The organism is Streptomyces sp. TS71-3, from assembly GCF_018327685.1.
GTDB lineage: Bacteria > Actinomycetota > Actinomycetes > Streptomycetales > Streptomycetaceae > Streptomyces.
In genome coordinates this window covers 1-112,431 of the sequence record NZ_BNEL01000001.1, presented here as the reverse complement: position 1 = coordinate 112,431, position 112,431 = coordinate 1, and the positions used below count along the sequence as shown (strand labels likewise).

Annotated in this window: 107 protein-coding genes, 1 tRNA gene and 2 pseudogenes; 47 read left to right on the top strand and 63 right to left on the bottom strand. The window is 72.0% G+C overall.

Features of this window, described 5'->3' with window-relative positions:
* Positions 1-43: 43 nt before the first annotated feature.
* The 3 genes and pseudogenes from Sm713_RS00545 (at position 44) to Sm713_RS41375 (ending at position 875) form a co-directional block, all read left to right on the top strand.
* Positions 44-286: a hypothetical protein gene (locus tag Sm713_RS00545; RefSeq protein ID WP_212907745.1), complete on the top strand. Its 243-nt coding sequence runs from the start codon at positions 44-46 to the stop codon at positions 284-286.
* A gap of 1 nt (position 287) precedes the next feature.
* Positions 288-476: pseudogene (locus Sm713_RS40000) on the top strand (Clp protease N-terminal domain-containing protein); the annotation flags it as partial.
* A 6-nt stretch (positions 477-482) separates the two neighbouring features.
* Positions 483-875, top strand: coding sequence for a Clp protease N-terminal domain-containing protein (locus Sm713_RS41375; RefSeq protein ID WP_308293174.1), 393 nt, complete (start codon positions 483-485; stop codon positions 873-875).
* 121 nt (positions 876-996) lie between these two features.
* On the opposite strand, the gene Sm713_RS00535 is transcribed toward Sm713_RS41375, so the two are convergent.
* Positions 997-1,911, bottom strand: coding sequence for an alpha/beta fold hydrolase (locus Sm713_RS00535; protein WP_212907743.1), 915 nt, complete (start codon positions 1,909-1,911; stop codon positions 997-999).
* 384 nt (positions 1,912-2,295) lie between these two features.
* Between Sm713_RS00535 and Sm713_RS00530 the strand changes: the two genes are divergently transcribed.
* A complete protein-coding gene (locus tag Sm713_RS00530) occupies positions 2,296-4,605 on the top strand; it encodes a BTAD domain-containing putative transcriptional regulator (RefSeq protein WP_212907742.1) in 2,310 nt (769 codons plus the stop codon).
* 581 nt (positions 4,606-5,186) lie between these two features.
* Here the strand turns inward: Sm713_RS00530 and Sm713_RS00525 are convergent.
* Complete coding sequence (locus tag Sm713_RS00525; protein ID WP_212907741.1) at positions 5,187-6,638, bottom strand: aldehyde dehydrogenase; 1,452 nt, start codon at positions 6,636-6,638, stop codon at positions 5,187-5,189.
* A gap of 191 nt (positions 6,639-6,829) precedes the next feature.
* Positions 6,830-7,741, bottom strand: a complete 912-nt coding sequence (locus tag Sm713_RS00520) for an SDR family NAD(P)-dependent oxidoreductase (protein ID WP_249416019.1) — start codon at positions 7,739-7,741, stop codon at positions 6,830-6,832.
* Positions 7,742-7,919: 178 nt separating this feature from the next.
* Between Sm713_RS00520 and Sm713_RS00515 the strand changes: the two genes are divergently transcribed.
* On the top strand, positions 7,920-8,465 hold the full coding sequence (locus tag Sm713_RS00515; RefSeq protein WP_212907740.1) for a TetR/AcrR family transcriptional regulator: 546 nt from the start codon (positions 7,920-7,922) through the stop codon (positions 8,463-8,465).
* A 64-nt stretch (positions 8,466-8,529) separates the two neighbouring features.
* Here the strand turns inward: Sm713_RS00515 and Sm713_RS00510 are convergent, their stop codons facing one another.
* The gene (locus Sm713_RS00510) at positions 8,530-8,769 is read right to left on the bottom strand and encodes a hypothetical protein (RefSeq protein ID WP_212907739.1); all 240 of its coding nucleotides are present in this window, start codon (positions 8,767-8,769) and stop codon (positions 8,530-8,532) included.
* Positions 8,770-9,023: 254 nt separating this feature from the next.
* Between Sm713_RS00510 and Sm713_RS00505 the strand changes: the two genes are divergently transcribed.
* Together Sm713_RS00505 and Sm713_RS00500 are read left to right on the top strand one after the other, a co-directional pair.
* Complete coding sequence (locus tag Sm713_RS00505) at positions 9,024-9,905, top strand: helix-turn-helix domain-containing protein (RefSeq protein ID WP_249416018.1); 882 nt, start codon at positions 9,024-9,026, stop codon at positions 9,903-9,905.
* Between the two features lie 230 nt (positions 9,906-10,135).
* Positions 10,136-10,606, top strand: coding sequence for an SH3 domain-containing protein (locus Sm713_RS00500; RefSeq protein WP_212907737.1), 471 nt, complete (start codon positions 10,136-10,138; stop codon positions 10,604-10,606).
* Positions 10,607-10,861: 255 nt separating this feature from the next.
* Here the strand turns inward: Sm713_RS00500 and Sm713_RS00495 are convergent.
* Positions 10,862-10,935, bottom strand: a tRNA-Thr gene (locus Sm713_RS00495).
* A gap of 268 nt (positions 10,936-11,203) precedes the next feature.
* Between Sm713_RS00495 and Sm713_RS00490 the strand changes: the two genes are divergently transcribed.
* The 3 genes from Sm713_RS00490 (at position 11,204) to Sm713_RS00480 (ending at position 13,891) form a co-directional block, all read left to right on the top strand.
* On the top strand, positions 11,204-12,340 hold the full coding sequence (locus tag Sm713_RS00490) for an ABC transporter ATP-binding protein (RefSeq protein ID WP_212907736.1): 1,137 nt from the start codon (positions 11,204-11,206) through the stop codon (positions 12,338-12,340).
* A 320-nt stretch (positions 12,341-12,660) separates the two neighbouring features.
* Positions 12,661-13,098, top strand: a complete 438-nt coding sequence (locus Sm713_RS00485; protein ID WP_212907735.1) for a hypothetical protein — start codon at positions 12,661-12,663, stop codon at positions 13,096-13,098.
* A 61-nt stretch (positions 13,099-13,159) separates the two neighbouring features.
* Complete coding sequence (locus Sm713_RS00480; protein ID WP_212907734.1) at positions 13,160-13,891, top strand: nucleotidyltransferase family protein; 732 nt, start codon at positions 13,160-13,162, stop codon at positions 13,889-13,891.
* 646 nt (positions 13,892-14,537) lie between these two features.
* Here Sm713_RS00480 and Sm713_RS00475 read toward each other — a convergent pair.
* The 6 genes from Sm713_RS00475 to Sm713_RS00450 form a co-directional block, all read right to left on the bottom strand.
* Positions 14,538-16,376, bottom strand: a complete 1,839-nt coding sequence (locus Sm713_RS00475; RefSeq protein ID WP_212907733.1) for a DoxX family protein — start codon at positions 16,374-16,376, stop codon at positions 14,538-14,540.
* Between the two features lie 243 nt (positions 16,377-16,619).
* Positions 16,620-17,561, bottom strand: coding sequence for a 23S rRNA (guanosine(2251)-2'-O)-methyltransferase RlmB (rlmB, locus tag Sm713_RS00470; RefSeq protein WP_212907732.1), 942 nt, complete (start codon positions 17,559-17,561; stop codon positions 16,620-16,622).
* A gap of 300 nt (positions 17,562-17,861) precedes the next feature.
* Positions 17,862-19,262, bottom strand: coding sequence for a cysteine--tRNA ligase (gene cysS, locus Sm713_RS00465; protein WP_212907731.1), 1,401 nt, complete (start codon positions 19,260-19,262; stop codon positions 17,862-17,864).
* A 385-nt stretch (positions 19,263-19,647) separates the two neighbouring features.
* Positions 19,648-20,148, bottom strand: coding sequence for a 2-C-methyl-D-erythritol 2,4-cyclodiphosphate synthase (ispF, locus tag Sm713_RS00460; protein WP_249416478.1), 501 nt, complete (start codon positions 20,146-20,148; stop codon positions 19,648-19,650).
* 214 nt (positions 20,149-20,362) lie between these two features.
* A complete protein-coding gene (gene ispD / locus Sm713_RS00455) occupies positions 20,363-21,226 on the bottom strand; it encodes a 2-C-methyl-D-erythritol 4-phosphate cytidylyltransferase (RefSeq protein ID WP_212907730.1) in 864 nt (287 codons plus the stop codon).
* 1,056 nt (positions 21,227-22,282) lie between these two features.
* Positions 22,283-22,765 (bottom strand): CarD family transcriptional regulator, encoded by a 483-nt coding sequence (locus tag Sm713_RS00450; RefSeq protein WP_003953493.1) that lies wholly within the window; start codon positions 22,763-22,765, stop codon positions 22,283-22,285.
* Positions 22,766-23,611: 846 nt separating this feature from the next.
* Between Sm713_RS00450 and Sm713_RS00445 the strand changes: the two genes are divergently transcribed.
* Positions 23,612-25,012, top strand: coding sequence for an IS4 family transposase (locus Sm713_RS00445; RefSeq protein WP_249416017.1), 1,401 nt, complete (start codon positions 23,612-23,614; stop codon positions 25,010-25,012).
* Between the two features lie 152 nt (positions 25,013-25,164).
* Complete coding sequence (locus tag Sm713_RS00440) at positions 25,165-25,911, top strand: DUF461 domain-containing protein (protein WP_249416016.1); 747 nt, start codon at positions 25,165-25,167, stop codon at positions 25,909-25,911.
* A gap of 172 nt (positions 25,912-26,083) precedes the next feature.
* Here the strand turns inward: Sm713_RS00440 and Sm713_RS00435 are convergent, their stop codons facing one another.
* Complete coding sequence (locus Sm713_RS00435) at positions 26,084-26,764, bottom strand: response regulator transcription factor (RefSeq protein WP_212907729.1); 681 nt, start codon at positions 26,762-26,764, stop codon at positions 26,084-26,086.
* Positions 26,761-28,104 (bottom strand): cell wall metabolism sensor histidine kinase WalK, encoded by a 1,344-nt coding sequence (locus Sm713_RS00430; protein ID WP_212907728.1) that lies wholly within the window; start codon positions 28,102-28,104, stop codon positions 26,761-26,763. Before Sm713_RS00430 ends, Sm713_RS00435 begins: the two co-directional genes overlap by 4 nt.
* 316 nt (positions 28,105-28,420) lie before the next feature.
* On the opposite strand from Sm713_RS00430, the gene phoU reads away from it, so the two are divergent.
* On the top strand, positions 28,421-29,146 hold the full coding sequence (gene phoU / locus Sm713_RS00425; protein WP_212907727.1) for a phosphate signaling complex protein PhoU: 726 nt from the start codon (positions 28,421-28,423) through the stop codon (positions 29,144-29,146).
* A gap of 826 nt (positions 29,147-29,972) precedes the next feature.
* On the opposite strand, the gene Sm713_RS00420 is transcribed toward phoU, so the two are convergent.
* On the bottom strand, positions 29,973-30,734 hold the full coding sequence (locus Sm713_RS00420) for a phosphoglyceromutase (RefSeq protein WP_212907726.1): 762 nt from the start codon (positions 30,732-30,734) through the stop codon (positions 29,973-29,975).
* A 250-nt stretch (positions 30,735-30,984) separates the two neighbouring features.
* Here Sm713_RS00420 and Sm713_RS00415 point away from each other — a divergent pair, with 250 nt between their 5' ends.
* Entirely contained in the window at positions 30,985-32,310 is a 1,326-nt protein-coding gene (locus Sm713_RS00415; protein ID WP_212907725.1) for an MFS transporter, read from the top strand.
* 197 nt (positions 32,311-32,507) lie between these two features.
* Here the strand turns inward: Sm713_RS00415 and Sm713_RS00410 are convergent, their stop codons facing one another.
* Positions 32,508-32,762 (bottom strand): DUF397 domain-containing protein, encoded by a 255-nt coding sequence (locus Sm713_RS00410; RefSeq protein ID WP_212907724.1) that lies wholly within the window; start codon positions 32,760-32,762, stop codon positions 32,508-32,510.
* Positions 32,749-33,636, bottom strand: a pseudogene (locus Sm713_RS00405) (helix-turn-helix domain-containing protein). Before Sm713_RS00405 ends, Sm713_RS00410 begins: the two are co-directional and overlap by 14 nt.
* A gap of 428 nt (positions 33,637-34,064) precedes the next feature.
* Between Sm713_RS00405 and Sm713_RS00400 the strand changes: the two are divergent.
* The 9 genes from Sm713_RS00400 (at position 34,065) to Sm713_RS00360 (ending at position 40,317) form a co-directional block, all read left to right on the top strand.
* The gene (locus Sm713_RS00400; RefSeq protein ID WP_212907723.1) at positions 34,065-34,403 is read left to right on the top strand and encodes a hypothetical protein; all 339 of its coding nucleotides are present in this window, start codon (positions 34,065-34,067) and stop codon (positions 34,401-34,403) included.
* Complete coding sequence (locus tag Sm713_RS00395; RefSeq protein WP_212907722.1) at positions 34,400-34,570, top strand: hypothetical protein; 171 nt, start codon at positions 34,400-34,402, stop codon at positions 34,568-34,570. The genes Sm713_RS00400 and Sm713_RS00395 overlap by 4 nt, the downstream gene beginning before the upstream one ends.
* Positions 34,571-34,796: 226 nt before the next feature.
* Positions 34,797-35,060: a hypothetical protein gene (locus Sm713_RS00390; RefSeq protein ID WP_212907721.1), complete on the top strand. Its 264-nt coding sequence runs from the start codon at positions 34,797-34,799 to the stop codon at positions 35,058-35,060.
* A 463-nt stretch (positions 35,061-35,523) separates the two neighbouring features.
* Positions 35,524-36,138 (top strand): hypothetical protein, encoded by a 615-nt coding sequence (locus Sm713_RS00385; protein ID WP_212907720.1) that lies wholly within the window; start codon positions 35,524-35,526, stop codon positions 36,136-36,138.
* A gap of 153 nt (positions 36,139-36,291) precedes the next feature.
* Positions 36,292-37,128, top strand: coding sequence for a hypothetical protein (locus tag Sm713_RS00380; protein WP_212907719.1), 837 nt, complete (start codon positions 36,292-36,294; stop codon positions 37,126-37,128).
* Positions 37,129-37,251: 123 nt separating this feature from the next.
* The gene (locus tag Sm713_RS00375) at positions 37,252-37,392 is read left to right on the top strand and encodes an albusnodin family lasso peptide (protein WP_212907718.1); all 141 of its coding nucleotides are present in this window, start codon (positions 37,252-37,254) and stop codon (positions 37,390-37,392) included.
* A gap of 68 nt (positions 37,393-37,460) precedes the next feature.
* On the top strand, positions 37,461-39,137 hold the full coding sequence (locus Sm713_RS00370; protein WP_212907717.1) for an albusnodin/ikarugamycin family macrolactam cyclase: 1,677 nt from the start codon (positions 37,461-37,463) through the stop codon (positions 39,135-39,137).
* Positions 39,134-39,757 carry a lasso peptide biosynthesis B2 protein gene (locus Sm713_RS00365; RefSeq protein ID WP_249416015.1) on the top strand — a complete coding sequence of 208 codons (624 nt, stop codon included), beginning with the start codon at positions 39,134-39,136 and terminating at the stop codon, positions 39,755-39,757. Before Sm713_RS00370 ends, Sm713_RS00365 begins: the two co-directional genes overlap by 4 nt.
* Positions 39,754-40,317: a GNAT family N-acetyltransferase gene (locus Sm713_RS00360; RefSeq protein WP_212907716.1), complete on the top strand. Its 564-nt coding sequence runs from the start codon at positions 39,754-39,756 to the stop codon at positions 40,315-40,317. The genes Sm713_RS00365 and Sm713_RS00360 overlap by 4 nt, the downstream gene beginning before the upstream one ends.
* A gap of 117 nt (positions 40,318-40,434) precedes the next feature.
* On the opposite strand, the gene Sm713_RS00355 is transcribed toward Sm713_RS00360, so the two are convergent.
* Complete coding sequence (locus tag Sm713_RS00355) at positions 40,435-41,019, bottom strand: GNAT family N-acetyltransferase (protein WP_212907715.1); 585 nt, start codon at positions 41,017-41,019, stop codon at positions 40,435-40,437.
* Positions 41,020-41,257: 238 nt separating this feature from the next.
* On the opposite strand from Sm713_RS00355, the gene Sm713_RS00350 reads away from it, so the two are divergent.
* Positions 41,258-41,431 (top strand): hypothetical protein, encoded by a 174-nt coding sequence (locus Sm713_RS00350; RefSeq protein ID WP_374195941.1) that lies wholly within the window; start codon positions 41,258-41,260, stop codon positions 41,429-41,431.
* Between the two features lie 28 nt (positions 41,432-41,459).
* Here the strand turns inward: Sm713_RS00350 and Sm713_RS00345 are convergent, their stop codons facing one another.
* The 4 genes from Sm713_RS00345 to mshA form a co-directional block, all read right to left on the bottom strand.
* Positions 41,460-42,245, bottom strand: coding sequence for an SAM-dependent methyltransferase (locus Sm713_RS00345; RefSeq protein ID WP_212907714.1), 786 nt, complete (start codon positions 42,243-42,245; stop codon positions 41,460-41,462).
* Positions 42,246-42,589: 344 nt separating this feature from the next.
* Positions 42,590-44,233 (bottom strand): glycosyl hydrolase family 28-related protein, encoded by a 1,644-nt coding sequence (locus Sm713_RS00340; protein ID WP_212911677.1) that lies wholly within the window; start codon positions 44,231-44,233, stop codon positions 42,590-42,592.
* 495 nt (positions 44,234-44,728) lie between these two features.
* A complete protein-coding gene (locus tag Sm713_RS00335) occupies positions 44,729-45,208 on the bottom strand; it encodes a YbjN domain-containing protein (RefSeq protein WP_212911676.1) in 480 nt (159 codons plus the stop codon).
* A 239-nt stretch (positions 45,209-45,447) separates the two neighbouring features.
* On the bottom strand, positions 45,448-46,794 hold the full coding sequence (mshA, locus tag Sm713_RS00330) for a D-inositol-3-phosphate glycosyltransferase (RefSeq protein WP_212907713.1): 1,347 nt from the start codon (positions 46,792-46,794) through the stop codon (positions 45,448-45,450).
* Positions 46,795-47,560: 766 nt separating this feature from the next.
* On the opposite strand from mshA, the gene Sm713_RS39990 reads away from it, so the two are divergent.
* The 3 genes from Sm713_RS39990 to Sm713_RS00310 all read left to right on the top strand — a co-directional run bounded on the left by Sm713_RS39990 (position 47,561) and on the right by Sm713_RS00310 (position 50,759).
* A complete protein-coding gene (locus Sm713_RS39990; protein ID WP_249416476.1) occupies positions 47,561-48,505 on the top strand; it encodes a class I SAM-dependent methyltransferase in 945 nt (314 codons plus the stop codon).
* A gap of 468 nt (positions 48,506-48,973) precedes the next feature.
* Positions 48,974-50,569, top strand: a complete 1,596-nt coding sequence (locus Sm713_RS00315; protein ID WP_212907712.1) for a SpoIIE family protein phosphatase — start codon at positions 48,974-48,976, stop codon at positions 50,567-50,569.
* 37 nt (positions 50,570-50,606) lie between these two features.
* The gene (locus Sm713_RS00310; protein ID WP_212907711.1) at positions 50,607-50,759 is read left to right on the top strand and encodes a hypothetical protein; all 153 of its coding nucleotides are present in this window, start codon (positions 50,607-50,609) and stop codon (positions 50,757-50,759) included.
* Here Sm713_RS00310 and Sm713_RS00305 read toward each other — a convergent pair.
* From Sm713_RS00305 to Sm713_RS00290, 4 genes are all read right to left on the bottom strand, one after another.
* Positions 50,746-51,075, bottom strand: coding sequence for a DUF2516 family protein (locus Sm713_RS00305; RefSeq protein WP_212907710.1), 330 nt, complete (start codon positions 51,073-51,075; stop codon positions 50,746-50,748). The genes Sm713_RS00310 and Sm713_RS00305 overlap by 14 nt on opposite strands.
* Positions 51,076-51,352: 277 nt before the next feature.
* Positions 51,353-52,000 carry a hypothetical protein gene (locus Sm713_RS00300; RefSeq protein ID WP_212907709.1) on the bottom strand — a complete coding sequence of 216 codons (648 nt, stop codon included), beginning with the start codon at positions 51,998-52,000 and terminating at the stop codon, positions 51,353-51,355.
* Between the two features lie 223 nt (positions 52,001-52,223).
* Positions 52,224-52,811, bottom strand: a complete 588-nt coding sequence (locus Sm713_RS39985; protein ID WP_249416013.1) for a helix-turn-helix domain-containing protein — start codon at positions 52,809-52,811, stop codon at positions 52,224-52,226.
* 148 nt (positions 52,812-52,959) lie between these two features.
* Entirely contained in the window at positions 52,960-53,850 is an 891-nt protein-coding gene (locus Sm713_RS00290) for a GNAT family N-acetyltransferase (RefSeq protein WP_212907708.1), read from the bottom strand.
* Between the two features lie 169 nt (positions 53,851-54,019).
* Here Sm713_RS00290 and Sm713_RS00285 point away from each other — a divergent pair, with 169 nt between their 5' ends.
* Complete coding sequence (locus Sm713_RS00285; RefSeq protein ID WP_212907707.1) at positions 54,020-54,394, top strand: VOC family protein; 375 nt, start codon at positions 54,020-54,022, stop codon at positions 54,392-54,394.
* A gap of 208 nt (positions 54,395-54,602) precedes the next feature.
* Positions 54,603-55,598 carry a LysR substrate-binding domain-containing protein gene (locus Sm713_RS00280; protein WP_212907706.1) on the top strand — a complete coding sequence of 332 codons (996 nt, stop codon included), beginning with the start codon at positions 54,603-54,605 and terminating at the stop codon, positions 55,596-55,598.
* A gap of 115 nt (positions 55,599-55,713) precedes the next feature.
* On the opposite strand, the gene Sm713_RS00275 is transcribed toward Sm713_RS00280, so the two are convergent.
* The gene (locus Sm713_RS00275; protein ID WP_212907705.1) at positions 55,714-56,490 is read right to left on the bottom strand and encodes an oxidoreductase; all 777 of its coding nucleotides are present in this window, start codon (positions 56,488-56,490) and stop codon (positions 55,714-55,716) included.
* Between the two features lie 324 nt (positions 56,491-56,814).
* Between Sm713_RS00275 and Sm713_RS00270 the strand changes: the two genes are divergently transcribed.
* On the top strand, positions 56,815-57,891 hold the full coding sequence (locus tag Sm713_RS00270) for a protein phosphatase 2C domain-containing protein (protein ID WP_212907704.1): 1,077 nt from the start codon (positions 56,815-56,817) through the stop codon (positions 57,889-57,891).
* Positions 57,892-58,072: 181 nt separating this feature from the next.
* On the opposite strand, the gene Sm713_RS00265 is transcribed toward Sm713_RS00270, so the two are convergent.
* The 3 genes from Sm713_RS00265 to Sm713_RS00255 all read right to left on the bottom strand — a co-directional run bounded on the left by Sm713_RS00265 (position 58,073) and on the right by Sm713_RS00255 (position 60,292).
* Positions 58,073-58,939, bottom strand: coding sequence for an RNA polymerase sigma-70 factor (locus tag Sm713_RS00265; protein WP_212907703.1), 867 nt, complete (start codon positions 58,937-58,939; stop codon positions 58,073-58,075).
* Positions 58,936-59,514, bottom strand: a complete 579-nt coding sequence (locus Sm713_RS00260) for a carboxymuconolactone decarboxylase family protein (protein WP_212907702.1) — start codon at positions 59,512-59,514, stop codon at positions 58,936-58,938. The genes Sm713_RS00265 and Sm713_RS00260 overlap by 4 nt, the downstream gene beginning before the upstream one ends.
* 235 nt (positions 59,515-59,749) lie before the next feature.
* Positions 59,750-60,292 carry a hypothetical protein gene (locus Sm713_RS00255; protein WP_212907701.1) on the bottom strand — a complete coding sequence of 181 codons (543 nt, stop codon included), beginning with the start codon at positions 60,290-60,292 and terminating at the stop codon, positions 59,750-59,752.
* Positions 60,293-60,836: 544 nt separating this feature from the next.
* Between Sm713_RS00255 and Sm713_RS00250 the strand changes: the two genes are divergently transcribed.
* Positions 60,837-62,651 carry an ABC-F family ATP-binding cassette domain-containing protein gene (locus Sm713_RS00250; protein WP_212907700.1) on the top strand — a complete coding sequence of 605 codons (1,815 nt, stop codon included), beginning with the start codon at positions 60,837-60,839 and terminating at the stop codon, positions 62,649-62,651.
* The gene (locus tag Sm713_RS00245) at positions 62,648-63,376 is read left to right on the top strand and encodes an SDR family oxidoreductase (RefSeq protein ID WP_212907699.1); all 729 of its coding nucleotides are present in this window, start codon (positions 62,648-62,650) and stop codon (positions 63,374-63,376) included. The genes Sm713_RS00250 and Sm713_RS00245 overlap by 4 nt, the downstream gene beginning before the upstream one ends.
* A 284-nt stretch (positions 63,377-63,660) precedes the next feature.
* Here Sm713_RS00245 and Sm713_RS00240 read toward each other — a convergent pair whose 3' ends face one another.
* Positions 63,661-64,398 carry a hypothetical protein gene (locus tag Sm713_RS00240; protein WP_212907698.1) on the bottom strand — a complete coding sequence of 246 codons (738 nt, stop codon included), beginning with the start codon at positions 64,396-64,398 and terminating at the stop codon, positions 63,661-63,663.
* Between the two features lie 215 nt (positions 64,399-64,613).
* On the opposite strand from Sm713_RS00240, the gene Sm713_RS00235 reads away from it, so the two are divergent.
* Positions 64,614-65,018 carry a PPOX class F420-dependent oxidoreductase gene (locus Sm713_RS00235; RefSeq protein WP_249416012.1) on the top strand — a complete coding sequence of 135 codons (405 nt, stop codon included), beginning with the start codon at positions 64,614-64,616 and terminating at the stop codon, positions 65,016-65,018.
* Positions 65,019-65,197: 179 nt separating this feature from the next.
* Here Sm713_RS00235 and Sm713_RS00230 read toward each other — a convergent pair whose 3' ends face one another.
* The 5 genes from Sm713_RS00230 to Sm713_RS00210 all read right to left on the bottom strand — a co-directional run bounded on the left by Sm713_RS00230 (position 65,198) and on the right by Sm713_RS00210 (position 68,045).
* Positions 65,198-66,163, bottom strand: coding sequence for a class I SAM-dependent methyltransferase (locus tag Sm713_RS00230; protein ID WP_212907697.1), 966 nt, complete (start codon positions 66,161-66,163; stop codon positions 65,198-65,200).
* Positions 66,156-66,575, bottom strand: a complete 420-nt coding sequence (locus tag Sm713_RS00225) for a VOC family protein (RefSeq protein WP_212907696.1) — start codon at positions 66,573-66,575, stop codon at positions 66,156-66,158. The genes Sm713_RS00230 and Sm713_RS00225 overlap by 8 nt, the downstream gene beginning before the upstream one ends.
* Positions 66,565-66,810: a ribbon-helix-helix domain-containing protein gene (locus Sm713_RS41370; protein WP_212907695.1), complete on the bottom strand. Its 246-nt coding sequence runs from the start codon at positions 66,808-66,810 to the stop codon at positions 66,565-66,567. The genes Sm713_RS00225 and Sm713_RS41370 overlap by 11 nt, the downstream gene beginning before the upstream one ends.
* A gap of 78 nt (positions 66,811-66,888) precedes the next feature.
* Positions 66,889-67,866: a helix-turn-helix transcriptional regulator gene (locus Sm713_RS00215; RefSeq protein WP_212907694.1), complete on the bottom strand. Its 978-nt coding sequence runs from the start codon at positions 67,864-67,866 to the stop codon at positions 66,889-66,891.
* 35 nt (positions 67,867-67,901) lie between these two features.
* Complete coding sequence (locus tag Sm713_RS00210) at positions 67,902-68,045, bottom strand: hypothetical protein (protein WP_212907693.1); 144 nt, start codon at positions 68,043-68,045, stop codon at positions 67,902-67,904.
* Between the two features lie 101 nt (positions 68,046-68,146).
* On the opposite strand from Sm713_RS00210, the gene Sm713_RS00205 reads away from it, so the two are divergent.
* The gene (locus Sm713_RS00205; RefSeq protein ID WP_249416011.1) at positions 68,147-69,523 is read left to right on the top strand and encodes an NAD-dependent succinate-semialdehyde dehydrogenase; all 1,377 of its coding nucleotides are present in this window, start codon (positions 68,147-68,149) and stop codon (positions 69,521-69,523) included.
* Positions 69,524-70,370: 847 nt separating this feature from the next.
* On the opposite strand, the gene Sm713_RS00200 is transcribed toward Sm713_RS00205, so the two are convergent.
* Positions 70,371-71,015: a TetR/AcrR family transcriptional regulator gene (locus Sm713_RS00200; protein ID WP_212907692.1), complete on the bottom strand. Its 645-nt coding sequence runs from the start codon at positions 71,013-71,015 to the stop codon at positions 70,371-70,373.
* Positions 71,016-71,464: 449 nt separating this feature from the next.
* Here Sm713_RS00200 and sigJ point away from each other — a divergent pair, with 449 nt between their 5' ends.
* Positions 71,465-72,331: an RNA polymerase sigma factor SigJ gene (gene sigJ, locus Sm713_RS00195; RefSeq protein ID WP_212911673.1), complete on the top strand. Its 867-nt coding sequence runs from the start codon at positions 71,465-71,467 to the stop codon at positions 72,329-72,331.
* 185 nt (positions 72,332-72,516) lie between these two features.
* A complete protein-coding gene (locus tag Sm713_RS00190; protein WP_212907691.1) occupies positions 72,517-74,052 on the top strand; it encodes an amidase in 1,536 nt (511 codons plus the stop codon).
* A gap of 38 nt (positions 74,053-74,090) precedes the next feature.
* Here the strand turns inward: Sm713_RS00190 and Sm713_RS00185 are convergent, their stop codons facing one another.
* Complete coding sequence (locus Sm713_RS00185) at positions 74,091-75,077, bottom strand: zinc-binding dehydrogenase (protein WP_212907690.1); 987 nt, start codon at positions 75,075-75,077, stop codon at positions 74,091-74,093.
* A gap of 287 nt (positions 75,078-75,364) precedes the next feature.
* On the opposite strand from Sm713_RS00185, the gene Sm713_RS00180 reads away from it, so the two are divergent.
* The 4 genes from Sm713_RS00180 to Sm713_RS00165 all read left to right on the top strand — a co-directional run bounded on the left by Sm713_RS00180 (position 75,365) and on the right by Sm713_RS00165 (position 79,507).
* Positions 75,365-76,099 (top strand): TetR/AcrR family transcriptional regulator, encoded by a 735-nt coding sequence (locus Sm713_RS00180; protein ID WP_212907689.1) that lies wholly within the window; start codon positions 75,365-75,367, stop codon positions 76,097-76,099.
* 32 nt (positions 76,100-76,131) lie between these two features.
* Positions 76,132-76,620, top strand: coding sequence for a MarR family winged helix-turn-helix transcriptional regulator (locus Sm713_RS00175; protein WP_212907688.1), 489 nt, complete (start codon positions 76,132-76,134; stop codon positions 76,618-76,620).
* Positions 76,621-76,881: 261 nt separating this feature from the next.
* Positions 76,882-78,405: an MFS transporter gene (locus tag Sm713_RS00170; protein ID WP_212907687.1), complete on the top strand. Its 1,524-nt coding sequence runs from the start codon at positions 76,882-76,884 to the stop codon at positions 78,403-78,405.
* A gap of 82 nt (positions 78,406-78,487) precedes the next feature.
* Positions 78,488-79,507 carry a sigma-70 family RNA polymerase sigma factor gene (locus Sm713_RS00165; protein ID WP_212907686.1) on the top strand — a complete coding sequence of 340 codons (1,020 nt, stop codon included), beginning with the start codon at positions 78,488-78,490 and terminating at the stop codon, positions 79,505-79,507.
* Between the two features lie 313 nt (positions 79,508-79,820).
* Here the strand turns inward: Sm713_RS00165 and Sm713_RS00160 are convergent, their stop codons facing one another.
* The 3 genes from Sm713_RS00160 to Sm713_RS00150 form a co-directional block, all read right to left on the bottom strand.
* Entirely contained in the window at positions 79,821-80,492 is a 672-nt protein-coding gene (locus Sm713_RS00160) for a hypothetical protein (protein ID WP_212907685.1), read from the bottom strand.
* A gap of 102 nt (positions 80,493-80,594) precedes the next feature.
* Complete coding sequence (locus tag Sm713_RS00155; RefSeq protein WP_212907684.1) at positions 80,595-81,182, bottom strand: HAD family hydrolase; 588 nt, start codon at positions 81,180-81,182, stop codon at positions 80,595-80,597.
* Between the two features lie 9 nt (positions 81,183-81,191).
* Positions 81,192-82,067 (bottom strand): FadR/GntR family transcriptional regulator, encoded by an 876-nt coding sequence (locus Sm713_RS00150; RefSeq protein WP_212907683.1) that lies wholly within the window; start codon positions 82,065-82,067, stop codon positions 81,192-81,194.
* A 543-nt stretch (positions 82,068-82,610) separates the two neighbouring features.
* On the opposite strand from Sm713_RS00150, the gene Sm713_RS00145 reads away from it, so the two are divergent.
* Positions 82,611-82,787 carry a hypothetical protein gene (locus tag Sm713_RS00145; protein ID WP_212907682.1) on the top strand — a complete coding sequence of 59 codons (177 nt, stop codon included), beginning with the start codon at positions 82,611-82,613 and terminating at the stop codon, positions 82,785-82,787.
* A 93-nt stretch (positions 82,788-82,880) separates the two neighbouring features.
* Here the strand turns inward: Sm713_RS00145 and Sm713_RS00140 are convergent, their stop codons facing one another.
* On the bottom strand, positions 82,881-84,182 hold the full coding sequence (locus tag Sm713_RS00140; protein ID WP_212907681.1) for a GNAT family N-acetyltransferase: 1,302 nt from the start codon (positions 84,180-84,182) through the stop codon (positions 82,881-82,883).
* 560 nt (positions 84,183-84,742) lie between these two features.
* On the opposite strand from Sm713_RS00140, the gene Sm713_RS00135 reads away from it, so the two are divergent.
* The gene (locus Sm713_RS00135) at positions 84,743-86,638 is read left to right on the top strand and encodes a coagulation factor 5/8 type domain-containing protein (protein ID WP_212907680.1); all 1,896 of its coding nucleotides are present in this window, start codon (positions 84,743-84,745) and stop codon (positions 86,636-86,638) included.
* 350 nt (positions 86,639-86,988) lie between these two features.
* Here the strand turns inward: Sm713_RS00135 and Sm713_RS00130 are convergent, their stop codons facing one another.
* The 10 genes from Sm713_RS00130 to Sm713_RS00085 all read right to left on the bottom strand — a co-directional run bounded on the left by Sm713_RS00130 (position 86,989) and on the right by Sm713_RS00085 (position 98,183).
* Positions 86,989-87,534 (bottom strand): hypothetical protein, encoded by a 546-nt coding sequence (locus tag Sm713_RS00130; RefSeq protein ID WP_212907679.1) that lies wholly within the window; start codon positions 87,532-87,534, stop codon positions 86,989-86,991.
* Positions 87,534-88,814: an aconitase family protein gene (locus Sm713_RS00125; RefSeq protein WP_212907678.1), complete on the bottom strand. Its 1,281-nt coding sequence runs from the start codon at positions 88,812-88,814 to the stop codon at positions 87,534-87,536. The genes Sm713_RS00130 and Sm713_RS00125 overlap by 1 nt, the downstream gene beginning before the upstream one ends.
* Positions 88,811-90,184 carry an aconitase/3-isopropylmalate dehydratase large subunit family protein gene (locus Sm713_RS00120; protein WP_212907677.1) on the bottom strand — a complete coding sequence of 458 codons (1,374 nt, stop codon included), beginning with the start codon at positions 90,182-90,184 and terminating at the stop codon, positions 88,811-88,813. The genes Sm713_RS00125 and Sm713_RS00120 overlap by 4 nt, the downstream gene beginning before the upstream one ends.
* Entirely contained in the window at positions 90,181-90,705 is a 525-nt protein-coding gene (gene leuD / locus Sm713_RS00115) for a 3-isopropylmalate dehydratase small subunit (protein WP_212907676.1), read from the bottom strand. Before leuD ends, Sm713_RS00120 begins: the two co-directional genes overlap by 4 nt.
* Before the next feature lie 58 nt (positions 90,706-90,763).
* A complete protein-coding gene (locus Sm713_RS00110) occupies positions 90,764-91,843 on the bottom strand; it encodes an ornithine cyclodeaminase family protein (protein ID WP_212907675.1) in 1,080 nt (359 codons plus the stop codon).
* Positions 91,840-92,982, bottom strand: coding sequence for a hypothetical protein (locus Sm713_RS00105; RefSeq protein ID WP_212907674.1), 1,143 nt, complete (start codon positions 92,980-92,982; stop codon positions 91,840-91,842). The genes Sm713_RS00110 and Sm713_RS00105 overlap by 4 nt, the downstream gene beginning before the upstream one ends.
* Complete coding sequence (locus Sm713_RS00100) at positions 92,979-94,259, bottom strand: Xaa-Pro peptidase family protein (RefSeq protein WP_212907672.1); 1,281 nt, start codon at positions 94,257-94,259, stop codon at positions 92,979-92,981. The genes Sm713_RS00105 and Sm713_RS00100 overlap by 4 nt, the downstream gene beginning before the upstream one ends.
* Positions 94,256-95,869, bottom strand: coding sequence for an MFS transporter (locus tag Sm713_RS00095; RefSeq protein ID WP_212907670.1), 1,614 nt, complete (start codon positions 95,867-95,869; stop codon positions 94,256-94,258). Before Sm713_RS00095 ends, Sm713_RS00100 begins: the two co-directional genes overlap by 4 nt.
* A gap of 362 nt (positions 95,870-96,231) precedes the next feature.
* Positions 96,232-96,714, bottom strand: coding sequence for a MarR family winged helix-turn-helix transcriptional regulator (locus Sm713_RS00090; RefSeq protein ID WP_212907669.1), 483 nt, complete (start codon positions 96,712-96,714; stop codon positions 96,232-96,234).
* Positions 96,715-97,007: 293 nt separating this feature from the next.
* The gene (locus Sm713_RS00085; RefSeq protein ID WP_212907668.1) at positions 97,008-98,183 is read right to left on the bottom strand and encodes a protein-L-isoaspartate(D-aspartate) O-methyltransferase; all 1,176 of its coding nucleotides are present in this window, start codon (positions 98,181-98,183) and stop codon (positions 97,008-97,010) included.
* Positions 98,184-98,590: 407 nt separating this feature from the next.
* Here Sm713_RS00085 and Sm713_RS00080 point away from each other — a divergent pair, with 407 nt between their 5' ends.
* Positions 98,591-99,145: a hypothetical protein gene (locus tag Sm713_RS00080; protein ID WP_249416010.1), complete on the top strand. Its 555-nt coding sequence runs from the start codon at positions 98,591-98,593 to the stop codon at positions 99,143-99,145.
* A 424-nt stretch (positions 99,146-99,569) separates the two neighbouring features.
* Here the strand turns inward: Sm713_RS00080 and Sm713_RS00075 are convergent, their stop codons facing one another.
* On the bottom strand, positions 99,570-99,764 hold the full coding sequence (locus Sm713_RS00075; RefSeq protein WP_212907664.1) for a hypothetical protein: 195 nt from the start codon (positions 99,762-99,764) through the stop codon (positions 99,570-99,572).
* 248 nt (positions 99,765-100,012) lie between these two features.
* On the bottom strand, positions 100,013-100,390 hold the full coding sequence (locus Sm713_RS00070) for a hypothetical protein (protein WP_212907662.1): 378 nt from the start codon (positions 100,388-100,390) through the stop codon (positions 100,013-100,015).
* 187 nt (positions 100,391-100,577) lie between these two features.
* On the opposite strand from Sm713_RS00070, the gene Sm713_RS00065 reads away from it, so the two are divergent.
* Both Sm713_RS00065 and Sm713_RS00060 read left to right on the top strand, forming a co-directional pair.
* A complete protein-coding gene (locus tag Sm713_RS00065; RefSeq protein ID WP_212907660.1) occupies positions 100,578-101,675 on the top strand; it encodes a DNA-binding transcriptional regulator in 1,098 nt (365 codons plus the stop codon).
* A 16-nt stretch (positions 101,676-101,691) separates the two neighbouring features.
* Positions 101,692-102,360, top strand: coding sequence for a YdcF family protein (locus Sm713_RS00060; protein ID WP_212907659.1), 669 nt, complete (start codon positions 101,692-101,694; stop codon positions 102,358-102,360).
* Between the two features lie 119 nt (positions 102,361-102,479).
* On the opposite strand, the gene Sm713_RS00055 is transcribed toward Sm713_RS00060, so the two are convergent.
* Together Sm713_RS00055 and Sm713_RS00050 are read right to left on the bottom strand one after the other, a co-directional pair.
* Positions 102,480-103,553 carry an asparaginase gene (locus Sm713_RS00055; RefSeq protein WP_212907657.1) on the bottom strand — a complete coding sequence of 358 codons (1,074 nt, stop codon included), beginning with the start codon at positions 103,551-103,553 and terminating at the stop codon, positions 102,480-102,482.
* 63 nt (positions 103,554-103,616) lie between these two features.
* Complete coding sequence (locus Sm713_RS00050) at positions 103,617-104,231, bottom strand: hypothetical protein (RefSeq protein ID WP_249416009.1); 615 nt, start codon at positions 104,229-104,231, stop codon at positions 103,617-103,619.
* Positions 104,232-104,420: 189 nt separating this feature from the next.
* On the opposite strand from Sm713_RS00050, the gene dtd reads away from it, so the two are divergent.
* Positions 104,421-104,909, top strand: coding sequence for a D-aminoacyl-tRNA deacylase (gene dtd / locus Sm713_RS00045; protein WP_212907654.1), 489 nt, complete (start codon positions 104,421-104,423; stop codon positions 104,907-104,909).
* A gap of 303 nt (positions 104,910-105,212) precedes the next feature.
* Here the strand turns inward: dtd and Sm713_RS00040 are convergent, their stop codons facing one another.
* The 3 genes from Sm713_RS00040 to Sm713_RS00030 form a co-directional block, all read right to left on the bottom strand.
* Positions 105,213-106,178 (bottom strand): folate-binding protein YgfZ, encoded by a 966-nt coding sequence (locus tag Sm713_RS00040; RefSeq protein ID WP_212907652.1) that lies wholly within the window; start codon positions 106,176-106,178, stop codon positions 105,213-105,215.
* Between the two features lie 135 nt (positions 106,179-106,313).
* Complete coding sequence (locus Sm713_RS00035) at positions 106,314-106,808, bottom strand: Fur family transcriptional regulator (protein ID WP_212907649.1); 495 nt, start codon at positions 106,806-106,808, stop codon at positions 106,314-106,316.
* 108 nt (positions 106,809-106,916) lie between these two features.
* Entirely contained in the window at positions 106,917-107,489 is a 573-nt protein-coding gene (locus Sm713_RS00030) for an FABP family protein (RefSeq protein WP_212907647.1), read from the bottom strand.
* Between the two features lie 341 nt (positions 107,490-107,830).
* On the opposite strand from Sm713_RS00030, the gene Sm713_RS00025 reads away from it, so the two are divergent.
* Positions 107,831-108,193 (top strand): DsrE family protein, encoded by a 363-nt coding sequence (locus Sm713_RS00025; protein ID WP_212907645.1) that lies wholly within the window; start codon positions 107,831-107,833, stop codon positions 108,191-108,193.
* 147 nt (positions 108,194-108,340) lie between these two features.
* Here Sm713_RS00025 and Sm713_RS00020 read toward each other — a convergent pair whose 3' ends face one another.
* From Sm713_RS00020 to Sm713_RS00005, 5 genes are all read right to left on the bottom strand, one after another.
* Positions 108,341-108,610 (bottom strand): DUF3099 domain-containing protein, encoded by a 270-nt coding sequence (locus Sm713_RS00020; RefSeq protein WP_212907643.1) that lies wholly within the window; start codon positions 108,608-108,610, stop codon positions 108,341-108,343.
* A gap of 258 nt (positions 108,611-108,868) precedes the next feature.
* A complete protein-coding gene (locus tag Sm713_RS00015; RefSeq protein ID WP_212907642.1) occupies positions 108,869-109,156 on the bottom strand; it encodes a DUF1416 domain-containing protein in 288 nt (95 codons plus the stop codon).
* Positions 109,157-109,323: 167 nt separating this feature from the next.
* Entirely contained in the window at positions 109,324-110,169 is an 846-nt protein-coding gene (locus Sm713_RS00010) for a sulfurtransferase (RefSeq protein WP_212907641.1), read from the bottom strand.
* Between the two features lie 271 nt (positions 110,170-110,440).
* Positions 110,441-110,548 carry a putative leader peptide gene (locus Sm713_RS41565; RefSeq protein ID WP_374195940.1) on the bottom strand — a complete coding sequence of 36 codons (108 nt, stop codon included), beginning with the start codon at positions 110,546-110,548 and terminating at the stop codon, positions 110,441-110,443.
* A 418-nt stretch (positions 110,549-110,966) separates the two neighbouring features.
* On the bottom strand, positions 110,967-111,737 hold the full coding sequence (locus Sm713_RS00005; protein WP_212907639.1) for a DUF2993 domain-containing protein: 771 nt from the start codon (positions 111,735-111,737) through the stop codon (positions 110,967-110,969).
* Between the last annotated feature and the right edge of the window lie 694 nt (positions 111,738-112,431).

Genomic DNA, 112,431 nt, shown 5'->3' with positions numbered 1-112,431 from the left:
GATTCCTTGACATTCCACCGCACTGTCAGGCTACCCTGACACCATGACAGCCGAGGAGACGCCGGCCGTGCTGGCCGGGCAGGTGACGAACAAGGATCCGGCGGTGGGCCTGCGGGCCGTCGTGGCACTGCGGCGGCTGCTGGAGGAGCTGGAGCAGCTCCATGTCGACAACGCCCGCGACCAGGGCTGGTCGTGGCAGAGCATCGCGACGGCGCTGCGCGTCAGCCGCCAGTCGGTGCACGAGAAGCACGCGCACAGGCGCAAGGTCACAGGCAAGGAGGACTGAGGTGTTCGAGCTCTTCACCGACGGCGCCAAGCGCGCCGTCACGAAGGCCCAGGACGAGGCGTTGTCGCTGGGGCACGACTTCATCGGCACCGAGCACGTGCTGCTCGGGCTCGCCGTCGCGGGCGAGGGCACGGGAGGCGAGGTGCTGGGCGACTACGGCGTCACCCCCGAACGCGCCCGCGACGAGCTGGTCACCATGCTGACGGCCGCCGGGGTGACCGGCGCCGGCGGCCAGGACGCCAAGGACGCCCTGGCCACGCTCGGCATCGACGTCGACGAGATCAGGCGCAGGGCCGACGACACCTTCGGGCCCGGCCGGTTCCACTTCCCCCGGCCCGCGTTCACCCTCCACGCCAAGAAGGCCATGGAGATGACGCTGCGGGAGTCCCGCGCGCTCGGGCACGAGCACATAGGCACCGAACACCTGCTGCTGGGGCTCATCGCCGAGGAGGCGGCCCACTCGGAGGCGAACGGCGATCCCGGACCCGGGCCCGGCGGGGCCGCCCGGATCCTCGGGGCCCTCGACGTCGACCCGGCCGCCCTGCGCACGGCGGTCCTGACCCGCATCGGTCCGCCGGTCGGGGCGTAGCGGCGACGGGGGGTGTGGGGCGGGTGACCACGGGAACGGGGGCGGATCGTCGTGACGACCGGGGTGCCGGCTGACCGAGCCCGCCGCCGCCATCGGACCAGGGGACCAAGGGACCAAGGGATCACCGGATCAGCAGGTACCGCAGCGCCTTCGTGACGTCGCCGGGTGCCTCCTCGGCCATGAAGTGGCCGCAGGTGACGGTGGTGTGGCGCAGGTCGGGGGCCCAGGCCCGCCAGAGGGCGGCGGAGTCGTAGCCGAGTGCGGCGCCCCAGTCCTGCTGGAGGACGGTGACGGGCATCCCCAGCCGGTTGCCGGCCGCGCGGTCGGCCCTGTCGTGGTCGGCGTCGATGCCCGCGGAGGCTCGGTAGTCGGCCACGATGGACGGCACCGCCGCGCGGCACGCCGCCAGGTACGCGGCACGCACGTCGGCGGGGAGCGCCGCCGGGTCGGCCGTCCAGGCGTCGAGGAAGTGTCCGAAGAACGCGTCCGGCGCGGCGGAGATGAGCTGCTCCGGCAGGCCGGGGGGCTGCGCCATCAGGTAGAGGTGGAATCCGACGGCGGCCCCGGCGCCGTGCAGCGCCTCCCACATGTCGAGCGTCGGCAGCACGTCGAGGCAGGCCAGGTGGCTGACGGCGTCCGGGTGGTCGAGCCCGGCGCGGAACGCGACGAGCGCGCCCCGGTCGTGCCCGGCCAGCGCGAACCGCTCGTGCCCCAGCGCCCGCGCCACGGCGACGACGTCGGCGGCCATGGTCCGCTTGGCGTAGGTGCCGGCGCCTGACTCGGCGGGCTTGTCGCTGGCGCCGTAGCCGCGCAGGTCGGGGCAGATGACGGTGTGGTCCGCGGCGAGGTCGGCGGCCACGTGCCGCCACATCAGGTGGGTCTGCGGAAAGCCGTGCAGCAGCACGACCGGATGTCCGGAGCCGCCGACGGCCACGTTCAGGTGAACGCCGCCGGCACCGGGGATCCGGCGCTGGTCGAAACCGGGGATGACGGGGGTGGCGGGGGTGGCGGGGGTCGCGGGGGTCGCGGGTGGCATGGGCGGACTCTTTCGGTCGGGTGGTCCTTGGTCCTTGGTCCTCGGTCCTCGGTCCTCGGTCCTTGGTGCCACCACCGTCCCCCGGCCGGATGAGCACCCGATGAGCGCGCGAGTGGGGTCCGGGGCGCCCAGGGAGCGCCCGAGGGATGTCGGCGGGACGGGGAGCATCCGAGGCCGAGGAACGCCGGGCCGGAGGGGGCGCGCGGCGGGAGGGGAGGAAGGAGGGGCGCACGCGGCGGGAGAGGCACACGGGAAGGGAGAGGGGCGCGAGGAGCACCACGAGCACCCGGGGAGCGCCTGGGCAGCACCTCCGGGAGGCGCCGTGCCCGGCGCGCTACCGTGGCGGGTGACCTGGGGCGCCGCCCCGGAGAGGGTGGTCCTGGGGTGTCGGTCGGGTTCGGCGTGCTGGGCCCGGTGACGGCGTGGGACGCCGCCGGGCGGCCGATCGCGCTGAAGGGCCCCCGGCACCGTGCCGTGCTGGCGCGGCTGCTCGTCGCCCGGCGCCGCGTCGTACCGGTCGCGCGGCTGGCCGACGACCTGTGGGCGGGGCTGCCCGAGCCGCCCGCGGACCCGGTGGGCGCCGTCCGCACCTTCGTGGCCGCCCTGCGCCGCGCTCTCGAACCGCACCGGCCGCCCCGTGCCCCGGCCCGGCTCCTGGTGACCGAGGGCCCGGGGTACGCGCTGCGGGCCGCACCCGGCACGGTGGACGCCTGGCGCTTCGAGGACGCGGTGGCCACCGCCGGCGAGCTGCCGCCCGAGGCGGGCCTCGCCCGGCTGACGCAGGCGCTGGGGTGGTGGCGCGGCCCCGCGTACGCGGACTTCGCCGACCGGCCGTGGGCCCGCGCGGAGCGCGCCCGCCTCACCCAGCTCCGGCTGCACGCGGTCGAACGCAGGGCCGCGGCCCGCATGGCACTCGGCCGCGCCGCGGAGGCCGCCGCCGATCTGGACGCGCACGTGGCCGAGCACCCCTGGCGCGAGGACGCGTGGCGGCTGCTGGCCCTCGCGCTGTACCGGACGGGCCGGCAGCACGACGCGCTGTCGGTGCTGCGCCGCGCCCGTGCCCTGCTCACCGGGCAGCTGGGCCTCGACCCCGGCCCGGGTCTGCGCGGCCTGGAGGCGGACATCCTCAACCAGGCGGCTCACCTGGACCAGACAGCTCACCTGGACCAGGCGACTCATCTGGACCGGGTGGTGGACGGTGCGGCTGCGGCGGGCGGGCTCGCGGCAGGGCTCCCGGCCCACGCAGCCGGGGGCGTCAGCACTGGCTCCGCCCGCGCCGGCGCCGCGGACGCCGGCGCCGGTTTCGCCGCTGAGCGCCTGTGGGCGCAGACCACCGCCGCGTACGAGCACGCCGTGCCCGCCGGGGCGCGGGCCAGGCTGGAGTCGACGGTGGGGCTGCTGCGGGGCCTCGCGGTGACCGGCGGCAGCGGGCTCCAGGCGGCCAGGCGGCAGCGCCTCGCGGCGGTCGCCGCGGCGGAGGAACTGGGCGATCCGGCGCTGACCGCGCGGGTGATCGGCGCGTACGACGTGCCGGCGATCTGGACGCGTGTCGACGATCCGGAGCAGGCCGCCCAGGTCGTCGCGGCCGCGCGGCGCGCGCTGGCGGTGCTTCCTTCGGCGACGGCCGGGGGCGGAACGGCGACCGGGACCGCCTGGGCGGCGGCTGGGGCCGGGACCGCATCCGGGGCCAGGGCCACGACCACATCCGGGACCGAGGCCAGGGCCACGACCACATCCGCTTCGGCCGGCGCCCCGGCACGTGCCCGGCTCCTGGCCACCATCGCCCTGGAGTCCCGTGGTGAACCTGGCCGGACCCCCGCCGCCGCCACTCCCGCTCCCACGGCCGCTGCCGCCGCCCGGGAGGCCGAGGCCATCGCCCGGCGGCTGAACGACCCCGTGCTGCTGGCGTTCGCCCTGAACGCCGTCTTCATGCAGAGCTTCGACGCCGCCGGACGCGCCCCGCGACGGGACGCGATCGGGACCGAACTCGTCGCGCTGGCCGCCCGGCACGACCTCGTCGCCTACGAGGTCCTCGGTCACCTGATCCGGCTCCAGGCCCGCGGCGGGCTGGGGGACTTCGACGGGGCCGACCGGCACGCCGCCGCCGCGGACCGGCTCGCGAAGCGTCACGAGCTTCCGCTGGTGGGGGTGTTCACCACGTGGTACCGGGCGGTGCGGCTGGCCGAGACGGGCGGGGATCCGGTGGCGGCGGAGGGGGCGTTCCGGGAGGCGGCGACCCTGCTGGACGGTGCGGGCATGCCCGGCCTCGAACAGGGGCTGCTGCCCCTCGCCCTGCTCTGCCTGCGGGTGCGGAACGGAGGAGCCGCGCTCGCCGACGACGGCGACGAGATCGACGAGATCGACGAGATCGACGAGATCGACGAGGTTACGGGCTGGGGTCCGTACGCACCCTGGGCCCTCCCCCACGTGCTGCTGGCGCAGGGCCGCCGGGATGCGGCGGCCTCGGCCCTGCGCCGCGCCCCGGACCCGCCCGGGGATCTCCTCATGGAGGCGCTCTGGTGCCTGATCGGGCAGGCCGCGATCGCTCTCGGGGACCGTGAGCGGGTGGCCCGTGCCCGTGCGGCTCTCGTGCCCGCGGCGGGGGAACTGGCCGGTGCGGGGAGCGGCGTGCTCACCGTCGGCCCGGTCACCCGCCACCTCTCCGACCTCACCGCGGCGCTGGGCGTCGGCTAGGGCGAGGCCGTTTGCGCGGGGCGCTTGCGGCGGCTCATTCCCTGCACCCCTATCGGGGCCCTGCCCCTCACGGCCGTCGGTCGGTGCCACGCCGTCGTGGTCCCCTCGCGCAGTTCCCCGCGCCCCTATCACGGCCCTGCCCCCCACGGCCGTCAGTCGGCTACCACGCCATCGTGGCTGCTCGCGCAGTTCCCCGCGCCCCTATCACGGCCCTGCCCCCCCCACGGCCACCAGTCGGCTACCACGCCATCGTGGCTGCTCGCGCAGTTCCCCGCGCCCCTATCACGGCCCTGCCCCCCCACGGCCACCAGTCGGCTGCCACGCCATCGCGGCCCTCGCTCGCCCACTGCCTTGCGGACGTGCCAGGTACCCCCATCCCGTGCCCCCTATCGGGGCGCAGCCCCGTTCTGAAGGGGCGCGGGGAACTGCGCGCTCAGCCACGACGACACCATCAGATCGCCACCGGCCCCCAGGGGCACCCTCGGCCGCACCCGCCCCGTAAGGGGCACCGCACCCCCGGCCCGACCCGCCCCGCAAGGGGCACCGCACCCCCGGCCGCACCCGCCCCGCAAGGGGCGCCCTCAGTGGTTGCGTGTGATCGATTTGTGCTCGACGTAGCCCGTCAGACCCACCGTGCCGTACTCCCGCCCCAGTCCGCTCGCCTTGTAGCCGCCGAACGGCCCGTCGAAGCTGATCGGCGAACCGTTCAGGGTGACGGTTCCGGTGCGCAGCCCCCGGGCGACCTCCAAGGCGTGCTCGGGGCTGGCGCTCCAGATGCCGCCCGACAGGCCGTAGTCGGAGTCGTTGGCGATCCGCACGGCGTCGTCCTCGTCGTCGTAGGCGATCACGACCAGGACGGGGCCGAAGATCTCCTCCTGTGCGATGCGCATGCTGTTGTCGACGTCGGCGAAGAGGGTGGGGGTGACGTAGTTGCCCCCCTCAAGCCCCTCGGGGACCTCCGGGCCGCCGGTGACCAGGCGGGCGCCCTCCTCGATGCCGAGGGTGATGTAGTCGATGACGCGCTGCTGCTGGTCACGCCGGATCATGGGGCCGATGAAGGTGTCCGGCTCCGACGGGTCGCCGACCTTCAGTGACTCCACCATCTCCCGCAGGGCTTCGACGATCTCCTCGTAGCGGCTGCGCGGGGCCAGGATCCGGGTCTGGAGGATGCAGGCCTCGCCGTTGTTCCCCAGCGAGCCGAACCGCAGTCCCTGGACCGCGGCGGCCAGGTCGGCGTCCTCCAGGATGACGGCGGCGGACTTGCCGCCCAGTTCGAGGCTGACCCGCTTGAGCTGCTCGCCGGCGATCGAGGCGATGCGGCGGCCCGCCCGGGTCGACCCCGTGAAGGCGATCTTGTCGACGTCCGGGTGGGCGACGAGGTGCTCGCTGGTCTCCCGGTCCGCCGGCAGGATGCTCAGAACGCCCTCCGGGAGCCCGGCCTCGTGGTAGAGGTCCGCCAGCAGCGTCATGCTCAGCGAGTTCTCCGGGGAGACCTTCAGCACCACGGTGTTGCCGGCCAGCAGGGCGGGCGTCAGCTTCGCGGTGGCCGCGGAGAACGGGGAGTTCCACGGGATGACCGCGGCGACCACGCCGATCGGCTCACGCCTGACGATCGTGTCGAAGGCCACCGAGGGATCGGAAGGCTCGACGACCTCCTCCCAGCCGAACTCCTCGGCCGCCTTGAGGTAGGCCTCGACCTGGCGGGTCAGGAACGGCTGGCCGGCCTTGGTGAACCAGCCCGCCGAACCGTTCTCCGCGGAGATCGTCGCGGCGATCTCGTCGGCACGCGCCTCGCGCAGCGCGTTGACCCGGCGGATCACCTCCTGGCGCTCCTTGGGGTCGGTACGCGGCCACGGGCCGTTGTCGAACGCCTCCCGTGCCGCGGCGACCGCCGCGTCCACGTCGGCGTCCGCGGCCTGGGCCACGCGGCCGAGCACGGACCCGTCGTGCGGGGAGCGGATGTCCAGCAGCAGGTCCGGGGTGCTGGGGCGCAGCCAGGAGCCGCCGATGTAGAGCTTGTCGCGGACGATCATGTTGGTCGTCTCCTTCTGGTCAGGTGCGTCACGAAGTTCGTCGTGAAGCGTGAAGTTCGTCGTGAAGTTCAGTAGTCAAGTTCGGGGTGAGCTGGCGGCCGCGGGCCCGGCGTGACCTGGTGGCCGCGCGCCGGTGCGCGTTGGCGGCCGCGCGCTCAGGCCGAGTTGGTGACCGCTTGGTGGCCGCATGCTCAGCCGGTCGTGGCGGGGCGGACCATCCGGGCCACCGGTGTGTCCGCGAAGTCGCCGAGTCCGTCGAGGTCGGTGGAGACGCTGACCTCGCGCCAGGCGGCGTCCTCGGCCGCGCGGGCCTCGGTGATCCGCGGCGCGAGCCAGGCCGCGTCCGAGCCGAGCAGCAGCCGGGTCGGAGGCTCCGGTTCCGCGGTGACCCGGAGGATCACGCGCGCCATCCGTGCCGGATCGCCGCGCTGCACGTCCGGGTTGTCGTGGTAGGTCCGGGCGAAGACGCCGACCGTCTCGTCGTACTCGTCATGGATGTCCGGGACCGGCATGGGGGCGCTCGCCCACGGTGTCCGGATGCCTCCGGGCTCGACCAGCGTGGCGCGGATGCCGATCGGTGCGACCTCGCGGGCGAGGATCTCGGTGAAGCCGCCCAGCGCCCACTTGGACGCCTGGTAGGCGCCGAGTCCCGGCTGGGCCCGTCTGCCGCCGATCGTGGAGACGTTCACGATCCGGCCGGAACGCCGGGGGCGCATCACCGGCAGGGCGGCCCGCACCATGGCGACCGCGCCGAAGAAGTTGACCTCGACGTTCCGGCGGAACTCGTCCTCCGGCATGTCCTCGATGGAACCGACGCTGCGGTGGCCGGCGCTGTTCACCAGCACGTCCAGGCCACCGAACTCGCCGACCGCGTACTCCACCGCTTCGCGTGCGGAGCCGGCGCGGGTCACGTCCACCTCGCGGACCCGCAGCCGGTCACGCGACCGCTCACGCGACCCGTCGGGCACCGCCACGGCATCGGCTGCCAGGTCCGTCGCCAGCACGTTGTGCCCGGCCTGCAGAGCGGCCTCGACCAGACACCCGCCGAGGCCACCGGCGGCTCCGGTGATCAGGAAGGTCCTCGTCATGTCGTCCCTGTTCATGTCGTCCCGCTGTCGTCCTGCCTCGTCGTGTGCGCTCGGGACCCTTACGGGCCCACGAGACCACTGTAGAGGATTTTCGATGTACTGCAACACTCATGTTGCATTTCATTGCCCGTATCGCTTCACTCGGGATGAGCATGGCGAACTAACTGCGACTGATTGATAGACTTACGAGATCATGAGAGCCGACGCCGCACGCAACCTCACCGCGGTCCTGCGCACCGGAGCCCGACTGCTCGCGGACGACCCGAGTACCTCGCTCTCGGCGATCGCCACCGCGGCGGGAGTGGACCGCACCACCGTCCACCGCCGCTTCGCCACGCGCGAGGCCCTGCTCAGCGCCGTCTTCCAGGCGAAGCTCGACTCCGCGGAACGGGTCCTCGACGAGGCGCGCCTCACGGAGGCACCGGTCGCCGTCGCCCTGCACCGCTACGTGGAGGGGATCATCCCCGTCAGCCGTGAGTGGCCGGTCGACACGCGCCGCATGATGCAGCAGGACTCCGGCGCCCGCGTCCGGCGCCAGGAGCAGAGCAAACGGCTGGACGACTTCCTCCAGCGCGCGGCCGGCGAGGGCTATCTGCGCCCCGGCGCCGCCCCGGCGTGGGTACGGGCCGTCCTCGACGACCTGGTGGACAGCGTCGCCCACCGGTTCCCCGACATCGAGCCCCCGCAGGCGGCCGACCTGGTCGTGGACACGTTCCTGCGCGGCCTCGGCGGGAACTGACACCCGACCCGCTGTACCGGCTCGGCGGTGCCGCCGCGGTAGGCGGGTCGGGGTGCTCGATCAGTCAGCGATCGGAGTACTCGATCAGTTCGTGCGTCTCGGCGGAGTGCTCGCCGACGACGAGCTCGTAGCCGCCGACCGCCCAGACCCGGCCGGTGTGGCCGATCGGGGCGAGGTCGTCGACCTGGTACGACCGGGTCTCGCCGGACGACAGCGCGCGCCGTCGACCCGGGCCCAGTGCCTGCCGTCGTAGTGCCAGAAGACGGGCGGGCCCTCCCAGCCGTCGGGGTCGCCGGAGAACCACACCCCGCCGCGGCCGTCACCCGTGATCCCACCGGAGCTGATGCCGCTCACCGGGCCGGTGGCGTCGTGCCAGCGGTGGCCGTCCCGGTGCACCATCCGCGGCTGGTCTCCTTTCGACATACTTACCTGGTCCGGTGTGCCCACCATGTTGCCCTGCCGGTCTGATGGATCGACATGGGGGAGAAAATGATCGGGACACTGTTCCGGACTGACGAGGTACCGAAGGCGGATCGGTTCGACTACTGGTGTGCGTGCATGGCGAACACCATGTGGCCTGCGGAGATGACCAGCCGCCACGCCGGTGACTTTCGGGCCGAGATGCGTCTGATGGAGTTCGGCGCGCCCTACGTGTGGCCGACTTCGTTACAGTCGATGAGTTTCCGGCGTACACCGAGGCTGATCCGGAGATCGGATCCCGAATATTACCACCTGCAATTTTTACTACAGGGGAATATCGGCATTGTCCAGGCCGGTCGGGAGACCGTGCAGGGCCCCGGTGAGATGACCGTTGTCGACACCTCGCAGCCCTACGAATGCCATATTCTCAGCCACAGCGTAGGAGTGGCGCTCGAAATCCCCAGAGTTCTGGTGCCCGTGTCACGGGACCTGACACAACATCTGCTCACGCAACCGCTGCCCGGGCAGGAAGGCATCGGAGCCCTGCTCGCGGGGTTCCTCACCCGCCTCGCCCAGGACACCACCCCCTACCCGCCTTCTGACAGGGCCCGTTTGGGGACCGTCCTGATCGACCTGCTGTCCGCGACCCTGGCCCACCACCTGGAAGCCACCGACGCCCTCACCCCGGAGACGCGTCAGCACACGCTCACCCTGCGGATCAAGGAGTTCGTTCGCCAGCATCTGCACGAGCCCGACCTGAGTCCCGGAACGATCGCTGCCGCACATCACATATCCCTCAGCCACCTGCACCGTCTCTTCAAAAGCGAGAGCATCACGATCGCCGCCCTCATACGGCGCCAACGCCTCGAAGGCGCCCGTCGCGATCTCTCCGACCCCGCGCTGGCCACCATTCCCATCCATGCCATCGCCACCCGCTGGGGCTTCAGGAGCCACGCCGACTTCACCCGCTCCTACCGCACCGCATATGGCATCACCCCCCGAGAAGAACGGCAGCGTTGAGGGGCGTGCAGACCCAGCGGGCAGAAGGATGGGCACACGGAAACACCGTGAATCGAACGCGCGTCGCGTTATCGAAAGAGCTCGGCGATTTCTCCCCGACCTCACCTCGTGGACGGAGTGCCAAGGAAATGGATACTCCATGGCAAAGACAACCCCCGCCCGTGCCGGAGAAGCTGGGCCCATGTTGCCCGCTCAGGTAAGGCAACCTGGACATGAAAGGGGTTCGCCTCATGCTGCGTTACCGGCGCGCCTTTGTCGTCTGTGCCCTTGCGGCCGCGCTGTCCGCCGCGGTGGAGATCCCGGCGGTGGCCGTTTCGGCCGATGGCCACGTCTCTGGAACACCCGTGAGCGACGGTAGGCCGACCGTCGTCCCGGCCGACGACTGGATTACCGTCAGCCCGGCCGACGACTGGGCCACCCTCAGCCCGGCCGGCGCCCAGACCGGATCATCGACGGCGGCGTGCAAACTCCTCCGGGCCACGACGGACGTGAACATCCGCTCGACGCCGTCGACAGGCGCGGCCGTCATCGGCACCGTCCGCAAGGGGGCAACCGTCTGCCTGAGCGGAAAGGCGGTCGGCGGCAAGTACACCGCGTGCAAGAAGACGAGCAACGTCTGGGCCACGCTTTCCAGCAGGCAGAAGCGTCTGTACTACGTCGCCACCACCTGCTTCGTCGCGGCGGGAAAGCAGAAGGGCTGACTCTCCCGCCGAGGCGGCCGGGCTCCACGAGAGCGGTTCACCGTGAGCCGGCGAGCTGCCCGACCCGGATGGCCGGAGCCGGCAGGGGAGGGCAGGAGGCCGGCGAGAGGGACGAGGGCAGGCAGGGCGCGCCCAACCGGGACGGGGACGCTGCGTGACGCGGTGTTCCCAGTGCGTTCCCGTTCGCCCGCCACAAAAGGCCCCGCGATCTCCGCGGGGCCCTTTGTTCGCACCGTATTACCTGGTCAGAGCCAGAGCCCCCTGTCGGATTCGAACCGACGACCTACGCATTACAAGTGCGTTGCTCTGGCCATCTGAGCTAAGGAGGCAGCCCGAGCAGTGTACCCAGCCCGGGAGGTGGGCCCGTCGAAAATTTCGTCGAAGTTCATGGTCGACGGAGTGCTGACAGAACGCATGACCGGCATGTAACGTCCGGTTCACGTTCGCACAGATGGCCTACACCAGTGCGGTCGTCTTACTGCGACACAGCAGTCACAACCTCACAAGTGGTCGCCGCGGCGGAGCGCCCCTCCGGCACGGTCGCCCCTTTACTCGGATCGTCCGGCACGTTCCTGCCGGTGAAGGGAATCACGCGCCATGGCAACTGTTTCGTTCGACAAGGCGACCCGGGTCTACCCGGGCTCCGAGAAGGCCGCCGTCGACAGCCTCGAAATCGAGATCGCGGACGGCGAGTTCCTCGTCCTGGTCGGCCCGTCCGGCTGCGGTAAGTCCACCTCCCTGCGCATGCTCGCGGGCCTGGAGGACGTCAACTCCGGCTCGATCCGCATCGGTGAGCGCGACGTGACGCACCTGCCGCCGAAGGACCGGGACATCGCCATGGTGTTCCAGAACTACGCGCTGTACCCGCACATGACCGTCGCCGACAACATGGGCTTCGCCCTCAAGATCGCCGGTGTGCCGAAGGCCGAGATCCGCAAGAAGGTCGAGGACGCCGCGAAGATCCTGGACCTCACGGAGTACCTGGCCCGCAAGCCGAAGGCGCTCTCCGGCGGTCAGCGGCAGCGTGTCGCGATGGGCCGCGCGATCGTGCGTGAGCCGCAGGTGTTCCTCATGGACGAGCCGCTGTCCAACCTGGACGCCAAGCTCCGCGTCTCGACCCGTACGCAGATCGCGTCCCTCCAGCGCCGCCTGGGCATCACCACCGTCTACGTGACCCACGACCAGGTCGAGGCCATGACGATGGGCGACCGCGTGGCCGTGCTGAAGGACGGCCTGCTCCAGCAGGTCGACTCGCCGCGCGCCATGTACGACAAGCCCGCCAACCTCTTCGTCGCCGGCTTCATCGGCTCCCCCGCGATGAACCTCGTGGAGGTCCCGATCACCGACGGCGGCGTGAAGTTCGGCAACTCCGTCGTGCCGGTCAACCGCGACGCCCTCAAGGCCGCCGCCGACAAGGGCGACACCACCGTCACGGTCGGCGTCCGCCCGGAGCACTTCGACGTCGTCGAGCACAACGGCGAGGCCGCCGAATCCCTCTCCAAGGACTCCGACTCCGCCCCGGCGGGTCTCGCCATCAACGTGAACGTCGTCGAGGAGCTCGGCGCCGACGGTTACGTGTACGGCACCTCCGAGGTCGGCGGCGAGACCAAGGACCTGGTCGTCCGCGTGGGCGGCCGCCAGGTTCCCGAGAAGGGCACCAAGCTGCACGTCGTGCCGCGGCCCGGCGAGACGCACGTGTTCGCCACGTCCTCCGGCGAGCGCCTGAGCGACTGAGCGACCGGGCAACCGAGCCGCCTGGCGCCCTGGGCGACCAGCGTTCGGTCCACTCGGCCGAGGGGCCCCGCACCGTGCCGGTGCGGGGCCCCTCGCGTTGCCCGGAGCCAGCGCGCCGCGCCCTCGCCCGCCCGGAGCGGAGAGTCCAGGGCCCTCGCCTCGCCTGGCCGGCCGGGTTCGGTAGGCCCGCCGCCAAACCCCGGTGCCTCCAGGGGACTTCACCGTCGTCGTCAACTCCCGCCAAGAATTTTCGGGCATTTCGTCCCCCTAGAGGGTGACTAAATGTCGCCAAATCACCACCGAGCGCTACGCTCACAGCCGTGACGCACTTCGCCAAACCCCTGCCGCGGCGCGGCCCGGCCCGCCGGATCGGCCGCTCCCTCGCTCTCGTCCTGCCCGTTGTCCTGGTGCTGTCCGGCACCCTCGCGGTCACCCGCGTCAACTGGTCGGGCGCGCCCCGGGACTCGGTCCTCACCGCGTCCTCGTCCTCCGTCGCGTCGGGTGCCGCCGCGCGCCCCGCGCAGGACGTGCTGCGCGACCGGCTGCTGCTCGAAGTCCGCGAGAAGGACCCGGGCACGGCCCTCACACACCTCCAGCAGGCCGTGCACGACCGCCCCTCGCTTGCCCAGCACTGCGGCTCCATCGCCCGCGCCCTGGGCCGCGCCGCCGTCCAGACCTACGGTCCCGTCCGCGCGCAGCGGTACGCCCGTCCGGTCTGCGACACGTCCTTCGCGGCCGGGGTGGCCGCACAGCAGTGAGCCCGCGCGGCGCGCCGGGTGCCCCTCCTCACCACCGCGCGCCGCTGCGTACGCTTCGTGCATGACCGATCCACACGCCCTCCCACCGCCCACGCAGGCCGTCGTCCTGGCGGGTGGGCAGGGCTCGCGGCTGCGCCCCTACACCGATGACCGTCCGAAGCCGATGGTGGAGATCCCCGGCACCGGAACGCCGATCATCGGCCACCAGCTGGCCTGGCTCGCCGAGGAGGGCGTCACCGACGCGGTGGTCTCCTGCGGCCATCTCGCCGAGGTGCTCCAGGAGTGGCTGGCCAAGGCGGACCTCCCGCTGCGCGTGACCACCGTCGTGGAGCGCGAGCCGCTGGGGCGCGGTGGCGGTCTGAAGTACGCGGCCGCTCATCTGCCGCACCCCGATCTGCCGTGGTACGCGACGAACGGCGACATCTGGACGCGTTTCTCGCTGCGCGAGATGGCGGCGTTCCACGCGGAGCGTGCCGCGGCGGCGACGCTCGCGCTGGCGCGGCCGCGGATTCCGTGGGGGGCCGTCGAGACGGACGCGTTCGGGCACATCACCGACTTCATCGAGGCGCCGCCGTCGCCCTATCTGATCAACGCCGGGGTGTACGTGTTCGCCGCGGAGTTCACCGCGCTTCTTCCGGATCGCGGGGACCATGAGCGGACGACGTTTCCGGGGCTGGCCCGTACGCGGCGTCTTGCCGGGTATCCCATTCCTCAAGGGGCGTACTGGCGGGCGATCGATACGGCGAAGGATCTGAGTGAGGCGGCGGAGGAGTTGGCCGCTACGCGGCGCTGACCCGGCTCGGTGCGCACCGTGAGGGTCGGCCCTCTGTCTCCCTTGCCCGGGCTACGGTGCCTTGGCGGCAGCGGTTGTCCGGTCGCCGGCCGGGGTGGTCCTCGGTGGCCTTTCGGCCTTCCCGCCCCCGGCGTCCGCGGATCCTGGGTCGTTGGCCTTCTGCGGGTGCGTCGTGGCTTCTCGCGCAGTTCCCCGCGCCCCTATCAGGGCGCCCGTGGCCGACGTCGGGCCTGCATGACCCTCACCGCGGCTGCCGTGCGGACGATCGGTGGCCCCTCGCGGCCCAGCCCCCACCCGCGGCCTCAGCGGACTCCGGTCGTTGATCTTCCGCGCGTCATCGTCGCTTCTCGCGCAGTTCCCCGCGCCCCTATCAGGGCGCCCGTGGCCGACGTCGGGCCTGCATGACCCTCACCGCGGCTGCCGTGCGGACGACCGGTGGCCCCTCGCGGCCCAGCCCCCACCCGCGGCCTCAGCGGACTCCGGTCGTTGATCTTCCGCGCGTCATCGTCGCTTCTCGCGCAGTTCCCCGCGCCCCTATCAGGGCGCCCGTGGCTGACCTCGGGCCCGTATCTCCTGGTACCCCTCACATGGCAGGAGGCCCGTCCTCCCCTTACGAGGTCGGGCCCCTGCGTTCCGGCAAGTTCGGTCAGCCCAGCAGGCCGCCCACCAAGCCGCCCGAGTCCGCGTTGTCTCCGGAACCCGTGCCTGAGGTGCCCGACGTCGTGGTGCCCGCCGAGGCCGAGCCGCCGGTGGATGACGGGCCGGACGTGGCGGCGGGGGGTGCCGGTGGGGCCGGGTGGTGGGGGGTCGGGGCGCCGCCGGTGGCCTGGGAGGTGCTGGGCCGGCCGGTGCCCGCCGAGGCAGTTGCGCCGGCGGAGCCGGCCGTGGCCGACTTCGACGGGCCGGCGGAGGAACCCCGAGTGGGCGAACCGGAGGCGGCGGGGCTGCTGCTCTCCTGGGCACCCGGCTCCTGCGGCAGCGGAGAACCCGGAAGCTCGTTCCGCGGGGCCTCGCCGGGGCCGGGCACGGTGACCCGGTCGGTGTCGCGCACCGCACCGCCGAGCAGCGCACCGACCAGGAAGGTGAGTCCGGTCACCAGGCCCGCGATGAGCGTGCCCCGGCGCAGTACGCGGCGGCGCAGCTCCCACAGCTCCGCGCGCGGGCCGAGGGTGCGCCATGCCTCCGAGGAGAGCCGGCCGTCGACCGAGTACACCGGTGCACCCGCGATGATCAGCGGGGACCAGGCGGCGAGGTAGATGATGTCCGGCGCGCCGTACCCGGGCGCGCTGTGCCAGCTCACCGTGACGAGCAGGGCCGCCGACAGCAGCGCGCCGACCGCCGCCACCACCCGCTGCCAGAGTCCGAGCATCGTCAGCACGCCGACGATGACCTGGAGGAACGCCACGGTCAGCCCGGCGCCGACGGGGTGCTGGAGGGCGAAGTCCCGCAGCGGTTCCGCGAGCGCCCACGGGTGCAGGGCGTGCAGCCCCTTCACCAGGCTGCCCCGCTCGCCCGCGTCGAAGTAGGCGGGGTCGCAGAGCTTGCTCATCCCGGCGTAGAGCGAGATGAAACCGAGGAAGACGCGCAGCGGGAGGAGGACGACGCCCAGGTTCATCCTGCGGCCGGGGTAGTACGCGTGCCGTACGGGCTCGGTGCCGCGGCGCCGGGCGCGATCGGCTCCGCGCCGGTCCTCCCCGTACCCGTCGGCCTCGTCGTACCCGTCCGCCCCGTGGGCGTCGTCCGCGTAGTCGCCGTACTCGTCGTACTCGCCGTACTCGCCGTACTCGGCGTCGTCGGCGTACTCGGCGTACTCGCCGGTCTCGTACGGCGCCCGGCCGCGGCCGTGACCGTCGTCGTAGCCCCCGTGGTCGCCGCCCTCGTGGACGTCGCGATCACCGCGGCCGGTGCCGGGGGCGCCCGGCCTGCCGGGGCCGGGCCGCCCCGTGTAGGGGCCGCTCGCCGGGCGCATCTGCGGGAGCAGCCGGGTGCCGGTCCCGTCGGAGCCCCGGGGCATCGGGGTCGCGGCCGTGTCGGCGTCGATGTCGATGCGCGGGATGACCTGGGTGGCGCCCGGGTCGTGTCCGGCCGGGCCGCCGCCGGGCCGCAGGCCGGTGGCGACCGTCTGGAGGAGTCCGGAGGCGACCGGGTCGCCGGGGGCGGGGGCGCCGCCGCGGGCCAGGGGGCCGCGGCGGCGTACGATCGCGCCGCTCAGGGCGGGCGGGTGCCCGGCCGGGCCGGCGAGCCCCGGGGAGTGCCCGGGGGCGCCCAGCGTGGCCGAGTGCGCCGCGGTCGCGGACAGGTACCGGGCGACCCGGGGCGACCTGGCGGGCTGGGCCGTGGGGAAGTGCACGCGGAAGCTGGCGTGATCGACGACGATCTGCGCCGGGTCCGAGTGCACCTTCACCATGGTCAGCGCGGGCGCGTCGTCGAATCCGGACGAGCTGTCCCTTGCGCGGGTGCGGGGCGTTCTGGTCTCCACACTCATCTAACCGAGTGACACGCCAGGAGGACACTGCCTTGACCCACGGGGATCGGTCGCGCGGGCGTCCGCCCAGGCAGCGGCCCCGTACCCGTGGCGGCGGGGGCGTGCACGCGGGTGACGCGCCGGGTTGCGGGCCGCCACAGCCCCGTTGCCCGTGGCCTGGCCCCGGCGCGCGCGGCGCTCACGGAACGCCGAGCGCTCACCGCCGGTCCCGGCCGGCCACCGCCGGTCCCGGCCGCCCGCCGCCTACGCCCGGCGGCGAGCCGCCTCGTAGAGGACGATCCCGGTGGCCACGCCCGCGTTCAGCGACTCCGCACCGCCGGGCATCGGGATCCGCGCCCGTACGTCGCAGGTCTCGCCGACGAGGCGGGACAGGCCCTTGCCCTCGCTGCCGATGACGATGACGACGGGGCCGTCGAACACGTCGAGTTCGTCGATCTCGGCCTCGCCGTCCGCGGCGAGGCCGACCACGACCAGGCCGGCCTTCTTGTACTCGGTGAGGGTGCGGGTGAGGTTGGTGGCGCGGGCCACGGGGGTGCGGGCGGCGGTGCCCGCGGACGTCTTCCACGCGCCGGCGGTCATGCCGGCCGCGCGCCGCTCCGGGACCACCACGCCGTGCCCGCCGAAGGCGCTGACGGAGCGGACGGCGGCGCCCAGGTTGCGGGGGTCGGTGACGCCGTCGAGCGCGACGATCAGGGGGTCCTCGCCCTCGTCGGCCGCGGCGTCCAGGAGGTCCTCGGGGTGCGCGTACTCGTACGGCGGGATCTGGAGGACGAGGCCCTGGTGGTTGATGCCGCCGGTCATCCGGTCCAGCTCGGGGCGCGGCGCCTCCAGCAGGTGCAGGCCGCTCCGTTCGGAGGCGAGCTTGAGCGCCTCGCGCACCCGCTCGTCGTTGTCGATGAACTGCTGGACGTAGAGCGTGGACGCGGGCACGCCCTCGCGGAGCGCCTCGAAGACCGGGTTGCGGCCGACGACGTACTCGGAGGACTGCTTGCCGCCGGTGCGGGTCGGCTTGGGGCGGCCCGCGGCGCGCTTGGCCTTGGCGTTGGCGAGGCGGTTCTTGACGTGTCCCTTGCGCATCTCGGCGGGCGGCGTGGGGCCCTTGCCCTCCAGGCCGCGGCGCCGCTTGCCACCGCTGCCGACCTGTGCGCCCTTCTTGCCGGACATGCGACGGTTGTGTGCGGCCATGACGTGGAAGACCTGCCTGTCTCTGTGAGTGCGGATGACGACGTCGGGATGACGACGTCGGGGTGTGGTCGGGGTGTGGTCGGGATGGCGACCGTCGGGGTGCGGGACTGTCGGGGTGCGGGACTGTCGGGGTGCGGAGGTGTCGGGGTGCGGAGGTGTCGGGGTAGGGGAAAAGTCTGCCGTCCCCGGCACGCGCGCGTGCGTCCGGGGCCCTCGCCGGCCGGCGGACCGGCGGCGCGGGGCAGGCCCCGGGCGGTGTGGAACCCCCCGAGGCCTGGTGGAACGCGGGTCGGCAGCGGGTCAGCGCGGTCCGAGGGTCCAGCGCGGGCCCTGCGGGCCGTCCTCGATGACCAGCCCCGACTGGTTGAGCTGGTCGCGGATCGCGTCCGCGACCGCCCAGTCCTTGCGGGCCCGGGCGGACTCGCGCTGCTGGAGCACGAGCCGGACCAGCGTGTCGACGACGCCGTGCAGGTCCTCGCTGCGGTCGTTCTCCTCGGACCAGTGGGCGTCGAGCGGGTCGAGGCCGAGGACGCCGAGCATGGCCCGCACCTCGGCGAGCCGGGCGACGGCCTCTTCCTTGTCGTCGGCGGCGAGCGCGCTGTTGCCCTGCCGGACGGTGGTGTGCACCACGGCCAGGGCCCCCGGGACGCCGAGGTCCTCGTCCATCGCCTCGGCGAAGGACGGCGGCACCTCGTCGGCCGGGCGTACCGTCTTGCCGGCCTTCTCCGTGACCCGCTGCACGAAGCCCTCGATCCGCGCGAACGCGGACTCGGCCTCGCGCAGCGCCTCCTCGCTGTACTCGATGGTCGAGCGGTAGTGCGGCGTGCCCAGGTAGTAGCGGAGCACGATGGGCCGCCAGCGCTTGACCATCTCGCCGACCAGCACGGAGTTGCCGAGCGACTTGGACATCTTCTCGCCGCTCATGGTGACCCAGGAGTTGTGCAGCCAGTACCGCGCGAACTCGTCGCCGTAGGCCTTGGCCTGGGCGATCTCGTTCTCGTGGTGCGGGAAGATCAGGTCGATGCCGCCGCCGTGGATGTCGAAGACCCTGCCGAGGTACTTGTGCGCCATGGCCGAGCACTCCAGGTGCCAGCCGGGACGGCCGGGGCCCCAGGGCGTCTCCCAGCTCGGCTCGCCGGGCTTGGCCGCCTTCCACATGGCGAAGTCGCGCGGGTCCCGCTTGCCGGTCTCGCCCTCGCCCTCCGGCTGGAGGAGGTTGTCCAGGTCCTGGTTGGAGAGCTGGAGGTACTCGGGGAACGACTTGACGTCGAAGTAGACGTTCCCGTCGGCCTCGTAGGCGTGGCCGTTCTCGATGAGACGGCGCATCATCTCCACCATCTCGGTGATGTGGCCGGTGGCCCGCGGCTCGTTGGTCGGCGGCAGGCAGCCGAGGGCCTGGTAGCCGTCGTTGAAGGCGCGTTCGTTCTCGTAGCCGATGGCCCACCAGGGGCGGTTCTGCTCGGCCGCCTTGCGGATGATCTTGTCGTCGATGTCCGTGACGTTCCGGATGAACGTGACGTCGTAGCCGCGGTAGGCGAGCCAGCGGCGCAGGATGTCGAAGTTCAGGCCGGAGCGGATGTGCCCGATGTGCGGAGCGGCCTGCACGGTCGCGCCGCAGAGGTAGATCGAGACACAGCCCGGCACTAGCGGGGTGAAGTCACGGATCTGCCGGGCGCTGGTGTCGTACAGGCGAATGGTCACCCCTACAGGGTAGTGGGCCGGGGCAGCACCCCGGGTCGTCCTTGGTAACAGTCGTGGCGGTTTCGTCGAGGTGCGACGGAATCGCGCCGAGTGGCACATGACTACGGCATGGGCGGGTGTGACGGCTGGGGCGTACGCGCCCCGCACGCCCCGCGCGCCCCGGCCCAGCCCGCACCGGACGGGGCAGCGTGCGCGCCCTGTTGGCGCGGCGCCGGCGCCAGGTCCGGGCGGGCGGCGAACGGCGGGTGCCCGGCGGCCGCCTGGCGCCGTTGCCGGGGGCGGGTGCCGCGGGGCTGGTGCGGTCGGGGTGCGGGAGGTCCTGCGGGCCGGGTGCGGTCGAGGTGCGGGAGGTTCCGCGGGCGGGAGCTCCCCGGGCCCTGCGCGATCAGCCCGTGGGACGCTCCCCGGGCCCCTGCCCGGTCGGCACGACGAGGGCCGTGGCGATCGCGGCCAGGCCCTCGCCACGGCCGGTCAGGCCGAGCCCGTCCGATGTGGTTCCGGAGACGGCGACGGGTGCGCCCGCCGCGGCGCCGAGCGCCTTCTGGGCCTCGTCCCGGCGCTTGCCGATCTTGGGCCGGACGCCGATGACCTGCACGGAGACGTTGCCGATCGCGAAGCCGGCGGCGCGGACGATCCGGGCCGCCTCCGCGAGCAGGGTCACACCGGAGGCGCCGGCCCACTCGGGGCGGTCGGTGCCGAAGTGCGCGCCGAGGTCGCCGATGCCGGCCGCGGAGAACAGCGCGTCGCAGGCGGCGTGCGCGGCCACATCGCCGTCGGAGTGCCCGGCGAGGCCGTACCCCTCGCTGGCGCGCTCGTCCCAGAGCAGTCCCGCGCACCACAGCTCGCGGCCCTTCTCGAAGGCGTGCACGTCGGTGCCGACGCCGATCCGCGGGAGCGGCGGGACGGCGCGGGCGCCGGCGCCGGCGGAGACGGGTGCGGTGTCAGCGGCGGGTGCGGTGCCGGAGGCGGCGGATTCCGGGGCGGTGGCGCCGGAGGGGTCCGGGTGGCGGGAATCGCCGCCCTCAGGGGTGGATCCAGAGCCGGTTCCAAGGCCGGATCCAGAGCCGGATCCGGCCATCTGAGCGCGGCCGGAAAGTGTCTCAAAACTCATCCTTGGCCCTCCTGCGGGCGAGCACGGCCTCGGCGAGGACGAGGTCGAGCGGCCGGGTCACCTTGAACGCCTCCTCGTGGCCCGGCACGAGGACGACCGGCTCGCCGAGCCGCTCCACCATGCCGGCGTCGTCGGTCGCGCCCTCGCCGCTGACCTCGACGGTCTCGTGGGCGCGCACGAGGGTGGTGCGGCGGAAGCCCTGCGGGGTCTGCACGGCGCGCAGCCTGGCCCGCTCGGGGGTGGCGACGACCGGCTCGGGCTCGCCGGGGCCGCAGGGCCCGACCTCCTTGACGGTGTCGGCGAGCGGCAGGGCGGGCACCACGGCCGGCGCGCCCTCGCGCACCGCCTGGATGACCGCGTCGACCGTCTCGACGGGCACCAGGGGGCGCGCCGCGTCGTGCACGAGCACGATCTCGATGTCGGGGGGCAGCACGTCCAGGCCCAGTTTCACGGACTCCTGGCGGGTGTCGCCGCCGGGCACCACGACGACGTCCGCGCGCTCGGGGAGCGCGTGGGCGTCGAGCAGGCTCTTGACCTCGGGGGCGCCGTCGGGCGGGGCGACGACCACGACGAGCTGGACGGCGCGGGAGGCGGCCAGCGCACGGGCCGCGTGCACCAGCATCGGGACGCCGCTGAGCACCCGGAGCGCCTTGGGGGCGCCGGGCCCGAGCCGCACGCCGCGGCCGGCGGCGGGGATCACGGCCGCGGTGCGAGGAGTGCGCGCGCCCGGGGCGGCGGCGGGGTCGGTTGTGAGGTCGGTCACGGGGGCGCCGCTGCCGGCGGCGAGCGGGGCGCCGGTGCTGGTCGGACGGGGCGAGTCGCCGGTCCGCACCGGACGGGAATCGTCAGTCATCGGTTCCGTTCAGGTTTGTACGCTCGGGCGGGATGGGTATGGCCTCACCGTGCCGGGTGCGATGCCTTGACCGGCCCCTTCCGTGAAACCGGTCGAGGCGACTGCCCGGGCCCGGCACGCCAGCCGGCGGGCTCCGGCGGCGAAGCGAGTCGCCCGTCGGAGCAGCACCGGCTGTGAGTGACATGGTTCATGGACCCGGTGGGACGACCGGCGGTCCGGACCGTACTGCACGTTCCGCAGCACCGGACAGACCCGGCGCCGGCCACCACAGGCATGACGGCCGGGGTCGACCGCGGGCGGATCGGCGCCGAGGCGCCGGCCGCGCGGGATTCCGGTGAGTCGAGCGGTGGGGTCAGGGCCGTTTCGTGCGCCCTCCGGTCGCCGAGGACTGCCGTCAGGCGGCCGCCGGCACCGTTCGAGTGGTGGTGGCCGTCGGATGGTCGAGTGATTTCGGTCACAGGAGCCCCCGAGGCGACTGATGGGATCCGTCCGGCCGAGGTGATCTTCTCCCTTGGAGACCACGGGCCGGCACCCATGGAGATCATCAGGTCAATCAGATCAGCGCGGAGATCATCTCGGCAACCCCGACCGGAGACGTGCTCTGCGTCCCGCGATCCGACGGGCTCGGGCTTCGGACCTCCACCTGGGGACCGAGGCCGAACCGGAGGCACTGCCGTGGCACCGTGGACGCATCGCAGAGCCGCATGGACCGCCTCATGGACAGGCGACAGCCAAGGACGCGCGCCCGCTGCGCCGCCGCACCTCGCGGACATGCCCTGAGCCGGCCTGGACCTGGCCTGATAGAAGAGCTGGCCTGACCTGGCCTGATACAAGAACGTCCGGCTCTGAAGCCCGACCCGAGGAGCCCGGCCACCGGCCGGGCTCCGTACAGGTGCACCCGTCACATCCGCCGGCCGCACCGCGCGCCGCGCCACCGAGAGCCGGAGACCGGAGACGGGGCGGAACAGGCCGGACATGCCACAGTGCCCGGCTACAGCTGACGCTTGTCGGGCACCGCGGCACTGCGTACGTCAGGTCAGGACGACGGCATGGGTGTCAGGACGCGAGAACCTCGTCGAGCAGGGCCTCGGCCTTGTCCTCGTTGGTGTTCTCCGCGAGGGCGAGCTCGCTGACCAGGATCTGCCGGGCCTTGGCCAGCATGCGCTTCTCGCCTGCGGAGAGTCCGCGCTCACGCTCACGGCGCCAGAGGTCGCGGACCACTTCCGCCACCTTGATGACATCGCCGGAGGCGAGCTTCTCGAGATTTGCCTTGTAGCGACGGGACCAGTTGGTGGGCTCCTCTGCGTACGGCGCGCGGAGCACCTCGAAGACCCGGTCGAGCCCGTCCTGACCGACCACATCGCGCACGCCCACGAACTCCGCATTGTCCGCTGGCACACGCACCGTCAAGTCGCCCTGGGCGACCTTCAGCACCAAGTAGGTCTTGTCCACGCCTTTGATCTGGCGAGTTTCGATGGCCTCGATCAGCGCGGCCCCGTGATGGGGATAGACCACGGTGTCGCCAACCTTGAACGTCATGTGACAGGTACCCCTTCCGTGGCTATCCAGGGTAACACGAGAACGGCGTCTTCTGAATGGCGTTTTCGCAGGTCAGGGCATATCTCAGGGCTTGACAACAGCCTCGGTAACGTGCTTGGAGGCCGCTCCGGAACCAGGAATTCGCAGGTCGGAGCGGTTGTACGGGGAGCGGGAAAGCGGGGCGCCCATCACGCTGAAGGGTTGATCCAAGCGGCCGAACGTCCCGTTTTGTCGGATTCACCGGAGGCCGCTTCCGCTACTCCGTTCGGCGACCGCAGTCACATCCGAACCGATTCGAGAATTGATCACGGCCGCCGGTTGATCAATTCTGCCGCCTCCGTGCATTCCTTACCGGAAATCCACGGGCCACCGTCCACCTCTCTTATGTGAAAGACGAACAGGGGCCCCACGACGAACACAGCATGAACACAGCGGTACCGGCCCGGGGCGACATCCGGGGGCACCGCGTACGGGCACAACCGCCCCGAATAACCGCGCCTTCACGGCAGAGAACGGCACCCTCTTCCCGGCGCCGCGGAGGGCATGCGCGCCGACGGCTCGGACGCTCGCCGCGGGCCGGGACGCGCGGGCGCGCCACGCGGGAGCGCGCCGGCGGCCGTCGCGGGAGGGCCCTCATCCGGGGAGCGGGCATCCGGGCGCCCTTGAGGCCGCGGTGCGCCCCGGGCGGACGACGGCCGACCCAGGGAACGCCGGCTAGGTCCAATGCCGTTCGGTTAAGGGTTCGACCGGTGGCGCAAGTCTCGGCGTTTCGGCTGGTGGTGTGGGTGCAGCCCTTGTAGTGGTTCTCGGGTCCGCCAAGACTCGTGTTCCTCCACAAGGGCTGCAGTGTCTGATTCTGTCATTACGCATGCTCCCGGTGTGCTGGCCGTGGGGCACCTGGGCGAGTTGACCCAGGTTGTTCCGTTCGACCTCGTCGACGAGGCACTCGCGTCCGCGGGTGGTCCGCAGCTTCGGATACGGCGGCTGCCGTCCCGGGTGGTGGTCTACCTCCTCCTCGCAGGTGCGTTGTTCACCGGCCTGGGCTGGTCACGGGTCTGGTCCCGGCTGACGGCCTCGCTGCCCCTACGGCTGCCCGCACCGGCGCCTTCATCGATCACGGCTGCGATGCGACGGGTGGGCCCCAAGCCGTTGAAGGCCCTATTCGACCTGGTCAAAGGCCCCGCGGCAGTGACCGCGACACAGGCGGCACGGTTCGCGGGCAGGCTGGTGGTCGCAATCGACGGCACCCAGATCGCCCTGCCGGACACACCCGCGAACCTGTCAGTGTTCCTGAAGGCGAAGGCCGGGCCGAACGGGCCGGCCGGCTACCCCATGCTGCGCCTGGTCGCACTGGTGGCCTGCGGGACCCGCACCCTCCTAGACGCCGTCTTCGGCACCGATCTGACCGGGGAGCTGACCTACGCCGACCGCCTGGTCACCACCGCGGGCGCGACCGGAACACTCCGGCCCGGGATGCTGTTGCTGGGCGACCGGAACTTCTCGGCCACCGCCTTCGTGGAAACGGTCGCCTCCACGGGCGCGGACTTCCTCATACGCGCCAAGACCCACAGCACAGCACTCAAGCTACCGGTCCTGCGTCGTCTGCCGGACGGCACGTTCCTCTCCCGCATCGGCGAGGTCACCGTCCGCGTCATCGACGCGACGATCACCGTCACCCCCGCGGACCACGCCGCCATACGCACCGTCACCCACTGCGCCTACCGGCTCGTCACCAGCCTCCTCGACCCCGACGAGGCACCCGCGGCCGCCCTGGCCAGGCTCTACCACGAACGCTGGGAGATCGAGACCAGCTACTGCGAGCTGAAGTCGACCATCCTCGGCGGCAGGGTCCTCCGTGGTCGCCATCCAGCAGCCGTCACCCAGGAAACCTGGGCACTGCTGGTCGCCTACCAGGCATTACGCACCGCGATGAGCGACGCCGTCCTGCACCGGCCCGACATCGACCCCGATCGTGCAGCATTCACCGTCGCACTCCACGCAGCACGAGACCAGATCGTCCGGGCCGCCGGCATCGTCGCGCACACCCGGATCGACCTCGTCGGCCGGATCGGCACCGCCATCCTCGACGACCTCCTGCCCGCCCGCCGCAACCGAACCCGGCCCCGCGTGAAGAAACGAGCGATCAACTCCAAGTACCGCGCCGTCGGCCGAGACATCGACCACCGAACCCACAGAACCACCGTCCACATCGCGATCAACCCATTGCCAAGCACGCCATACGGCTAACCGAACGGCATTGGACCTAGGGGCGGGTCGGGTGCGGGGCGTGATGGACGGCTCGGTAACCTATGCCCGCTGAGACACCGGTCGGGTCCTGACGGTCCCCGCCCCCGGTCGCCCACGTTCCTACCGCCCACGTTCAAGGAGTTGCCGCCGCCGTGAGCCGCAGCCTTCGACGCGGCGCTCTCGCCGCCACCGTCCTCGCGTTCTCGATTGCCGCGCTCGCCGGGTGCGGCGTCGGCACCAACGCCCAGACGCTGGAGGTCAAGCCGGACAACGCCGCGACCACCGTCGGCGTCATCAAGGTGCAGAACGCCCTGATCATCACTCAGCCCAAGCTGGACGCGAAGGGCCCGGCGGTGATCTCGGCCACCCTCTTCAACAACGGCCGCACCGACCAGACGCTGGACTCCGTGACCCTTCCGGGCTCCGGCGCGACCGCCGACCTCAAGCCCGCCAAGGGCAAGGGCCCGCTGACGGTTCCCGCGGGCGGCTCCCTGCTGCTCGGCGGCAAGGGCAACGCGTCCGCGGTGCTGGCCACCGGCCGCGAGTCGGTGCAGGACGGCAACGTGCAGCCCGTCACGTTCACGTTCAGCGGCACGGGCCAGGTGAAGCTGGACACCTTCGTGGTGCCGGCGCACAGCTACTTCAGCAAGTGGGGCCCGAGCACGCTGCCCCAGGCGCCCACCGGCAGCCCGAGCCCGTCCGGGAGCCAGTCCGGCGCACCGGGCGCGCCGTCCGGCTCGCCCTCGGGCAGCCCGTCCGACGGCGCGTCGGGCAACCCCGCCGACCCGGGTACGCAGGGCGGCACGCAGAACGGCGGCGGCACGGGCACCGGCGACGGCACGACGGGCGGCGCCCAGAACAGCCCGTCGTCCGGCGGCTCGCCGAGCACCGGCGCCTGACGCCCGGAACCCGACGCCCGCGCCTGACTCCAGGCATGCCGATCCGGGCCCGGCCGCGAGGCCGGGCCTAGGTCGTGTCACCGTCCAACGAGGCCGGCCCGGGACGTGTCGCCACCTGCCGGAGACGGCCCTGTGCCGCTGTCGCCGGACGTCACGGCCTGGGGACCACGGCTCAGGGCTCGAACTTGTAGCCCAGGCCGCGCACGGTCACCAGGTAGCGGGGCGCGCCCGGGTCCGGTTCGATCTTGGCGCGCAGGCGCTTCACGTGCACGTCGAGGGTCTTGGTGTCACCGACGTAGTCGGCGCCCCAGACGCGGTCGATGAGCTGCATGCGCGTGAGCACCCTGCCGGCGTTGCGCAGCAGCATCTCCAGGAGGTCGAACTCCTTGAGCGGCAGGTCGACCTTGGACCCCGAGACGGTGACCACGTGGCGGTCCACGTCCATGCGGACCGGGCCCGCCTCCAGGGCGGCCGGGGTGACCTCCTCCGGCTCGCCGCGGCGGCGCAGCACGGCGCGGATGCGGGCGACCAGCTCGCGGGACGAGAAGGGCTTGGTGACGTAGTCGTCGGCCCCTATCTCCAGGCCCACCACCTTGTCGATCTCGCTGTCCTTGGCGGTGACCATGATCACCGGGACGTTGGAGCGGCTGCGGAGCTGGCGGCAGACCTCGGTGCCGGGCAGTCCGGGCAGCATCAGGTCGAGCAGGACGAGGTCCGCGCCGTTGCGCTCGAACTCGTCGAGGCCGTCGGGGCCCGTGGTGGACACGGCGACCTCGAAGCCCTCTTTGCGGAGCATGTAGGACAGTGCGTCGCTGAACGATTCCTCGTCCTCGACGACGAGCACTCGGGTCACGGAAGGACCTCCCGGGCGGTGAAGGGTTCAAACGGAGCTGAGACGGTCGTCTCGGTGGGCTGCCCGCCCTCGTCGACGATGCCGGCATCGTCGCCGGGACGGTCGGTGGCGGGCTCCCCCCGGGGCGCGCGAGCGCGGGCCGCGCCCGCCTCCGGCAGCCGCAGGGTGAAGGTGGAGCCCTGTCCCTCGGTGCTCCACACCGTGACCTCCCCGCCGTGCGAGGCGGCCACGTGTTTGACGATGGCGAGGCCGAGCCCGGTGCCTCCAGTGGCACGGGAACGGGCTGGGTCCACGCGGTAGAAGCGCTCGAAGATGCGCTCCTTGTCCCTCTCCGAGATGCCGATGCCCTGGTCCGTGACGGCGATCTCGATGAGGTCGCCGCCCGGCGCGGAGACCCGGCGTGCGGAGATGCCGACGCGGGTGCGGGACGGGCTGTAGTTGACGGCGTTCTCGACGAGGTTGCCGAGGGCCGCGGCGAGCTGGCCGCGGTTGCCCCAGACGTGCAGGTCCTCGGTGCCCGCCCGTCGCCCACCACCACCCTCGGCGGAAGGCCCTTCGGGCCCCCCTATCGAAGCGGCCATGGTGATCTGCTTGGTGCCGGCCTGGTGGCGGCAGCGGTCGACGGCCTCGGCGGCCAGCTCGTCGACGCGCACCGGCTCGGCGTCCTCCAGCGGGTCGTCGTTCTGCACCCGGGAGAGGTCGATGAGTTCTTGGACGAGGCTGGTCAGGCGGGTCGCCTCGACCTGCATCCGGCCCGCGAAGCGCTCGACGGCCTCGGGGTCGTCGGAGGCGTCGAGGACCGCCTCGGAGAGCAGCGACAGCGCGCCGACCGGCGTCTTCAGCTCGTGGCTCACATTGGCCACGAAGTCCCGGCGCACCGCCTCTATGCGGCGCGCCTCGGTCAGGTCCTCCACGAGCAGCAGCACCAGGCGGGAGCCGAGCGGTGCCACGCGGGCCGAGACGGCGAGCGCCTCGCCGCGGCCGGTGCCGCGGCGGGGCAGGTCCAGCTCGATCTGCCGTATCTCGCCGTCCCTGCGGGTCTCCCGGGCCATCTTCAGCATCGGCTCGACGGCGAGCTTGCCCCCGCGCACCAGACCGAGGGCGTATGCGGCGGAGCTGGCCTTGACGACGGCGTCGGCCTCGTCCAGGACGACGGCGGAGGAGCGCAGCACGGACAGCACCGTGTCCACGCCCGGGGGCAGCACGGGGTCGGTGTGCAGGGAGGTTCTGGTGGGTCTCTTCAGGTCGCGCTCGCTCCAGCGGAACGCCAGCGTCGCGATCACGCCGGTACACACTCCGGCGATCGCGGTCGCTGCGGCGACCGCCGCGTTCACGTCCATGGCTCCAGGTTATGCGCGTCGCTACCCCTGACCACAGCCTTCATCTTGTCACCTCGAACACTCGTCGCCCAGAGTTCACCTTCAGGTCAAAGGTGATTCATTTGCGATGTCGGAAACGGTCGCGTCAGGAGCCGAACGTAGAAGCGTGGGTTCATCCGGGCCGGGGAGGCTCCGGGGAGCAGCAGGCCGGCACGGCGGTGGAGCCGTGCAAATAAGGCCAGCATGCCAGGTCCGCCCAGGCGGATCGGCACCGGTTCGCTCCTAGCAGGACTGGAAGCTGCTGGGAAGACGAGAAAGAGTCAGAGAGGGACGAGCCATGCGGGACGCGTACCACGAGGAACTGGACTCGATCGGCGAGGCCCTGGTCGATATGGCCCGTCTAGTCGGGTCTGCGATCGGACGCGCCACCACGGCCATACTCGACGCCGACCTGAAACTCGCGGAGAGCGTGATCGCCGCGGACCAGAAGATCGACGACCTCCAGCACGACCTGGAGGCGCGGGCCATAGCCCTGCTCGCGCGGCAGCAGCCGGTGGCGACCGACCTGCGGGTGGTGGTCACCTCCCTGCGGATGAGCGCCGACCTGGAGCGCTCCGGCGACCTGGCGCAGCACGTCGCCAAGCTCGCCCGGCTGCGCTTCCCGGACCGTGCGGTCCCCTACGACCTGCACGCCACCATCCTGGAGATGGGCCAGCTCGCGCAGCGGCTGATGGCGAAGGCCGCGGAGGTCGTCGTCAGCAAGGACATCGACCTGGCGCTCCAGCTGGAGCAGGACGACGACGCGATGGACAGCCTGCACCGGGCGCTGTTCCAGCACCTGATGGACGACAGGTGGAAGCACGGCATCGAGACGGCCGTCGACGTCACCCTGCTCGGCCGCTACTACGAGCGCTTCGCCGACCACGCCGTCTCGGTCGCCAAGCGGATGGTGTACCTGGTGACGGGCGAGCACGCGAGCGACCTCCAGCCCGACATCCAGCCCGAGATCCAGCCCGACATACCGGCGGACGCGAAGCCGGCTGGGAGCGGCGAGGCGGTCTGAGGGGGCGGCGTCCACTGTGGCGTTCGCCGCTCTCCCGAGGATCCCGATATCCCGGACTTTCCGGACCTTCCGGACTCTCTGAGCCTCCGGAAGGTCCGGGCTCGCGGAGCACGGCGCCGGGCGGTGCCGTGCTCCGCGAGGGCCGTCCGCGCTCCGGTGCGCCCGGGTCCGCGCTCCGATGCGCCGTGGGTCCAAGCCTCCGTGCGCCCTTGATGCGCCCGACACGCCGGGGCTGCAATGGGCGGACGGAGACCACGCCTGCGAGGAGGACCCATGGCCGAATCCCCGATACCCGAAGCTCCCCAGGAAGAGCGTGCGCCCGAGGCGGCGCGGCACCTGCCACTGCTCGGCGCCTGCGGCTGCGGCTCGAGCTGCGGCTGCGGCTGCCAGTCCGGCGCGCCCTGCCAGTGCGGTGGTCGTTGCGGCTGAGCCACCCCTGCGCCGCCATCGCACTCAGCGCCGCGGCCACCGCCGCACCGCGGTCACCGCGGCGCACCCAACCCCGAAGGGGCCTGCCCACCAGGGCGGGCCCCTTCTCCATTCGGGGACGCGGGCGGGGTGGTCGCGCCCTTATGAGGCACCCCTGAAGGCCAGGTCGCGCCCCGTCAGGGGCGCGGGGAACCGCGCGAGAAGTCCCACCGGCCGGTGGTCCGGATACGGCAGAGACCGCCCCTTCGGGCCGGTGGCGACCTGACGTCCCCCACTGCCTGAAGGGCGTGGGAGGTGCCCCCAGTCGTGGCTGGTCGCGCCCACGCGGCAGAGCCGCATATCGACACAGCCCCGCGCCCCTTTCGGGGCACGGGGTTGCCCCCCACACCACGCGGCGCTACTTCTTGCGGCCCTGGTTCTTGACCGCCTCGATCGCCGCCGCGGCCGCCTCCGGGTCGAGATAGGTTCCACCGGCCTTCACCGGCCGGAACTCGGCGTCGAGTTCGTAGGAGAGCGGGATCCCGGTGGGGATGTTCAGCCCGGCGATGTCCGCGTCGGAGATGCCGTCCAGGTGCTTCACGAGGGCACGCAGGCTGTTGCCGTGCGCGGCGACGAGGACCGTGCGGCCGGCGAGCAGGTCCGGGACGATCGCGTCGTACCAGTACGGCAGCATGCGGACGACGACGTCCTTGAGGCACTCGGTGCGCGGCCGCAGCTCCGGCGGGATCGTGGCGTACCGCGGGTCGTCGAACTGCGAGAACTCCGCGTCCTGGGCGAGCGGGGGCGGCGGGGTGTCGTACGACCGGCGCCAGAGCATGAACTGCTCCTCGCCGAACTCCGCGAGCGTCTGCGCCTTGTCCTTGCCCTGGAGCGCGCCGTAGTGACGCTCGTTCAGCCGCCAGGAGCGCTGCACGGGGATCCAGAGCCGGTCGGCGGCCTCCAGGGCGAGCTGCGCGGTGCGGATCGCGCGCTTCTGGACGGAGGTGTGCACGACGTCGGGGAGCAGGCCGGCATCGCGCAGCAGCTCTCCGCCGCGGACGGCCTCCTTCTCGCCCTTGTCGTTCAGGTTGACGTCCACCCACCCGGTGAACAGGTTCTTCGCGTTCCACTCGCTCTCGCCGTGGCGGAGCAGAATCAGCTTGTACGGTGCGTCGGCCATGGCCCCGAGCCTAGTCGAGCCCCCTGTGCGCCGGCTCTGGGGACCGCTGGGTGGACGGGCCGCCGCGAGGGGGTCAGCGGGAGGGGGGACATCAATCGAGTAGCGGGCGCGAGGGGCCGGAACGTAATGTCTGTCTGCGGCCGGAGACACTTACAGTCGCCGCGGGGCCACCGTCCCCCGCGGCGCGGGACGCACCACGCGACCGCGCCGGCCGTTCCAGACGCACGAAACGCACTCCGCCGGGGGACCCATGCCGCTGAAGACGATCGGACGGGCCGCGAGAGAGTCCGTGTCCGGCCTTCCGGGGGCCTTCTGGTGGCTGTGGACCAGCACCCTGATCAACCGCCTGGGCGCCTTCGTCGTCACCTTCATGGCGATCTACCTCACGGCGAGCCGCGGTTTCTCCGTTTCCTACGCGGGCCTGGTCGCCGCGCTCTACGGGCTCGGCGGCGTGGTGGCGTCGATCGGCGCGGGCGTGCTGACGGACCGCCTGGGCCGGCGCCCCACGATGCTGATCGCGCAGTCGTCGACCGCGGTGGCGGTGGCGCTGTTCGCCTTCGTGACCGATCCGGTGGCCATCGCGGCGGTGGCGCTGCTGGTCGGCGCGGGGTCCAGCGCGTCCCGGCCCGCGGTCCAGGCGATGATGGCCGACATCGTGCGCCCCGAGGACCGCATCCGGGCGTTCTCCCTGAACTACTGGGCGATCAACCTGGGCTTCGCGGTCTCGTCGATGGTCGCGGGATTCGTCGCCGAGGTCAGCTACCGCGCCGGGTTCCTGATCGAGTCGGGCATGACGCTGGCATGCGCGGTGGTCGTCTTCGTCAAGCTGCCGGAGTCCCGCCCGGACCAGAACGGCGCCGAGGCCGCGGTGTCCGGCGGTGCCGCGTCGGAAGCCGGGGCCGGCGGGCCGGCCGGAGCCCCCGCCGCAACGGACCGGCCGGCGAGAACCGGCCTCGGGACCGTGCTGCGGGATGGCCGGTTCATGAGCGTCGTCGCGCTCTCCTTCGTCCTCGCCCTGATCTTCCAGCAGGGCTACGTGGCCCTGCCGGTCGCCATGACCCGCGCCGGCCTCTCCCCCGCCGACTACGGCATCGCGATCGCCGTGAACGGCCTGCTGATCGTGGCCGTGCAACTCCCGGTGACCCGCTTCATCGAGCGCCGCGACCCGCGCCGCCTGCTGATCGCCTCCGCACTGCTCGCGGGCTACGGCTTCGGGCTCACCGCCTTCGCGGGCTCGCTGGGCGTCTTCGCTCTCACGGTCTGCGTGTGGACCCTCGCCGAGATCATCAACGCCCCGACCCAGACCGGCCTGGTCGTCCGCCTCTCCCCCCTGCACGCCCGAGGCCGCTACCAGGGCATGTACACGCTGTCCTGGTCGGTGGCCTCCCTCGCCGCCCCGCTGATGTCCGGCCTGATGATCGACCACCTCGGCACGGCCAGCCTCTGGGCGTCCTGCGCCGTAGTCGGCACGGTGGCCGCCCTCGGCTACACCGTCCTGATGCGCGGCCTGTCCCACGGCACCCGCCCGCAACCGGCCCCGGTCCCCGAGGAGCGGCCGACGGAGGCGACGGCCTGATCCGCACTCCGTGAGAACGCACATAACCGCTGCAACCACTGGGGACGCCCGCTCAAGCCGGACGAGGCCCCCCTTCGGCCCGCACATGGACGCGCCGGGGGCGCCTTCTGCTCTTTCAGTCGCAGTCCGACAAGGGCGCCGCCACCAGTTGACCTGACGACGCGCCTTGTTGTTGGCTCTGCTCCTCTGGTGACTGCTTACAACTGGCCGAGTTCGTCGTTGACCACACCTGCGATGAAGGCTCGCCACCCTTCGGCAGTGCTGGTCAGCACCGGTCCCGGCTGCTTGCTGTCACGCATGGCGACCGCGTCGCCGAGGCGCGCGACCTCGACGCACTCACCGTTGCCGTTGCTGTAGCTCGACTTGATGAACGCCACCTCGACGCAGTTGCCATTGCCATTGCTGTAACTCGACTTGAACCACTGTGCGTCTAGTAGATCAACCCTGTTCATAGCTCCCTGCCACCTCAGCGATCAAGCGCCGCGACGCCTGCTCATCGAGCGATGCTTCCCAGATTTCCCGGAAAGCCGCTTCGTATTGTTCGACTTCGTTCGGCTTGTCGAGGTACAGGCCCCCGGTGTATCCGTCCGCATAGACGGTGGGAGGCTCGGAGTCGATACCGACGCCGTTGAGGGGGAAACGCAGGATGATGAACGGTCCAGTGACGACACCTGAGTGCATACCAGCAGCGAGGGGAACGGCGCGAATGGAAATGTTCGGCCGCTCTGACACGTAGACCAAGTGCGCGAGTTGCTCACGCATCACTCCATGCCCGCCGATGGGTCGGCGCAGTACGACCTCGCTCAGCACCACCCGCAGCATCGGCGGATCAGTGGCCCGGGTGACGAGGGCCTACCGATCGATGCGTAGACGCACGCGCCCTTCAAGATCCTCATCACCGATTCCCCGAACGTGGGTACGGATGATCTCACGCGTATATCCCGGGGTCTGGAGAAGGCCCGGAACGATGTCGCTCTCGTACGAAGACAAACTCTCTGCCGCCTCCTCCAGGCCGACGTACACGTCGAACCCTTCCGGAATCACGTCGCCGTAGGCGTGCCACCAGCCACGGGCCTTGGTCTCCTTGGCCAGCGCCGTCAGTGCCTCCGTCAGGTCCGGCGGCGCACCGTAGATCGTGCACATGGCCTCAACGTCGAGGCTCCGCAGCGGGGTCTGCCCCGTTTCGATGCGCCACATCTTCGCCTCGGACCATTCCAACTTCTTCGCCGCGGCACGGACGGTCAACCGTGCTCGGTTTCTTAAGTCCCGTAGGTGACGCCCCAGTTGGCGACGCGGAACAGTCGATCCAGTGGGTCCCTCGACCATGTCCTACCCCTTCTCTGTCCTCAGTATGACGGACTCTGCGCCTTCACCATGAAAGACGCTTGACGCTCGTCACGAAAGACAAGTCATCAGTTCGAGACTCTTTCGGCGAAGTCTCTTGATGAAGTCTTGCATGGAGAGGTTCTCGCCCTGGAACCTTGATTCGCTGTCGTCGTGTCGCGCAGTGAAGCCGCCCGACACCGCGTGTACTTGACGTTGCGTCAGTCAGCAGGTCCCCGCATCAGCCCCCGTGAACAGGGGCTTTCACAGCAAAGGACATGACGGTGAATCAGGGCGTGATCAAGACTGGGGCGAGTATTCAACGACGGAAGGCGTCCGCTCGAAGCTCGGCCGGCTTACGTGCCTGCGAGGCGACCGAGCAGCCGTCGAGGCGGACAGCCCTCCCCACTCCCTCAGTAGGTACGTCCCCGTTGGTCGAGCGAGGTCTGCACTCTGCGGAGCTTGAGCGCTACGGCACTTGGCATGCCGAGATCGAAGACCCGTCCTCGTTGGTGGACCCGCTCGCGGTCGCCCGAGTCGTGGGCAAGATGCGGGCCGACCTCATCCCCTTGGCGGATCGAGCGGGTGTCTGCCTGCCAAGCCTCGACGCGGGTGTCGAGCAGTTCATGACGTTCCTGGATCAACTGTTCTCGGAGCAGGTCAGGGAAGCGTTCGAGGTGATCCAGCGCACGAACAGGGTGCTCTTTTTCCACTGGTGGGACCGCGCCGCGACGAGCCTCGCAGAACAGCAGGGAGGCGAACCCTGGTGAGCAAGGAATCTGCGGAGCAGCCCTCACAAGGTGACCAGCCCACGCCCCAGGAAGAGCCCCAGCAGGACAACCAGCAGGGCACCGTCGACCACCGCGAGATGTTGGCGAAGCTGCACGAGGTGAACGACCGAACCGAGGCTCGCGGCGCGCTTTACGGGGGTCCGTGATGTGCCGTGCTCTCGACTGGTTGCTGCGCAGCCTCTTCCGTGCCCCTGGAACGCACCGGCGCACGCTGCTCGCTCCGGCGGTCTCCTCTCCAAGGGACGCTGCCACCGGGCCCGTGCCGCTCACGACCGCGAGCGGGGGCCGTTGTGGACGGCCGCACGCCCAGTTCACCGCTTCTCCCACGTTCACGGTGACGGTCGTCCACGCGCGATGGCAGGGAGGTGCGCCGTGACCACTCCCAGGACAAACAGAGATCGTGCGCGCACGTTCTTGCAGCTCGCCGCCGAGGTGAGAGACCGGGTCGACGCCGCGCTGTTCGAGGCCGGCATCGTCTGCACGACGGATGCCTCGGGGCAGGTCCACTCTCACCTGTACGACCCGGAGAAGGGCACCCCGCAAGCCCTGGTGAACGTCGGCGAAGTCGTCGAGCGCTTCCTCACGGACGTGCAGAAACACGACCCCGAACAGCAGCTCGACGGCGGCGCGTCGTGACCGTGGCGCCCCCGGAACGCAAACCTGCCGAGACACAGCTCGACCTCGCTCGCCTGCACCCGCATCAGGTCATGGGCATCACGTGTGCTCTGTGCAATCGGTACCTCGGCCGGGCCGCGCGCATGCACGGTTCCCCCGTGCGCGACCAGCACGGCAACGCGTTCCAGCTCTACACCTGCAATCCCGTGTGCCCCCCGCGGCGGCGCGGGCCCAGCCAACGGCCGGCCGCGGGGAAGTCCTAAGCCGCCCGGCCTGCCCGTGAGCTATGGCGAGCAGCGTCATGGGCTCGTCAGGCCGGGCGCGCCGGGCAGGTCCGTCCTCGGTCGACGGCGGCCGAGGACGGACCATCCACACGCAAGAAACCCCCCGCGGGGTGGGCGAACACCCCCGGGGCGTGGCCATCAGCTACACCCACTGAGACGGAGCTGACAACGTGCGTCACCTTATAGCGAGAGCCCTTGCCGTGACCCTCATCGCCGTATTTTGCGTCGTACTGCCCGCACCTGGACAGCACCGCCACCGAGGCCGGAGCAGCGCACAAGGCACCGGTCGCCGTCCATCGCCCGCACCGCGCGAAGCTCAGGGCCCGGAACCGGGCTCGACCAGCGGCCCGGCCGCATTGCCGTCCGGCCCGGTATTCGTCCCGCCCTCGCGCGATGGGATCTGGTGCGAGTGCGTCATCTCCACGCTCGACGGCTCCCGCGAGTGGCTGATCGCCGGTTACCGCGCTCCCTCCCCGCGCCTCGCCGTTCGCTGGATGGAGCGGCAGGCGCGCCATTTCGCGGACTGCATCGACCCGGCTCCTGAAAGCCGGTGGGCGCCGCCCGCGATCCTGGATCCCATCGCCGTGGGGCTCGTCGGCGAGGACGGATGCGATCCCGCAACGGCCTTCCGCATGTGGCCGGGAGACATCGCCGAGCACGACCAAGCCCTGAAGGCCATGCGCGACGGGTCCCTCTACACGTTCTGCGCGGTCGACAGCGAGCTGCGATACCGCCTCTCGGCCCGCCCGATCCTGACCCCCGCCGTTCCCCCACACGACCCGGGCCAGTGCCTACCGCAGGTGAGCCTCGCGTGACCTGGGGCCCGTTCCTCAGCCAACAGCCACACCAGCACGACCCCACGGCGACCGTTTCGGGGCAAGGGTCGCACCTCCCACCTGATCTTTCGGAGTGGACTCCATGACACCAATGCGAAGCGCCACGTTCGCCACTCACGGGGGCAAGAACTCGTGATCACCACACTTTCCGCCGACCATCCCGGACGGCTTCTCCGACCGGCAGGCGAGCTCGTACGCCTCGTCGTTCATGACGGCGAACCGTGGCTCGCCTACTGGAAGCGCTCGGCCGGTCTGGTCCTGGTCTCGATCGGCAGCGACGACGCTGCGGCGCCGCCGGCGCCGCGTATCGCGCCGCATGAGTTGCCTTGCACCACTGACGCCCGCCCGCTGGTCAGGATGCTCGCCACCTTGGGCAACGTCCAGCGCTTGACCAATCCCTCACTGTGGGACGCGATCACGACCGCGATTCTCCGACAAGTCGTGAGGGCCGGCCAAGCCCGCGGCACGTATCGCCGCTGGTGCACCATGGGCGAGAAAGTCGAGACTCCCGCGGGTCCCCTTCCCCTGGTGCCCTCCCCCGTGGCCGTTCTGGACTTGCCCGACGAGGCATTCATCGAGGCCGGAACCAAGTTCCAGTCCCGGAAACTGCGTGCCGCCGCTGCCGCCTTCACCGAGCACGGCAGCGCGTGGGAGGAACTCGCGCCCGAAGAACTGGTCAAGGCGCTCGACGTCGTACCCGGCATCCGTCCGTGGACCGCTGCCGCCGCCGCAGCGGACTTCACGGGCGACTTCTCCGTCTACCCGCTCACCGACCACGCCTTGCGTACCTGCGCTCGTCGAGTCCTCCCCGGGATGCCGCTGCCCGGCCTCGACCACGTGTTCGCCCGACGATGGCGTCATTTCGCCAACGACAGCCGGACGCACCTCCATGCCCTGACCCTCTACACCCTGGCTTGGGCGAGCCGCGCCCACACGGCTCTGCCCAGCGAGGCAACGGTCGCCCCATAGCGCGCCGGCGCACCACCGACCACCTATCCATTTCGCGCTCTTGCGCAAGGATGTTCGATTGCCCGACTGTCGAGAGCGCGGTTGCTCCACCTCGGTTCGGGAGGAGAAGGGGGGTGACAGCAGATGCGCGAATCGGCCACCACTTCCGCGGCGCCCAGCACGCACGACGGCGAGGAACTCGTCATCGATCTCGGTGACGCAGCAACCCTGACCCGCGGCAGCGACCAGCAGAGCACCGAGAACAAGCAAGAGCCGTACGACTAGACCCAACGGACGGCGGCCCCCACGGGGGGCCGCCGTTTCGCGTCTCCAGACCACAGAAGGGAACTGCAATGCGATGGTTCGGCGGCTGCGCACCCCGCGGCCCGCGCATCGCCCCCACGGGCGCTGACGTCATCTCGACCACTCCCCTGTTATGGACGGCCGGAAAGTGGACACCCCGCCATATGCGCATAACCACCGGCCGAGGCGTAGGTGTCGTGGTGTTCGGCCCCTGTTCGGCCGATGACGGCGACCTGACCCACGCACTTACGGCCCTCGACTTCGCCCGAACGGCCGGAGCCTGGGCCGGCTCCTTCACCGCGCTTCGTTACGGATACGGCGACGTCGTCGAGGTCATCGCCGACCCCTCCGGCGCGTGCCCCCTCTACACGGTCAACACCCCCGACGGGCTGCTCTGGGCGTCAAGCGCGCGTGCCCTCTCCAGCCTGGTGGGCGGGCAGGTCGATACCGAATGGCTCGCCTCGTACCTCTGGGACAAGAAGGCACCCGTTCCCGGCCGGAGCGCCTGGGCCGGCGTCGCCCCGGTCGCCGCCGGACATCAGCTCTTGCTCAGCGACGCCACCGCGCAGTGTTCTCCATGGTGGGAACCGACCACTCGACGACGCGAGGCTGCCCTGCCCGCCATCCGCCACGCACTCACCGAAGGAGTCCGCGCACGCGTCGCCGGCAGACCCTCGTCGACCGACCTCGCCGGTATGGACTCGACCACCCTCGCAGTGATCGCCGCGCAATACGGCTCCATCACCGCCGTAACCACCCACCCCACCGGCGTGCTCACAGACAGCGGTGACCTGCACTACGCCCAGACCCTCAACGTCACCGGACTGAATCGAACGCTGTTCCCACTGGAAACGCGGCACCTGCCCTTCACACCAGCCGACGAGCCGCTGCCCGCATCCGACGAGCCCCCGCCATCCACCGCGGTATGGGCGATGCTGTCGGATCAGCTCCGGTTCACGGCACACAAGGGCATCGCCTGCCACCTAACAGGCGACGGGGGCGACAACCTGTTCCTGCCCTCGCCAACCCACCTCGTCGACCTCGCGCGCCACCGCCGATGGCTCCGCATGACCAAAGACGCCCTCGACTGGGCCCGGCTGCGCCGCGTCTCTCCGCTCCCGCTGATAACCGCGGCGCTACATGGGGACACGCAGAGAGTCGCCCGCCCCTGGCTCGCACGGCCGGCCTGGCTCATCGCAGACATGCCCGCCCCGGCTCGGCCGGCCGGCGGCGCCGACGAGGCGCTGATCACCTCGATTCGCACCGTCGCACGGGCTGCTCACGCCGATACGCAGCTCGCCGACTCCCTCGGCGTCGAGCTGAACAACCCGTACTTCGACGGCAACGTGCTCGATGCCGTGGTCTCCGTGCCTCCCTGGGATCGGTTCTCCGCGCGCCGGTACAAGCCACTGCTCGTCGACGCGTGCCGCGACCTGCTGCCCGAGGCGCACCGCACACGCGCCGCGAAGGGCATGTTCGTGCAGGACTTCCACCGTGGCCTACGGGCGAACCTCCCGCGGCTGCTCGACCTCGCAGACGGCCACCTCGCCGCGCGAGGACTCATCGACCCCGCCCCGCTGCGCAAGACGCTTCAGGCCGCCGCTCTGGGCGCTAACACGGTCTGGCCGGCGCTGCTGCCCGCCGTGGCCGCGGAAACCTGGCTCAGGACCGTACAGAGCGCCCCAGCAACCACCTGGACCACTCCGGCACGGGCAGGCATCCGGTGAACCCCGCACCCCACACGGTGGCCGCCCTCTTCCCGCACGCGTGCGTACTCGTCGACTACGACACCGGAACAACGAAGTTGCGCACCGTGCCGAAGCAGCCAACGGACCTCGCCGCGACCGTCGTGCGTCTCGACGAAGCCGCCGCATCGTGGGGCACCGTCGAGGTACCCGCCGTGCTCCCCGCATACCGCAGAGTCCCCTTGCAGTGGCGCCTCGGCGCCGTGCTCGCGGTGCTCGTCACCGCGGCTGTCCGGGTAGGCGGCCGTTGGCGCTTCCGCCGCCTCGTCCGCCTCGCATGCTGCGGCCGATCGCTGCGCCCTGTGACAGGTCATCAGGCTCGATACGCTGTTCGCGCTGTGCGCTGGGCCTCGTGGCCGATGCCCACGCGTTGGGCCTGCCTGGAGGAATCGACGGCCGCCGCGGTGCTCCTCGCCGCCGCCGGGCGCCGCGCCGAGTGGCGGCACGGCGTCGCCATCGACCCTGTACGGCTCCATGCCTGGCTCGTTGACCAACACGGCGCACCGGTCGAGGAACGGCCCGATACCGCGCTCTACGGCGCGACCTACACACCCGATGGACCCGGCCCCGCACGCGAGGGCCAAGGGGAGACAACACCGTGAGTGACCCGCACATCCTCATCAAGGGCGACCGCCTCGCTTTGGGCCTGCCCCGGCACGACCTGCTGCCCGAGTACCACAGGTGGGAGAACGACCCCGGCACGATCCTCGGATATGGCAATCAGTTCCCCCAAGCCTGGGAAGTCCGCGCCGGCGGCTGGGAGCGCCAGCGCGGCAACGACCGGTACCCGCAGTTCGAAGTCGTACGACTCGAAGACAACGCGGCCATCGGCATGACCACGCTCCAGGTCAACACGTTCGTGCGGACGGCCGAGTTCGTGATCCTGCTCGCGCCCGAAGCACGCGGCCAGGGCTACGCGACCGAGGCCGCCCGTCTCACCCTGGATTGGGGATTCCACCTCGGCGCACTCCGCATGATCTGGCTCAAGGTGCTCGAACCCAACGCAAAGGGCCTCGCAGCCTACGAGAAAGCCGGCTTCCGGGAGGTCGGCCGACTACGCCAGTCGGGTTACTGGATGGGAAAGCCGGTCGACGAGATCATCATGGACGCTCTGCCGGAAGACTTCCCGGGCCAGTCCGCGGTGGCCCAGGACGCACGCTGACAGGTTCCCCACTCCTGGCCGTCTCCGCCCGTCGGTGCCTCCCGCGCCCCGGCGGGCGGATCCATGCTCGGCGCCTTCGCCGCAACCATGTCCAGTCGATCACGTGACCACTAGGAATCAATCACCCTGCACGTGGGCGTGCAAGTGCATGTCGTGTCGTCCGTCATCGTGCAATGCGGCGCTGCGCTTAGTGCCCTCCAGGGAGTAGCCGGCTTTCGTGGCGACCCGGCACGAGGCTCCGTTTCGGGTCGAGTGGTCCAGTTCCAGGCGATGGAAGCCGACTTCGTCCACAGCCCAGGCCGTGAGCGCCGCAAGGGCACGGGTGGCAACGCCGGAGCCGCGGGCGGCCGGGAGTGTCCAGTACGCGACCTTGCCAATGCCGTCGTCGAAGTCCATGCCGCGCAGTGCGATCCGGCCGAGCACGCCAGCGCCGTCACGGGTAACAGCCCAATGGCCGCCTTTCTCGCCTGCCCAATCCTGGTGATAGGCCGCGAACCACTCCCTGACTTGGACCTCGGACGTGGGGCGTCGCGTGTGCCAGCGCCGGATCTCGTTGTCTTGATAAGCGGCAAGGAACACTGGCGCGTCGGCCGCTTCCCAGGGACGTAGCAACAGGCCTTCAGCACCAGAAAGCAGGGGCTGCGGGGACCCGGCGAGGGAGCCAGTTTCGATGACGGGCGGCGTCGAGAGAGCGCGAGTCATGCCCCATGATCACCCGTCGGCGCCTATAGGAGTCAACCTCCCGAAGCAGGAGTGATCGGCCGATACAGACCGTAGCGGCGCTGTACTACTCCACCTGCTGGTACCTCACTGGGCCCTGCGAGCACGGGCATACGCGGCCCCTTCGCCGCCACCCCCGACGCCCCGAACGGGCCCCACGGCAAGGACACGCGGTCACCCGCCGCTCGCGTTGCGTACGGTGTAGCGAAGAGCTACCTTCATGGCGATCTACCTCACGGCGAGCCGCGGTTTCTCCGTTTCCTACGCGGGCCTGGTCGACCTGCTGGTCTCCGCCACCGCCCGGCACCACAAGCTGACCGTGCTGCACCAGGACGCGGACTTCGACACGATCGCCCGCGTCACGGGCCAGCCCGTGCGCGGCATCCTGGGCTGACGCCAGGTCAGCGGCACCCGGCCGCGCCTCAGGGGATCCGGGCCACGCCCACGTAGATGCCGTTGACCTCGAAGTCCGGGGCCGGGGTGTCCTGGTACCACTCGCACGTGGTGACCACGCCGGGCGGGACGAGGTCGAGGCCGTCGAAGAAGCGCTCCACCTCGGCGCGGTTGCGGGGGCGCAGGGTGATGCCGCCCTCGTCGTAGGCGTTGCCGATGCGGTCGGCCAGCTCCGGATACGGGTCGTACGTGCCGTGCGAGAAGATCAGCAGGCTGCCGGGCGTGAGGGCGTCGACGAGGGCGCGCACGAGGCCGTACGGGTTCTCGTCGTCGCCGACGAAGTGCAGCAGGGCGAGCAGGGAGAGCGCGACGGGCCGCTTGAAGTCCAGCACCTCCTCGGCGTCCCGGAGGATCGTCCCGGGCTCGCGGACGTCCGCCTGGATGTAGTGCGTGGCGCCCTCGGGGGTGCCCACCAGCAGGGCCTCCGCGTGCCGCAGCACGATCGGGTCGTTGTCCGCGTAGGCGATCCGGGCCGACGGCACGATCTCCTGGACGACCTGGTGGAGGTTGGGCTCGGTCGGTATGCCGGTGCCGACGTCAAGGAACTGGTCGATGCCCTGCCGCGCCGCCCAGGCCACCGCGCGGTGCATGAAGGCGCGGTTGAGCTGGGCGCTGCGGTGCGCGATCTTCGGCAGTTTCTCGCCCACCACCTTGTCGACCTTGTAGTGGTCCTTGCCGCCCAGCATGTAGTCGTAGACCCGCGCGGGGTGCGGCCTGCTGGTGTCGACCTGGGGCTTCGGCTTTCCTGCCGTCATGCGGGCACTCCCGGCTGCTGCTGCGCGACCTCGCCGCCCCGGTCGGTGCGGCAGGACTACGGACTGGACGGGCTGGAGGGGCGGTCGGTGTGACCACGGCCGAATTCCGTTGTCCCCGGCACTCCACCCTGCCACACCAACCGCCGCATGAACGCGTCAATTCCCGCCTCTCGGGGGCCCGTCGGGACCCGGGCTCGGGACCCGGGCTCGGGACCCGGGCTCGGGACCCGGGCTCGGGACCCGGGCTCGGGACCCGGGCTCGGGACCCGGGCTCGGGACCCGGGCTCGGGACCCGGGCTCGGGACCCGGGCTCGGGACCCGGGGCCCGCGGCGCGCCCGGGGCTTCAGCCGCGCACGGTCCGCTGCGCGTCGTACAGGTTCGCCGGGCGCACCTGACCGGGGCGGCCGTAGAGCTCCAGGCGGCTGTGCAGGTCGCCGGTGAAGTCGGGCACGTCGATCTGGTCGAACTCGCGGACCGTGCTGATGGCGACCGTCGCGCTGTACGGGGCGAGCCCGTCGATCCTGACCAGGCCGGCGCGTTCGTTGGTGACCCGGATGTTCCAGTGGGTGAACCGGGCGCCGAAGAGGGGTCCGGCGCTGGCGTCGCCGCCGTGCCGGCCGTTGTTGTTGACGGTGATGTCGGTGCGCACGTTGCCGAACGGCAGGCCGCGGTGGCTGTCGAAGGTGCCCATCCGCATCTCGCCGCGCGACCAGACGTTGTGGCTGGACAGGCCCTCGACGTTGATGCCGTGCAACTGCGTGTTGGCGGGCGCCGGGACCGTGCGCTCCTCGATGGTGAAGTCCTCGATGAGGTTGTCGTGCGAGCCCTCGCGGCAGAAGTACGGGTGGTGCTCGCCGCGCCCGCCGACCGTGGTGCGCCTGAGGGTGCAGGCGGATGCGGCGACCAGGCCGAAGCCGTTGTCGACGTTGAAGACCACGACGTCGTCCGCCCAGCAGTCGTACGTGCACTGGAAGACGACGCCGTTGTAGCCCTTGTCGAGCAGGTGCTCCGACTGCGGTGTCTCGACGCACTCCAGGGTGAGCCCCTCGACGCCCGCGCCCGTCAGCTCGGGCACGTGCGTGGTGATGCGGGGGTCCCACTCGGGTCGGACGTCGAGCGGCAGCGGGCGCTCCAGGGTGACGCGGTCGCCGCGCACGGACTCGACGCGCACCGGCCACTCGTACGGCACGTAGCTCGTCAGCTTGGTCTTGTCGTCCCAGTAGTACGCCTCGGGGCCGGGGCCGCCGCCCGACATGTGCTCCAGGAGCGTGTGGCCGGCGTCGTCGGCCAGCCGCAGCAGGACCAGGTCGCCCTTGCGCAGCGCGGAGGCGTCGGCGACGGTCACGGAGCGGTCGCCCTGGCGGGCCGGTCCGACGGTGGTCAGCGTCCGCCACTCGTCGCGCTTGTTGCCGGTCCAGCCCTCGAAGGGCCAGGCCTTGGCCTTGATGGCGGCCGTGAGCGAGTCCCAGCGGGCGGAGGGGCAGAGCCAGATGAGGCCGCCCGCCCACGACCAGCTCGACTTGTCGCCGCCGTACCGGGAGCCGTAGACGCCGATCAGGTCCGTGAGGTTCTTCGTGGCGTAGAGCTTGGTGCGGCCGCTGCCCGCGCCCTTGAGGACGACGTTCGAGTGGCCGATACGGATCAGGTCGTCGATGCGGAAGGTGCCCGGCGGCACGAGGACGGTGCCGCCGCCCGCCGCTCCGGCGGCCTCGATGGCGGCGTTGATCGCCGGTGCCGCGTCCGCGGAGCCGTCCGGCTTCGCGCCGTACGCAAGGACGTTGGCGACGACCCGGCGGCGCGGGAAGCGGCGCTCGCCGCCCCGGTAGCCGGCGCGGCCGACGTAGGGGATCTGCGGGTGGGTGTACGGGGTGTCCCTGAACTCGTCCCAGAGGGCGGGCGTCTCCGCCCGGCCGGCGCCTTGCCGGCCACCGACCGCCGGGGCGCCCGCGGTGCCGGGGGTGCCTCGGGTGCCCGGGGTGGCCGCCATGGCAGCGCCCGTGCCCGTCGCCGTGACCGCCGCGGCGACGGCTATCGCGCCGCCCAGAAGGCCGCGTCTGCTGACGCGGGAGCCGCGGCCTGCCGGGCCGCCCGCGCCGTGTTCCCCGTGTGCGGCGGTGCCGCCGTGCCCGTCGCCGTCGATCCCCCGGCCGCCTGCGCCACCGTCGTGGCCGATACCCGTGCCGCCCATGAGCCCGCCTCTCATCGGTCATGTACGTGAATACGGTTCAGACTTACGTAAGCCGTGAGCATGCCATGCGGCCCGGCGCCCGGAAAGAGGCGTGCACGGCCCAATTGCCCCGTCCCGGCGGGGAGTCGTGGGGCCGGAGAGGTCCGGCCCCGGGTGCGGGCGGCGGACCAGGGAGGTCCTGCTCACGGCGCGCGGCCGTGGTGCCGGGGGATCCGCCCAGCGGTGCGGGTGGGGACGCGGGGCCGGTGGAAGGCACGGACCGTCCGGAAGGACGGCCCGGTGAGTGAGCCGGCGTCAGGAGGTCGGTCGCTGGGTCAGATGCGTGAACGCGTCCAGATTGCGGGTGGATTCGCCGCGGGACACCCGCCAGGCGTACTCCTTGCGGATCGCCGCCGCGAAACCCAGCTCCAGAAGCGTGTTGAAGCTGCCGTCGGCGGCCTCCAGCACCGAGCCGAGCAGCCGGTCCAGCTCGTCCTCGGTGACCGCCGCCAGCGGCAGCTTCCCCACCAGGTAGACGTCGCCGAGCCGGTCGACCGCGTAACTCACCCCGTACAGCTTGAGGTTGTGCTCCAGCAGCCAGCGGTGCACACCCTCCTCGTTCTCCTCGGGGTGGCGGATCACGAACGCGTTCAGGGAGAGCGCGTGCCGGCCGACGATCAGGCTGAGCGTGGTGGATAGCTTCCGGGTGCCGGGGAGCTGGACGACGTACCTGCCGCGTTCCGGGCTCTCCCAGTCGAGCTCGGCACCCCGGAGGGTCGCCTCGATGCACTCCATGGCCGTCGTCTGCGCGTCGCCCGTGGCCCTCGTCTGCGCGTCACCCATGGGCCGAGGGTATGGGAGCGGGTGGCGGGGCCTCCGCAACGGTGGCGGTGTCGCGGGGCGACGCGACGGCCGCCGGGTTCGCGGGCGCGCCGCAACGATCGCTGTGCCGCGGGCGCGCCGCAACGGTCGACGGGGCGCGGAGTTTCGGGCGGGCGGGCCTCGCGCGAGCGGAACTCGTGCAGGCGGGTGGGTCAGCCCACGCGGGGGCGGATCCGGTGGCGGTGGTCGTGGAGGGCCTCCCTGTAGACGGCCGCCGTGGCGCCGGCGGCGGTGCCCCAGCCGAAGGACTGGGCGTGCCGGGCGGCTGCCGCGCCGAACCGGTCGGTGAGGGAGGGGTCGTCGGCGAAATCGCTCAGCACGCGCGCGTATGCGGCCGGTTCGTGGCCGTGGACGAGGAAACCGGTGGTGCCGTGGCGCACCGCCACCGGCAGGCCGCCGACCGCCGCCGCGAGCACCGGTGTCCCGGCCGCCTGCGCCTCTATGGCGACCAGGCCAAACGATTCGCTGTACGACGGCATCACGAGCAGCGAGGCGGCCCGGAACCAGTCGGCCAGCTCCTCCTGACGCACCGGCGGCTGGAAGCGGACGACGTCCGAGATGCCGAGCAGCGCGGCGAGCTTGTGCAGCTTCTCCGGCTTGGCGAGGCCGGCGCCGCTCAGGCCGCCCACCACCGGGACGACGACGCGCGAGCGCAGGTCAGGCCGCCTCTGGAGGAGCTCGCCCACCGCGCGCAGCAGTACCTCCGGCCCCTTCAGGGGCTGGATGCGGCCCGCGAAGAGCGGGATCAGGGCGTCCTGCGGCAGGCCGAGGCGGGCGCGGGCGGCGGCGCGGCCGTCGGCGGGGCAGAACACGTCGAGGTTGACGCCCGGGTGCACCACGGCGATCTTCGCCGGGTCCGCGGCGTAGTGGCGCACCAGCTCGTCGGCCTCCTCCGCGGTGTTCGCGACGAGCCGGTGGGCGGCGCGGACCACCTGGGTCTCGCCGATCACGCGGGCGGCGGGCTCCGGGCTGTCGCATTCGGCCAGGGCGGCGTTCTTGACCTTCGCCATGGTGTGCATGGCGTGCACCAGGGGAACGCCCCAGCGCTGGGCGGCCAGCCAGCCGACCTGGCCGGAGAGCCAGTAGTGGGAGTGGACCAGGTCGTAGTGGCCCGGGCGGTGATCGGCCCAGGCCTGCATGACGCCGTGCGTGAAGGCGCAGAGCTGCGCCGGCAGCTCCTCCTTGGTCAGGCCCCCGTACGGGCCGGCGTCCACGTGGCGGACCAGGACGCCGGGGGCCAGCTCGACGGTGGGCGGGAGCATGCCGCTGGTGGCGCGGGTGAAGATCTCCACCTCGACGCCGATGTCGGCGAGGCGCTTGGCGAGCTCCACGATGTAGACGTTCATGCCGCCCGCGTCGCCGGTGCCCGGTAGGTGGAGAGGGGAGGTGTGCACGCTGAGCATGGCCACGCGGCGGGGCCTGCGGGGCGCGCCCGTCAGACGGAGCCGGGCGGGGGCGCCGGATGCCCGGCGTCCGAGCCTGGTCACGGAATGCGTCACCTGGTGTCCTCCTTGCGTGCCGCGGCGCTCGGCGTTCGGTCCGTCCGTGCGCCGTGGGTGACCCGGGGCGGGGTCCTGCGGTCTGCGGTCTGCGGTTCTGCTGGTGACTCGGGCGGTCGGCGGGCCGGCTTGCCCGCGCGTCGGTGGGCGGGCTCGCTCGGGCGTCGGCGGGCATTGGCGGGCGTTGGCGGGGCTTCCTCACGGGTGGCTGAAGATGTGCGAACTCCTCCTCACAGGCCCAACAGCGGAGGCCTGCATTCCATTTCTACTTTGCCGAATGATTACCGGTGTCTTCGGTGCGTCGCGCTTGCGGCGGGCTGTGGTCACTCTCACGTACCGCCCTGTGAGGGCGGTGAGGGAGCCGGGGGCGGTGAGGGTGGGGAGGGCTGGGTTGCTCGGGCCGGGACGTGGGGTTGGCCCAGCCGGGTTGCCGGGCCGGGCTGCTCGGGCCCGGCGGTTGGGGCTGGGCTCGGGCCGCGCGCTTCGGGCCGGGCTGCTCTGGCCGAGACGGGCCGGTGCGGGGAGCCGGGGACGGGGGGCGGGGAACGAGGGGGAACGTGGAACGAGGGGGGAACGGGTGATGGAGAACACGGGGAACGGGTGGTGGAGCACACGGGAACCGGGTGGTGGAGCACACGGGAACCGGGTGGTGGAGCACACGGGAACCGGTGATGGAGAACACGGGGAACGGCCGGTGGAGGGAACGATCCGCCCCGGGGCGCCTAGGCTCGGGAGCGTGGTCGGTCGTCCCTCTCCTTCCCGCCCTGTGGGCGTGGTCACGCGTGGCACCACGCACCCGAACCGGCTGCGCCGGATGGACCGCTGGATAGCCGCGACCCACGGCCCCGAACTCCGCCGCTCCCCCGCCCCCGTCGCCGTCGACCTGGGCTTCGGCGCCGCGCCCTGGACCGCCGTCGAACTTCTCGGGCGGCTACGCGGAGTGGCCCCCGCCACCCGGGTGGTGGGCATCGAGATCGCCCCGGAGAGGGTCGCCGCCGCCCAGCCGCATGCCCGCGAGGGCCTTCTCTTCCGCCGCGGCGGCTTCGAGATCCCGGTCACCGAGTTCGAACGCGCCCCGGGGGCGGGGGCCGTGCACACGGAGGGGCCGGGGACGCAGGCCCGAGGGATGCGGGCCCCAGGGACGCGGCCCCCGGGGACGCAACCCGGGACGCCACGGCCCCTGGGGACGGCCCTGGGAACGGCGGCGTCCGCCCCGGGGCTCACGCTGATCCGTGCGGCGAACGTTCTCCGCCAGTACGAGGAGGCGGAGGTGGCCGGAGCGTGGGAGCGGTTGTGCGCGCGGCTCGCGCCGGCCGACCCCGCGCGCGGTTCGCGGGGTGGACTGCTGGTGGAGGGGACCTGCGACGAGATCGGGCGGCGGCACGTGTGGGTCGCGCTGGGACCCGAGGGGCCGCGCACGGTGACGTTCGCCACTCGGCTCGGCTCCCTGATTACCCCGTCCGATCTGGCGGAACGGCTCCCCAAGGCGCTCATACACCGGAACGTGCCCGGCGAGCGCGTGCACGCGTTCCTGCGTGACTTCGATCGCGCGTGGGCGGCAGCGGCGCCGTATGCGGCCTACGGGCCCCGGCAGCGGTGGATCGCGGCGGTCCGCGCCCTCACGGACCGGTGGCCCGTCCTGGACGGCCCGTCCCGCTGGCGGCACGGCGAGCTGACGCTCACCTGGTCCGCCCTCGCGCCCCGGAGCTGACCCGCCGACTCCCACCCTGGCGGCGGCTGGAACCGGCTCCCACCCGGTTCCAGCCTCCGCCGTACCCGGCCGCCACCCGCACGCTTTCGGCCCACCTTGCTCCCGGCCGGGAGGGGAGGCGGCTTCTCGTACGCCACCCCGCCCCCAAGTGACACCCTCCGCTCGCAGGTGACACGCCTCCGCCACGGAACGACGCCCTCCGCCACCGGACGGAGGGCCTGCGACGACGTGACGCGCCCCACGTGGCCATGGGAACGCCCCCATCAGGCAAGCAACCCCGCAGGGGTGAGATTCGTCATTCCCGATACCACCGTGCCCCGCCCAAGTGCATGTCCGGATGCGGCATATGACGGAGGCCGTTTTCGGTCCGGCATTCCCTTGCGGCGGCGCCACCCGCTATGGTCCCCGTCGGCGGCTCGTCGCTCGACGTCCTGCCATGCCCTCGGGGGGAGGGAAGGAACCAGGCCCATGCCCGCACCCGTACCGCGGCAGAGGAAAGTCCCGGCCGCGGAGAGTGGTCAGGCTCATACCCCGCCGGTCTCCGCACCGGACGGCACAGACAGCGAGACCCGGACCGACGCGCGCGTACAGACCACCGCGCCCGCCGGCAGCCCTGGCACGCCCGGTTCCGCCCCCTCGCCCGACGCACCCGACGCGGCCGAGGCCGGCGGTGCCGCCTCCGACGGCGACGCCCAGCGCTGGGACATCCCCGCGGCGCCCGCCGGCGGCCCCCTCACCCTTCTCGTCATCGAGGACGACCCCACCCGCTCGCTGAGCCTTCCCGAGCTGTTCGACGCCGCCGGCAACCCCATCCGCGTCCGCACCGCCCGCAACCTCACCGAGGCCCAGCGGCTGCTCACCGACGACGTGCACTGCATCCTGCTGGACCTCGCCCTGCCCGCCGCGCGCGGGCGGCGGGACCCCGCCACGGCGGCGGCCACCGCGCCCCGAACGGGTGCGGCGCGCGCGGAGACCGCCCCGCGCCCCGTAACCGCGCAGGGCGCCACGGATCCAGGCACGCCCGCATCCACCGGCACGTCCGCCCCGACCGGCACTCCCGCCGGCACCTCAGGCGACGTAAAAGGCAAACCAGACGAACTGGCCAGCCTCAGGCAGGTCCTCCAGCTCGCTCCCCGCCACGCCGTCCTGGCGCTCACCGCGTCGGAGAACGTGGAGGGCGGCGCGGCGGCGGTCCGCGTCGGAGCCCAGGACTACCTGCTGCGGGAGGAGCTGGACGGCCGGCTGCTCAGCCGCGCCGTCCGCTACGCCGTCGAGCGCAAACGCGCCGACATGGCGCAGCACCAGCTCACCGAGTCCAGGCTGCGCGCGCAGGAGAACGCCCGCCTGGAGCGCGGCCTGCTGCCCACGCCGCTGCTGGAAGGGTCCGTGCTGCGGTTCGCGACGCACTACCGCCCGGGCCGCTCGCGCGCCCTGCTCGGCGGTGACTTCTACGACACCGTGCGCACCCCGGACGGCACGGTGCACGCCATGATCGGCGATGTCTGCGGCCACGGCCCGGACGAGGCGGCGCTCGGCGTGGAACTCCGCATCGCCTGGCGCGCGCTGACCCTGGCGGGCCTGTGTGGCGACAGCCTGCTGCACACCCTTCAGGAGGTCCTGGAGCACGAGCGGTCCGACGAGGAGATCTTCGCCACGCTCTGCACGGTGGATATCGCGCCGGACGGCCTGAGCGCCGGGTTCTGCCTGGCCGGCCACCCCGCCCCGCTGCTCGCACCGCAGGACGGCCCGGCCGATCTGCTGTCGTACGAGAGCAACGGCCCGGCGCTCGGCATCATGCCGCAGGCCCGCTGGCAGCAGACGCAGGTGGACCTGGGGCCCGCGTGGAGCCTGATGCTGTACACGGACGGCCTGATAGAGGGCCGCGTCGGCGACGGCAATCGGCGGCTCGGGCAGGACGGCATGGTGGAGATGGTGCGCCGCCAGCTCGCCCAGGGCCTCGCGGGCGACGAGCTGTTGGCGGCGGCGGTGAACGAGGCCCGCGACCTCAACGGCGGCGAGCTCACGGACGACGTGGCGGTCCTGCTGCTGGACCGCGAGACCTGAGGGCCGGAAAGCTCCGGGTGGGCGGCCCGGCGACCGGATGACACAGGGATCAGACGATCCGGACGGCCTGGATGATCCGGACGGCCTGGACGGTCCGGACGGCCTCGACGGTCCGGACGGCCAGGACGGCCTGGACGGTCAGAGGTCAGAAGCCGGGCTTGGCGGCGCGGGACGGTTCAGCGGCCGTTGAACGGACCGTAGGGACCGTCGCTGCTGGAGCCGCGGCCACGCGCACCGCCGCCGCTGATCCCGCGGATGGCCGGGCGGACGTCCACCATGTACACGATCGTGGCGATCAAGCCGATGATCGGCAGGAACGACAGGATCGGGAAGATCAGGCTCACCACGAAGGCCAGCCCGAGCACGATCAGCCAGAACGGCTTGGTCTTCTTGTCGACCGCGCGGTACGCGTCCTCGCGCCGGAACGCGGCGTCGAAGAGCGCGAAGCCACTGAAGGCGATCAGGGCCACGTTCAGCAGCCACATGACTCCAGCGAACCCCTGCATCAGCACTACGTCCACCACCTGTGTCGACTCGGCCTTGTGCGGCCACCGTACCCGGAGAACGCACGAGGCACGCCGGTCGTGCCCGAGCACCCCGGGCCCGGCACCGGCCGGGGCGACACCATGCTCGTGCCACCCCGGCGATGCGGTGCCGGCACCCGCTCGGCCGGGCCGGCCGCTTCACCGGCGGCCGCTCTGCCGATGGCGGCGTCACGGACGGTGACCCGACCCGTGGCCACGGGGCTTGCGATCACGTCGCGGTCGGTCGCCTCGCCGAGGATCACTTCGCCGGCGGGGTGGTCTTCTTCGTGCCGTTCCGGGGGGTGGCCGGCTTCTTCGCGGCAGCCTTCTTGGCGGTCGCGGAGGTGGACGGGGACGTCGACGGTGATGCCTTGGGGGCCTTGGGAGCGGCGCTCTTGGGCTCGTCGGCCTCATCCTTGGCGGCGTCCTTGACGACGACGGGGCCCGGCTTGCCGGTGCCGTCCGTGCCCACGACGGCGGGGGCCGGGTCGCCGGCGGTCTCGCCGCGCCAGGTCCTCACGGTCTGCTCGCCGTGCTCGGCGACCTTCTCGTACGTCTCCCGTGCCTTGACGGCGTACTCGACGGCCACCCCGACACCTCGCAGCGCCATGCCCTGGGCGGACTCGCCGAGCTTCTTCAGATCGATGTCGAGCTGGCCGACGATCCCGTTCACCTTGGTCTGGAGGGTGCTCTGGACGTCCTTGGCGCGCGCGGTGGCGCGGTTCTGGACCTCGCGGGGGTCGGTGCGGCGGACCGCCTCGAACCGCCCGGGGGCCTCGGCGCGGAACTGCTCGACCAGGCCGGGGATCTTCTTCGCCTGCTGGAGCGCGAGGTCGGCGGTGCCGGCGGCGAAGTAGAGCGGGGTCGGGTTGGTCAGGGTCTTGCGGAGGTCATCGGAGATGGCCATGGGGGGTGCTCCTCTCGGTGCGTTCGGCCGGGGCGATCGGCTTCGGACGCCCCGATGTTCTGTTTTTGTGAAACTTGCCGCGAATGCTGCCCTGGATGGTCAAGTGATCTGGTGAATCCGCGTCACCCAGGTATGTCCTGTTGTCGTTGCCGACCGTGCCGTTCTCCGCGATCGGCGCGATCGGCGCGATCGGCGCGATCGGCGCGATCGGCGCGATCGGCTCTCACCGATCGCCACGCTTCTGCCGGGCGCCACCCGTGCGGCGCCCTTCGGGTGCCCCGTCATCGGACCCGGCATCCGTTCCGGTCGCACCCTCCGCACCGTCCGATCCGGAGACGGGGCCCGAACCGGAGGCAGGACCCGATCGGGCCGACACCTCCGAACCGCCGCCGTCGCGCCCGGCCGCGGCGCCGGAGCCCGGACTGCCACCGGAGCCCGGACCGGCTCCGGAGGCGGGACCGTCGCCTGCCGCGTTCTCCCTGCGGAACGACTCGTAGATCTGAAGCAGCACCTGCTTCTGCCGTTCGTTCAGCGAGGGGTCGGCGAGGATGACCGCACGCGTCTCCAACTCGTCGCGCTGGCGCTCGTCGAGGATCCCGGCGCGTACGTACAGCGTCTCGGCCGAGATCCGCAGCGCCTTGGCGACCTGCTGGAGCACCTCCGCGCTCGGCTTGCGCAGCCCGCGCTCGATCTGGCTGAGGTACGGGTTCGACACCCCGGCGGCATCGGCGAGTTGACGCAGCGACAGCTGCGCGTGCCGCCGCTGCTCGCGGAGGTACTCACCGAGATTGCCCACGTTGAGCGTTGCCATGCCCTGATACTGGCCCACCTTGCTAACTTTTGCAAGCACCCGCTTGCAAAAGTGCGCCACGCCACGCGGCGCCGGCTGCGATCCGGCGCGCCAGGTGTCGCGCCGGCGAGGCAACTGTCATGCGTCGCATGACACCAGGCTTCGGGGGTCAGTAACCGGCATCTGAGGCGTCCCGGGAGAAGTCGTACCCAGTGAAATCGGCAACCGGAGCGTATCCGACTCGCCGGTAGAGGGCATTGCTGGCTGGATTGCCCGGGTCTGCGAACAGGACGACGTCCGTCGCGCCTGCGGTCAGCGCGACCCTGCTCGCCTCAACCGTCACGGCGCCCGCGTAGCCGCGACCCCGGAGGTGGGCCGGGGTGTAGACGGGGTCCACCCGGATCATGCCGCCGACCATCGGAGTCGAACCCGCCATGGAGACGGGAGAGCCGTCCGGCGTCTCCCAGAACGTGAAGTGCTTGTCGGCGAAACGTGTGCCAGTCCAGGAGCCGGCATCTATGGCGTCCACGGTGACGGTCTCTCCGCTGCCGACACAGAACTCCCGGCACCAGCACAGTAGTTGCTCATGGTCCTGAGCGTCCGCGACTCGGCCCCGGCCCTCTGGGCGCAACCGCGGCGGGGTGAGCGTACCGAGGCGGTAGAGGCGGCCCCGCCAGTCCGGTACGGGCACTGCGCCTGAGTGCCGCCGCCATGCCTCGGCGAAGGCTGTGGCGGTGTCGTGGTCCGCGGTGACGCCGGAGAAGGAGTGGCCGAGGTCGGCTAGGTGGGCGGCCAGGGTGTCGGCCTGTTCTGAGGTGAGGAGTGTGAGATTCAGGCGGCGGGACGGAGGGCGGTAAAAGATCGCGCAGACCTCGCCACCTGACTCCAGCCGGCCGAAGACGGTGGCTTCAGCGCCCTCTGCGCCCGCTCCGCGTGTTCGCAGTTTCTCGATCGCCGTCAGCGGCGTGGTGTGCAGGGCGGGGCGAGAGTGCAGGAAGTCTCCGGCTCGGGCGAGGAAGTCGTCGACGTCTTCGGTGAGGTGCCAGCCAGCCGGGCGCATGCCTCATGGTCTCTCACTCACGCGACGCCTGTGAGCGCATTCCCGGGAATCAGCCGCAGGTCACGGTCCACACCACGGGTGGTGGTTCATCCTCAGCGAGGCTGGTCGGTCGCGGCCCTGGCCGTTCAATCACTGGGCGCCTGCGGTTGGCCCCCCGTAGGGTGCGGCCATGGCTTGTCGTATCTCCGAACTGATCGTTCCCTGCCGGGACCCGCAGGCGCTGGCCGGGTTCTGGTGCGAGGTGCTGGGCTTCGTCGTGCTCGACGACGATGATGGCGGCGCCGTGGAGATCGGACCGCGGGAGGGGTTCGGCGGGCTCCAGCCGACTCTTGTCTTCGTGCCCAGCACCGAGCCCAGGGCGGGCAAGCTGCGGCTGCACTTCGACGTCAACGCCACCGACCGCGACCAGGACGCCGAGCTCGAACGCCTGCTGAAGCTCGGGGCGCGCCCGGCCGACATCGGCCAGAGCGGCGACGAGCCGTGGCACGTCCTGGCCGACCCCGAAGGCAACGAGTTCTGCCTGCTGCGGGCCCGGCTGAGCTGATCGCCCGCCGGCACTTCCAGCGCCAGGACCGCGCCACCACCCGAGCCCTCTGACCTCGCTCGACACGGAACGTGTGGCCCGGCGGCGCCGCCGAGAACGGATCGGCCCCGGCGGGTCCACGGGAATCTCCGCCGGCGGAAACGGGTTATCTGCCATCACGACGCCGGCAACGGGGATCCCGGTCACCGCAGGGAGGAGACGCGAGTCGATGAGCCTTCGACAGTTCGAGTACGCCCTGGCCGTTGCCGAGCAGGGCTCGGTGACCGCGGCTGCGGATCTGCTGCACGTCGCCCAGCCGTCGGTGTCGCAGCAGATCCGCAGCCTGGAGCGGGAACTCGGCGTGGAACTGTTCTCCCGCACCCCGACCGGGCTGGTGCCCACTTTCGCCGGCCGCGCCTTCCTGCGGGAGGCCGAGGTCGCTGTGAGGGCGGCGCGGCGGGCGAGATCGACCGCGCGTGCCGGTGCCGAGGAGCTGGTGGGCGAGCTGGTGGTCGCCGTGCAGATGGGCTTCGGCACGCGGCAGCTGCCGGGCGCGCTGAGCGCCCTGCGGTGCCGGTTCCCGCGGCTGGAGGTCACCGTCTTCGAGGAGCCGAACCCCGCCGAGCTGGAGCGGCTGGCGCGCCGGGGCGTGCTGGACATCGCCCTGATGGCCGGACCGTGCGAGGAAGGGCTGTACGACGGCCACCACCTCGGCGACGAGGAGTTCGTCGTGGCGCTGGGCGCCGGCCACCCCCAGCTCGCCGCGGACCGGGTCGACCTGCGTGAGCTGCAACGGGAGCCGTGGGTGAGGTTCGGCCACGACAGCGCGCTCGACGGCGTGCTCGTGGACGTGCTGCGGGACAACGGGCTGGCCCCGACCACGGTCGCCCGCGTGTCCCAGACGGTGACGGCCGTGCGCTGGGCCGCCCACGGGCTGGGGGTGACGCTCGTCCCGGCGTCCGCGGTGCCCCCCGGTCACGAGCACCTCGTGCGCCCGGTGTTCCCGGTCGTGTCCCAGCCCGTCGTCGCCGCGGTCCGGCCCGGCGCGGGCCCGGCGGAGACGGCCCTGCTGGAATTCCTGCGTCAGGAGACCTGGTACAGATCCTCTTACTTCTCACCGGTGTCACAGCCGGTGTCGCAACCTGTGTCACAGCCGGTGTCACAGCCTGCGTCACGGCCGACGTCACGGCCGACGTCACGGCCGGTGTCCTCGCCGCTGGCTTGACCGGTGGTTTTACCGGTGATTCTTCCGGTGATTTCGCCGGCGGATTTCCCGGTGGCCCGTCGAGAATTCCGTCGGCCGTTTTCCCCGGCGACCTGTTCCGGAATCCCCGCGGCGGCTACCTCATGGGGAATTCACCGCCGTCCACCACGAGATTGCTCCCGGTCAGCCAGCCCGCCCGGTCGGACACGAGGAAAAGCACCGCGTGGGCGATGTCGTCGGGCCGGCCGTCGCGCCCCAGCGGGGTGGTGTCGGCGGCGTTGGTCTGGCTCGGCCCCACCTCCAGGCTCGCCCACTGCTCCCGTGTCGCTTCGCCGCCGGGGGTGGCGACCCTGCCGGGCGTCACGGTGTTGACCCTGATCCCGGACGGGGCGAGCTCCAGGGCCAGCCCCCTGCTGTAGTTCTCCAGGGCCGCCTTCGCCGCCGTGTAGTGCAGGAACGGTCCCACCGGGGTGAGGACCGCCGCCGAGGAGACGTGCACGATCGTCCCCGAGCGCCGGTCCCGCATCCCCGGTACCAGCAGCGAGTCCAGCCGCACCGACGCCAGGTAGTTCAGGTCCAGCGCCTCCTGCCACTCCTCGTCGGGGATCGCCGAAGCGTCCTTGTACGGTCGCGCCCCGCCCACGTTGTGGACGACGACGTCCACCCCGCCGAGCACGTCCTGCGCGGCCGTGGCGAGCGCCTGCGCTCCGGCGCGTGTCCGCACGTCGGCCGCCACGAAGGTGGCCCCGTCCGGCACCGTGCTCGTCGCCGATCTGGCGGTCGTGAGCACGTCGGCCCCCGCGTCCAGGAGCCGGCGCACGACGGCCGCTCCGATTCCGCGGGAACCGCCCGTGACCAGGGCCCGCTTTCCCGCGAGTTCCCGCGTTCCCGATCCGTTCTCGATCGTGGTCATTCCAACGGTCCTCTCGATCGCGTGATTGTCCGCTCGACGGAAGAAGGCACGACGCGCCGTGCACGGGGCACGAATTCCGGAGGAATCGCGGTGCGCACGTCGTCGAGTCGATTCACCGTACGTAGGGAAAAGAGCGAGAGGCAAAGACGGAAATTCAGCACGTGCTATAGGCGACTCCTATGGCATCCCCGGATGTACGGGACCCGGGATGTACGGGACCCGGCATCCCGGCATCCCGGCAAACGTCATGGTTGACCTTCACCTTGGGGGAGCCCGCAGCATCGACGGGGCCGGGCGACGTGCCCGGCATGAGGAGGAACGGGCATGGGGTTGCTGACCATCGGGGCGTTCGCGAAGGCGTCCCGGCTGTCGCCGAAGGCCCTGCGCCTCTACGACGAGCTGGGCCTGCTGACACCCGCCCGCGTCGACCCGGTCACCGGCTACCGCCTCTACGCACCGGAACAACTCGACCAGGCCCGCCTGGTCGCCTGGCTCCGGCGCCTCGGCATGCCCCTCGCCCGCATCCGGCACGTCCGGACGCTCGACGCGGGTGCGGCGGCCCAGGAGATCCGCGCGTTCTGGGCCCGGGTCGAGGCCGACACCGCCGCACGGCGGGACCTGGCCGCCTTCCTCATCGACCACCTGTCCTGGAAGGACCCCTCCATGCCCGAGACCGCCGAGCCCCTCGCCCTCCGCTGTGCCGCCCTGTCCGACAGGGGCCTCGTCCGCGAGAGCAACCAGGACACCGCCTACGCCGGACCCCGCCTGCTCGCCGTCGCCGACGGCTGCGGGAGCCAGGGAGCCCCCGCCAGCACGGCCGCCGTCGATGCCCTGAAGCGCCTGGAAACCGACGGCATCCCGGCCGGCGACCTCCTCAACGTCCTCGAAGACGCCGTCGAGCAGGCCGGAGCGGCCGTGCGCGGTGTCACCGGGCGCAGCGCCTCCCCGGAAGAGGCCGGCACCACGCTCACCGCGATGCTCTGGACCGGGTCGCGACTGGCCCTCGTCCACATCGGCGACTCCCGCGTCTACCTGCTGCGCGACGGAGAGCTGTTCCAGATCACCCACGACCACACCCTGGTGCAGACGATGGTCGACGAAGGGCGCCTCACCCCGGAGGAGGCCGCCTCCCATCCCCAGCGGTCGCTGCTGGTACGGGCACTGGGCCACGGAGCGGACGCCACCCCCGACATGCGCCTCCACGACGCCCGGCGGGGAGACCGGTACCTGCTCTGCTCCGACGGCCTGTCCACCGTCGTGCCGGCCGCGGAGATCAACCGTGTGCTCGCAGGGACCGGCGAGCCCGAGCAGGCGGTCCGCGAACTCGTCGCCCTCGCCAACGGGTACGGCGGCCCCGACAACATCAGCTGCGTGGTCGCCGACGTGATGGAGCGCCGGTAGTGCCGACGTGATGGAGCGCCGGTGGTAGGGACGGCGGTCGAGCCGCAGACCTCGAAACCGGGTCCGCCCGCACGGGCCGGAACTCACTCCCCAGTCCGTTGACGAGCCGCTGCCTCACCGGTTCACGGCCCTACCCGCCGCTCCCTCGCGGGCTCCCCCCCCGCCGGCTCCGGCGGCCACCTCACCGCGCCAGTTCCGACGGTTCGTCCAGTCGCGTCAACTTCCGCGGGTTGCGGACCACGTAGATCCGGGTGATCCGCCCGTCCTCCACCACGACGCTCACCGCCGCCGATTCGCCGTCGACTTCGAGGCGGCCCGCGGGTGCGCCGTTGAGGTGGACGGTCGTTGTCTCGATCTCGGCCACCACCCGGTTCGCGCGGGTGAACAGCTTCGCGATCAGCTCGCTGCCGTGGAGCGGGGCACGGGCGGCGGTCACGATCCCGCCGCCGTCGGCGATCAGGACGACGTCGGGCGCCATGACCTCCATCAGGTCCTGGAGGTTGCCGGTGCGCAGCGCGGCCAGGAACCGTTCCAGCACGGCCTGCTGCTCCGACCGGCTGACCCGCATCCGCGGCCGCCGGGCCACCACGTGCTCGCGGGCCCGCCGCGCGATCTGCCGCACCGCGGCCGCGGACTTGCCCGTCGCCTCCGCGATCTCGCCGTACGGCATCTCGAAGACCTCGCGGAGCACGAACACCGCGCGCTCGGTGGGCCCGAGCGTCTCCAGCACCGTCAGCACCGCCATCGACACGCTCTCCGCGAGCTCGACGTCCTCGGCGACGTCGGGGCTGGTCAGCAGCGGTTCCGGCAGCCACTCGCCGACGTACTCCTCGCGGCTGCGCGACAGCGTCCGCAGGCGGTTGAGCGCCTGCCGCGTGACGACCCGGACGAGGTACGCGCGCGGTTCGCGCACCGCCGACCGGTCGACGCCGGCCCACCGCAGCCAGGACTCCTGGAGCACGTCCTCCGCGTCGGCCGCCGACCCGAGCATCTCGTAGGCGACCGTGAACAGCAGGCTGCGATGGGCGACGAACGGGTCCCCGGTCATGCCGCCGACGGTACGCCGGGCGTCCCGGGGCGCCCGGCCAGCGGGATCTCGCAGGAGTCCGAGAAGCCCTGCGACTCGATCCCGAACGCCGCGTTGCTCCTGGTCGCGAAGTTGGAGAACGCGATGAACACGGTGAGTTCGACCATCGCCGCCGGGCCGAGCCCGTCCAGCAGGCGCGCGGACAGCTCGTCGGTGACGGTCGGCGGCGTGCTCGTCATGGCCTCGGCGTACTCCAGTACGTCCCGCTCCAGCGGCGTGAACACCTCCGACTCCCGCCAGCGCGGCACCTGGCTCGCCTTGGCCAGGTCGAGGTTCTGGTTCTGCGCCTGGAAGTAGCCGAGGTCGAGGCACCAGCCGCACCCGACCTGCGCCGCGACGGCCATGTGCGCGAACGACTTGAGGCTCTCGTCGGCCGCGTCCCACTCGCCCACCCTGCCGCCGAGCTCCAGGCTGGTCCCGGCGACCTTGGGGTTGTGCGACGTCACCTCCAGCGGTTCGGGCACGGCACCGAACTGCTTGATCATGCTCTCGCCGAGCTCGGGGGCGAGCTCCGCCTTCGGAACGCGTAGCGCCATGGTGTTCTCCCCTGTCGAGTGCCCGATCGGCGTCGAGCGCCCGAATGGCGCCGTGTGCACGATCGGCGGTTCGGCATGAAGACACCGGCCGGGCAGCGGACGTGACAGCCGCGACGGTCGGATGTGACAGACACGACGGTCATCTGGACGCGGCGGCCGCCACGTGGCCCCTGAGCGGGACGGCCGCCACCGGGGCCCGGATATCGATCCGCCGCCGGCCCCGAACCTCCTGACCTCAGCCCCGGGACAGCGCCGCCCGCTCGATGCTCGCCGCGAACCGCGGCGTCTCCCGGCTGTTGTGGTCGCTGGACGCCGCCTGCCGCTCGCCGGCGGCCTGCTCGAACGTGACGCCGTGGTCGCGGAGGAAGCCGAGGAACTCCTCCGTGGGGTGGGCGGTGACCGAGTTCGCGTACTCGCACCGGTCCTCGCCCAGCCGCGTGACGCTCAGGTCCCAGATCACCTGCACCCTGGTGTGGCCCTGCGGGGTGAAGACGTCCGAGGCCGACACCATGCGGCAGTGGTGCGGCTCGGTGATCTCGCCGACGTAGTGCTGGACCATCAGCGACGTGCCGATCACCTCCACGTTGATCGACATGGGCCGGCCCTCGTCGGTGGTGGTGGCGCCGGCGGCGATGTGGTCCGGGGGCGCGCACCGCTGGTACTCGGCGTCGGGCAGGCCGAACAGCCATTTCGCGATGTCGACCTTCTCCACCGGCGCGTTGATCTGGGCGTGGAAGACCGAGTCCGACAGGACGAGATCGGCTTGGACGGTGGTCATTTCCGTTTCTCCCTTGCGGGCGTGCGTGCGCCAGGCCAGGGGTTCCACGGTGCCCGCGGCTACCGCGGGGTGCTCCCGCGTGTACGCAGGGCATCGCAGGGCCGCCTGCCTCGTATTCGATTGTACGTTCGGGATGGGGCGTGGGGCTGGGGTGATCGGGAGCCATCGGGGCTGTCGTGCGCCTCTGGAGCCGTCGGGTGCCGTCGGGTGCCGTCGAAAACTCTTTGCGCGGCCCGCCGGCGACGCGTTACCTTCGTGGACGTCTCTGTTGTCTCCGAGAGAGGTGGACATTGCTCGTCTGAGGTCAGCGACCATCGCGCGGTACGGCCCCGCCGTACACACGTCACCCGCAGCCGGCACGCCCGGCGCCCGTGACACGCGCGGAACGCGACCTCGGTGTACGAGCCGTCCCTCCCTCGGTCCCAGCCGACCGCTTTGAGACGCATCTCGTCCCGTCCCGCGCGCCGTGCGGTGCTCGCACACGAACGCACCAAGCACCGAGCACCCAGCCCGAAGCCCACCGCGCGTGCGACTGCGAGATCCCATGGCGAATCCCACTCCCAGCACCTCCCTGACCTGCACCGGCCTCTCCTTCCAGTGGCCGGACGGCACCCCCGTCTTCGACGGCCTGTCCGTCACCGTCCCGCGCGGCCGCACCGGCCTCGTCGGGGCGAACGGGACGGGCAAGTCGACCCTGCTGCGCCTGCTCGCCGGCCGGCTGCGCCCCGCCGGGGGCTCGGTCACCGTGCCCGGCAGCCTGGCCTACCTGCCGCAGAACATCACCCTCGACACCACCGTCCGCGTCGACGCCGCCCTCGGCATCGCGGGCCGTCGCGCCGCGCTGCGCGCGATCGAGTCCGGCGACGTCGCGGAGGAGCACTTCGAGACCGTCGGCGACGACTGGGACGTCGAGGAACGCGCCCTCGCGACCCTCGGCGCGCTCGGCCTCGACGGCATCGGCCTCGACCGCACCGTCGGCGAGATGTCCGGCGGCGAGACCGTGCTGCTGCGGCTGGCCGCGCTGCTGCTGGAGCACCCCGACGTCCTGCTGCTCGACGAGCCGACCAACAACCTCGACCTGTTCGCCCGCCGCCGCCTCTCCGACGCGGTGGACTCCTGGCGGTCCGGTGTGCTCGTGGTCGTCAGCCACGACCGGGAGCTGCTGGAACGCGTCGACCGCATCGCCGAGCTGCGCTCCGGCGAGGTGAACTGGTACGGCGGCGGCTACTCCGCCTACGAGGACGCGCTCGCCGTCCAGCAGGAGGCGGCCGGGCGGATGCTGAAGGCCGCCGAGGCCGACGTCCGCCGGCAGCAGCGCGAGCTGGCGGAGACGCAGACCAAGCTGGCCCGCAGGCGGCGGCAGGACAGCAAGCTGGACGCCCAGCGGCGCGCGCCGCGGATCGTCGCGGGCGCGCGCAAACGCGCCTCCCAGGAATCCGCCGGCCGGCTCCGCGGCCTCCATGAGGAGCGGCTGAACGACGCCCGGGAGCGCCGCGAGGAGGCCGCGAACGCGATCCGCGACGACGCGGAGATCCGTGTCAGCCTGCCGGGCACCGCCGTGCCCGCGGGCCGCTCGGTCCTCACCGTCGAGGAGCTGTGCCTGCCGCACGGCCGGCTGGCCCGCGGCGGCCTCCACGTGCACGGGCCCGAGCGGATCGCGCTGGTCGGCCGGAACGGCTCCGGCAAGACCACGCTGCTGCGCACCCTCACCGGAGAGCTGGAGCCGGTGTCGGGGCGGGCCGTGGCGCACGTGCCGCTGCGGTTCCTGCCGCAGCGGCTCGACGTGCTGGACGACGAGCTGAGCGTCGCCGCGAACGTCGCCCGGATGGCCCCCGGCGTGCCCGACAACGAGATCCGCGCCCAGCTCGCACGGTTCCTCTTCAGGGGCGCCCGCGCCGAGCAGCCGGCCGGCACCCTCTCCGGCGGCGAGCGGTTCCGCGCGGCACTCGCGGCGACCATGCTCGCCGCCCCGGCCCCCCAGCTCCTGCTGCTGGACGAGCCCACCAACAACCTGGACGTCCCCAGCGTCCGCCAGCTCACCGGCGCCCTCGCCGCCTACCAGGGCGCCCTGGTGGTCGCCAGCCACGACCTGCCGTTCCTCGAATCCATCGGGATCACGCGCTGGCTGCTGGTGGACGAGGAACTGGTCGAGACGTCCGGCGACGAGGTGCGCGCGCTGCTGGAGACGTCGGGGGGTGAGCCGGCGGGGGCGGAGGAGGTTCCTGGTACGGAGGCCGTTCCTGGTGCGAAGGAGGTTTCTGGTACGGAGGCGATTCCTGGCACGGAGGCGGTTCCCGGTACGGGGCGGCCGCCCACGGAGTTGCCGGGCGACGAAATGCCCGGGAGTGTGGGTGAATGACCCTCACGCCCCTCACGGATCAACGGGTCGTCGTCCTGGGCGGCACGTCCGGCATCGGGCTGACCACCGCCGCGCAGGCGGCGGAGCTGGGCGCGCGCGTCACCGTCGTGTCCAGCAACGAGGCCCGGGTGCGGGCGGCCGTCGAGAAACTGCCGGAGGGCAGCGCCGGCGAGACCGCGAACCTGAACGACAACGGGCAGGTCGCCGCCCTCTTCGACCGCATCGGCGCCTTCGACCACCTGGTGTACACGGCGGGCGAGCCGCTGCGGATGACGCCCCTCGACCAGATGGACATGGCGTCCGCGCAGGACTTCTTCCAGCTCCGCTACTTCGGTGCGCTGCGCGCCCTGAGCGCGGCGCACCCCTACCTGCGCACCACGGGTTCGGTCGTCCTGACGAGCGGCACCGCGGTGCAGCGGCCGGGCCCCGGCTGGGTGCTCGGGGCGAGCATCTGCGGCGCCATCGAGGCGGCGGTACGGGCCGCAGCGGTCGAGCTGGCCCCGCTCCGGGTCAACGCGGTACGCCCCGGCGTCTCCCGCTCGCCCGTCTGGGACCGGATGCCGGAGGCGGAGCGCGAGCAGATGTACGAGCAGATCGCCGAATCCAACCTGCTGGACCGGGTCGGCGAGGTGGAGGACATCGCCGAGGCGTACGTGTACCTGCTCCGCCAGGACTTCACCACGGGGACGATCCTTACGGTGGACGGCGGGTCGATGCTGACGTGACGTGACGTGACCAGGCCTGGTCGGGCCGGTGCCGGGGTGGCCGGGGCCCGGCGCGGGGACGCTGACGGTGGGCCGGCGGCCCGGTGGCCCGGTGGCCCGGTGGGCCGGTGCGCCACTCGAACGGCGTACGGCAGCGGCGGGCGCCGGCCCGGAGGCGGACGTCTGAGTTCCGGTCTTCTTCAGCGCGGCTTCCTCGGGGCAGCCTTCCTCGGGGCAGCCTTCCTCAGGGCAGGCTTCCTCAACGCAGGCTTCCTCAACGCAGGCTTTCCTCAGCGCAGGCTTCCTCAGCGCACCAGCTCGGCGAGGAGCCCGTGGAGCCGGCCGGCGAGTTCCGGCTCGCCCCGGCCGAGTTCCGCCGCGAAGCACCCCGCCGCCGCGGCGAGCGCGCGCCGCAGCTCCGGCGCGGAGAGCTCGCGGACGAGGGTTCCGGCGAGCGGCCCGGTCACCTCCTCGGGCAGCAGATGGGCCCCCTTCCCGTGCGCGGCGGGCAGGCCGAGGCGCAGGCAGGCGAGTTCGACGAGGCGGGCGCGGAGGGTGCCGATCCAGTAATCGGCGGCCCAGAGGCGGTCGCGCTCGATGCTGATGCGGGCGTGCAGGGCGTGGTGCCAGCAGAGGCCGACGAGCGTGGGGCGGTGCGGCGGGGCGAAGGGCGGCTGGGGGCGCGCGGTGCCGAGAACCGTGCGCCACTGGGGGCCGCGGGGGCCGAAGTCCGCCTCGGGAGCGAAGGTGAGGTCGACCTCCAGCCAGCCTGGCAGGAGCACGACGCGGACGACGGTGGCGGAGCCGGTGGGCAGGTCCCAGTGGTGGACGGCGCCGAACCCCTCGTACAGCCAGGACGTCCATGCCTCCGACACGGCGGCCGGGTCCCCGCGCACGCCGAGCACCAGGTCCGTGTCGGACCAGCGGTCGCCGTCCCCGGTCGCGTACGAGCCCGTGAACGCGGCGCCGGTGACCTCCGGATCGGACTCGGCGCGGGCCAGCAGGGCCGCCCGCACCCGGTCTCGTTCTGCTTCGGCGAACACCGGGACATCGTGCCAGCCCATCGTGGCAGCCGAGCCGGCCGGGACGCGGGGCGCCCGGCGCAGGCAGGGGAGGCCGTCGCCCCCGCTCGTGGTGGTGACATCATCGCGTCCGTAGCGGGGCGCCGGCGCGCGTGTGTCCGGTGTCCGCCGGGGTGGCCCGGTCCCGGCGTTCCCCGTCCGGGGCGCCGGTCACCGTCCACCGAAAGGAACCCGCGTTGTCCATACCGCTGCCCGAGGGGCTGCTCGACCTGCTGCGCCGGCCCAGCACCTGCTTCCTGGCCACCGTGATGCCCGACGGCTCGCCCCAGCTGACCCAGACCTGGGTGACCACCGACGGCGAGCACATCGTGATCAACACCGTCGAGGGGAACCGCAAGTCGCGGAACATCGCCCGCGACCCGCGGGTGGCGGTGACCATCGCGGACCCCGAGGACGCCTCCCGCTACTACGGCGTGCGCGGCCGGGTGATCGACGTGACCGCGGACGGCGCGGCCGAGAGCATCGACGAGATCTCGCACAAGTACATCGGCCGCCCCTATCCCGGCTTCTCCGGCCGGCCGGAGACCAGGCTCCTGCTGACGATCGCCGTCGACTCCGTCGCCCACGCGCCGCGCGGCTGACACCACGGACGCCAGGCGCCACACGCCACGCGCCACGCGGCTGACACCACGGACGCCAGGCGCCACACGCCACGCGCCACGCGGCTGACACTACGGACCCCCGCGCCACGCGGCTGACCTCACGTGACGCCGCGCGACGCGCGGGCCCCGGAGCGGTTCGGGCGCCAGGCACCCGGTCCTCAGACCGTCGCCACCAGCAGTTCCTCCCAGCCCGGCGGCTGCGGGCGGTCCTGCCGCCCGCCGAAGTAGCGGTCGGCGAGGCCGGACAGCGGTACGTGCCGCACCGCGCGGAAACCGGCCTCGCGGGCCAGCGCCAGCATGTCCCGCGGGGCGAAGGAGCTGATGAAGGGGGTCCCCGAGGACCGTGCGGCGCTCTCCGTCGCCCGGCGCTCGGCGCGCGCGCCGGAGCCGACCAGCTCCAGCGGGGGCAGGAACGTCATGGCCAGCGTGGTGCCCGGGGCGAGCGCGGCGACGCGCCGCAGCAGGTCCGCGTTGGCCTCCCTCGTCAGGTACATGGAGACGCCGGTGGCGGCCACCACGGCCGGGCGGGCGGTGTCGAACCCGGCGGCGGCGAGGCGTTCCGGCCAGGACCCGTCCGCCTCGAAGTCCACCGGGACGAGCCGCAGCCACTCCGGAACGCCGAGACCCAGCTCCTCCAGGCGCCGCCGCTTCCACGCCTGCGGCCCCGGCTGGTCGACCTCGAAGACCCGCACGCCGGCGGCGGCCTCCGGCCTGCGCTGGGCGAAGGTGTCCAGGCCGGCCCCGAGGATCACGTACTGGCCGACGCCCCGCCCGGCCTCCGCCACGACCAGGTCCTCCACGAAGCGGGCGCGGACCACGATGGACGCCCGGCTGCTGCCCGGTCCCGTCACGTCCATGTCCGGACGACTGCGCCAGCCGGCGTCCGGCGCCGCCAGCCGCAGGCCGACCTCGTCCACGAGGACGTGCGGCGGCGGGTCGGCCTGGACGTGCAGGGCCCGCCACAGGGCCACCCGGACCGCCGAGCTCTCGGGCTCCTCAGGATTCTCCGGGTTCGCTGGCTTCTCCGGGTTCACTGGCTTCTCCGGCTCCTGCGGCCGCCCCGGCTCCTGCGGCCTCTCGGGACCCTTCGCGCCGTCGGCGCCCTCAGCGGCCCGGTCAGGCATGGTGGCCGGATCCCTGGTGTGCGGAGGCTCCCGAGGGGCCTCCGTGTCCGCCGTGTCCGGCGCCGGCACCTTCCGGAAGCGGTGCCTCCAGGCTGACGTACCGCCCGTCCGGATCGCGCACGAAGGCCTGCGTGACGCCCCAGTGCTGGGGCGTGAACGGCTGCGCGAAGTCCGGCTCGCGCGCCGGGCTGAAGGCCGCGGCGTCCGGCACCCCCAGCACCGGGTAGGTCCGGGGGTCGCCGTCGTGCCGCTCCACGATGAAGACGTACGGGCCGCCCGCCGGGTGCTGCCACTGGCCGGAGCCGTGGTCGGTCTCCAGCACGGCGCGGAAGCCGAACGATCGCCAGAACGCCGCCGTGGCGCCGTAGTTCCGCGTCTCCACGCAGAAGCCCTGGATGCCGTCAGTCGACACTGTCCCTCTCCTCCGTCTCGTCCTGCTCCTCCGCAGCCCCGGCCTCGCGGCCCTCGCCTTCCCCGCCGTCCTGGTTCCGGGCCGAGGCCCGCCCCAGGTACTCGGTCAGCGCCGTCTCGACGATCGCGGAGAGCGACCGCTCGGTGTCCACGGCGTGGTGCTTGACCGCGCGGATGAGGTCGGGGGGCAGGTACACGTTGAACTGCTTGACCTGTCGTCTGGGTTCGGTCCCCACAATTAGGATGCTAGCATTCTAAGAAAGGACCTGAGCCGGGGTTGCGCGGCAGGCTGAGGTGGCGAGCCGGGCCCGGGGTCAGGACTCCGTACCGGTGTCCGTGTCGGCGTCCGTACCGGCGTCGGCCGAGAAGTCCCGGGAGGCGTCCGCTCCCCAGCTCGCCAGCAGGCGCAGCGCCTCCTCGGAGGGCGAGCCGGGCTCCGCGTGGTAGCTGCTCAGCGACTGCTCCTGGTCGTCGTCGGGGAGCGTGAAGGTCTCGTAGCGGAGGGCCAGCTCACCCACCATCGGGTGCACGATGCGCATGCCGCCGTGCGTCTTCCTCTTGACGTCGTGGGCCGCCCACAGCCGCCGGAAGTCCTCGCTCCTCAGGGAGAGTTCCCCGATCAGGGCCGCGAGGAGCGGATCGTCGGCGTGCAGGCCGGCGTCGAGTCGCAGCTGCCCCACCACGTCGTACGCCTTGGACTCCCAGTCGGCGAAGAGCCGCCGGGCCGCCGGGTCGAGGAAGGTGATCCTCGCCCAGTTGCGCTGCTCCGGGGCGCGGGCCGACCAGTCGCCGAAGAGGGCGGAGGCCGTGTGGTTCCACGCGAGCACGTCGGTGCGGCGGCCCCACACGTACGCGGGCACGCCCTCCATCGCGGTCAGCAGTTCCCTCAGCGCCGGCCGGACCTGCCGGCGCCGTGGCACGGGCCGCCGCCGGTGCCGCCTCGGCCGGGCGAGGCGCAGCAGATGGGTGCGCTCCGCGTCGGAGAGTTCGAGCGCGCCGGCGATGGCGTCGAGCACCTCACGTGAGACGTTGCGGGCGTTGCCCTGTTCGAGGCGGGTGTAGTAGGCCGCCGAGACCCCCGCGACCTGCGCCAGCTCCTCCCGCCGCAGGCCCGGAACCCGGCGCCGCCGCCCGTAGTCGCGCAGCCCCACGTCGGCCGGCTTCAGGCGGGCCCTGCGGGTGCGCAGGAACTCGCTCAGCTCGGCGCGCGGGTCGAGGTGCTGCTCAGGGTGCCCGGGATGCTCGGGGGCGGTGAGGGTGACGGCTCCCGGCCGCGGTACGGCCGGCGGCACGGTGCCGGGGCCGGGGCCGGTGGCTTGACCGGTGCCTACGCCAGTCCCGGTGCCAGTGTCAGCACCGGTGCCGGAGTCAGCGCCGGTGCCAGTGCCAGCGCCAGTGCCGCGATGAGTAGCCATGCGTCGAGTATCGCGCCGGCCTCCGCGTCCAGCCTGTCCCTGCCGGTGGTAGTCACGCGGGACGTAGGCGAACCCGGTGCCTGGCCGGCGCCCTGCCGCCGGAGCAGCCTCGATGCGTCCCCGCCGGGTCCGGGGATCCGTCATCAAGGAGCAGACCATGAGCTTTCGTACGATCAACCCGGCCACGGGCGACCTCGTGAAGGAGTTTCCGTGGCAGTCGGATGAGGAGGTGTTCGCCGCCCTGGCGACCGCGGACAGGCGCTACCGCGAGGACTGGCGGCTCAGGCCCGTCGCGGAACGGGCCCGGATCGTCGGGCGCGCCGCTCGGATCCTGCGCGAGAAGCGGGACGAGTACGCGACGTACCCGATCCTGGAAATGGGCAAGGTCACCCGGTTCTCCTATCTGGAGATCGATCTGGTCGCCGACATCCTGGAGTACTACGCCGAGCACGGTGAAAGGCTCCTCGCGGCGCAGTCCCTGCCCGGCGAACCCGGCGCGACACTCGTCGCCGAGCCCATCGGCGTCGTTCTGGCGGTCGAGCCCTGGAATTTCCCCTTCTACCAGCTGGCCCGCGTGGCGGCGCCCCAGCTCGTCGCGGGCAACGTGATCCTGATGAAGCACGCCGAGAACGTGCCGCAGTGCGCGCTCGCCTTCGCGCGGCTGTTCGAGGAGGCGGGGGCGCCGGAAGGGGCGTACACCAATCTCTTCTGCTCGATCGAGCAGGTCGGTGCCCTGATCGACGACTTCCGCGTCCGCGGCGTGGCGCTGACCGGCAGCGAGAGGGCGGGGGCCGCCGTCGGTGAGCGCGCCGGGCGCAACCTGAAGAAGGTGATCCTCGAACTGGGCGGCAGCGATCCCGCCCTCATCCTTCAGGGCGCGCCTCTCGACCACGCGGTCGAGCAGTGCGTGATGGGCCGCACGTTCAATTCGGGGCAGGGCTGCGTCAACATCAAGCGCGTCGTGGTGGTCGGCAGGGAACGGGGCGAGCGGATGCTGGCCGCGCTCAAGGAGCGATTCGCCGCGATCACGGTGGGCGATCCGGCGGACGAGGCCACCCTGCTCGGTCCCCTGTCCAGTGAACGCGCCCTGGAAGGGCTGCTCCGGCAGATCGAGGACGCGAAGGCGGCGGGAGCGCGGATCGTCCACGGCGGAAAGCGCGTCGACCGGCCCGGGTTCTATCTCGAACCGACGATCATCGCGGACATCGCCGACGACAATCCGCTCCACCAGCAGGAGGCGTTCGGACCCGTGCTGTCCTTCTATGTGGTGGACAGCGAGGAGGAGGCGATCGAGCTGGCCAATGCCACCCGCTACGGGCTGGGTGCCTACGTCTTCGACGCGGATGTCGAGCACGCGCGGCAGGTGGCGTCCCGAATCGAGTGCGGCATGGTGTACATCAACTCCTGCTTCGCGGACTCGCCGGGGCTGCCCTTCGGCGGGGTCAAGAACTCGGGGTTCGGGCGGGAACTGTCGGAACTGGGCATCGGCGAATTCCTCAACCGCAAGCTGGTGCGGGTGGCCGGCGCGGCCTGAGATCGGCCCCGGCCCCGGCCCTGCCTGGCTTGGCTTGGCTTGGCTTGGCCCAGCCTGACTTTGGCCTGGCTTGGCCCGGCCTGGCTTGGCCCGGCCCGGCTTCGGCTTGCCCGATCCGACTCGGCTCGCCAGGTCCGGCCAGGCCCTTTTGCGCAGTTCCCCGCGCCCCTTTCTGCCGGGCTTCGCCCGGATGTCTTGCGGTGTGTGGGTCGGCGGCCCGGCTCAGCGTAGCTTGGCCTCGTCCACGTCGGCCTGGCCTTGTCCGGCTCCGGCTTGCCTGTCCGGCTCGGGCTGGCCTTGTCCGGCTCGGGCGAGCCGAGTCGGATCGGGCTGGCCTTGTCCGGCTCGGACTGGCGCCACTTCCCCGGGCGGTGGGGCGCCTTGTGTTTCGTGGGGCGGGGCCGCGGGCGGATATCCGTCCTCGGTCCCGCGTCCTCCGTCGACCGGACGGGTTCCCTGGGCCTGACGCAGGACACTGCGGGCGGACATCCCCCCACGTCCCCTCACGTCTCGTACGCGACCACCGGCCGGTGGGGGTACGCGCCCCTGCGCGGAGAGGGCGAAGGGGGCACGTCTCGTGCGCGACGGCGGCCGAGTGGGGGTACGCGTTCCTGCGCGGACGGGGCGAAGGGGGCACGTCTCGTTGGCGGGTGCGGCCGAGTGGGGGTACGCGTTCCTGCGCGGACGGGGCCAAGGGGGCACGTCTCGTCGGCGGGTGCGGCCGAGTGGGGGTACGCGTTCCTGCGCGGACGGGGCCAAGGGGGCACGTCTCGTCGGCGGGTGCGGCCGAGTGGGGGTACGCGTTCCTGCGCGGACGAGGCGAAGGGGGGAACGGCCCGGCCGGGGGTCAGCCGGCGTGCCCGGTCCGCCGTTCCTGGCGTTCCTCCTCCACCAGGGCGCGTGCGACGCGGGCGGCGCGCTCCTCGGCCGCGGCCAGGGTGTTCTGGCCGTCCGGAAGCATGCCCTGCTGGAGGAAGAGGGCGAGGCCGTGGGCCGCCGCGGCGACGCGTACCAGCAGGTCGAGGGCGGCGGCCTCGCCGGGGGCGACGCGCTCGGCGACGGGTACGAGGGCGGCGAAGAGCTCACCGCCTGCCGCCTCCAGGTCCGGATGGCGGCTCTTGTCCAGGCCGGCGAGGAAGGTGATGTCGAACAGCGCCCGCTCCTCGGCGGCGAACCGTACGTAGGCCGTCGCGAAGGCGGCGAGCTGCTCTCCGGGGTCGTCGCCGGCCGCGACCGCGGCGGCGTAGCGGTCGCGCTGCTCGCGGTACCCCTTGAGGGCCAGCGAGGCGAGCAGCGCGTCCCGGTCGGCGAAGTGCTTGTACGGTGCCGAGACGCTCACGCCGGCCCGGCGGCACGCCTCGGCGAGCGTGAAGCCGTGCGGTCCGCGCTCGGCCACCAGGGCGAGCGCGGCCTGTTCCAGTACGTTGCGCAGGTCCCCGTGGTGGTGGCCGGTGGGACGGCGGCGGCCCGCGGAATCGGTGTGGGCGGTCACGGGAACGCACGTTAACACCGTTCACCGGGGGAAGCGGGGGCCGCTGCCCGCCCTCGTTTCCGCCCCCTTGCGGGGACCTGTCCCGCACCCGTTTCCCTTGCGGGGCCCGTCCCCCACCCGTTGTGAGCCCGCCATCTCCGGCCGCCTGGCCTCGGTCGCATCCGGCCGCCCGGGCTCCGTCGCATCCGATCGCCTGGTCTCCGTCACATCCGGCCGCCCCGATCCGTCAGGGATCCGAGGGTCGGGTCCGGGCGGACAGGGCGCGGACGGAACGGTACGAGGACGGGGCACCGCATGGACGGCGAGCGGCGGGCGGCCGTGAACGGGCACGGGCACGAGGTCGGGAGCGCGCTCGGGGACGGGTTCGGGGATGCGTTCGAGCAGGGGCAAGGGCACCGGCACGGCGGCGCGGCGGGCGAGCCGATCCGGAACGTTCGGACCAGCGGTTCCTGGCCGAACGCTTCGAGGCGCACCGCGGGCACCTGCGCGCCGTGGCGTACCGGATGCTGGGCTCGGTGAGCGAGGCGGACGACGCCGTGCAGGAGGCGTGGCTGCGGCTCAGCAGGAACGGCACCGAGGGCGTGGGCAACCTCGGCGGCTGGCTGACCACCGTGGTCGGCCGGGTCTGCCTCGACATGCTGCGCAGCCGCAGGCTCCGCCGCGAGGAGCCGCTCGACGTGCACGTGCCCGACCCGATCGTCACCGCGCCCGACGGCGCCGCGGCCGACCCCGAGGCCAGGGCGCTGCTCGCGGACTCCGTGGGGCTCGCCCTGCTGGTCGTGCTGGAGACCCTCGCCCCGGCGGAACGGCTCGCGTTCGTGCTGCACGACCTCTTCGCGGTGCCGTTCGAGGAGATCGCGCCCGTCGTGGGGCGCTCGCCATCCGCCGCCCGCCAGCTCGCGAGCCGGGCGCGCCGGCGGGTGCGGGGCGCGGCGCCGGTGCCCGATCCGGATCCGGCGAGGCAGCGGGACGTCGTCGACGCGTTCCTCGCCGCGGCGCGCGGCGGGGACCTGGACGCGCTCGTCGCGGTGCTCGACCCGGACGTGGTGCTCCGCGCGGACGGCGGCGCGCACGGGCCCGTCCGGCTGGTCCGGGGCGCGACGGCCGTGGCGTCGGGCGCGGTCGTCGCCGCGCGCCATGCGGACGGCGGCCGGCCCACGCTGGTCAACGGGGCGCCCGGTCTGGTCGGCCTCGTCGAGGGACGCCCCGTGTCGGTGATGGCGTTCACCGTGACGGCCGGACGGATCACGGCGATCGACGTCCTGACCGACCCCGACCGGCTGCGGAGGCTGGACCTCACTTTCCTGGCGCTCTGAGATCCGATCCACTCATGGCGTCAGGTCGCCCCTGTCCCCTTCCTCGGGTTCCTCGGGGAGGGCGACCGTCGGCCGTCTCCGCCCAGGGGCGGTACGGTCCGCCTGGCGTGGGCAGGAACGGTACCGAGGGGCCGGAGATCGGCCGCACCGCGGTCAGGAACAGTACGAAGGTGGGCGGGAACGGCATGGAAAGTGATCAGGAGAAGGCCGTGGACGGCACCGGGGCGCGGGCGCGGGTCGAGCCGGGGTACTTCGCCGGACCGGACGGCACCGTCGCCGCCCTCGCGGCACTGCTACGCGGCGGTGGCACGACCGCCGCCGACCTCACCGAGCGTGCCCTGGAGGCGGTGGCACGGCTGGACGCCCTGCTGGGCACGTTCGTGACCGTCGACGCGGAGGGCGCCCGGCGTGCCGCCCGGCAGGCGGACGAGGAGCTCGCCGCCGGGCACGACCGCGGCCCGCTGCACGGCATACCCGTCGCCGTGAAGGACATCATCGACGTGGCCGGGCTGCCCACCACCGCGGGCGCGGCGCACTTCGCGGGGCACATCGCGGTGGCGGACGCGGAGTGCGTGCGGCGGCTGCGCGCGGGCGGCGCGGTCGTCGTCGGCAAGACCACCACGCACGAGTTCGCGTACGGCCCGACCGGGGACCGTTCCGCGACCGGCCCCTCCCGCAACCCCCTCGACCCGGCGTGCATCTCCGGCGGCTCCAGCGGTGGCAGCGCGGCGGCCGTCGCGGCAGGCATCGTGCCGCTCGCGCTCGGCACGGACACCGGCGGCTCGGTACGCATCCCGGCGGCGCTGTGCGGGGTGAGCGGATTCAAGCCCGCGTACGGCGCGGTGCCCACCGGCGGCGTCTTCCCGGTGTCGGCCTCCCTCGACCACGTGGGCGTCCTGGCCCGGACCCCGGAGGACTGCCGGCTCGGGTACGAGGTGCTGGCGGGCACGGCGGTGGGCGAGCGGCCCGACCCCCGTACGGCACGCGTCGGTTGGCTGGCACCCGCGGCGTTCACGGCGATCGACCCCGAGGTGGTGTGCGTCGCACGGGCCGCCGTCGACGGAAGCGTATCGACGCAGGACGTGGACACACGGGACGTATCCGGGCAGGACGCATCCGGGCAGGACGCATCCGCACCGGTCACGACTGCACCGGAAAGCCTGGACCCGGAGGCGTTCGAGCCGGAAGCCTTCGCGCGGGACGCGCGCGCCGCGTTCGGGGCGATCCAGGACAGCGAGGTCTACGCCGTGCACGCCGACCGGGTGGCCGCGCAACCGGACCTCTACGGATCCGAGGTGCTCGACCGGTTGCGCCACGCCGGGCGCACCCCCGGCTGGCGGTACGTCCGCGCGCTGGCCGACCGGGAACGCATCGCGCGCGTGGTGGCCGGCCTCTTCGACCGCCACGATCTGCTGGCGCTGCCCACCACGCCGCTCACCGCACCCGAACTCGACGCCCGCAGCGCCGTACTGGACGGCGCCCGCGTCCCCCTCCGCCCGGCGATGCTCGCCCTCACCAGCCCCTGGAACCTGCTCGGCCTGCCCGCACTGAGCGTGCCGGCCGGCACGGTGGACGGCATGCCGGTGGGCCTCCAACTCGTCTGCCCACCCGGCCGCGAGGCCCTGCTCCTCGCGGTCGCGGGAGCGGTAACCGCCGATACGGCGGATGCGGCGGATGCGGCGCTGAACGGGAACACCGCGCGTCCCGCGCCCTCCCTGTGAGGTGAGGGCGCGGTTCGCGGCGTTCGGGCGCTGCGAGCTCAGGGCACGAGGAGCACCCGGCCCCGGTGGGTCCGCGCCTCGAAGATGCGGTGGATCTCCGCGGCCTCGGCGAGCGGGATCCGGGCGTGCACCTCGACGCTCAGCCGGCCCGTCGCGAGGTGGTCCCTGGTCAGCTCGACGTCCTTCGCGGCCTGTTCGGGGAGGACCTTGCGGTAGGCCAGCAGGCTGAAGCCGACCACGCCCTTGAGGGCGAGCAATGCGCGGACGGGCAGGTCCGTCAGCCTGCCTTTCGCGGAGCCGTACACCACCGTCCTGCCGAACGGCGCGAGCAGGTCGAGGCTCTGGAGGGTGGTGTCCTCGCCGACCCCGTCGAGCACCACGTCCACTCCGCCCGGGGCGACCTTGCGCACCTGGCCGGGCCAGTCCTCGTCCAGGTAGCTGATCGCGGCGTCCGCGCCGAGCCCCCGGACGAAGTCCAGCTTGTCCCGCGCGCCCACGGTGCCGATCACCGTGCCCGCCCCGAGCAGCCGCGCGAGCTGCACGGCCAGGTGGCCGATGCCGCCGGCCGCGGCGTGCACGAGCACCGTCGCGCCGGGCTCCATGCGGCCGGCCCGCAGCGTGCCCAGCGCCACCGGAGCCACGAGGCACAACGCGCTGGCCGCGCCCGCCTCCAGGTCCTCCGGAACCGGGGTCAGCCAGTCCGCGTCGGCCACCACGTGGTCCGCGAACGCGTTCTCGGCGACCAGCGCCACGGCCCGCCGCCCGGCCAGCGCCGCGACCTCCTCGCCGACCCCCTCGCCCACGGACTCCACGGTGCCCAGCACGTCACCCGTGAAGCTGCCGGGCAGCGGCCGGTGGTAGGGCGAGCCCTCCGGGTGGCCGCGGCGGATGAGGGCGTCCACGTAGTTCGCCCCGACGGCCTCGGTGCGCAGCAGCACCTGGCCGGGCCCCGGCACCGGTACCTCGGCCTCCTCGACCGTCAGGACCTCCGGGCCGCCGTACTCGTGATAGCGCACGCGTCGCATGATGATGTCCCCCAACAGAGAAACAGAGCCGAAGAAACCCCGCCGGCGATACAACTGGACTGCCGGTCAAGTTGGCCGCCTCCCGGACCTTACTTGACCGTTGGTCCAGTTGTCCATGCACTCATCGGCTGCACCCATCGGCTGCACCCATCGGCCCACGAAACGTGGAACGATCCCGTCCGGCACGGGAGGAGCCGGCCGAGCCGGAACGGGCACGAACCGGTACCAGCACGAACCGGAACGCGCGACCACACGAGAACACCAGCGAGGAACGAGGACCCACGCCCATGACCCAAGGCCGTCGCGAACGTGCCGACGCGGCGCGCAACCGGCGCGCCATCCTCTCGGCGACCGAGGACCTGCTGACCCGGTTCCGGCCGGAGGAGATCTCCATGGAGCAGGTCGCGACGGCGGCGGGGGTCGGCAAGGGGACGCTGTTCCACCGGTTCGGCAGCCGGATGGGGCTGATGACGGCGCTGATGCAGGAACGGGCGCTGAGCCTGGGCGAGTCCGTGACCTCGGGCCCGCCACCCCTCGGCCCCGGGGCGCCGCCCCGCGAGCGGCTGTTCGCCTTCCTGGACGGCGTCATCGACGTGGTCAGCCGCAACAAGGGCCTGCTGGCCGCCCTCGGCCACGCGGCCTCCACGGCCCACCGCCCGGCGGCACGCCAGCGCCCGGCGGCGGTCGGAAACGGAGACGGCAACGAAGGCGGGAACGGAGACGGGAACGGCACCCGCGCGGACAGCAGCGGGAGCCGGGACGGAGGCGACGGCGGCCGGCCGCACCCGCACGACGGCCACCCCGTCTACGCCTTCTGGTACGGCCACATCAGCGCACTGATCGCCGAGGAGCGGCCGGATCTGGACGCCGACGTGCTCGCGCACGTACTGCTGAGCACCCTCCAGAGCGAGCAGATCCAGTTCCTGCTGGAGGAGGGCGCGGGAGCGCGGGTGACGGAGGCGCTGCGCCTGGTCGCGGCGGGAATCCTCGCCTCACCCGAAAAGTCGTCCACTTCCGGATAATCCAGCACGGACCGGATTGCTAGTCTGGCGACATGACCGCGATGAGCCCCGCCCGCACCACACCGGACCTCTCCTACCTCCTGGACCACACCAGCCACGTGCTGCGCACCCGGATGTCCGCGGCGCTCGCCGAGATCGGACTGACCGCGCGGATGCACTGCGTCCTGGTGCACGCCCTCCAGGAGGAGCGCACCCAGATCCAGCTGGCCGAGATCGGCGACATGGACAAGACCACGATGGTGGTGACCGTGGACGCCCTGGAGAAGGCCGGCCTCGCCGAGCGCCGCCCGTCCAGCCAGGACCGGCGGGCCCGGATCATCGCGGTCACCGAGAAGGGCGCCCGGATCGCCGAGCGGAGCCAGCGGATCGTGGACGGCGTCCACGAGGGCACCCTCGGCACCCTCCCGCCGGGCGAGCGGACGGCGCTGCTGAACGCGCTGAACCGGCTGGCCGAGACCGAGTTGGCCACTCCCACGGAGAATCCGCAGCCGGTGCGCCGGGCGCGCCAAGCCCAGGGATAGCGGGGGCGGCCGGCGGCGACCGGTCACCAACCAACGGCCACCAACCACCAACCACCAACCGACAACCGGCCACCGACAACCGGCCACCGGCCACCGGCCACCGGCCACCGGCCACCGACGGGCAACCGGCAAGCCACACCGGCTACCGCAAAAACAGTTCCGTTAAAACTAATCTGCTTCAGAACTATCTGCTACGGTCTCTCCATACCTTGCGGCTTCCGCCGCACGCCTGCCTCCGTCCCACGACGTCAGGGGAGACCCATGTCCACCTCACCGGGCACGCCCGTCGCACCGAACACATCCCGGAGCCGAAGGTCCCTCGCGCTGGCCGTGGTCGCGGCCGGCACGCTGACCGTGGTGCTCGACGGCAGCATCGTCACCGTCGCGATGCCCGCCATCCAGCGCGACCTGGGCTTCTCGCCGGCCGGCCTGAGCTGGGTGGTCGACGCGTACCTGATCGCCTTCGGCAGCCTCCTGCTGCTGGCCGGCCGGCTCGGCGACCTGGTGGGCCGCAAGCGGATGTTCCTCGCCGGGACGGCCGTGTTCACGGCGGCCTCGGTGCTGGCCGCCGTGGCGGGCTCACCGGGTCTGCTGGTCGCCGCGCGGTTCCTGCAAGGCGCGGGCAGCGCGATGTCGACCGGCGTCGGCCTGGGCATCGTCGTCACGCTCTTCACCGAGCCGCGCGAACGGGGCCGGGCGGTCGGCGTCTTCGGCTTCACCGGAGCGGCGGGTGCCTCGCTCGGCTCGGTGCTCGGCGGGGTCCTCACCGACACGCTCGGCTGGCACTGGATCTTCCTGATCAACCTCCCGATCGGGCTCGCCATCCTGGCGCTCGCGGTGCCGGCGCTCCCCGCGGACCGGCGCACCGGCCTCGCCGCCGGTGCGGACGTGGCCGGTGCCGTGCTGGTCACGGCGGGGCTGATGGTGGGGATCCACGCGGTCGTCAAGGCCGAGGCGTACGGGTGGACCTCGGTGCGCACGCTCGGCGAAGGGGCGCTGGCGGTGGTCCTGCTGGTGCTGTTCACCGTCCGTCAGGCCACGGCGGCGGTCCCCTTGATGCCGCTGCGCACGCTCCGTTCGCGCAACGTCGCCGGCGCCAACGCGGTGCAGGTGCTCATGGTCGCGGCACTCTTCTCGTTCCAGCTGGTCCTGGCGCTCTACCTCCAGAACGTCCTCGGGTACGGCGCCGCGCGCACCGGGCTCGCGATGCTGCCCGCGGCGGTGGTGATCGGCGGGGTGTCGCTGACGGTGTCGGCACGGCTGTCCGCGCGGTACGGGGAGCGCCGGGTGCTGCTGGCAGGTCTCGTGCTGCTGGTGGTGCTGCTCGCGCTGCTGGGCCGGGTGCCGGTGCACGCGCACTACGCCACCGACATCTTCCCGTTGATGCTGCTGGGCGGCGGGTTCGGGCTGGCGCTCCCGGCGCTGACCGCGCTCGGCATGTCGGGGGCGGGCGAGCGGGACGCGGGGCTCGTCTCGGGCCTCTTCAACACCACGCAGCAGATCGGCATGGCGCTCGGCTCGGCGGTGCTCGCCACGCTGGCCGCCTCCCGCACGGAAGACCTGCTCGCCACGGGCCGCGCCCGCCCCGAGGCGCTGACCGGCGGCTACCACCTCGCGTTCACGGTCGGGGCGGGACTGCTGGCGGCGGCACTGGCGGTGACGTGGGGGGTGCTGGGCGCCGGGAGCGGTACGGGGTCGGTGGGGGCGGGGACGGCGGGGCCGGTCACGGCGGGATCCGCGGAACGGCCGGCCGTGGCCGCCTCCCCCGCGCGGAGGGACACCTGACCGGCACCGGAACGGGCCGGGAACGGCGCCAGACCAGGACCGGGGCGGCACCGGACCGGCACCGGAGCGGCAGAATGCCCGCATGGGCACAGGCACGGGCAAGGGCACGGGCGACGGTGGTTCCCAGGCGGCACGCGACGACCTGGCGGTGCAGGACGAAGACCCGGCAACGCAGGACGACGACCTGGCGGCGCAGGACGACGACCTGGCGGCGCAGGACGACGACCTGGCGGCGCGTTTCGAGGAGAGCCGGCCCCATCTGCGGGCCGTCGCGTACCGGATGCTCGGATCGCTGAGCGAAGCCGAGGACGCCGTCCAGGAGGCGTGGTTCCGGCTCAGCCGCACCGGCGCGGAGGGCATCGCGAACCTGCCGGGGTGGCTGACCACGGTGGTCGGCAGGATCTGCCTGGACATGCTCCGCACCCGCCTCTCGCGCCGGGAGGAACCGCTCGACGTCCGGGTGCCGGACCCGGTGATCGAGCCGCTGGACGCGGGGCCGGGCGACCCGGAGGGCGCGGCGGTGCGCACCGAGGCCGTGGGCCTCGCCCTCCTGGTGGTCCTGGACACCCTGGGCCCCGCGGAACGCCTCGCCTACGTGCTGCACGACCTGTTCGCCGTGCCGTTCGACGCCATCGCCGCGATCGTCGACCGCAGCCCGGCCGCCACCCGCCAACTCGCGAGCCGGGCCCGCCGCCGCATCCAGGCGGCGGGCCCCGAGCCGGAGTCGGACCCGGGACGCCAGCGGAGCATCGTCGACGCGTTCCTCGCGGCCTCCCGCAGCGGCGACTTCGACGCGCTCCTCGCGCTCCTCGACCCGGACGTGGAGCTACGGGCCGACGCCGGCCCCGGCGGCGCGTCGCAACTCATCCGCGGCGCCCGGAACGTGGCCCGCCAGGCGTTCACGTTCCGCCGGCTGGCCGCCGACGTCCACCCGGTCCTGGTGGCCGGCACCCCCGGCCTCCTCGCCACACCGGGCGGCCACCCGGTCTCCGTCATGGGCTTCACCGTGCGGGGCGGCCGGATCACGGAACTCATCATCATCGCTGACCCGGAGCGGTTGGGGCGGTTGGGGGTGCGAGGCGACCAATTCCCGACCAATTGATGCACGTGGTGGGATGCCTGGGCATCGGACAGAGTCAGGCGGTCGGGGGGGGTGAGGCCCTGGAACCTCGTCGACGGTACCGCGATCTTGTTCCAGACCGACTCGAACCAATCCTGATGGCTCGTCACGAACCGCGACTCCAGAGAATCGGGGTCACTGTCCTTCACGTACTTCATGAGGGCGGAATTCATGCCCAGCACATCGATGGCATCCACGGTCACGCCGTCGTCGAGCAACATGGGCCGGGTCAGTACCTCGTACGGCGCGTGCAGCGCCTCGGTATCGTTCAGTAGGTACAGCTTGGCGTGCGGCGTCAGGCGGTGCTCGCGGACTTCGAAGACGACCTGGGGGACGAGCCCTCATCCGACAAGTGGGCCAGCATGCCACGCAGAGCGAAAGTGCTCCGGCGGGTAATTCGTTTTGTACGTTCTGGCACCCGCGTGTCGTTCGGGTCATGCTGGGAAACCGGGTAGGGCAGTTCTTGGCCCTCCGACGGCAGCAGCAGTCGGACCTTGATCTCCTCCACCTGGATTTCTCCGGCCACGATGGCGTCGCACTGCACGCGCATGTGTGTGGCGAGGGACTCCGACGTTAGCGTGAAGACGTCAAGGGACACCGTCGGCCGTTTGAATGCCGCAGCGAAGACGGAGAGGAGAGAAGCACTGCCACGACTGCGGCCCGCCGCCGGGCTTGAGTGGACCGTCGGTGCCTTCACCACCCGTGTGCCGCTGCCCTGTGCCGTCTCGGCGAAGCCCTCGTTGCGAAGTTCGTTCAGGACCTTTCGCACCATCGCGCCCGGGATTCTGCGCCGCATCACGACCAGCCGGCCCATGCCCGGCACGTCCACCACGGTGTTCCGGTGAGTGGTGCCCCTGAAGACCCGCTCAGGCGGCGCAGTGCGCTCTGCGTTCAGGACCTCGGCCACGAGCGACCGGGGAAAGTCTGGGCGTTCGGGAAAGCGTTCATCGGGTGTCCAGACGAGCACGGACGGCTCGCCAATCAGGCCGACTCCCGGGCCCGCGGCTCCCGGAGCAGGATGTGCGGCCGCGAACCACTCCTAAAGGTCGGGCACTCGCCATCTAGGGGGTCAAACCCTAGTGGTGACGTCCAACTTCCACATCCCGGGTGCGACGGACGGCCCCGAGAGCGGTGGCCCTGAGAGCGGTGGCCCCGACGGCTCCGCCCCTTCGCGCACCAGCACGAGTACCTCCCACAGCGAGGTCACCACGGCCTCCGCGCCCGCCTCGCGCAGCAGCTTCGCCTTGCGGTCGTTGGCCGCGTAACCGAGGAAGGCCACACCCGCCTGCCGGGCGGCGGCGAGGTCCGAGGGGTTGTCGCCGATCATGAGTGCGGCGCCGGGCCGGGTGCCGGTGGCGTTCAGGGCGCGGAGCAGGCAGTACGGGTCGGGCTTGAGGCGTTGCAGGTCTTCGGTGCGGCCGTAGATGTGCCGGACACGACCTAGGTCCCGGCCGCTCAGGTAGGCGTGGGCTATGCGTGGTGAGTTGTTGGTGGCCATGGCGAGCCGGGCGCCGGCCGATCGCCAGGTGTGGATCAACGGATCGGCGTACTCCGTGGGCCAGGCGGAGTCCACCGCAGCGAGTTCCGCCTGTGTCAGGCGCTCCTCCAGCTCGCCGACGAGATCGCTACCGCGGTGTCTGTTCGATCCGTTCCGCATCAGAAGTCACTAGGAGAGTGTCAGGTCCGTGGCGATGGTTTCCCAGAGCGCGTCGAACCAGTTCTGCGACTCCGTCACGAACGCCGCCTCCCGGCCTCCGGCCCGTTTCCGGAAGGAGAACAGCAGCGACTGGCGTCCTAGCGCGTCGTACATGTCGAGCCGGCCCTCGTCGGACTCCTCGGCGCGCTTGGTCACCGTGTAGTACGCGAAGAGCGCCTCCTCGCCGCCCAGCAGGTACAGCTTGATCGGCGGGGTGAACGGCAGGGCGCGGAAGGCGATGTCCACGTCGATGCCGTGCGAGGTGTGCAGCGACTGGAGGTTGTGCCGGAGCACCTTTCCCTGGGCGTTGCGCTGGCCGAGCCAGCGCAGGTGCACGCGCTCGTCCGTGGTCCCCATCTCGATGGGGGCGGGGAAGGCGAGCGAGATACGGCGGCTAGGCAGCAGGATGCGGACCGTCAGCGACTCGGGTCGGATCTCGCCCAGGTGGATCAGTCGAACCGGGTCGGCCACGGCCAGCATCAGCGTCTCCGCGGTCAGGCAGACGGCGTCTATCCGGACATCGGGCGCGGCGAACGCGGCGTTGAGCCGGGGCGCCAGGGCGACCATCGCCTTCTGCGGCTGTGCCGTATCGGGCGCCGGCTCGGCCACCCGCGGCGGGCTGCCCCTGCCGACGTCCACCAGCAGTTCGGCGTCCTGGAGGCTTCTGAGCGCCTGCCGTACGACGCCCCGCTCCACGCCGAACTCCGCGGCCAGTTGCGCCTGCGTGGGAAGCCGGTCGCCAACTTTGAGGTCTCCACTCCTGATCCGCTCGCGCAGCCGGTCCGCGATGACCTCGGAGGCCCGTCTGTGACGGTCTGCCCCACCATCGTCTTGGATCACGACCAAACCGTACAACCCAGGACCACCTTGAGGTAGTTAATTGTAAGTTGGTTTCAGTTTCGACCAACTGGGCACAACTACAACCTGCTTGGTGACCAACTTTGATACGGGGGGATTCTCCCCTCGCCCTCCGATCCCTCGGGGCTCTGCTGAACAGTGTCGTCGCCGGGGGCAGCTGCTGACGTAGCCATAGGGTCTGCGGACACAGCGGGTCTCGTACTGCTCCGGACCGGCCTCAAGGCCCGCATGCCAGCGGGGAGTTCCGCCGGAGCGCTCGCGCCGGCGATCTACGTGCCGACGCCGTGTCGCTGAGACCGGAGCCCAGAACCGGGCATTCCGGCCGGACCGGCTGGTCCGAGCGCCGAGACCGAAGGGCCGAGCGCCGAAGGCGCTCGAGAGAAAGGGCCGGACCCGTCAGGGGATGACGACGGGGCCGGCCAGGGTCGCTCGCGCGGGGTTCGCGCGGCGGCCGGGGGGCCGCCGTTCAGTGCCGCACGGTGGCCGCGGATCAGGGGCGCACAGCCACGGAGCACAACGGGGAGGTTCATCATGCCGTTTTTCACCATTACCCTGACCGCGCTCAGCGTCGGATTCGAGCAACTCATCCAGTGGCGGTACGGCCCGATGGGGATCATCGCGCTGCTGCTGTCCATCGGCATACGAGCCAGGAACACCATGCTCGTCTGGGTGGCCGTCGTGATCGTGCTGATGTTGCTGGCGCACTGAGCTCGTTCTTCAACCTCGGTTCTCTTGGCTCGCCGGGGCCCTCGTGGCTCACCGGGGCACGCACGCGCGCGCCCCGCCGTCACCCCGCGCCCCTCAGAACGTGTCCGGGCACCAAGGCCCCCGGGCCGTCCGGAAGAGCGTTTCGGCGGTGGCGGTGGCCGAGGGGGTGTGCTCGGTGAGGCGGCCCAGGGCCGCGAGGCGGGTGGCCGACTCCTCGCCCAGCCAGAGCGAGGCCAGCTCCCCGGCGCCCAGGGTGACGTCCGGCGAGCGGGTGGTGCGGGTGCAGCTCGCGCCGTCCGGGGTGGCGTCCAGCAGGTAGCGGCCCGCGGCCGGGCCGCCCGACCCGGTGCCGGCACCGGTGCCGCCGGGCTCGACCGGCTCGATCGGCCGGTCCACGACCTCCAGTACCAGGCTGCCCGGCACCGCGTACGTGCGGCTCTCCAGGGCGCGGACCGTGTCCAGGATGCGTACCCACAGCCAGTCCGCCCTGGTCACCGGGCGTGCCGCACGCGGGTTGGGCAGGAACTGGGGCAGCAGGTCGTCCATGGCGCGGTGGCCGGTGCGGACCCTGGTGATCCAGTCGACCGAGCAGAGGAAGTGCCACAGCGCGCGCTCGGCCGCCGGACTCACCGCTATCAGGTCCTCGACCGTCGCGGTGTCCATGGAGAGCTTGGCGTCGTTCCACACGTCGTCGGAGCGGTAGGCGAGCAGGCCCTCCACGGTGCCGTCGGGCGCACGGTAGAGCGCCTGGAACGGCTCCGTCCAGGTCGGGTCCATGGCCGGGCCCAGCTGCCCGGTGGCGCGCTGCCACCAGTGCTCGTCGCGGTCCACGGCGCCGTGCTGCCGGGCCAGGAACCGCTCGTGCAGCTCCGGGCCCACCTTGCGCACCTCCGCGCCGTCGACGAGGTCGATCCGGCCGCCGTCCGCCGGGCCCGACCAGCGCGGGTCGAGGCCCGCACGGGGCACGTCGACCTCCCAGTCCGCCACGCCCGCGGCCGGGCCGAAGCCGAAGCGGCCGTAGATCGGGTACTCGGCCGCGATGAGGCTGGCGACGACGTCGCCGCGCTCGCGCGCCTCGGCCAGGTCGGCGGCCATCATCCGGCTCAGCAGGCCCCGGCGGCGGTGCGTGGGCGAGACGGTGACGCTCGATATCGCGTCCGCCTGCACGGAGGCCCCGCCCACGGCCGTGAGCCGCTGCGGGAACGAGCGGAACGTCGCCACGCAACGGCCGGCGTCGAAGGCGCCGCGGGCGCGGGCGTAGGCGATCGACCCGGCGCGATCCGCCACGGCGGCCGGCGTGGGCGTCGGCGGACGCAGGAACCCGGTGTTCAGGGCCCGCATCCAGTCCACGAGGTCGGATTCGGCGATGGTACGTATGTCCGGGTCGGCGCGCATGGGATCATCGTAGGCGGGGGTGCGGGCGGTGTCGCGTCATTTCTTCACGCTCCACCGCGGGCGGCCGGGAGCGGCCGGGAGCGGCCGGCTCAGGCGGGACCTGCGGTCCCGTTCCCGGCCCACGGGGGTGGATCGGTCATCTCCGGACCAACGGTGAGTCGTGGGCCGGTCGCGCAGTTCCCCGCGCCCCTTCCGGGGCGCGGCGTCAGCGGGACGCGGAGCCATCGGGGCGCAGCCCCGTCCTTCGAGGGGCGCGGGGAACTGCGCGACCAGCCACGACTGGGGGTACCTCCCACGCCCTTCAGGCAGTGGGGGACGTCAGATCGCCACCAACCCCAGGGGCACCCCTGCCGCACCCGGCCCCCGCACCGCGCAGCGGCCCCGCCCCGCGAGGAAACCGCGGACGTCCCGCCCCCTTGACGCCCCAGACGCCCCACGAGTTAGATCCCGTCAGGCTTACCTCACCCCTTGAATAAAGGCGTGGAGTCACGTCGGCGCCCGTGGCCCCGGCCGGGGTGCTGTGCGGTCCCACGGCGCCGGCCTCCTCGAAGGGACGTCTCATGGCTCCTGCTTCCCCCGGGAACACCCCGCGCTCCACGCCGGAGGACCCGGACCCCGCTCCGGGCCGCGCCGCCCTCGGCCGGCGCGGATTCCTCGCCTCCGCCGGCGCGGTGGCCGCAGGCACCTCGGTCGCCGCCGGCGGCGGGCTCGCCGCCGGCTCCCCCGCGTCCGCCGCGCCCCGCGAGGCCGCGCCCGCCAAGGCCGCGGGCAAGGCCGCGGCCGACGCGCCGCCGCCCGCCCAGCACCCCGCCGGGGAACCGGACTTCGGCCCCAACGTCTACGTCTTCGACTCCTCGACGCCCGTCAAGACCATCCAGTCCATCGCGGACCAGGTGTACGCGCAGCAGGCCGGCGCGCAGTTCGGATCCGGCCGGTACGCGCTGCTGTTCAAGCCGGGCGGCTACGACGTCGACATCAACGTCGGCTACTACACGCAGGTGTCGGGCCTCGGGATCCAGCCGGCCGCGGCGACCATCAACAACGCCGTGCACGCCGACGCCGACGCGCACGGCCACGGCGCGCTGACCAACTTCTGGCGCGGCGTGGAGAACATCAACCTGGTGCCCCGCAGCGGCACCGCCCGCTGGGCGGTCTCCCAGGCGACCTTCTTCCGCCGCATCTACCTGCTGGGCAACATCCAGCTCGACGACGGCGGCTGGTCCAGCGGCGGCTTCATCGCGGACTGCAAGATAACCGGCCAGGTGAACTCGGGCACCCAGCAGCAGTGGGTGACCCGCAACTCCATGGTGGGGCAGTGGCTCGGCTCCAACTGGAACATGGTCTTCGTCGGCGTCGACAACGCCCCCGCCACCACCTTCCCCGCGCCGACGTACACCTCGGTACCGCGCACGCCGGTGGTCCGCGAGAAGCCGTTCCTGTACGTGGACGGCGACGGCGCGTACCGCGTTTTCGTGCCCGCCGTGCGCACCGACAGCCATGGCACGAGCTGGGAGGGGCGCAGACCGGAGGGCAAGTCGCTGCCCATCGCCGACTTCCACATCGCGAAGGAGGGCACCACCGCCGACGAGCTGAACTCCGCGCTGGCACAGGGCAAGCACCTGCTGCTCACGCCCGGCGTGTACCACCTCGACAAGGCGCTGACGGTGACGCGCGCCGGCACCGTCGTGCTCGGCCTCGGCCTCGCCACGCTCGTGCCGGGGGGCGGCGCGAGTGCCCTCGACATCGCGGACGTCGACGGGGTCACGGTCGCCGGACTGCTCGTGGACGCGGGCGAGCAGGTCTCCGACGCGCTGGTGCGGGTCGGCCCCGACGGCGCCCGGGGGCGCCACACGTCCGACCCGACCTCCCTGCACGACGTGTTCGTGCGGATCGGCGGGGCGGGCGTCGGCAAGGCCAAGCAGTCCGTGGTCGTGAACAGTTCGGACGTCATCATCGACAACACCTGGCTGTGGCGCGCCGACCACGGCACCGGCGTGGGCTGGACCACCAACACCTCCGAGGAGGGGCTGGTGGTGAACGGCGACGACGTCACCGTCTACGGCCTGTTCGTGGAGCACCACCAGAAGGCGCAGGTGCAGTGGAACGGCGAGGGCGGCCGGACGTACTTCTTCCAGAACGAGATGCCGTACGACCCGCCGAACCAGGCCGCCTGGATGGACGGCGCGCACCGCGGCTTCCCCGCCTACCAGGTCGCCGACCACGTCCGCAGGCACGAGGCGTGGGGCCTGGGCAGTTACTGCATCTTCGCCGAGGACGCGACCATCGTCGCCGACCGCGCCTTCGCCGTGCCGCGCACGCCGGGCGTCCGGCTGCACAGCATGATCACGTTCTCGCTGGGCGGCGGCCAGGGCACGATCGCCCACGTCGTCAACACCACGGGCGGTCCGTCGGACGCGGAGTGCAATCTGGCGATGCTGACGTCGTATCCGTCCTGACGCGCGCCTCGTATCCGTCCTGAGGCGCGTCGTACCGTCCTGACGCGCGCCTCGTATCCGTCCTGGCCGACGCGTCGTATCCCTCCTGAGGCGCGTCGTATCCGTCCGACGGCCGTCCGCACGGCCACGTGCACGACGCAGGGGCGCGGGGATGGGAGTATCTCCCGCGCCCCTGGCGGCGTGAACCCGCACGATGAGGTGTCAGGTCAGGCGGAGACCGCCTGGAAGGGCAGTTCGATGACCGCGTACGCGAGGAGCGCGCAGGGCACCGCGGCGCCCAGTGTCACGGCGCGCTCCTTGTGCGTACGGGCGCTCAAGCAACGGCTCAAGCAACGGCTCAGGCGAACAGCTCAGGCGAACAGCTCCGGCCGCTGCTCCGCCAGCGCGATCAGCCCGCCCGCCGCCAGCATCTCGACGAGGAACGGGTCGGCCGGGCGGCCGACGCGGCTCTCGCCGGTCGCCGTGTTGGTGACCGTTCCCGTGGTGATGTCCACCGCCAGCCGGTCGCCCTTGCGGGCCAGTTCCGTGATGCCCTCGACCTCCATCGCGGGCAGGCCGATCTCGAAGCAGTTGCGGTAGAAGGTGCGCGCGAAGCTCTCCGCGAGCACGCAGCCGATCCGGGTGGCCTGGAGCGCCTTCGCGGCGATCGCGCGCCCCGACGACTGGCCGAAGTGCCGGCCCGCCACCACCACGTCCCCGGGCTCGACCTGGCGCGGGAACTCCGGGTCCATGTCCTCCAGGACGTGCTGGACGATCACGTCCATCGGGTCGAAGACGTAACGGGACTTGATCAGCTGGTCGGTGGGGATGTTGTCCCCGAACGTCCAGCAGGGGCCCTCGAAACGGCTCCCGGTCTTGCCGTCCGGCCCGCCCTGGATCCCTGTCGTGCCACCCATCACGCCGCCCTCCTCTCGCTGCCGGCCGGCGCCCCGGCGATCTCGCCGGCCGCCGCGGAGGCCGCGACGGTGGCCGCGGACGCCAGGTACACGCCGGCCTCCGTGCTGCCGTTGCGGCCGGGGAAGTTCCTGGAGTGGGTGCAGATCATGGCCTCGCCGGCGGACAGCGCACCCATGTTGATGGCCTGGTTGGACCCGGTGCTCGGCGGGAACCACGTCGCGCCGGCCTCGTGCAGCGACGCCACCAGGCCCTCGCGGAGCGCCTCCGCGAACACCTCCCGGCTGGACGGCACGATGTTCAGCCGCGTGTCCGGATGGACGCGGCGGCCGTCCAGCACCTCGGCCGCGGCGCGGATGTCCTCCAGGCGCCCGCCGCCGTGCCCGCCCAGCTCGGCCCAGCCGACCCGGGCGCCGGCCGCGTCGGCGACCGCCTTCGTGTTGCCGACGGTCGGCGGGCAGGCCACCTGGGGCGGCACCTCGCTGATGTCGTAGCGGAGGACGCTCGCCGCGTCCTGCGCGCCGTCGCCCCGCAGCAGCGGATCGCCCTGCGGCCCGGCCCCGCCCGGCAGCGTCCGCAGGAACGCCTCCGTGACCTCGTCCGGCTCGACGAACCCGCACTTGGCGCCCAGGTCGACGGTGAGCAGCGGGAAGAGCCAGCGGTCCCAGAACGACGCCTGCTTGACGTAGGGGCCGGTGAACTCCAGCGCCTTGTAGTTCAGCGCGCCCTCGCCGATCTCCGCGCACAGCCACAGGGCGATGTCCCGCGGCGTGGTGCCGGGCCGCGGGGCGCCGTGCAGCTCGATGCGGACGGTCTCCGGCACGCGGAACCACGCCTTCCCGTACGGCAGCACGGTGCCCGCGTGCGAGTCGTTGCCGAGCGCCACGGCGAGCGCGCCGAGCGAGCCGTGCACCGGGGTGTGGCTGTCCGAGCCGACCACGATCATGCCGGGCCGCACGTGCCCGCCGCGCACGGCGGCGTGGTGGAGGTTGCCGCTTCCGCAGTCCATGAGGGTGATGCCGTGCCCCCGGGCCCAGGCGCGGTTGTGCTGGAGGATGTCCGCCTGGCGCTCGGTGGGCGGCGAGAAGTGGTGGTCGAAGACCATCACCACCCGCTCGGGGTCCGGGATCGGGCGGCCCACCCGCTTCTCGTACACCTCCGACGTCAGGTAGCCGCTGAGGTCGTGCATCAGCAGCCGGTCCACGCCGGCGATCACGATCTCGCCCGGCTCGACGGACGTCCGGCCGCTCGCCCTGGCCAGGATCTTCTCGACGAGGTTCACGCGCCGGCTCCTTCCGGACGGTGGGCGGCCCTGGCGGCGCCCGGCGCCGCGTCCGCGAGCACCTCGGCCGGGTTGGTGATCACGCCCGTGATCGCGGAGGCCGCGGCGGTGGCGGGGCTGCCCAGGTAGATCCGGGACTCGTAGCTGCCCATCCGGCCCTGGAAGTTGCGGTTCGCCGTGGACAGGGTGGCCTCGCCGTCGGCCATCGCGCCGCCGTTGCCGGCGCAGGCGCCGCAGCCCGCGTTGGTGATCATCGCGCCGGCCTCGATCAGGGTGGCGAGCACGCCGGTGGAGGACGCCTTGGCCATCACCGTGCTCGACGCGGGCGTCACCACCAGCCGCACGCCCGGCGCGACCTTGTGCCCGGCCAGCACCTCGGCGGCGATGGCGAGGTCGTCGTACTTGGCGTTGGCGCAGGACCCGATGAAGACCTGGTCCAGCTTGGTGCCCTTGACCTCGTCGACGCCGACGACGTTGTCGACGGTGTGCGGCACGGCGATCTGCGGCGTCAGCGCCGATCCGTCGAGCCGCACGGTGTCGCGGTAGACGGCGCCCTCGTCGGGCAGCAGCACCTCGTAGCCGTCCTCCGGGACGCCGGCCTCGTCGCCCAGGTAGGCGCGGGTGACGGCGTCCGGGGCGACGTAGGCGTTCTTCGCGCCCATCTCCATCGCCAGGTTGCAGAACGTCATGCGCTCCGACACGCTCCGGGAGGTGACGTAGGAGCCGGTGAACTCCGCCGAGCAGTACGTCAGCCCGTCGGCGCCCAGGTCGCCGATCAGCTTGAGCATGACGTCCTTGGCGTACGAGCCCGGGGGCAGCTCGCCGTCGATCTCGATCCGCACCGACTCCGGCACCTTCACCCACAGCTTGCCGGTCACCCAGGCCGCGGTGATCTCGCTGAACCCGACACCGGTGCCGAAGGCGCCGAGCGCTCCGTAGATGGTGGAGTGCGAGTCGGTGCCGATGATGAACTGCCCCGGCCTGACCAGGCCGTTCTCCATCAGGACGATGTGGGCGATGCCGGCGTTGACGTCGAAGAAGTTCTTGATGCCCATCCGGTCGGCGAACTGCCGGCACAGCTGGTGGTCGGCGGCCGTCTTGGCGTTCATGGCCGGGGAGATGTGGTCCATGACCATGGCGACCCGGTCGGGGTCGTAGAGCCGGTCGGTGCCCATCCGCTCCAGGGTGCGGATGCAGCGCCAGCTCGCGGTGTGGCTCATGTAGAGATCGGGGTAGGCGTCCACGATCTGCCCGGGAACGAGCCCCGACTCGCCCGAGGCGCGCTCTATCGCCTTCTGCGCGAAGGTCCTGGGGGGGCGGGTGGCGCCGGTGGCGCCGGCCGTCCCCACGGCGCTGCTGGTGGCGGTCACGAGGTCGCTCCTTCCTGCGTACGCATCAGATGGGGGATCAGGCCGCCGTCCTGGAGGATCTCCCGCAGCCCCTGCGGGTACGGCGCGAAGCCGAACGTGCCTCCGGCGACCTCCACGCTGCCCTCGTCGTAATCGACCCACATGTCCCCTTCGCCGCCCGCGGCGGCCAGAGCTTCCACAGCCTGTGGACACTCGACGGCGACCAGACCGGTGTTGATCGCGTTGCGGAAGAAGACACGGGAGAAGGAGACGGCGACGACGGCCTTGACCCCGGCCCCGATCAGGCAGCTCGCGGCCTGCTCACGGGCGCTGCCGCAGCCGAAGTTCCGTCCGGCTACCACGATCTGGCTGGCCTGGAGTTGCTTCTGGACCTCCGGCCCGAGGGGTTCGAAGGCGTGCGTGGCCAGCTCCGCCGGGTCGATGCTGACGAGGTAGCGGCCGGGGATGATGACGTCGGTGTTGACGTTGTCACCGAAAGTGATGGTATTTCCGCCTACACGGGATGGGGGTGTGGGACTCATTGCGTGTGCTCCTATGTCGCGCTGCGATCGCCGGACGGGCTTTTGCATGCCCGCCGTCTCAGGGACTGGTCTCCTCCAGCAACCACCCCGTCGGCACCTCGTGGCCCAGGCCACGCTCCTCGGCCAGGGCCAGCGCCCGCGAGCACACCGCCGCGAACTGCACGCCCATGCCGGTGTTGTTGGCGAACACCGTGATCTCGTCGTCCGAGCGGCGTCCCGGCGCGTCGCCGGTCAGCAGCTCGCCCAGTTCGCGGATGTCCTCCCAGGACATCCGGCCCCGCTCGACGGGGCCGAGGATGTCGTACTGCTTGTCGTGGTGGACCTGCTCGCGGGAGAGGACGACGATGCGGTCGGCGCGGTCGAAGGTGGCGTCGTCGAGCTCGCGGCGGGTCGCGGTGCCGTCCGGCGAGGTGATCGCCGTGACATGGGTGCCCGGATCCAGCCAGGCCCCCTCGAAGCAGGGCTCCATGGTCGCCGTCGCGCAGGTCACGACCCCGCAGCCGGAGACGGCGTCCCGCGGGTGGTCCACGGCGACGATCCGGCGCCCGGTGCGCTCGCTCCAGGTCTTCGCGAACGTCTCCCGGTGCTCGGCGGTCGGGCTGTAGACCCGTACCTCCTCGACCGACGGGCGGACCAGCAGCAGCGTCTCCAGGTGCGCCTCGGCCTGCCAGCCGGAGCCGAACATGCCGGCCACGGTCACGTCCTCGCGGGCCATCTCGCGGATGCCGAGCGCGGAGGTCGCGCCGACGCGCATCTTCTGGATCCAGCTGTCGTGGAGCATGGCCAGCGGCTCCAGGGTGGTCAGGCTGTAGAGCGTGACCAGGCCCACGTACCGCTCGCCGGGCGCGGCCGGGATCAGCCGGCGGCGCTGCACCCCGCTGGGCAGGGTCTCGACGCCCGCCAGGTCGGAGGTGATGCGCAGCGCCCACACGCCGCTGGAGACGTTGCCGCCCTCCTGCGACTTGAAGCGGTAGCGGAAGCCGGGGTACCGCTCGTCCTCCACCGGGAAGTAGGTGTGGTTGCGCGGCCGGTTGGCGCCCTCGCCCCGGGTCAGCTCCCGGTACGCGGTCTGCAGGGCGTCCAGGCACTCCTCGGCGGAGAGCACCTTCTGAACGTCGTCGTTGGACAGGATCCTCACTGCGCTGACCTCCCGTCGGGGCGCGCGGCCCCGTTCGTGCTGGTGGTGTCGTGGCCGGATGCGGCCGGGGTGGCGGCCTCGCCGTCCGCGGCGGATCCGGCCGCGGTGAGCCGCTCGGGCCCGTCCGCCGTGACCAGGACGGTGTCCGCGAGCGCCGCGTAGCCGCCGCCGGGCAGCAGGGCGTCGACGGTGACGGCCACCGCGGCGCCGGCCGCCAGCGGGGTGTCCGCGGTCGCGGGGCGGTACTCCCCCGCGGACGCCAGGTCGGTCTGGCCGACCCAGGTCACCTGGGCGTCGGTGCCGGCCGGCAGCCGGTCGAGCGCGGGGCCGGCCGCGGCGGCGAGGTCGGCTCCGGTGGCGCCCGGACGTGCCGCCGCGACCGCGCGGTCCAGCGCGTCCTGGAGCGTTCCGGCCCAGTCCGTCCCGGCGCCGCCCGCGATCCGGGAGGCGTGCACCCACAACGTGCGGTACTGGCCGGTGACCTGCACGCACTCGGCACCGTCCGTCGCGTCCGCGGTGTTCACCTGGACGTCGAGGAAGCCCGCGCCGCGCACGATCCGCTCCACGGTGGCCACCCGGTCCTGCGTGCCGAGTACGGCGCCGGCGGCGGTGTCCGCGGCCTCGCCCACCACGCGGGCGGCGGTGCGCAGCAGCGCCACCTCGGCCGGGGACGGCACGGCGCGCCGCTCCCGCACGAGGCCGGGCAGTTCGCGCAGCTCCCAGCCGGGCAGCGCGGCGCGCAGCTCGGCCACCACGGGCTCGGGCCACAGCGGCGCGTCGACCAGGCCGACGGTGCCCGCCTCGCGGCCCTCTGCCAGCTTGGCGGCGAGCGCGCCGAACTGCCGGCCGCTCTCGATCCGCGAGACCGTCGACACGCGCCGCATCCAGGGGTGCACCCGCGGCGAGAGCTTCGTCAGGAACACCGGCTCGCCGTCGGCCGGAACGGCGAGCACGCCCTCGTTCCAGTAGATGCAGAGGTTGGTGAGGTAGGCGATGTCGTCGGAGGCGAAGACGTCCCCGTAGACGAGTGCCAGGTCCACCCGCTCGTCGGCGAGGCGGCTCTGGAGGCCGCCGACGCGCTCGGCCCACTCCTCGGTGGGCACCTCGTCCGGGTCGAGCACCACGAGTCCGCGCTTCATGCCGCGCTCTCCTTTCCGGAGGGGGTTCCGGGTTCCTCGGCGGCTCCGGCCGGCGCACCGGCGGCTCCCGCACGCCCCGCTGAGCTGCCCTTGTCGGAGTGGAACAGCTTGCGTTCCGTCGCGATCAGCACCTCGGGGCCGTCCTTGGTCACCCGGACCGGGTCGCCCAGCACGTGGTAGCCGGCCAGCGGGGTGTAGGTGTTGGGATGGATGATGAAGACGGCGTTCTCGGGCAGCACGGTCTCGTTGCCCTCGATGATCGGCGTCTCGTCCAGGTGCAGCCCGTGGCCGTGGCCGCGCACGCGGGTGTACTTGCTGGTGCAGTACTCGCCGTAGCCGTACTTGCGGAAGACGTCGTTCTGCGCCTTGGCGACGTCGTGCGCGGTGACGCCGGGCCTGGTGGCGGCCATGCCGGCCTCCACGGACTCGTTGAAGAGGTCGAAGGACCTGCGCTGCCCGTCGCTCGGCGGGCCCACCACCGCGGACCGGCAGATCTGGAGCCAGTAGCCGTCCATCTGCGGGGTCAGCTCGGTGCGCACCATGTCGCCCGCCTCCAGGGAGCGGGGCGTCGGGGCGGTCATGCCGCGCACCTCGTCGCCGCCGGAGGCGATCAGCATGAAGTTGTCCTCGGCGCCGAGCCGTTTGATCTCCGCCTCCACCTCGGCGACGATGCGGTACTCGGGCAGGCCCGGTTCGAGGACGTCCACGAACGCCTGCCAGCCCGCCGCGCAGACGGCGGCGCTGCGCCGCATCCTGGCCAGCTCCCAGTCGCTCTTGACCATCCGGACCCGGTCCATCAGGGCGCTCGCCGAGACCAGCTCCGCGTCCGGCAGGGCCCGGCGCAGCGCCTCGGCCAGCAGCCCCGGCAGCAGCTCCAGGTGGGCCACGCCCACCCGCCGCGGCCGCAGGTCGCGCAGCGGCTCGGTCAGGGCGGACGGGTCGTGGGCGTCGAGCACGGCCGCGTGGTCCACCCAGCCGGCCGCCCTGAGCGCGGGCAGGTCGGCGCGGCGCGTGGAGAACGCGCACACCTCGGCGGAGGCGGATCCGGATGCGGGGAAGAGCACGAAGGACGCGGTGCCGGTGAGGCGGGCGTCGGTGAAGTAGCGGACGTTCTCCCTGCGCCAGCCGGGCGCGAAGGCGATCAGGGCGTCCAGGCCCTCTTCGGCCATCGCGTCCCGGACCTTCTGGTGGCGCAGGGCGCGCTCGGCGGCGTCGGCCGGGTCGAGGGCGGGCGCCCGGGAGGCGGTACCTGGTGTGCGGGAGGGGGCGGAGGTCATCCTTCACCTGCCTGTTCGGGGTCGTACGGTGCGGTGGGCTCCGGGGCGGAGAGGTCGGTGGCCAAGGTGGGGGAGGCCGTGCGGGCGCCGTGGGAGGCGCCGGCGGTGGCGGACGCGGGGAGCGGGGCGCCGGGCCGGATGCCGGACCGGGCCGCGATGTCCGCGGTGATCTGCTCGACGGTCCTGCCCCGGGTCTCGAACGTGACGAGCAGCCCGGAGATGCCGGCGAGCACCGAGACGCCCGCGAAGAGGACGAAGAACGTGTAGCCAGGCGCGTGCGCCGCGAGGATCCAGCCGATCACCGTCGGGATGATCAGCCCGCCCGCCTTCTGCCAGGCGGCCGCCCAGCCGAGGCCGGTGGCGCGGTTCACGGTCGGGTACAGCTCGCTCGCGTAGACGAAGAGGGTGCTGCCGGCGAGCCCGCTGCCGAAGAACGTGGCGCAGCAGCCCAGCAGCACCACGGCCCCCGTCGAGTCGACCGCGCCCCACAGCAGGCAGAACACGCCGCTCAGCACGAACGAGAGGCCGATGGTCAGGCGCCGCCCGATCCTGCTCGCCAGATGCCCGGCGAGCAGGGCCCCGACCACGCCGGTGGCGGTGATGATCGCGGTGTAGGTGAGGCTGCCGAGCAGGCTGTTGCCGCGCTTCTCCAGGATGGAGGGGAGCCAGGTGGAGAGCCCGTAGAGGAAGGCGCCGGCGCACAGCTCCATGAACCAGAGGGAGAGGGTGAACGGTGCGTAGCGCGCGGCCAGCAGCCGGAACACCGAGCCCGCGGAGCTGCGCGACGAGCCCTCCTCCTCGGGGAGCACGGTGTCGTGGCCGGCGGCCCGCGGGGCGGCGGGTGCGGAGGCGGTGACGGTGGCGGCGGCAGACGGCTCGGCCCGGGTGGACGCCTCTGTCCGGGCGGACGCGGGCGGCTCGACGGCGAGCGAGTCGACGACGTCGCGTGCCGCGTCCAGCCGGCCCCTGCGCAGCAGGTACCGCACCGACTCGGGCAGCACGGCGAGGATGACGAGGCTGATCAGCACGGGCACCGTGCCGACCACGAACATCGCGCGCCACGACAGCGCGGGCACCAGCGCGGCGCCCACCACGGCGGCGACCGGGAGGCCGATCAGCCAGGCGGCGGTGGCCGAGGTCACCAGTGGTGCGCGGTGCCGGGCCGGCACGAATTCCGTGATGTACGGCAGGACGACGGCGATCTCGGCGCCCAGGCCGATGCCCTGGCAGAACCGTGCCGTCATCAGCGACGGGTAGTCCCAGGCGCAGGCGGCGAGCACGGAGAACCCGCCGAAGACCAGCAGGCAGATCGCGAGCGGCACCTTGCGGCCGAACCGGTCGGAGACCGCGCCCGCGACCGCGGCGCCGACGAGCATGCCGGCGAAGAGCACGGAGCTGAGGTAGCCGGCCTCCTTGCTGCTGAGGTGGAAGGCCGGGATGACGCCGGGCAGGACGACACCGGTCAGGTTGATGGTGAACCCGTCCAGGAAGTGTCCGACCAGCGCCGTTCCGTAGATGACGCCGTGGCGGCGGGTGAAGCGGGAGTGGTCGAGCCTGCTCAGTAGCCCGGCCGGTCCCGGGCTGATGGTGGTCGCACTGTCTCGTGGCATGAACGTTGCCACCTCCTCGTGGCTGAACGCCCCGTCCCCCGATCGGGAGTGAAGGTGCGCCGGTTCCCCGGCCGTCGTCGGGCCGGTGCTCCGGTGCGCTGGATGCGACGACCCCGGCGCGGCTCTTTCGGTGGGTGCGCGGGTGTCGGCGGTGGGTGTGCGGCTCGCTGTGCGGATGGGGGTGAGCGGGTGAGATTCGCGGCTCTCGGATGCGCCCGGGTGCCCGCCGGCTCAGGTGCCGGTCGGCTCTGGCGGTCTGCTCGGTGGGCCCGGGTGCGGCCGGGTTCGGGGTGCCCGAGGGCGCGTCGCCCCGGGCGTGGGCGCCGGCGGTGCTGCGTGCCGGCGCGCTGTGCGGCTATCGGCTATCTGCTGTCCAGGTGGCCCTGGATCTCGGCGTACAACTGCTGGAGCGCGGGGCGGATGAGCTCTCTGGCCTCCTCCGGGAGCCGCGCGGTGATCTCCGAGGTGAACTTCCCCAGGGCCCGGTCGCCCGCCTCAAGGGCGGCGAGACCGGCGTCGGTCACGCCCAGCCGCATGGTGCGGCGGCTGGTGTCCGAGACCCCTCGGGTGAGGAGCCCCTGCTGGACGAGCTTGTCGACGCTCTGGGACATGGTGGACGGCCCCCGGTGGGCGAGCCTGCACAGAGCCGTCAGCGAGGTGTGACCGCTGTGGACCCTCGACAGGATGCGGTACTGCCGGATCGTCAACGATTGGTCGAGACCCGCCAGTATCTCCGTCTGCAACCGGGTGAGGCGGCCGCCGAGCGCGAGCAGTACCTCACCGAGCTCGCCGATCGCCGGTCCGTCCGCACCGCCTTCGGCGGGCCCAGTGCTCGTGGACGTCACTTTGCCCTCCGTACTTTCCGGTGCCCGAACCTTTCGGACGACGGGGAAACTACTCCGGCCCCGGGACCTCGGCAAGGGGGTGCGCAGAAGAAACTTCGGGCACCGAAATATCCGGTGCCCGATATAAGTGGCCGGGGGCACGTCGCCGTAGTGGCGGGCCACACTCAGCACCGGCCGGCGGGGGCTCGAAAAGACCGCCCCCACAGGGGAGGAGTCACGTGGCCGGCCCTCGGACGCCGCCGCAGATCCGGCCAGGGTCCGACCGGTGCCCTTCGCTCTGTGGTCGCCGCCGGCTACAGCGTCCAGCGGTGGACCGTGCCGTCCGGGGCGGTGTACCTCACCGCCTGCTCGTCGATGGTGGCCTCGACGGTGAACCACTCGCGACGGGGCCGGTTGAGCCGCTGCCACAGACGGCGGGCGGCTTCGATCGGCTGCCACAGGTCCCGCGGTCCGGCGGTGGTGACCATCGGCGGTCCCTCGGGCATGTCGTCGATGCGGGTCGCCGAGCCGTCGGCGGGGTCGAACAGGGTGGTGACGTGCAGTCCGTAGTCGTTCTTCCCGTGGGCGCGGACGACGCCGGGGGCCATGTGGAGCTGGGCGAAGAACGAGAACGTCCAGTCGTCCAGGACTCGCGCCGAGAACTCGGCATCCGCACACGGGCCGTCCGGGACGGCGGGCACCTCTGCCGGTGTCCCGGTGCCCCCCTTGAGCGGCATGAACGCGGCGGGCGTGTGCAGGACATGGCCGACCGCGGCGCCGTCCGGAAGCTTGGTGAGGCGGACGACGCTCCCGCCTGCGAGCGTGCCCTTGACGGGGACCACCATGATGCCGCCGGTGCGCAACCGAGCCAGCCACACGGGCGGGATACGCCGGACGGACGCGGTGGCGATGATCCGGTCGTACATGGCATCTGCCGGGAAGTCCCGGGCGGCGTCGCCGTGGATGACGAGCGGATCGAACCCGACGCCCTTCAGCCGCCGCTGGGCTCTGACCGTCAGGGATTCCGCCCTGTCGACGGTCGTGACGTGCTCGTCCCCCGCGAGGAAGCACAGCGCACCGGCGTTGTAGCCCGTGCCGGCTCCGGCCTCGTAGACCTCGTCTCCCTCGTTCACGTCGAGGGCGTCGAGCATGTCGGCCATGAGGCTCGGTGCCGTGGAGGACGACGTGGGGACACCGCTCAGCCCCTCAGGGGCAGCGTCCTCGGCGTGGACGCCGTCCACTTCGGTGATGAGGGAGTCGTCGGCGTACACGGCGTCGAGCCACGCTTCCGCATCGCTGTCAGTGCTGCGCCAGGGGATGAACCGTTCGCCGTCGCGCCGGTAGAAGACGGGCACGAAGGGATGTCTGGGCACATTGAGAAAGGCGCCCGCCAGACGCGACGACAGCACCACGCTTCCGCGGTCGATCTGCTGGGTGAGGCTGACGCGGGCGGCGAGGAGGCGCTGTTCGTCGTCGAGGATGTTCGTCACGGGCCGGTTCCTTCCAAGTAGTCACAGATGGCAGCCGTGATCGGCAGTCCGGTCGCCTGCTCGATGAACCCGTACTGCCCGCTCGGATTCACTTCCAGTTTTCCGACCGCTTCGCCCTGGGCTATGCCTCTGACCTGCTGCGATACATGGCGAACATGTAGGTCACGTGAGTGCCTGAGGCGCTGGGCCACAATGACAGTCTGTCGGATGCAATCCTCTAGCGGTTGAAGTGATCCGTCACCGAGGAGGTTGCTGTGGCAACCGCTGTGCTGGCACCAAGCTTGCAGTCGAGTGTTGATCGTTTCGCTCGTTCCCTGATAGTGCCGTCAAGGCTTCTGGCTTTGCACCCTCGCAGGCGAGGACATGCTGGAAACGCTGCGGCTCTGGCGCCTGCTATCACTCTGGGTGTGCTCTCCGCATTCGAGGGGTTCGCCGAGGACTATTTCGCCACCGTGTTATATCTCCAAGGCCAGAGCTTCGCCCAGATTGCAAAGAAGATGAATCTCACGAACCCAGACGTGGCCGACGTTGAGGGCTTGGTCAGTCGCGAGTTTCCGACGCTGAAGCCTCAGATCGGTACCGACTTCACCTTGACAGTGTGGGCACCGCCTGTGGTCGGAAAGACTTTCTGGAAAGAGAAGGAGCTCACTTGGGCTGATGTGAAGCATGATGCGCAGGGCTGGATGCAGGTCCGACACTGCCTTGCTCATGGGCTGGCCAGCGGCTGGAGCAGTGAGATCTGGCCTGGGCCGGTCAGAAAGGATGTGCCGCCAGCCTCTTCCGTGTTGCGTCCGATGAAGGACGGTAAGCACTCACTTGCGCTGCACGGATCCATTACGTGCGCTCAGATCTATCGCCATGCTGCTGAGCACCTTGCAGGAATTGTTGCCGACCATCTCGGTGAAAGACTGAAATGGTCGGCTGTTCCGGACTTCGAACTGCATGCTGCTCCAGCCTCGTGAGGATATTCATGGTGGAGATCCTCCGGCATCGAGAAGCTTCGACTCAAGGTCGACGATTCGACGATCTTGCAAACGACCGTTGGCGCGGGCCACCTGGAGCCGTTCTTTGAGGCCTTCGTCTTGGGTGAGCTGGCGAACCGCTCCCAGACAACTCCGGCAGGACTGCGACGCCATCGGCGCTCAGCGGCAACCGCATTTCCGGTACGTCGAGTGCCACGCCGACGGGGCGGCGCTCTTCACACATTGTGGTCTCCATCCATAGCAATTTTCTCGATGGAATGGAAGTGCTGGCTTACCTTCGCCCGCACGGAGCGGGACACCTTCGTGTGTGGCCGTCGTGGTCCAGAGCGGCGGTTATGCGTCCATCGTCGAGAAGGCCGCGTGGCGTGGCAGGTCTCCAAGTGACCGGCTGAATCGTCGGTTCTCAATCCTCGCCCCCGCCTTCGTCTCTTCCCTGTTGAGCGAGAACGGCGATGAGCTTGCGCGCAGTCTCAAGATTGACGCGCCCCAACTCCACCAGGTGCATGGGCGGCTCGTTGCTGATACCGACCGGATCAACCCCCAATGACGGCAGGACGATTCCGGCGTCACAAAGTGCTTTCTTGAGTTCGAGAACCATGAGGTGCAAATCCCGCAGACTCACGGCGGGGTTCTCTACCATCTCTGATCTGCTCACGCGGGCACGGCCGCCTTCCGACCTAGTCCTCATCATTCGGAAGCAACCCCGACCCTTGGCAGTCCCCGCAGGCCTGATGCATCAGCACATCGACTTTCCGGGTGACCATCCTCTTCTTCACGTTGCTCCACTCCTGCACTTCTTGTGGCACACGAACAAGCACGGTGCCGCCATCGCAGCCACACTGCTTTTCACTCACGCGCGAACCACCTACCGGAACGGCGGGAGTTGCCACCTCCGCGGGCCAGCAGCAACCGGGACCCGGCCACAGTGATGCGCTTGGCCCTGTCACCCGCTATGGGTTTCGGCCCCAGATGGGAGGCCGCGGGCAGGACGACGCCATAGGTGCCCGGCAACGCCAGCACGTCCAGCAGCCCGGTGAACGCTGCCCGGTCCGCCCCCGTGGAGCTTTCGATGGACACCCCGAACAACGACAACTCGTGCTGACGGCAGTACTCCGCCAACGACTCCTTGAGCGCGGTCTGCCGGGCAACGGAGACATTGATCAACCTCAGGTAGCCGTAGACCACCGGGCCGTTGACCGGACGATGCTCGGTAAGGGGTTCCATGCGTGTGACCGTCCAAGAATTCAGCGGATGGAAGACCAGGGCCACCCTCATGGGGATGTGACCTGTGCCTGAAAGCTTCCTCGCCCAGTCACCGTGACGAAATGACCTGCTGTTGTACTTGCGTTGCACTTCCGTCCCCCCGCGTGGGCCGGCCGTGCTTGCATGGGCTCTCGGAAGGGAGCGACGCGTGGCGACCGTGCACCACTGGACCGGCCTGGAAGCCCGGGCCCTGCGGCTCGCATTGCGGATGAGTGTCCGCGCCTTCGCCGAACACCTCGGCGTCGGCGTCCGCACCATCTCCAAGTGGGAGAAACTGCTCGGCAGTACCGAGCCCCGCCCGGACACCCAAGCAATCTTGGACACAGCCCTCGCCCGCGCGGACGCCGCGGTGCATCTGCGGTTCGAGACCTTCCTGTCCGAGGCCGGGCCGTCGGCAGGATCCGCCCGCCGCATCACCGCCGCCGGTCCCCGGGCCTGGGAGTACGAGTCGTGGACCGACGACCTGGACCGGGTCGTCGCCGCCCTGTCCCGGCAGAACTTCGCCTTCGCCGGCAACCTGCTCGACAGGTGGCTGACCCGCTTCAAGCCACGGGAACTGGACGACAAGGGCCTGTATCTCCTTGCCCGCTCCACCGCCCTCTCAGGCGACCTCAAACGCGATCAGGGGGATGTGGTGGGGCCGCTGTCGGCCCAGCACGCGTACGCCGGAGCCCGCTCGATCTTCACCCAGCTCGACATTCCCCGCCGCGTCGCGCAGCTCGACCTGTCCCTGGCCGTGGTCGCGGAAATGTCCGGGAAGCTGGAGCAGGCGGCCCGCCACTACGAACTCCTGGCCGTCGATGAGCGGCTCGCTCTCCGCGACCGGGCCAGGGCCCGGCTGTGGGTGGGAACCGCGCTGAGCAAGGACGGCAGCCACGACTACGCTGCCCGCGTCATGCTCGCCGCGACCCATGCATTCGAAGACCTGGCCGAACCCGAAGACTGGTCCGTCGCCCACCAGAAGCTCGCCCTCGCCCACCGCGGCGCCGGCGAACTCTCCCAGGCACTGCATTTCATCGACATCGCCCGCAGCACGGCATTCACCGACTCGCCGATGCAACGCGTGCGCCTGGACACCGCCCACGGACACATCCTGCTGTCCGACCCGGCCACCCGGGAGGATGGTCTGAAAGCCCTCGACCAGGCTGCGAAAATGGCCGCCCGACACGGCATGAGCCATCAGCTTCGCAGCGTCGAGAGCATCCGGACCACGACCGCGGTGGCAGGCGGCCCCCGGCGGCGGTGACCAGGAAGAGAAGCGAGTGACGGACAACCAGCAGGCCATCACCGACGACCAGCGCCGGCGCGCCAAGCTGATCTGGGACTATCACCAGATGAGCCACGAGGTGCGGCCGGTCGACGCCGCAATCGGCTTGGGCAGCCACGACCTCGGCGTTCCCGCTTTCTGTGCCGAGCTCTATCGGGCCGGGGTCTTCCCGACCCTGGTCTTCACCGGCGGTCCCAACCCCACCGCCCCGGAGCGGTTCCCCCGTGGCGAGGCGGTGCACTTCCGCGAGCACGCCATCGAACTCGGCGTTCCCGCCGAAGCGATCCTGCTGGAGCCCGAGGCCCGCAACACGGGCCAGAACATCACCCTCTCCCGCGACGTCCTGGCCGCCGCCGGGATCATCCCCGATACCGTGCTGCTGGTCTCCATGCCGTATATGGAGCGACGCGCATTCGCCACCGCCCGCAAGGTGTGGCCCGCGGTCGAGGTGATCTGTGCCTCGGCGCCGCTGGACTTCGACGACTACCTCAAGACGATCGGCGACGAGAAACACGTCGTCGACCAGCTCGTGGGCGATCTCCAGCGCCTTGTCGAATATCCGAAGCTCGACTTCGCCATTGAGCAGAGCGTCCCGCAGGACGTGCATGGCGCGTATGAATCCCTCATCCGCGACGGCTTCACCAGCCGGCTCCTCAGCTCCTGAGCTGCCGCCCGTGAGCAGTGCCGCCGGGAGCACCTGCGGGAGCCAGCCCAGGACCCCCTGCCCGCGGACGTAGGCCAGCGCGCCCCGCCCGTGGGCCGGAGTCTCCCCCCCAGGAGCCGTCAGAACGCCGCCCGCACCGCCCCCACCTCGTGGCCCCCGCCGAGAAGCGGCTCGTGCCCGACGCGGTCCAGTACGTCGTCGTGCACGCCGGCGAGCTCCAGGGCCCGCGCGAGTACGGGGCCGACCGTGCGCAGGGCGCCGTCGTCGACCTTGAAGGCGAGTGCCCGGCCGTCCGGCAGCGCCACCGCCTGCACGGCCTCGGCGCCCACCTTCGCGAGCACGCCCGGTACCGCACGCATCAGCCAGGTGTCGGTGCGGTGCGTGCCGGCGACGTACTCGGGGTGGGCGCGCATGGCGTCGGCGACGCGGCGCTCGGGGCTGCCGGGTTCGGCGAGCACGAAGCCCCGGAAGGCGCGGGCCAGGCCGGTGAGGGTGATCGCCATCACCGGCGCACCGCAGCCGTCGGTGCCGACCGCTGTGACCGGTTCGCCGGCCGCCTCCTCGATCACTGTGCCCACCAGCCGTTGCAGGGGGTGGTCGGGGTCGAGGTACGACGCGGTGGGCCAGCCGGCGGTGACGCAGGCGGCGAGCATCGCGGCGTGCTTGCCCGAGCAGTTCATCGCGACCCGCTCGCGCCGGCCGCCCTCCGCGAGGTAGACCTCCCGCTCCGACTGGTCCAGGGGCAGGTCCGGCGGGCACTGGAGGTCGTCGGGGGTGAGGTGGTACTCGGCCAGCACCTTCGCGACCAGCGCGCGGTGGAAGCCCTCGCCGGAGTGGCTGGCCGCGGCCATCGCCAGCCGCTCGTCCGCGAGCGGGACCCCGGCGCGCAGCACCGCGGCGGCCTGCATCGGCTTGTTCGACGACCGCGGGAACACCGGCACCGCGACCTCGCCGAGCGCCAGCTCCACGCTGCCGTCCGGCGCGAGCAGCACCAGGCTCCCGCGGTGCCGTCCCTCGACGAACCCGGACCGCACCACCTCCGCGAGCACCGGGTGCTGGACATCACCCCCGGCATAGGGACCCGCGGCGGCAGTGACGGCGTTGGCGGCCGGGTCGGGGGAAGGTGCGGCGGAGCCGGAGGGGATCCGGCCGTGGTCGTGGGCAGGGGTGTCGGCCGGGGTCTCGGCGGGCATGGACGGGCCTTCCAGACGAGGACCCGCCGCCGCACGGGCGCCGGATTCGCCGGGAGGCCTCGTTCAGGCGAGCAGGTCGTCTACTTGCGCTTCACCCTCACGGTACCTGCGGGCGATCTCGGCGCTGCATCCGTCCGCCGTGTGCTGCACCTGCTGGCGGCGCCGCGACACCTGCTGCTCGTACCCGACGAGCCGGCCCATGGCCGTGCGCAGCTCGTCGTCGGTGCGGGCGTCAAGGTCGGAGAGCTCGACCTCGGCGAGCATGTCGGCGGCGAGCCGCACGTACTCCTCGCTGTGCGGGGTGCCGAGCGTGACGTGCCGGGCTGACGACCGCTGCCGCGCCGGCTGGTCCGCCAGGATCTCCGGGAGCCGGCCCACCAGTGGCGCCTTGCGCTCCGTCCGCCGCGCCAGCTCCGCACGGAGGATGTCCACGCGCCCCTGCACCAGCCGCCGCACGTAACTCAGGTCGGCCTCCTCGCGCTGGGCCTCGCGGCGCAGCACCCTCAGCTCGGCGAGGTTGAGGGTGCCGAGGTCGGGAAGCGGCAGCGCGGGCCGCTGGGGACCGCCCTGCTCGGCATGGACCGGTCCCGTGCGGGGTCCGCGGGACTGCAGCTTGGGGGTCCGGGTCGAGGACACCGTGCCGGGGGGCCGCCCGGCCCCGGTACCAGCTGTGCACATGCGGCTTGCTCCACTTCGCCTCGCCGGGCTTTCCCGCGCGACCTCATCGTGCCACCACGGATGCGCGCCATGTGACCGAGAAGCCGTGATCCTCCCCGGATGGGGGGCTTGGGGGCCTGCCGGTGGCCCGGATGGGGGGCGTACGGGGCCCGCTCGGGCGGATCCGGGCGGCACGGCATGATGGTGCGCATGCGTGCGGTGGTGCAGAGGGTGGACGGCGCGAGCGTGATCGTCGATGCCGCGGAGGACGCCGGAGGCGCCGGAGACGAGGCCGGCGGGGCGGACGGTGCCGGTGGTGCGCCGGTGACCGTCGGGGAGATCACCGGCGAGGGCCTGTGCGTCCTGGTCGGGGTGACCCACGACGACACCGAGGAGAAGGCCGCGCAACTGGCCAGGAAGCTCTGGACGATCCGGATGCTGCAGGACGAGAAGTCCTGCTCGGACGTGGATGCTCCGCTGCTGGTGGTGAGCCAGTTCACCCTCTACGGAGACGCCAGGAAGGGCCGCCGCCCGACGTGGAACGCCGCGGCCCCCGGCGCGGTGGCAGAGCCCCTGGTGGACGAGGTGGTGGCCCAGCTACGCGCACTGGGCGCGACGGTCGCCACGGGCCGCTTCGGGGCCCGCATGCGGGTCTCCCTGACGAACGACGGCCCGTTCACGGTCCTGCTGGAGCTCTGAGCTCCAGGCCGTGTCCGGCCAGCCCACGGCCGGGCCCTGCCGCCCAGGGCGCGGGCGGCGCTGCGTGCGCCCTGGGGGCACCTCCCACGCCCCTGAGGCGCTGCAGCCAACCCACACACCGCAAGACATCCGGGCGAAGCCCGGAAAAAAAGGGGCGCGGGGAACTGCGCAAAGGGCCCCAGCCCTCCCCCACCCCGCAGCCGAACCGAACCGGACCGAAAGCAAGGTGAGGCCCGAACGGGCCCGGGCGAAGCCCGAAAACCGCACGGCGTGCGACCCCGTACCGCACCGGGCAACCGCACACTACGGCTGAACCACAACCTCCTGCGCCGCCGCCGTCTCTTCCGCGATCAGCCGCGCGTCCAGCGGCACGTTCCGCTTGACCAGCGCGAGCGCGATCGGCCCCAGCTCGTGGTGGCGCGCCGAGGTGGTGACGAAGCCGAGCTTGCGCCCGTCGGGCCCCTCGTCGGCGAGCCGCACCGCCGCACCGTGCGGCGGCAGGTGCACCTCACTGCCGTCGAGGTGCAGGAAGACCAGCCGGCGCGGCGGCTTGCCCAGGTTGTGCACGCGGGCGACCGTCTCCTGCCCGCGGTAGCAGCCCTTCTCCAGGTGGACCGCGTCGCCGATCCAGCCCACCTCGTGGGGGATGGTGCGGTGGTCGGTCTCGAAGCCGAGCCGGGGGCGGTGCGCCTCCACGCGGAGCGCCTCGTAGGCGAGCAGGCCCGCGGCGGGCCCGCCGCGCTCGGCGAACGCGGGCAGGTCGGCACGCGGCAGGAAGACGTCGCGCCCGTGAGCCGTCTCCCGGACGACCGCCCCGGCGGGCGCCTCAGCGATCGAGCCGGCGGGCAGGTGCACGACGGCGAACTCCTCCGTCCGGTCGGCCACCTCCACCCGGTAGAAGAACTTCATCGACTCCAGGTAGCCGAGCAGTGCGGCCTGGGTGTCGGGCTCGACGTGCATCCATACGGTGGAGCCGTCGTCGACCAGGTACAGCGCGTGCTCGATGTGGCCGTGCGCCGAGAGGATCAGCGCCTCGGTCGCCCGGCCCGTCGGCAGGTCGCTGACGTGCTGGGTGAGCAGCAGGTGCAGCCAGCTCAGCCGGTCGGCGCCGCTGACGGCGAGCACGCCGCGGTGCGAGAGGTCGACGAAACCGGAACCGTCGGCGAGTGCGCGCTGCTCGCGGAACAGATCGCCGTAGTGGGCGGCGACGCCTTCGTCCACGCCCTCGGCGGGGACGGCGCCTGACAGGGACAGCAGGGGGCTCTTCATATCCACACAGCCTACGACCGTGTGCTCACCGCTTTTTATTTCCGCGCCCGGTTCGGCGCCCGCTTCCGCATCCGCTTCCGCTTCCGCGCCTGCTTCCGGCGACCCGTCCACGTACCGTGCGCGTACCGTCCGCGTCTAGTCGCGTGCCGCCACGGCCCCGGACCGGGCCTTCGCGGCGTCCGACCGGGCTTCCGCGGCCCCCGGCCGCGCCTCGGAGGCCGTGCACTTCGCGCACCTGCCGAAGATCGCGAAGTGCTTCATGTCGGTGTCGAAGCCGAACTTCTCGCGCAGCTTCGCCGTGAACTCGCCCGCGATCTCCACATCGGCCTCGGTGACCTCGTCGCAGTCACGGCAGACGAGGTGGATGTGGTGGTGGCGGTCGGCGAGATGGTAGCTGGGCGCGCCGTGCCCGAGGTGCGCGTGGCTGACGAGACCCAGCTCCTCCAGCAGCTCCAGCGTGCGGTAGACGGTCGAGATGTTGACGCCGGAGGCGGTCTTGCGCACCTCGCACAGGATGTCGTCAGGTGTGGCGTGCTCCAGCGTGTCGACGGCCTGGAGCACCAGCTGACGCTGCGGCGTCAGCCGGTACCCGCGCTGCCGCAGATCGCTGGTCCAGTCGGTGCTCACCATCTGGTCAGTGTAGGCGGCCACGGATCGGATCACGGGGTCCGCGGCGGAACCCCCCGGCCCCGGACGAGGGCCCCCTCCTCGGTGACCCGCTCAGCGACCCCGCCACCCTCACTTGAAGAACGTGATCCCGTCGTCCGGCAGGTCCCCCAGGTCCTTCGCCCAGGAGGCCACCTCCTCGGGGCTCACGACCTTCTTGAGCTGGGCGGACATGTAGGGCCGCAGCGGTACCTCGGGGGTCTGCTTCTCGCCGACCCACATCAGGTCGCCCTTCACGTAGCCGTACAGGCGCTTGCCGCCGCTGTACGGGCCGGAGGCGGCGGTGCGGGCGACGGCGTCGGTGGCCAGGTCGATCTGGGGCTTCCTGTCGGCCAGCTCGCCGTACCAGACCTCGGCCACGCCGCCGTCGCGGACCATGACGGCCTCGACCTTCCGCTCGCCGTCGACGCGCCAGAAGCCGGACTCCGACTCCAGCGGCCTGACCTTCTTGCCGTCGGCGTCGAGCACCCAGGTGTGCGAGTGGTACTCCAGGAAGTCCCGCCCGTCGTGGGTGAAGGTGACTTCCTGGCCGAAGTTGCACTTCTCGGCGCCCGGGAAGTCCGAGACGCCGGCCCCGGCCCAGGAGCCGAGGAGGAAGGCGAGGGGGACGAGGTCCTTGTGCAGGTCGGACGGAATCTCGATCATCGGGTGCTCAGTCGGTCTCTCTGTGGGACGGCTTCGCGGCCGCGGATCGGGGCGGCCGCGGGGACATGCGCGGGACGCGGCCACCGCCACGCCCGGCCACCGCACCGACCGCGCGGCGTGAGCGGGCCCGCCCTCTCGCGGACGGGCTCAGCGCTGGCCTCCGTACAGCTTGCTCAGGGCCAGCCAGGCGAACGCCACGACGGCGACGCCGACCAGCGCCAGCAGGGCCTCGAAGAGTGCCTCTAGCACGACGGTCCTCCGCGGTCGGAAATGGCGGTACGGACGGCACGGGGGCCGTGCCCCAGCTTAGTCCGCCGTGCTCGCGCGCATACGATGCGGCCATGGCGAAGAACCTGGTGATCAAGGTGACAGCGGGGTCGGACGCGGCGGAGCGCTGCTCGCAGGCGTTCACGGTGGCCGCGGTCGCCGCGGCCAGTGGGGTGAGCGTGTCCCTCTGGCTCACCGGCGAGGCGGCGTGGTTCGCGCTGCCGGGCCGCGCCGCGGAGTTCGAGCTGCCGCACGCCGCACCGCTGCCCGAGCTGATCGAGGGCATCCAGGCGGCCGGCCGCATCACGCTGTGCACCCAGTGCGCGGCGCGCCGTGGCATCTCCGAGGACGACGTGCTGCCGGGGGTGCGGATCGCCGGGTCGCAGGTCTTCGTCCAGGAGGCGCTGGCGGAGGACACCCAGGCCCTCGTCTACTGAGCCGCGGCGTTCCGGAACGTGAACGGGCGTGAGGCACGGCGTTCCGCAAACGCGAGCCGGTACTGGCACGGCGTCGGGGAACGTGAGCCGGAGCGGTCGAGCGGGCCGTGGGCCCGCGGGCCGTGCGCCGTCCCGTTCGCGGAGCGCTCAGCGGCGTTTCCTGCTCCTGCCGTCCAGCTCGTCCCACCACTCGTCGGACTTGGGGTCCCCGGACGGTTCGTCCTCGTCCCACCAGCGGTCCCCGGGGCCTCGGCGGTTGGCGACGATCGCGGCCATCGGGGGGATCACCATCGCCACGACGCACATGCCGACGGCGGCGGGGATGGACCAGATGCGCACCACCCCCCACGCCAGGACGAACAGCGTGATGCAGATGCCCATCATGACGAAGTATGCGTGGCGCCTGCGGGCGTACATACCTCAAGAGTAGGCCGCACGGGCGAATCCATGCCTGTTCCGTGCGCTGTTTTCGACCGGCCCGGCCGGGGCCGCCGTGTGCGCTGCCCGCCCGGCCCGCGGACCAGCGCATCGGCGCATCGGCGCATCGGCGCATCAAGGCATCGAACGGCGGAGGGCCGCACCCCTGGCGCCGGTCGCCCGGCACCGGTGGTGCGGCCCTCCATCCGTCGTGACGGGCCGGGACCCGTGCGAACCCCGGCCCGGCGGTGCGACCCGTCAGACGGCGATCGCGACCTCCGCGAGGCCGCCCGTCCGCGCGACGACCGTGCGGTCCGCGGTCGCGCCCGGGACCAGCGCGCGCACGGTCCACGTGCCCTCGCGGGCGTAGAAGCGGAACTGGCCGGTGGCCGAGGTGGGCACCTCCGCGGTGAACTCGCCGGTGGCGTCCAGCAACCGGACGTATCCGGTGACGGGCTCGCCGTCGCGGGTCACCTGACCCTGGATGGTGGTCTCACCGGTCTTGGCCGTCGCGGCGTCGGGGCCGCCGGCCTTGGCTCCACACATTCGTCAGTCCTTTGCGTCGAGTACATCGAGGGTGGGTGGAACGGGATGGAACGAAGTGCCCTGCGCCACTCCGACCGCCTACCGGTCGGGTGCGCCGCACTGACTGCTGTGCGGAACGGCCGGCCGCATACCGGTGGCGCGCACCGCCTACCGGTGGTGCGCGCCGCTCACTCGCCGGCGCCGAGCTCGATCGGCACACCCACCAGGGAGCCGTACTCGGTCCAGGAGCCGTCGTAGTTCTTGACGTTGGTCACGCCGAGCAGCTCGTGCAGCACGAACCACGTCAGCGCGGAACGCTCGCCGATGCGGCAGTAGGCGATGGTGTCCTTGGCGAGGTCGACCCGCTCCTCGGCGTACAGCTCGGTGAGCTCGTCGTCCGACTTGAAGGTGCCGTCGTCGTTGGCGTTCTTCGACCACGGGATGTTCCGGGCGCTCGGCACGTGGCCGGGGCGCTGGGACTGCTCCTGCGGGAGGTGCGCCGGGGCGAGCAGCCTGCCGGCGAACTCGTCGGGCGAGCGCACGTCGACCAGGTTCTGGGCGCCGATCGCGGCGACCACGTCGTCGCGGAAGGCGCGGATGGAGGTGTCCTGGGCCTTGGCCTTGTACTGGGTGGCGGGGCGGGCGGGCACCTCGGAGCCGTCGACCAGGTCGCGGGAGTCCAGCTCCCACTTCTTGCGGCCGCCGTCCAGCAGCTTGACGCTGTCGTGGCCGTACAGCTTGAAGTACCAGTAGGCGTACGCCGCGAACCAGTTGTTGTTGCCGCCGTAGAGCACCACGGTGTCGTCGTTCGCGATACCGCGCTCGGAGAGCAGCTTCTCGAAGCCGTCCTGGTCGACGAAGTCACGTCGGACCGGGTCCTGGAGGTCCGTCTTCCAGTCGATCTTGACGGCGTTCTTGATGTGGTTCTTGTCGTACGCCGAGGTGTCCTCGTCGACCTCGACGACGACGACCTTGGGGTTGTCGAGGTTCTCCTCGACCCAGTCGGCGTCCACCAGGACGTCACTGCGGCTCATGCTCTCTCCTCCGGGGCAGTTGCGGCGGGATGGTGCTGCTTGGTGTGGTGCACCGGGTGCTGCGCCGAGGCGCCTGGGTCGGTGCCCTCCGGCGCGTCGGGCCGTGCTTCTGGACGGTCACGCGGGGTGTCGCCGGACACCCGGCGGGGACGGGGCGGGGCCGGGCCGCGGTGGCGCTCCGGTGGCCGCGGGCACGCGCGACGCTGCGGTGCGCCGCCCAGCGGCTTCGGAACGGGCCGCGACGGAACCGGAGGCCCGCTCGGGCGCCCGCTCAGGCGCTGCGACAGAGCATGGCGGCCACACGGCACAGGTCGACTGCCCGCCGTTTCGTCAGGTCCGCCTGCCCCCGGGAACGGGGACCGCTCACATAGCACCGCATAGGGCGATCGTAGGGATGCATCGGCAGACATGTCACCGCTTGCTCACATTCTGAGACGCGATCGTCCACCATTTGGTCCTACGGCAGGATGCGGACGACCGCGCCAGGACCGGCGCCCATCCGTGCGGCTGTCCGGGGGTCGTGGGGTGGGGTGACGACCGGCGTCTCTCCTACTGTACGGACGACTCGTCTCGCACTGCGGACGCCGACGGGCGCTTCGGGGCCGGTGGGCGCCTCGGGACCGGCGGCGCCTCGGGACCGGCTCCCGCCTGTGGTCGTCCACCGCGGTTCGGCCGGAATCGGAACCACCCCCGGGCAGTGCTCAGCGTGGCCGGCTCAGCGTGCTCAGCGCGGCTGGGTCCTACCCCGGCGTGGCCGGTTCTACCCAAGGGGTGGCCGGGTTCCAGCCGGCGAATCCCTAGCCGGCGAGCCTGACGTGCGAGCCCTTGACGGTGATGTGGACGCCGTCCGGCGCCGCCTCCACCGTGTCGATCTTGATGCCGGCGGGCAGGCCCGTGATCGCCTGCTCGAAGTCGGTGATCTGCCGTGCGCGGCTCTCGGGGGCCGACAGGCTGCCGAACGAGGGCAGGGTGTCCGCGTGCACCTTCACCACGTCGCCGTCGACGCGCATGGTGCTCGTGACGGTGATCGGGTCGGGCAGCTTGTGGCCGAGCAGGGTCGCCTCGACGGTGACCTTCAGCTTTCCGCCCCCGCCGTCGGAGAGCCGGATGACCTTGGCCTTCGCGCCGGGCGCCACCTCCACGGGCTCGACCTGCGCGGCCTTGAGCAGCTCGTCGTAGGAGATCCGCGCGGAGCCGGTTGCCGAGTCCGCGGTCGCGGAGGAGGGGTCGCTCAGGGAGAACGAGACGCCCTGCATCCGGGCGTCCAGGTCCTGGATGTTCACGGTGCCCGGGTTCTTGCCCGTGCTGCCGCCCCCGCCGACGACCCCGTCGGTGGACGCCGCGTAGTTCGCGATCTTGATGTCGACGTCGTCGAGCTTGCCGGCGGCGACCTGCGTCAGGAACGGGAAGCCGCCGATCGAGACGTCCGGCTGCTCGGAGAGGTTCTCGCTGCTGCGCAGCTGGTCGCCGACCTTGCCCTCGGCGAAGTGCACGCCGAGCCGGTCCACGGCCGTGAAGAGGCCGCCGAGGACCACCACAAGGATCAGAAGTATTCGCAGTGCGCGCATGCCCGGAGTCTCCCCCCGCCTCGACGGTCGCCCGCCGCGTCACACCCGAGGACGTCCCGGGCCTGGACGGGAGCCTAACCCGGCTCAGCGGCGGTGCGGATGTGACTCAGCTGACGCACGGGCTGCGCGAGGTGACGCCTTCGGCTCCCACCAGGGGCGCGGGGAACTGCGCGCTCAGCCCTGACCGGCGGAAAGCCGGGACAGAAACCGCAAGGGGCCCGACCGGGCTCCGTCAGGGGCGCGAGGAACTGCGCAAACACCCCCACCGGCAGAAAGCCGGCACACAAACGGAAAGGGGCTCGACCAGACCCGATCAGGGGCGCGGGGAACTGCGCAAACACCCCCACCGGCAGAAAGCCGGGACAGAAACCGCAAGCGACCCGACCGAGCCCCGTCAGGGGCGCGGGGAACTGCGCAAACACCCCCTCACGGACAGCCGGAACACAACCCGCGCGGCGTGAAGCCCCCCGGCCGGGAGGCCACCATCGGCCGGGGGCAACCAACGGAGGGGCTGACCGAGGCGTCAGCCGAGCACGCGTCAGCCGAGCACGCGCCCCAGGATGTACACCGCCGGAGCCGCCGCGGTCAGCGGCAGCGCCACGCCCGCCGTCATGTGGACGAAGCGCGACGGATAGTCGTAGCTGGCGACACGGTGCCCGATCAGCGCACAGACCCCCGCACCAAGGCCGAGCAC

Bases quoted from the DNA above. Each gene is read 5' to 3' on its own strand.
- Sm713_RS00285 (WP_212907707.1), top strand. From the start codon at position 54,020: ATGGCTTGTCGTATCTCCGAACTGATCGTTCCCTGCCGGGACCCGCAG.
- Sm713_RS00300 (WP_212907709.1), bottom strand. From the start codon at position 52,000: ATGGCCATCTCCGATGACCTCCGCAAGACCCTGACCAACCCGACCCCG.
- Sm713_RS00260 (WP_212907702.1), bottom strand. From the start codon at position 59,514: ATGGCGCTACGCGTTCCGAAGGCGGAGCTCGCCCCCGAGCTCGGCGAG.
- ispD (WP_212907730.1), bottom strand. From the start codon at position 21,226: ATGACTGACGATTCCCGTCCGGTGCGGACCGGCGACTCGCCCCGTCCG.
- Sm713_RS00450 (WP_003953493.1), bottom strand. From the start codon at position 22,765: ATGACGTTCAAGGTTGGCGACACCGTGGTCTATCCCCATCACGGGGCC.
- Sm713_RS00230 (WP_212907697.1), bottom strand. From the start codon at position 66,163: ATGCCTGACCGGGCCGCTGAGGGCGCCGACGGCGCGAAGGGTCCCGAG.
- Sm713_RS00345 (WP_212907714.1), bottom strand. From the start codon at position 42,245: ATGACGGCAGGAAAGCCGAAGCCCCAGGTCGACACCAGCAGGCCGCAC.
- Sm713_RS00255 (WP_212907701.1), bottom strand. From the start codon at position 60,292: ATGACCACCGTCCAAGCCGATCTCGTCCTGTCGGACTCGGTCTTCCAC.
- Sm713_RS00480 (WP_212907734.1), top strand. From the start codon at position 13,160: ATGACCGATCCACACGCCCTCCCACCGCCCACGCAGGCCGTCGTCCTG.
- Sm713_RS00505 (WP_249416018.1), top strand. From the start codon at position 9,024: ATGGCGAACACCATGTGGCCTGCGGAGATGACCAGCCGCCACGCCGGT.
- Sm713_RS00105 (WP_212907674.1), bottom strand. From the start codon at position 92,982: ATGAAGCGCGGACTCGTGGTGCTCGACCCGGACGAGGTGCCCACCGAG.
- Sm713_RS00315 (WP_212907712.1), top strand. From the start codon at position 48,974: ATGCCCGCACCCGTACCGCGGCAGAGGAAAGTCCCGGCCGCGGAGAGT.
- Sm713_RS00350 (WP_374195941.1), top strand. From the start codon at position 41,258: ATGGCGATCTACCTCACGGCGAGCCGCGGTTTCTCCGTTTCCTACGCG.
- Sm713_RS00335 (WP_212911676.1), bottom strand. From the start codon at position 45,208: ATGGAGTGCATCGAGGCGACCCTCCGGGGTGCCGAGCTCGACTGGGAG.
- Sm713_RS41375 (WP_308293174.1), top strand. From the start codon at position 483: ATGCTGACGGCCGCCGGGGTGACCGGCGCCGGCGGCCAGGACGCCAAG.
- Sm713_RS00305 (WP_212907710.1), bottom strand. From the start codon at position 51,075: ATGCAGGGGTTCGCTGGAGTCATGTGGCTGCTGAACGTGGCCCTGATC.
- Sm713_RS00250 (WP_212907700.1), top strand. From the start codon at position 60,837: ATGGCGAATCCCACTCCCAGCACCTCCCTGACCTGCACCGGCCTCTCC.
- Sm713_RS00280 (WP_212907706.1), top strand. From the start codon at position 54,603: ATGAGCCTTCGACAGTTCGAGTACGCCCTGGCCGTTGCCGAGCAGGGC.
- Sm713_RS00205 (WP_249416011.1), top strand. From the start codon at position 68,147: ATGAGCTTTCGTACGATCAACCCGGCCACGGGCGACCTCGTGAAGGAG.
- Sm713_RS00070 (WP_212907662.1), bottom strand. From the start codon at position 100,390: ATGGAACCCCTTACCGAGCATCGTCCGGTCAACGGCCCGGTGGTCTAC.
- Sm713_RS00475 (WP_212907733.1), bottom strand. From the start codon at position 16,376: ATGAGTGTGGAGACCAGAACGCCCCGCACCCGCGCAAGGGACAGCTCG.
- Sm713_RS00275 (WP_212907705.1), bottom strand. From the start codon at position 56,490: ATGACCACGATCGAGAACGGATCGGGAACGCGGGAACTCGCGGGAAAG.
- Sm713_RS00270 (WP_212907704.1), top strand. From the start codon at position 56,815: ATGGGGTTGCTGACCATCGGGGCGTTCGCGAAGGCGTCCCGGCTGTCG.
- leuD (WP_212907676.1), bottom strand. From the start codon at position 90,705: ATGAGTCCCACACCCCCATCCCGTGTAGGCGGAAATACCATCACTTTC.
- Sm713_RS00055 (WP_212907657.1), bottom strand. From the start codon at position 103,553: ATGCCCGCCGAGACCCCGGCCGACACCCCTGCCCACGACCACGGCCGG.
- Sm713_RS00005 (WP_212907639.1), bottom strand. From the start codon at position 111,737: ATGCGCGCACTGCGAATACTTCTGATCCTTGTGGTGGTCCTCGGCGGC.
- Sm713_RS00075 (WP_212907664.1), bottom strand. From the start codon at position 99,764: ATGGTTCTCGAACTCAAGAAAGCACTTTGTGACGCCGGAATCGTCCTG.
- dtd (WP_212907654.1), top strand. From the start codon at position 104,421: ATGCGTGCGGTGGTGCAGAGGGTGGACGGCGCGAGCGTGATCGTCGAT.
- Sm713_RS00430 (WP_212907728.1), bottom strand. From the start codon at position 28,104: ATGGACGTGAACGCGGCGGTCGCCGCAGCGACCGCGATCGCCGGAGTG.
- Sm713_RS00020 (WP_212907643.1), bottom strand. From the start codon at position 108,610: ATGTACGCCCGCAGGCGCCACGCATACTTCGTCATGATGGGCATCTGC.
- Sm713_RS00175 (WP_212907688.1), top strand. From the start codon at position 76,132: ATGACCGCGATGAGCCCCGCCCGCACCACACCGGACCTCTCCTACCTC.
- Sm713_RS00370 (WP_212907717.1), top strand. From the start codon at position 37,461: ATGCGATGGTTCGGCGGCTGCGCACCCCGCGGCCCGCGCATCGCCCCC.
- Sm713_RS00040 (WP_212907652.1), bottom strand. From the start codon at position 106,178: ATGAAGAGCCCCCTGCTGTCCCTGTCAGGCGCCGTCCCCGCCGAGGGC.
- Sm713_RS00035 (WP_212907649.1), bottom strand. From the start codon at position 106,808: ATGGTGAGCACCGACTGGACCAGCGATCTGCGGCAGCGCGGGTACCGG.
- Sm713_RS00520 (WP_249416019.1), bottom strand. From the start codon at position 7,741: ATGAACAGGGACGACATGACGAGGACCTTCCTGATCACCGGAGCCGCC.
- Sm713_RS00415 (WP_212907725.1), top strand. From the start codon at position 30,985: ATGCCGCTGAAGACGATCGGACGGGCCGCGAGAGAGTCCGTGTCCGGC.
- Sm713_RS00310 (WP_212907711.1), top strand. From the start codon at position 50,607: ATGACACAGGGATCAGACGATCCGGACGGCCTGGATGATCCGGACGGC.
- Sm713_RS00265 (WP_212907703.1), bottom strand. From the start codon at position 58,939: ATGACCGGGGACCCGTTCGTCGCCCATCGCAGCCTGCTGTTCACGGTC.
- Sm713_RS00355 (WP_212907715.1), bottom strand. From the start codon at position 41,019: ATGACTCGCGCTCTCTCGACGCCGCCCGTCATCGAAACTGGCTCCCTC.
- Sm713_RS00050 (WP_249416009.1), bottom strand. From the start codon at position 104,231: ATGTGCACAGCTGGTACCGGGGCCGGGCGGCCCCCCGGCACGGTGTCC.
- Sm713_RS00545 (WP_212907745.1), top strand. From the start codon at position 44: ATGACAGCCGAGGAGACGCCGGCCGTGCTGGCCGGGCAGGTGACGAAC.
- Sm713_RS39985 (WP_249416013.1), bottom strand. From the start codon at position 52,811: ATGGCAACGCTCAACGTGGGCAATCTCGGTGAGTACCTCCGCGAGCAG.
- rlmB (WP_212907732.1), bottom strand. From the start codon at position 17,561: ATGGCCGCACACAACCGTCGCATGTCCGGCAAGAAGGGCGCACAGGTC.
- Sm713_RS00375 (WP_212907718.1), top strand. From the start codon at position 37,252: ATGCGCGAATCGGCCACCACTTCCGCGGCGCCCAGCACGCACGACGGC.
- phoU (WP_212907727.1), top strand. From the start codon at position 28,421: ATGCGGGACGCGTACCACGAGGAACTGGACTCGATCGGCGAGGCCCTG.
- Sm713_RS00135 (WP_212907680.1), top strand. From the start codon at position 84,743: ATGGCTCCTGCTTCCCCCGGGAACACCCCGCGCTCCACGCCGGAGGAC.
- Sm713_RS00025 (WP_212907645.1), top strand. From the start codon at position 107,831: ATGGCGAAGAACCTGGTGATCAAGGTGACAGCGGGGTCGGACGCGGCG.
- Sm713_RS00525 (WP_212907741.1), bottom strand. From the start codon at position 6,638: ATGATCGTCCGCGACAAGCTCTACATCGGCGGCTCCTGGCTGCGCCCC.
- Sm713_RS00030 (WP_212907647.1), bottom strand. From the start codon at position 107,489: ATGATCGAGATTCCGTCCGACCTGCACAAGGACCTCGTCCCCCTCGCC.
- Sm713_RS00185 (WP_212907690.1), bottom strand. From the start codon at position 75,077: ATGCGACGCGTGCGCTATCACGAGTACGGCGGCCCGGAGGTCCTGACG.
- Sm713_RS00245 (WP_212907699.1), top strand. From the start codon at position 62,648: ATGACCCTCACGCCCCTCACGGATCAACGGGTCGTCGTCCTGGGCGGC.
- Sm713_RS00340 (WP_212911677.1), bottom strand. From the start codon at position 44,233: ATGGCGGCCACCCCGGGCACCCGAGGCACCCCCGGCACCGCGGGCGCC.
- Sm713_RS00490 (WP_212907736.1), top strand. From the start codon at position 11,204: ATGGCAACTGTTTCGTTCGACAAGGCGACCCGGGTCTACCCGGGCTCC.
- Sm713_RS00010 (WP_212907641.1), bottom strand. From the start codon at position 110,169: ATGAGCCGCAGTGACGTCCTGGTGGACGCCGACTGGGTCGAGGAGAAC.
- Sm713_RS00095 (WP_212907670.1), bottom strand. From the start codon at position 95,869: ATGCCACGAGACAGTGCGACCACCATCAGCCCGGGACCGGCCGGGCTA.
- Sm713_RS00140 (WP_212907681.1), bottom strand. From the start codon at position 84,182: ATGCGCGCCGACCCGGACATACGTACCATCGCCGAATCCGACCTCGTG.
- Sm713_RS00145 (WP_212907682.1), top strand. From the start codon at position 82,611: ATGCCGTTTTTCACCATTACCCTGACCGCGCTCAGCGTCGGATTCGAG.
- Sm713_RS41565 (WP_374195940.1), bottom strand. From the start codon at position 110,548: ATGCGGTGCTATGTGAGCGGTCCCCGTTCCCGGGGGCAGGCGGACCTG.
- Sm713_RS00500 (WP_212907737.1), top strand. From the start codon at position 10,136: ATGCTGCGTTACCGGCGCGCCTTTGTCGTCTGTGCCCTTGCGGCCGCG.
- Sm713_RS00130 (WP_212907679.1), bottom strand. From the start codon at position 87,534: ATGGGTGGCACGACAGGGATCCAGGGCGGGCCGGACGGCAAGACCGGG.
- Sm713_RS00155 (WP_212907684.1), bottom strand. From the start codon at position 81,182: ATGCGGAACGGATCGAACAGACACCGCGGTAGCGATCTCGTCGGCGAG.
- Sm713_RS00180 (WP_212907689.1), top strand. From the start codon at position 75,365: ATGACCCAAGGCCGTCGCGAACGTGCCGACGCGGCGCGCAACCGGCGC.
- Sm713_RS00535 (WP_212907743.1), bottom strand. From the start codon at position 1,911: ATGCCACCCGCGACCCCCGCGACCCCCGCCACCCCCGCCACCCCCGTC.
- Sm713_RS00170 (WP_212907687.1), top strand. From the start codon at position 76,882: ATGTCCACCTCACCGGGCACGCCCGTCGCACCGAACACATCCCGGAGC.
- Sm713_RS00190 (WP_212907691.1), top strand. From the start codon at position 72,517: ATGGAAAGTGATCAGGAGAAGGCCGTGGACGGCACCGGGGCGCGGGCG.
- Sm713_RS00420 (WP_212907726.1), bottom strand. From the start codon at position 30,734: ATGGCCGACGCACCGTACAAGCTGATTCTGCTCCGCCACGGCGAGAGC.
- Sm713_RS00515 (WP_212907740.1), top strand. From the start codon at position 7,920: ATGAGAGCCGACGCCGCACGCAACCTCACCGCGGTCCTGCGCACCGGA.
- Sm713_RS00015 (WP_212907642.1), bottom strand. From the start codon at position 109,156: ATGTGTGGAGCCAAGGCCGGCGGCCCCGACGCCGCGACGGCCAAGACC.
- Sm713_RS00165 (WP_212907686.1), top strand. From the start codon at position 78,488: ATGGGCACAGGCACGGGCAAGGGCACGGGCGACGGTGGTTCCCAGGCG.
- Sm713_RS00290 (WP_212907708.1), bottom strand. From the start codon at position 53,850: ATGCGCCCGGCTGGCTGGCACCTCACCGAAGACGTCGACGACTTCCTC.
- Sm713_RS00100 (WP_212907672.1), bottom strand. From the start codon at position 94,259: ATGACCTCCGCCCCCTCCCGCACACCAGGTACCGCCTCCCGGGCGCCC.
- Sm713_RS00410 (WP_212907724.1), bottom strand. From the start codon at position 32,762: ATGAACAGGGTTGATCTACTAGACGCACAGTGGTTCAAGTCGAGTTAC.